Annotated in this window: 77 protein-coding genes, 4 tRNA genes and 1 pseudogene; 32 read left to right on the plus strand and 50 right to left on the minus strand. The window is 38.4% G+C overall.

Annotation, left to right across the window (positions count from 1 at the left end):
- The first annotated feature begins 190 nt into the window (after positions 1 to 190).
- Positions 191 to 406 (plus strand): hypothetical protein, encoded by a 216-nt coding sequence (locus tag ACFFIP_RS11095; protein ID WP_382387708.1) that lies wholly within the window; start codon positions 191 to 193, stop codon positions 404 to 406.
- A gap of 127 nt (positions 407 to 533) precedes the next feature.
- Positions 534 to 803 (plus strand): annotated as a pseudogene (locus ACFFIP_RS11100) (putative toxin-antitoxin system toxin component, PIN family); the annotation flags it as partial.
- Between the two features lie 366 nt (positions 804 to 1169).
- Here the strand turns inward: ACFFIP_RS11100 and ACFFIP_RS11105 are convergent.
- The 3 genes from ACFFIP_RS11105 to ACFFIP_RS11115 all read right to left on the minus strand — a co-directional run bounded on the left by ACFFIP_RS11105 (position 1170) and on the right by ACFFIP_RS11115 (position 6039).
- The gene (locus tag ACFFIP_RS11105; RefSeq protein WP_382387709.1) at positions 1170 to 3188 is read right to left on the minus strand and encodes an alpha-amylase family glycosyl hydrolase; all 2019 of its coding nucleotides are present in this window, start codon (positions 3186 to 3188) and stop codon (positions 1170 to 1172) included.
- A gap of 340 nt (positions 3189 to 3528) precedes the next feature.
- The gene (locus ACFFIP_RS11110; protein ID WP_382387710.1) at positions 3529 to 4638 is read right to left on the minus strand and encodes a glycerate kinase; all 1110 of its coding nucleotides are present in this window, start codon (positions 4636 to 4638) and stop codon (positions 3529 to 3531) included.
- 54 nt (positions 4639 to 4692) lie between these two features.
- Positions 4693 to 6039 carry an alanine/glycine:cation symporter family protein gene (locus tag ACFFIP_RS11115; protein WP_382387711.1) on the minus strand — a complete coding sequence of 449 codons (1347 nt, stop codon included), beginning with the start codon at positions 6037 to 6039 and terminating at the stop codon, positions 4693 to 4695.
- Between the two features lie 435 nt (positions 6040 to 6474).
- On the opposite strand from ACFFIP_RS11115, the gene ACFFIP_RS11120 reads away from it, so the two are divergent.
- Positions 6475 to 8940 carry a glycoside hydrolase family 95 protein gene (locus ACFFIP_RS11120; RefSeq protein WP_382387712.1) on the plus strand — a complete coding sequence of 822 codons (2466 nt, stop codon included), beginning with the start codon at positions 6475 to 6477 and terminating at the stop codon, positions 8938 to 8940.
- A 48-nt stretch (positions 8941 to 8988) separates the two neighbouring features.
- On the plus strand, positions 8989 to 10014 hold the full coding sequence (locus ACFFIP_RS11125) for a zinc-binding alcohol dehydrogenase family protein (RefSeq protein WP_382387713.1): 1026 nt from the start codon (positions 8989 to 8991) through the stop codon (positions 10012 to 10014).
- Positions 10015 to 10218: 204 nt separating this feature from the next.
- On the opposite strand, the gene ACFFIP_RS11130 is transcribed toward ACFFIP_RS11125, so the two are convergent.
- Positions 10219 to 11814: a beta-N-acetylhexosaminidase gene (locus ACFFIP_RS11130; RefSeq protein WP_382387714.1), complete on the minus strand. Its 1596-nt coding sequence runs from the start codon at positions 11812 to 11814 to the stop codon at positions 10219 to 10221.
- A 221-nt stretch (positions 11815 to 12035) separates the two neighbouring features.
- Between ACFFIP_RS11130 and ACFFIP_RS11135 the strand changes: the two genes are divergently transcribed.
- Entirely contained in the window at positions 12036 to 13496 is a 1461-nt protein-coding gene (locus tag ACFFIP_RS11135) for a Gfo/Idh/MocA family protein (protein ID WP_382387715.1), read from the plus strand.
- 50 nt (positions 13497 to 13546) lie between these two features.
- Here the strand turns inward: ACFFIP_RS11135 and ACFFIP_RS11140 are convergent, their stop codons facing one another.
- From ACFFIP_RS11140 to ACFFIP_RS11165, 6 genes are all read right to left on the minus strand, one after another.
- On the minus strand, positions 13547 to 13870 hold the full coding sequence (locus ACFFIP_RS11140; RefSeq protein ID WP_382387717.1) for a hypothetical protein: 324 nt from the start codon (positions 13868 to 13870) through the stop codon (positions 13547 to 13549).
- 121 nt (positions 13871 to 13991) lie between these two features.
- Positions 13992 to 15374 (minus strand): TolC family protein, encoded by a 1383-nt coding sequence (locus ACFFIP_RS11145; RefSeq protein ID WP_382387718.1) that lies wholly within the window; start codon positions 15372 to 15374, stop codon positions 13992 to 13994.
- A 5-nt stretch (positions 15375 to 15379) separates the two neighbouring features.
- Positions 15380 to 16729 (minus strand): HlyD family secretion protein, encoded by a 1350-nt coding sequence (locus ACFFIP_RS11150; protein ID WP_382387719.1) that lies wholly within the window; start codon positions 16727 to 16729, stop codon positions 15380 to 15382.
- A 12-nt stretch (positions 16730 to 16741) separates the two neighbouring features.
- Positions 16742 to 18442: a peptidase domain-containing ABC transporter gene (locus ACFFIP_RS11155; protein WP_382387720.1), complete on the minus strand. Its 1701-nt coding sequence runs from the start codon at positions 18440 to 18442 to the stop codon at positions 16742 to 16744.
- On the minus strand, positions 18432 to 19112 hold the full coding sequence (locus tag ACFFIP_RS11160) for a TetR/AcrR family transcriptional regulator (RefSeq protein WP_382387722.1): 681 nt from the start codon (positions 19110 to 19112) through the stop codon (positions 18432 to 18434). The genes ACFFIP_RS11155 and ACFFIP_RS11160 overlap by 11 nt, the downstream gene beginning before the upstream one ends.
- 275 nt (positions 19113 to 19387) lie before the next feature.
- Entirely contained in the window at positions 19388 to 21037 is a 1650-nt protein-coding gene (locus tag ACFFIP_RS11165; protein ID WP_382387723.1) for a M28 family metallopeptidase, read from the minus strand.
- Positions 21038 to 21274: 237 nt separating this feature from the next.
- Here ACFFIP_RS11165 and ACFFIP_RS11170 point away from each other — a divergent pair, with 237 nt between their 5' ends.
- Positions 21275 to 22318 (plus strand): alpha/beta hydrolase, encoded by a 1044-nt coding sequence (locus ACFFIP_RS11170; RefSeq protein WP_382387724.1) that lies wholly within the window; start codon positions 21275 to 21277, stop codon positions 22316 to 22318.
- Here the strand turns inward: ACFFIP_RS11170 and ACFFIP_RS11175 are convergent.
- Positions 22315 to 23217, minus strand: coding sequence for a DUF1684 domain-containing protein (locus ACFFIP_RS11175; RefSeq protein ID WP_382387725.1), 903 nt, complete (start codon positions 23215 to 23217; stop codon positions 22315 to 22317). The genes ACFFIP_RS11170 and ACFFIP_RS11175 overlap by 4 nt on opposite strands.
- A gap of 139 nt (positions 23218 to 23356) precedes the next feature.
- On the opposite strand from ACFFIP_RS11175, the gene ACFFIP_RS11180 reads away from it, so the two are divergent.
- From ACFFIP_RS11180 to ACFFIP_RS11200, 5 genes are all read left to right on the plus strand, one after another.
- Positions 23357 to 24118 (plus strand): 3-keto-disaccharide hydrolase, encoded by a 762-nt coding sequence (locus ACFFIP_RS11180; protein WP_382387726.1) that lies wholly within the window; start codon positions 23357 to 23359, stop codon positions 24116 to 24118.
- A 77-nt stretch (positions 24119 to 24195) separates the two neighbouring features.
- Entirely contained in the window at positions 24196 to 25809 is a 1614-nt protein-coding gene (locus ACFFIP_RS11185; protein WP_382387727.1) for an ABC-F family ATP-binding cassette domain-containing protein, read from the plus strand.
- Between the two features lie 346 nt (positions 25810 to 26155).
- A complete protein-coding gene (locus tag ACFFIP_RS11190) occupies positions 26156 to 27559 on the plus strand; it encodes a high affinity choline transporter 1 (protein WP_382387729.1) in 1404 nt (467 codons plus the stop codon).
- Entirely contained in the window at positions 27537 to 28718 is a 1182-nt protein-coding gene (locus ACFFIP_RS11195) for a class I SAM-dependent rRNA methyltransferase (RefSeq protein ID WP_382387730.1), read from the plus strand. The genes ACFFIP_RS11190 and ACFFIP_RS11195 overlap by 23 nt, the downstream gene beginning before the upstream one ends.
- A gap of 102 nt (positions 28719 to 28820) precedes the next feature.
- On the plus strand, positions 28821 to 29255 hold the full coding sequence (locus ACFFIP_RS11200) for a hypothetical protein (RefSeq protein ID WP_382387731.1): 435 nt from the start codon (positions 28821 to 28823) through the stop codon (positions 29253 to 29255).
- Between the two features lie 47 nt (positions 29256 to 29302).
- On the opposite strand, the gene ACFFIP_RS11205 is transcribed toward ACFFIP_RS11200, so the two are convergent.
- From ACFFIP_RS11205 to ACFFIP_RS11215, 3 genes are all read right to left on the minus strand, one after another.
- On the minus strand, positions 29303 to 32440 hold the full coding sequence (locus ACFFIP_RS11205) for an AsmA-like C-terminal region-containing protein (protein WP_382387733.1): 3138 nt from the start codon (positions 32438 to 32440) through the stop codon (positions 29303 to 29305).
- A gap of 195 nt (positions 32441 to 32635) precedes the next feature.
- Complete coding sequence (locus tag ACFFIP_RS11210) at positions 32636 to 33091, minus strand: DinB family protein (protein ID WP_382387734.1); 456 nt, start codon at positions 33089 to 33091, stop codon at positions 32636 to 32638.
- A 10-nt stretch (positions 33092 to 33101) separates the two neighbouring features.
- Positions 33102 to 34193 (minus strand): 6-phosphofructokinase, encoded by a 1092-nt coding sequence (locus ACFFIP_RS11215; RefSeq protein WP_382387736.1) that lies wholly within the window; start codon positions 34191 to 34193, stop codon positions 33102 to 33104.
- A 105-nt stretch (positions 34194 to 34298) separates the two neighbouring features.
- Here ACFFIP_RS11215 and ACFFIP_RS11220 point away from each other — a divergent pair, with 105 nt between their 5' ends.
- The 3 genes from ACFFIP_RS11220 (at position 34299) to ACFFIP_RS11230 (ending at position 37090) form a co-directional block, all read left to right on the plus strand.
- Positions 34299 to 35036, plus strand: a complete 738-nt coding sequence (locus ACFFIP_RS11220; protein WP_382387737.1) for an NYN domain-containing protein — start codon at positions 34299 to 34301, stop codon at positions 35034 to 35036.
- Positions 35037 to 35127: 91 nt separating this feature from the next.
- Positions 35128 to 36342: a tRNA 2-thiouridine(34) synthase MnmA gene (mnmA, locus tag ACFFIP_RS11225; RefSeq protein WP_382387739.1), complete on the plus strand. Its 1215-nt coding sequence runs from the start codon at positions 35128 to 35130 to the stop codon at positions 36340 to 36342.
- 16 nt (positions 36343 to 36358) lie between these two features.
- A complete protein-coding gene (locus ACFFIP_RS11230; RefSeq protein WP_446685330.1) occupies positions 36359 to 37090 on the plus strand; it encodes a pseudouridine synthase in 732 nt (243 codons plus the stop codon).
- Here ACFFIP_RS11230 and ACFFIP_RS11240 read toward each other — a convergent pair.
- Positions 37058 to 37705 (minus strand): hypothetical protein, encoded by a 648-nt coding sequence (locus tag ACFFIP_RS11240; protein ID WP_382387741.1) that lies wholly within the window; start codon positions 37703 to 37705, stop codon positions 37058 to 37060. The genes ACFFIP_RS11230 and ACFFIP_RS11240 overlap by 33 nt on opposite strands.
- A 213-nt stretch (positions 37706 to 37918) precedes the next feature.
- Between ACFFIP_RS11240 and ACFFIP_RS11245 the strand changes: the two genes are divergently transcribed.
- Positions 37919 to 39403, plus strand: a complete 1485-nt coding sequence (locus ACFFIP_RS11245) for a M28 family peptidase (RefSeq protein WP_382387743.1) — start codon at positions 37919 to 37921, stop codon at positions 39401 to 39403.
- Positions 39404 to 39447: 44 nt separating this feature from the next.
- Here ACFFIP_RS11245 and ACFFIP_RS11250 read toward each other — a convergent pair whose 3' ends face one another.
- Both ACFFIP_RS11250 and ACFFIP_RS11255 read right to left on the minus strand, forming a co-directional pair.
- Positions 39448 to 41868, minus strand: a complete 2421-nt coding sequence (locus tag ACFFIP_RS11250; RefSeq protein ID WP_382387744.1) for a TonB-dependent receptor plug domain-containing protein — start codon at positions 41866 to 41868, stop codon at positions 39448 to 39450.
- Between the two features lie 216 nt (positions 41869 to 42084).
- The gene (locus tag ACFFIP_RS11255) at positions 42085 to 42942 is read right to left on the minus strand and encodes a bile acid:sodium symporter family protein (protein WP_382387745.1); all 858 of its coding nucleotides are present in this window, start codon (positions 42940 to 42942) and stop codon (positions 42085 to 42087) included.
- 422 nt (positions 42943 to 43364) lie between these two features.
- Between ACFFIP_RS11255 and ACFFIP_RS11260 the strand changes: the two genes are divergently transcribed.
- Positions 43365 to 43724, plus strand: coding sequence for a hypothetical protein (locus ACFFIP_RS11260; protein WP_382387747.1), 360 nt, complete (start codon positions 43365 to 43367; stop codon positions 43722 to 43724).
- A 1-nt stretch (position 43725) separates the two neighbouring features.
- On the opposite strand, the gene ACFFIP_RS11265 is transcribed toward ACFFIP_RS11260, so the two are convergent.
- The 10 genes from ACFFIP_RS11265 to ACFFIP_RS11310 all read right to left on the minus strand — a co-directional run bounded on the left by ACFFIP_RS11265 (position 43726) and on the right by ACFFIP_RS11310 (position 50595).
- Positions 43726 to 44286, minus strand: coding sequence for a 1-acyl-sn-glycerol-3-phosphate acyltransferase (locus ACFFIP_RS11265; protein ID WP_382387748.1), 561 nt, complete (start codon positions 44284 to 44286; stop codon positions 43726 to 43728).
- Entirely contained in the window at positions 44283 to 45086 is an 804-nt protein-coding gene (locus tag ACFFIP_RS11270; RefSeq protein ID WP_382387749.1) for a patatin-like phospholipase family protein, read from the minus strand. The genes ACFFIP_RS11265 and ACFFIP_RS11270 overlap by 4 nt, the downstream gene beginning before the upstream one ends.
- Positions 45076 to 45921, minus strand: a complete 846-nt coding sequence (locus ACFFIP_RS11275; protein ID WP_382387751.1) for an MBL fold metallo-hydrolase — start codon at positions 45919 to 45921, stop codon at positions 45076 to 45078. The genes ACFFIP_RS11270 and ACFFIP_RS11275 overlap by 11 nt, the downstream gene beginning before the upstream one ends.
- A gap of 78 nt (positions 45922 to 45999) precedes the next feature.
- Positions 46000 to 46947 carry an acetyl-CoA carboxylase carboxyltransferase subunit alpha gene (locus ACFFIP_RS11280; RefSeq protein WP_382387752.1) on the minus strand — a complete coding sequence of 316 codons (948 nt, stop codon included), beginning with the start codon at positions 46945 to 46947 and terminating at the stop codon, positions 46000 to 46002.
- A gap of 151 nt (positions 46948 to 47098) precedes the next feature.
- Positions 47099 to 47278, minus strand: a complete 180-nt coding sequence (locus tag ACFFIP_RS11285) for a GIY-YIG nuclease family protein (RefSeq protein WP_382387753.1) — start codon at positions 47276 to 47278, stop codon at positions 47099 to 47101.
- A 35-nt stretch (positions 47279 to 47313) separates the two neighbouring features.
- Positions 47314 to 47387: transfer RNA gene (locus tag ACFFIP_RS11290), tRNA-Asp, on the minus strand.
- Between the two features lie 210 nt (positions 47388 to 47597).
- Positions 47598 to 47671, minus strand: a tRNA-Asp gene (locus tag ACFFIP_RS11295).
- 258 nt (positions 47672 to 47929) lie between these two features.
- Positions 47930 to 48002: transfer RNA gene (locus ACFFIP_RS11300), tRNA-Thr, on the minus strand.
- Between the two features lie 127 nt (positions 48003 to 48129).
- The gene (locus ACFFIP_RS11305; RefSeq protein ID WP_382387754.1) at positions 48130 to 49977 is read right to left on the minus strand and encodes a DUF349 domain-containing protein; all 1848 of its coding nucleotides are present in this window, start codon (positions 49975 to 49977) and stop codon (positions 48130 to 48132) included.
- A 48-nt stretch (positions 49978 to 50025) separates the two neighbouring features.
- Positions 50026 to 50595, minus strand: a complete 570-nt coding sequence (locus tag ACFFIP_RS11310; protein ID WP_382387756.1) for a YqgE/AlgH family protein — start codon at positions 50593 to 50595, stop codon at positions 50026 to 50028.
- An 88-nt stretch (positions 50596 to 50683) separates the two neighbouring features.
- Here ACFFIP_RS11310 and pdxH point away from each other — a divergent pair, with 88 nt between their 5' ends.
- A complete protein-coding gene (gene pdxH, locus ACFFIP_RS11315; RefSeq protein ID WP_382387757.1) occupies positions 50684 to 51319 on the plus strand; it encodes a pyridoxamine 5'-phosphate oxidase in 636 nt (211 codons plus the stop codon).
- Positions 51320 to 51362: 43 nt separating this feature from the next.
- On the opposite strand, the gene bshB1 is transcribed toward pdxH, so the two are convergent.
- From bshB1 to ACFFIP_RS11355, 8 genes are all read right to left on the minus strand, one after another.
- On the minus strand, positions 51363 to 52079 hold the full coding sequence (gene bshB1, locus ACFFIP_RS11320; protein WP_382387759.1) for a bacillithiol biosynthesis deacetylase BshB1: 717 nt from the start codon (positions 52077 to 52079) through the stop codon (positions 51363 to 51365).
- Positions 52080 to 52095: 16 nt separating this feature from the next.
- The gene (locus tag ACFFIP_RS11325; protein WP_382387761.1) at positions 52096 to 53136 is read right to left on the minus strand and encodes a peptidoglycan DD-metalloendopeptidase family protein; all 1041 of its coding nucleotides are present in this window, start codon (positions 53134 to 53136) and stop codon (positions 52096 to 52098) included.
- Positions 53137 to 53145: 9 nt separating this feature from the next.
- Entirely contained in the window at positions 53146 to 54090 is a 945-nt protein-coding gene (gene trxB, locus ACFFIP_RS11330; protein WP_382387762.1) for a thioredoxin-disulfide reductase, read from the minus strand.
- A gap of 207 nt (positions 54091 to 54297) precedes the next feature.
- Positions 54298 to 55161 carry a sigma-70 family RNA polymerase sigma factor gene (locus tag ACFFIP_RS11335; protein WP_009036261.1) on the minus strand — a complete coding sequence of 288 codons (864 nt, stop codon included), beginning with the start codon at positions 55159 to 55161 and terminating at the stop codon, positions 54298 to 54300.
- An 87-nt stretch (positions 55162 to 55248) separates the two neighbouring features.
- Positions 55249 to 57390, minus strand: coding sequence for a polyribonucleotide nucleotidyltransferase (gene pnp, locus ACFFIP_RS11340; RefSeq protein ID WP_382387764.1), 2142 nt, complete (start codon positions 57388 to 57390; stop codon positions 55249 to 55251).
- Between the two features lie 109 nt (positions 57391 to 57499).
- A complete protein-coding gene (rpsO, locus tag ACFFIP_RS11345) occupies positions 57500 to 57775 on the minus strand; it encodes a 30S ribosomal protein S15 (protein WP_382387765.1) in 276 nt (91 codons plus the stop codon).
- Between the two features lie 70 nt (positions 57776 to 57845).
- A complete protein-coding gene (locus ACFFIP_RS11350) occupies positions 57846 to 59588 on the minus strand; it encodes an LptF/LptG family permease (protein ID WP_382387766.1) in 1743 nt (580 codons plus the stop codon).
- 73 nt (positions 59589 to 59661) lie between these two features.
- Positions 59662 to 60057, minus strand: coding sequence for an START-like domain-containing protein (locus ACFFIP_RS11355; RefSeq protein WP_382387767.1), 396 nt, complete (start codon positions 60055 to 60057; stop codon positions 59662 to 59664).
- A 92-nt stretch (positions 60058 to 60149) separates the two neighbouring features.
- Here ACFFIP_RS11355 and ACFFIP_RS11360 point away from each other — a divergent pair.
- The 3 genes from ACFFIP_RS11360 to ACFFIP_RS11370 all read left to right on the plus strand — a co-directional run bounded on the left by ACFFIP_RS11360 (position 60150) and on the right by ACFFIP_RS11370 (position 60787).
- Positions 60150 to 60223 (plus strand) — tRNA-Met (locus ACFFIP_RS11360).
- A 47-nt stretch (positions 60224 to 60270) separates the two neighbouring features.
- Positions 60271 to 60525, plus strand: a complete 255-nt coding sequence (locus ACFFIP_RS11365; RefSeq protein ID WP_382387768.1) for a GIY-YIG nuclease family protein — start codon at positions 60271 to 60273, stop codon at positions 60523 to 60525.
- A 112-nt stretch (positions 60526 to 60637) separates the two neighbouring features.
- The gene (locus tag ACFFIP_RS11370; protein WP_382387769.1) at positions 60638 to 60787 is read left to right on the plus strand and encodes a GIY-YIG nuclease family protein; all 150 of its coding nucleotides are present in this window, start codon (positions 60638 to 60640) and stop codon (positions 60785 to 60787) included.
- Between the two features lie 215 nt (positions 60788 to 61002).
- On the opposite strand, the gene rplT is transcribed toward ACFFIP_RS11370, so the two are convergent.
- From rplT to thrS, 4 genes are all read right to left on the minus strand, one after another.
- Positions 61003 to 61347 carry a 50S ribosomal protein L20 gene (rplT, locus tag ACFFIP_RS11375; protein ID WP_382387770.1) on the minus strand — a complete coding sequence of 115 codons (345 nt, stop codon included), beginning with the start codon at positions 61345 to 61347 and terminating at the stop codon, positions 61003 to 61005.
- A gap of 103 nt (positions 61348 to 61450) precedes the next feature.
- The gene (gene rpmI / locus ACFFIP_RS11380) at positions 61451 to 61648 is read right to left on the minus strand and encodes a 50S ribosomal protein L35 (RefSeq protein WP_009185920.1); all 198 of its coding nucleotides are present in this window, start codon (positions 61646 to 61648) and stop codon (positions 61451 to 61453) included.
- Positions 61649 to 61670: 22 nt separating this feature from the next.
- Positions 61671 to 62222 carry a translation initiation factor IF-3 gene (gene infC, locus ACFFIP_RS11385; protein ID WP_382387771.1) on the minus strand — a complete coding sequence of 184 codons (552 nt, stop codon included), beginning with the start codon at positions 62220 to 62222 and terminating at the stop codon, positions 61671 to 61673.
- An 88-nt stretch (positions 62223 to 62310) separates the two neighbouring features.
- Positions 62311 to 64260: a threonine--tRNA ligase gene (gene thrS, locus ACFFIP_RS11390; protein ID WP_382387772.1), complete on the minus strand. Its 1950-nt coding sequence runs from the start codon at positions 64258 to 64260 to the stop codon at positions 62311 to 62313.
- A gap of 195 nt (positions 64261 to 64455) precedes the next feature.
- Between thrS and lhgD the strand changes: the two genes are divergently transcribed.
- From lhgD to ACFFIP_RS11420, 6 genes are all read left to right on the plus strand, one after another.
- Positions 64456 to 65661 carry an L-2-hydroxyglutarate dehydrogenase gene (lhgD, locus tag ACFFIP_RS11395; protein ID WP_382387773.1) on the plus strand — a complete coding sequence of 402 codons (1206 nt, stop codon included), beginning with the start codon at positions 64456 to 64458 and terminating at the stop codon, positions 65659 to 65661.
- 182 nt (positions 65662 to 65843) lie between these two features.
- Positions 65844 to 66686 carry a hypothetical protein gene (locus ACFFIP_RS11400; RefSeq protein WP_382387774.1) on the plus strand — a complete coding sequence of 281 codons (843 nt, stop codon included), beginning with the start codon at positions 65844 to 65846 and terminating at the stop codon, positions 66684 to 66686.
- Between the two features lie 272 nt (positions 66687 to 66958).
- Positions 66959 to 67855, plus strand: a complete 897-nt coding sequence (locus tag ACFFIP_RS11405) for a helix-turn-helix domain-containing protein (RefSeq protein ID WP_382387775.1) — start codon at positions 66959 to 66961, stop codon at positions 67853 to 67855.
- A gap of 228 nt (positions 67856 to 68083) precedes the next feature.
- Entirely contained in the window at positions 68084 to 68479 is a 396-nt protein-coding gene (locus tag ACFFIP_RS11410) for a transcriptional regulator (RefSeq protein ID WP_382387776.1), read from the plus strand.
- Positions 68476 to 69321, plus strand: a complete 846-nt coding sequence (locus tag ACFFIP_RS11415; RefSeq protein ID WP_382387777.1) for an MBL fold metallo-hydrolase — start codon at positions 68476 to 68478, stop codon at positions 69319 to 69321. Before ACFFIP_RS11410 ends, ACFFIP_RS11415 begins: the two co-directional genes overlap by 4 nt.
- Positions 69322 to 69350: 29 nt before the next feature.
- The gene (locus ACFFIP_RS11420; RefSeq protein ID WP_382387778.1) at positions 69351 to 69929 is read left to right on the plus strand and encodes a DapH/DapD/GlmU-related protein; all 579 of its coding nucleotides are present in this window, start codon (positions 69351 to 69353) and stop codon (positions 69927 to 69929) included.
- 270 nt (positions 69930 to 70199) lie between these two features.
- Here the strand turns inward: ACFFIP_RS11420 and ACFFIP_RS11425 are convergent, their stop codons facing one another.
- Positions 70200 to 70373, minus strand: a complete 174-nt coding sequence (locus ACFFIP_RS11425) for a hypothetical protein (RefSeq protein ID WP_382387779.1) — start codon at positions 70371 to 70373, stop codon at positions 70200 to 70202.
- A 99-nt stretch (positions 70374 to 70472) separates the two neighbouring features.
- Between ACFFIP_RS11425 and ACFFIP_RS11430 the strand changes: the two genes are divergently transcribed.
- Both ACFFIP_RS11430 and ACFFIP_RS11435 read left to right on the plus strand, forming a co-directional pair.
- Positions 70473 to 70934 carry a nuclear transport factor 2 family protein gene (locus tag ACFFIP_RS11430; protein ID WP_382387780.1) on the plus strand — a complete coding sequence of 154 codons (462 nt, stop codon included), beginning with the start codon at positions 70473 to 70475 and terminating at the stop codon, positions 70932 to 70934.
- Between the two features lie 119 nt (positions 70935 to 71053).
- Positions 71054 to 73297 carry a xanthine dehydrogenase family protein molybdopterin-binding subunit gene (locus ACFFIP_RS11435; protein ID WP_382387781.1) on the plus strand — a complete coding sequence of 748 codons (2244 nt, stop codon included), beginning with the start codon at positions 71054 to 71056 and terminating at the stop codon, positions 73295 to 73297.
- Positions 73298 to 73669: 372 nt separating this feature from the next.
- Here the strand turns inward: ACFFIP_RS11435 and ACFFIP_RS11440 are convergent, their stop codons facing one another.
- Positions 73670 to 74257, minus strand: a complete 588-nt coding sequence (locus ACFFIP_RS11440; protein WP_382387782.1) for a hypothetical protein — start codon at positions 74255 to 74257, stop codon at positions 73670 to 73672.
- Between the two features lie 21 nt (positions 74258 to 74278).
- Positions 74279 to 75595: a PKD-like domain-containing protein gene (locus ACFFIP_RS11445; protein WP_382387783.1), complete on the minus strand. Its 1317-nt coding sequence runs from the start codon at positions 75593 to 75595 to the stop codon at positions 74279 to 74281.
- 393 nt (positions 75596 to 75988) lie between these two features.
- Between ACFFIP_RS11445 and ACFFIP_RS11450 the strand changes: the two genes are divergently transcribed.
- Both ACFFIP_RS11450 and ACFFIP_RS11455 read left to right on the plus strand, forming a co-directional pair.
- Entirely contained in the window at positions 75989 to 76444 is a 456-nt protein-coding gene (locus ACFFIP_RS11450) for a (2Fe-2S)-binding protein (RefSeq protein WP_382387784.1), read from the plus strand.
- A 17-nt stretch (positions 76445 to 76461) separates the two neighbouring features.
- Positions 76462 to 78726, plus strand: a complete 2265-nt coding sequence (locus ACFFIP_RS11455) for a xanthine dehydrogenase family protein molybdopterin-binding subunit (protein ID WP_382387785.1) — start codon at positions 76462 to 76464, stop codon at positions 78724 to 78726.
- 54 nt (positions 78727 to 78780) lie between these two features.
- Here ACFFIP_RS11455 and ACFFIP_RS11460 read toward each other — a convergent pair whose 3' ends face one another.
- The 6 genes from ACFFIP_RS11460 to ACFFIP_RS11485 form a co-directional block, all read right to left on the minus strand.
- Positions 78781 to 79221 carry a transposase gene (locus tag ACFFIP_RS11460; RefSeq protein ID WP_382387786.1) on the minus strand — a complete coding sequence of 147 codons (441 nt, stop codon included), beginning with the start codon at positions 79219 to 79221 and terminating at the stop codon, positions 78781 to 78783.
- Positions 79222 to 80323: 1102 nt separating this feature from the next.
- Complete coding sequence (locus tag ACFFIP_RS11465; protein ID WP_382387787.1) at positions 80324 to 81070, minus strand: TerC family protein; 747 nt, start codon at positions 81068 to 81070, stop codon at positions 80324 to 80326.
- Between the two features lie 83 nt (positions 81071 to 81153).
- Positions 81154 to 81438, minus strand: a complete 285-nt coding sequence (locus tag ACFFIP_RS11470) for a hypothetical protein (RefSeq protein WP_382387788.1) — start codon at positions 81436 to 81438, stop codon at positions 81154 to 81156.
- The gene (locus ACFFIP_RS11475; protein ID WP_382387789.1) at positions 81435 to 81947 is read right to left on the minus strand and encodes a hypothetical protein; all 513 of its coding nucleotides are present in this window, start codon (positions 81945 to 81947) and stop codon (positions 81435 to 81437) included. The genes ACFFIP_RS11470 and ACFFIP_RS11475 overlap by 4 nt, the downstream gene beginning before the upstream one ends.
- Positions 81948 to 82686: 739 nt before the next feature.
- A complete protein-coding gene (locus tag ACFFIP_RS11480) occupies positions 82687 to 84360 on the minus strand; it encodes a sodium-dependent transporter (protein ID WP_382387790.1) in 1674 nt (557 codons plus the stop codon).
- A 92-nt stretch (positions 84361 to 84452) separates the two neighbouring features.
- Positions 84453 to 84779: a hypothetical protein gene (locus tag ACFFIP_RS11485; protein WP_382387791.1), complete on the minus strand. Its 327-nt coding sequence runs from the start codon at positions 84777 to 84779 to the stop codon at positions 84453 to 84455.
- Between the two features lie 229 nt (positions 84780 to 85008).
- On the opposite strand from ACFFIP_RS11485, the gene ACFFIP_RS11490 reads away from it, so the two are divergent.
- Positions 85009 to 85563, plus strand: a complete 555-nt coding sequence (locus ACFFIP_RS11490) for a hypothetical protein (protein ID WP_382387792.1) — start codon at positions 85009 to 85011, stop codon at positions 85561 to 85563.
- Here ACFFIP_RS11490 and ACFFIP_RS11495 read toward each other — a convergent pair.
- Entirely contained in the window at positions 85553 to 86515 is a 963-nt protein-coding gene (locus tag ACFFIP_RS11495; RefSeq protein WP_382387793.1) for a YheT family hydrolase, read from the minus strand. The two genes, ACFFIP_RS11490 and ACFFIP_RS11495, sit on opposite strands and share 11 nt — an antisense overlap.
- Positions 86516 to 86646: 131 nt before the next feature.
- On the opposite strand from ACFFIP_RS11495, the gene ACFFIP_RS11500 reads away from it, so the two are divergent.
- Entirely contained in the window at positions 86647 to 87990 is a 1344-nt protein-coding gene (locus ACFFIP_RS11500; RefSeq protein WP_382387794.1) for an amidohydrolase, read from the plus strand.
- 139 nt (positions 87991 to 88129) lie between these two features.
- Here ACFFIP_RS11500 and ACFFIP_RS11505 read toward each other — a convergent pair whose 3' ends face one another.
- On the minus strand, positions 88130 to 88720 hold the full coding sequence (locus ACFFIP_RS11505) for a DUF6134 family protein (protein WP_382387795.1): 591 nt from the start codon (positions 88718 to 88720) through the stop codon (positions 88130 to 88132).
- Between the last annotated feature and the right edge of the window lie 227 nt (positions 88721 to 88947).

Here is an 88947-nt window from a genome sequence, read left to right on the forward strand (position 1 = left end):
TTGGATATAGTGCATAGAGATAAAATAGGATTGTTAAAAATAACCTCAACTAAATTTACTAAATTTAAGGAGATTGTGGAATAGCCAACTAAAAAACAGGAGAGGCTTTTTTCACAGTCTGACGTTGTGGTGCATGATAAAACGATCTCCGATTTAAAATATTCGTATCTTTAAGAATGATTGAAAAAAAATGGAAACTATTAGAATTGATATATTGAATCCCAAAGCCAAAGCCCTTTTGAAAGACTTGGCAAATTTGGATTTGATAAGGATTAGGAAAGAGGATTCTGAGAATGCTTTTTCTGAAGTATTGAAAAAATTCAGGAGTAAGTCAAATGAAGCCCCAAGTTTAGAAGAAATTACTAAAGAGGTTGAAGCAGTCCGCAAAGCCCGGTATGAAAAATAGGAGGGTAATTCTAGATACTAATCTGTGGATAAGTTTTTTGATCTCCAAAAGGCAAAAGGAATTGGATGTCCTTCTTGAATCTGGGGCAGTAACACTGATTTTTTCGCAAGAATAGCTAGAAGAGTTTTTAGAGGTTTCAGAAAGGCCCAAATTCAAAAGATTTTTTAAAAAATCAGATATCAAAACACTTCTGACCCAAATTGAAGCTTTTGGGGAATTAATAAAGGTGGAATCAAAAATCAATGAATGTAGAGATCCAAAAGATAATTTCTTATTGAGTCTTTCGGTTGATGGTAAAGCAGATTTCTTAGTAACAGGAGATTCTGATTTATTAGTAATAGGGAAGATAGAGAAGACAAAAATAGTTTCTTGGACTGAATTCATTTCTCAGGGATAAAAAATCACAGCCTGTCCCGCTTAAACGGGAACACCACAACATCACCTTGGATACAGCGGGCGGTTCAGAGTAAATTGAAAATTCAGTATCTTTAAGTTAGAAGTAGGTTGGAAGCGAACGGTTCCGAAAGCCCGCCGTCTCGAAGCTGAATCCCGTTAATAGTCTAATGTCCAGAATTTACCGTTTATCAGAAAATTCGAATTTTTAAGCAATTTCAAGAACCTAGAAGAGAGTTTGTCGTTGTAAAAGAGAATAAGATGCAATGACAGGGGTTAATCCTACTGCTCATAAGGAGAGTAAGGCTTTTCTCTTTTAGTTTAGTTGATGATCGTCATTGTATATAATAATGGGCCTTTATAAGGCCCATTACTTTTTACCCACTTGCTTTAAAACCATCGCTGTTCTATTTGGAAGATACAATTTGATCTTCCTGTTTTTATCTGTAGCGTAATCAAATTTTTCAGAAACCCTGTCAAATCCTCCATATTTCTTGTTATCGGAGTTCAGGATTATCCTGAAATTACCGGGTTCTGGAACCTCAAACTCGTATCCAAAAAAAGAATCCGTAACATTAAAACTAAACACAAAAATCAAATCTGATCTTTTATAAATAAGAATTTTCTTTTCAGCATCCAAGAATAATTGTTCGGCATGGGCTGCTGCCAATACCTGATGTTCTCTGATAAGTTGTATCATATCCCGATCCCAAAGATTAAGATCTTGATAGCGAAGATGATCTGTATCAGCCAAAGACCACTGTCTCCTGGCATATTGGTAACTCCAATTATTACCTTCCCTAGGGAAATCAACCCATTCTGGGTGCCCAAACTCATTTCCCATAAAATTAAGGTAACCCTCTCCTCCAAGTGAAATGGTAATAAGTCTGATCATTTTGTGCAAGGCAATTCCCCTATCCACTACAAGACTGCTCTGTAATTTGGACATACTGGAATACATCTCTTTGTCCATCAACCAAAAAGCTATGGATTTATCACCTACCAAAGCCTGATCGTGTGATTCTGCATAGGCAATAGTTCTTTCCTTTTTGGGTCTATTGGTCAGTTCATACCACATTTCAAACATATCCCAATGTTCATCCGGTTTATGTTTAAGTGTTTTGATCCAAAAATCAGGAATTCCCATACCAAGACGGTAATCAAAGTCCAAACCGCCTTCCTCATGCCTCCTGCAAAGTCCCGGCATACCACTCACTTCTTCAGCAATAGAAATGGCCTGTCTTGAAAAATCATGGATGAGTTTATTGGCCAATTGGAGGTAGATGACCGCATCCCAATCTACTCCCTCTCTGAAATATTTTATCGGATTGTCAAAATCAATATGTCCATGATGATGGTATAAAATTGAAGTCACACCATCCCAACGGAATCCATCAAAATGAAATTCTTCCATCCAATACCTGATATTGGAAAGCAGAAATTGCCTTACTTCTTTTTTACCATAATCAAACAGCTTGGAATCCCATCCTTCATGATATCCTCTTTCTCCAGGATGAAAATATTGCTGGTCTGAACCATCAAATTCATTCAAACCTTCATTGACATTTTTGACAGCATGGGAATGAACTAAGTCCATCACTACCGAAATCCCCATTTTATGCGCCTTATTGATCAGGTATTTAAGGTCTTCAGGAGTTCCAAACCTTGATGTAGGACTAAAAAAATTAGAAACATGATAGCCAAAAGATCCATAATAAGGATGTTCCATAATCGCCATCATCTGAATGGTATTATAACCCGCTTGTTTTACTCTTGGAAGAATATTTTCAGCGAATTCCAAATAGGTGCCCACACCTTCTTTTTCCTGTGCCATCCCCACATGACATTCGTAGATCAATGGCTGCAATAGATTGTCGGAAGGGTCAAAATCGTGATCTGACCAGGAAAATCCATTTTCAAGAAACCAAAGCTGTCCTGCAAAATCATGGCTAACCTCATCCTGAATTACCCTGCGGATGTATGCAGGAATCCTATCCAAGGAACCATTTGACGCTTCTACATGGACTTTGATTTTTGAGCCATGTACAAAACTATTTTTATAATCTTCATAGGGTAAAAATATCTCCCAATCTCCCCGGTAGTTCCTTTTTAGAGGATGACTGTAACGGCTCCAATGGTTAAAATCTCCAGTAAGATAAAGGTGATTTGCCATTGGAGCCCATTCTCTGTACACCCAACCATTTCTAATCTTGTCAAAATGTACACCAAAATATTCATGGGCTCTGGCAAATTCCAAAATACTACCAAACTCATTTTCTATATCTTTCAAGGAGTATTTATACCTCAAGTATCTTTCGGTTACATCTTCCGAAAAGTCTTTAAGCCATTCTTCTTCTTTGATAAGGGTTAAAATTTGTTTCTTTTCCACAAAAAATCAATTTAGGTTTGACTTAAAGATATAAATAAATATGTATTTCCACTATTCTGCAATCAAGCAAATATTAGTAGGTTTTTAGAGGACAAAATATTTGTTGGTATGAGATATTAATAGATATATATCCGAAATCATTCCAAAACCTTCTATTAATACCCTACTGTTAAGTTCACCGATCATCTCACAAATAAATTTAGTACATTGCCAAAATTCTTATAGCTGATAACAGATTTTTCATAAGGTAGGTACCCCTTCTGATCCCATCAGGAATAAAACTCCCCTCCTGCTCTAAAAGTAAGAGTCTGGCTTTAATTTTCAAAAATCTATCAATAAGTCAAACATCTGAAAACAAATGAGCGTACTCCAAAATTGCTTTTTCAAGATTTTCTTTGGCCTGAATCATGTATCTTTCTTGTGTAAAATCCAAATCAGGAAGTCGGATAACCTCTTCAAAACCTGCACCTTCAGCCCCATTACCTGAAGTAATCAAAATGGTCTTTTTATTAAGGGCTTTCGAGAGTTGTAACAATTCATAACTTCCTTTGCCTCCAGCAGATTGCTCATCAAATTGCCCTTCACCGGTAAGTATGCAATCAGCCCAATTGAGTTTTTCTGTCAAGTTAACCTGTTCAAAAAACCACTTTGCTCCCATTTTCATTTCCACGGGGAAGAAAAAAGATAAACCATAGGCAATCCCTCCAGCTGCACCAAAACCCTCTTGGTCCTGAATCACGCTTCCTGTTTTTTCACAGAGCAGTTCCAATACTTTTTTACTGCTTTGTTCAAATTCAGTAATTTCACTTTTCTGAAGGCCTTTCTGTGGCCCAAAAACAGGAATTGCTCCCTTTTCCCCAAAAAATGTGTTACGGACATCACAAAGGCAGGTAAAAGAAAGGGTTGATTTTGTTATGGGTCTTTGGATATACCTGATCTTGGAGAAGAAATTCCCGGAAAAAATCGGGATATTCCTTCCTTTTTCATCCAAAAATTTAAATCCTAAAGCCGCCAAAATTCCTAATCCCAAATCAATCGTAGCAGAACCTCCCAAACCCAGCACCACATGCTGAACACCTTGCTTTAGGGCATCAACAATTAATTCCCCGGTGCCATAACTACTGCTGATAAAAGGTGATTTTTCAAAATTGTGAAGATGTTTTATCCCGGAAGCAGTAGAGACATCAAGATAAACTGTTTTGTTTTCCCTGTCTAAAAAGTAAAAACCTGAAATGGGCCTTCCCAAAGCATCTAATGCCCAACATTCTATGCGCTCTAATCCCAAAGTCTTGGCCAACAAATAACAGGTACCATCTCCCCCATCAGCAATGGGCAGCATCTCTGTTCGGGCATTTTGATTTGTTTTTAAAATTGCCTGTTGAATAATTTCAGCCGCCTCATCTGCTTCTATGGTTCCTTTAAATGCATTTGGGGCAATGAGAATTTTCATATTCTAATTCCATTGAAAGGATTATAAGTGGCCTGACAAATGAAAGCATGAGAATCATGCCCTCATTCTCTCAAAATAATCTTTTGTTGCAGCTTTCACTTTCGGTGCTAAATAAATGGTCGAAATCATCGTAGGAATAGCCATGATCGCATACATTCCATCTATAAAACTGACTACTACTTCCAAAGAAACCACAGCGCCACCTACTATGGTTACCAAGTAGAAATAGTTATAATATTTTGCTTTTTCTGCCCCAAAAAGATAATTGAAACATTTATGCCCATAATAGGAATAGGTAAACATGGTAGACAAGGCAAAAACCAAAACTGCCATCATCAGCAGGTATTTTCCAAATCCTGGCAAACCCATCTCAAATGCAGAAAGTGTCAATCTTACCCCATCATTTTCAGTAGTTTCCCAAACTCCGGTCAATAAAATCACCAAAGCTGTCAGGGTACATACTACCACCGTATCGATAAATGGCCCTAACATAGCGATCAGCCCCTCTCTTACAGGTTCATTGTTTTTGGATGCACCATGAACCATAGGTGCAGTTCCAATGCCGGCTTCATTGGAGAAAGCAGCTCTTCTAGCTCCAATCACCATGACAGCTCCTACTGCTCCGCCCATTACTGCCTGACCTGTGAAGGCGTCCTCTAAAATCAGCCAAAGCATAGAAGGAATGTTTTCGTAAAATTTGAACATAATCAATAAAACGGTAGCAAAATATAGTAACACCATAAAGGGTACCAGTTTGGACGCCACAGCAGCAATTCTCTTGATGCCTCCCAATATCACAATGGCCACGATTATCATCATGGAAATGCCTAGAATCCATTTTGTGCTTTCCCCATGGTCAAGTCCATTAGGTTGAAGTAAAACTGATCTAAGAACAGCTGTCAGCTGATTGGCCTGAAAAATCGCCAACAATCCCAAAACTCCTGCAACTGAAAACAAAATAGCCAATGGCTTCCATTTCTTCCCCATGCCTTCTTCAATAACATACATTGGGCCTCCCTGTACTTCTCCAGCACTGTCCTTTCCCCTGTACATGATGGCCAAACTACAGGAGAAATACTTGGTTGCCATCCCCACAAATGCTGACATCCACATCCAAAATATAGCACCAGGCCCACCCATATTGATGGCAATGGCCACACCTGAAATATTACCCAAACCAACAGTCGCGGCAATAGCTGCTGATAGTGCCTGTCTGGAGGAAATCTGTCCAGGAAGGTTCTCATCATCATATTTGCCTCTTACAACCTTCAAAGCATGTCCAAAGTACCTAAAAGGCAAAAAACCGGAATACAGAAACAAAATCATCCCACCTCCCATCAACAAAATAAGCATCGGAGTATCCCAAATCCAGTTACTGAAGTCAATTATAAATTGTCCCATTATTTACATTACAAATGAAACAGCATATTAATGGCAATTTTTGGAAAAGACAAATGGCAAGAGGAATTTGCTACCTGCCAAATTATGTATAGAAAAAGTCACATCCCTTAAGACTGAAAGGATATACCGTATACAAAGTACTATTTACAGACGATAAGACTTATGTTGAGTTGCTATTATTACAAATTGTCCATGAAGAAAAAATATATTTTCATCCCATAGAGTTAAAGGAAATCTTAAAAAATCCTCAAAATTATATAAGTTCAGGTTATTAAGGACTCATATTTGGAATGAGCCGGGATAGCTTCCTGGCTATTCAACTTATATTCGAATTGCAAAATAATGGATATATTCAACCTACTGATTATCTAAAGAAAGGTGAATAAAGTCGGGATTTGAAAGCTGATAATTAGCATCAAACTATTTTCAAAACATATGTTGAAGCAAACCTTAATAACTCTAGCCTATATTATCATAATTTATCAAAGCACTGCCCAAATAGAACCGCGACTCAAACTCTGGTACGAGCAGCCTTCTGGTGAAACTTGGGAAAATGCCCTGCCTATCGGTAATGGTCGCTTGGGCGCAATGGTTTACGGAAATGTAGGTGAGGAAATCATCCAACTCAATGAAGAAACCGTTTGGTCCGGGGGCCCCAACCGAAACGATAATTCAGACGCATTGGAAGCAATTCCGGAAATCAGGAAATTGATATTTGACGGAGAATATAAAAAAGCTGAGCAATTGGCCAGAGAAAAAATACAGACCAAAAAATCCAATGGTCAAATGTATCAACCTGTTGGGAACCTTCTTCTGAAATTTCGCGGTCATGAAGCATTCGAAAATTATTACAGGGAATTGGACATTGAAAATGCCATCACCAGCACCCAATACACCGTAAATGGCATCACCTTCAAAAGAGAAGCTTTCGCCTCCCTTGCGGATCAGGTGATTGTCCTCCGATTGAGTGCGGACCAAGCCGGGAAACTGAATTTTCAGGCCCGGTTTTCAAGTCCCCATACTTCTGCCCTTTTTTCCTGTGAAAAGGATTCCCGCTTGTTGATTTCCGGAATCACTTCCAGTCATGAAGGTGTAGAAGGCTTGGTGAGGTTTAGGGGAATTGCCTCTTTTAAAAACAAGGGCGGACAAATGAAAACTTCCGGGGAGATCTTGGAAATCCAAAATGCTGATGAAGTCCTGATTTATATATCCATTGCCACCAACTTCAAGAGCTATAAGGATATTTCAGGAGATGAAATCCAGGGCGCTGAGAAATACCTTGTCCAGGCAAGCCAAAAATCTTATGAAGTATTAAAAGCAGACCATATCGATAAATACAAATCCTATTTCGACAGGGTTAGCCTTGATTTAGGAAGTACAGAGGCCAGCAAACTCCCAACTGATGAAAGACTGAAAAACTTTAAAACAGGAAATGACCCTCATCTTGTATCCTTGTATTTCCAATATGGAAGATATCTGTTGATATCATCCTCCCAGCCAGGAGGCCAGCCTGCTAATCTTCAAGGAATATGGAACCACAGGCTCAATCCACCTTGGGACAGCAAATACACCATCAATATCAACGCCCAAATGAATTATTGGCCTGCTGAAAAGACCAATTTATCAGAACTTCATGAGCCCTTTCTGAAGATGGTAGAGGAGTTGGCAGTTACGGGAAAACAGACAGCAAAGGAGATGTATGGAACAAGAGGCTGGATGGCACATCACAATACCGATATTTGGAGAATTACTGGCCCTGTAGATGATATTTTCTGGGGCATCTGGAATGGTGGTGGTGGCTGGATTAGCCAGCATCTGTGGGAACATTACCTTTATACAGGCGACATAGATTTTCTGCGTCGCATATATCCCATCCTAAAAGGTGCTGCTGAGTTCTATATGGACTTTCTGGTTCCCCATCCTGATCAGGATTGGTTGGTAGTAAATCCCGGAACCTCGCCTGAAAATGCACCTCAGGCGCATGAAGGCACCTCTCTTGATGCAGGCACTACCATGGACAACCAACTTGTCTTTGACGTTTTCAGTACCGCTTTAAGGGCAGGTGAATTGGCTGGGGAGGACAAAAGCTTTCTGGATTCTTTGGTACAGCTGAGGGAAAAACTTCCCCCCATGCATATAGGTCAATATGGACAGCTTCAGGAATGGCTGAAGGATATCGATGATCCGGAAGACAAACACCGGCATATTTCACATCTTTATGGGCTCTATCCTTCCAATCAGATTTCACCTTACCTAACACCTGAATTGGCTAGTGCTTCCAAAACTACCCTGATCCATAGAGGGGATATTTCCACGGGATGGAGTATGGGATGGAAAGTCAATTGGTGGGCAAGGTTACTGGATGGAAATCATGCTTACAAACTCATCCAGAACCAATTAAGCCCAGTATCAGGAAGTTTTGAAGCAGGAGGATCCTATAATAACCTTTTTGATGCCCATCCCCCTTTCCAGATTGATGGGAATTTTGGTTGTACTTCAGGAATTGCCGAAATGTTGCTTCAGAGTGCAAACGGTGAAATACATATTTTGCCAGCCTTACCGGATGTTTGGCCCAATGGCAAAGTGACAGGTTTGAAAGCGAGAGGGGGTTTTGAGATTGTGGAACTGAGCTGGGAAAATGGTAAAGTTGACAAACTCATCATCCGATCAGATTTGGGAGGAAACCTTAGAATCCGAAGTGCTGAAGCACTGTTTTTTGAAAATGGTATTTCACCAACTCAGGCCAGTGGAGTAAATCCGAATCCATTCTTTTTTATAGAAAACACCCCGAAACCGGTCATTTCAGGGAAATCAGAAATCCAATTATTGGAGCTCAAGCCAACTTTGGTTTATGATTTCCCAACAGAGAAAGACCAGGTTTATACCCTGCATGTCATATAATCTCTAAATACTAAATTCACTAAAATCAAACCCTTTAAACAGCAAAAAATGAAAGCCATCATATTGCAGGAAGCGGGAAAGTTAATAGCCCAAGTGCATGAAATGCCTGAAAATTTAAGCTCTCATGAAGCTTTGGTAAAAGTCCACCGAATAGGCATCTGTGGGACAGACATCCATGCTTTCAAAGGGAGACAGCCTTTTTTTACCTATCCAAGGATTTTGGGACATGAGCTGGGGGTGGAGGTAATTGCACTTGGGGATGAAGTGTACCATTTGAAGGTTGGGGACAAGTGCTCGGTGGAACCTTACTTCAACAGAACTCTAGATCAGGCAGTAAGAAGAGGCAAAACCAATTGTGGAGAAAACATTTCCGTTTTTGGAGTCCATGAGGACGGAGGTATGAGGGAATACTTTAAAATCGATGCCAAATACTTACATCCCTCTTTAAGCCTAAGCTACTGGCAATTGGCCCTGATTGAACCATTGGCCATTGGATACCACGCCATTCAAAGAGCAGCTCCTGTTAAAGAAGATAAAATCTTGGTGATCGGGGCAGGTCCTATAGGATTGGCCACAGCACAGTTTGCTACATTGGCAAGCAAGGAAGTAGTGGTGATGGACATCAATGCAGAAAGGCTGGCGGTTTGTCAATCAAAACTTCGCATCAAAGACACCATACACCTAAAAGATCAGAACTTTCCGATTGTTGATGTGTTAAGAAAATTATTTGATGGGGATCTCCCAACGGTCATTTTGGACGCTACAGGAAATCCTGAATCAATGAAAACAACCTTGGAATTGGCTGCCCATGGGGGTAAGATCGTCTTTATCGGTCTTTACCAAGGGGATTTCTGTTTTCATGATCCCCTTTTTCACAGAAAGGAATTGACCTTAATGGCAAGTAGAAATGCTTTGGGCAGGGATTTTAAGCAAATCATAGAGCTGATAGAAAATGGAAAAATCAATACCGATTTTTGGATTACCCATAGGATCTGCTTTGATGAGCTTCCGGATCAATTCGAAGATCTCTTTTTTGGAAACCAATTTGTGATCAAAGCCATTGTAGAGCTGTAAATAAAACCTATAATAACCCTGTGTTATAATACCAAGGGTTATTATAGGTTCAAACTCTTCGAAGTTATTTTAGCTTTTTCTATGCATTCCTGACTTCAAGAATTTTCATGGTGTCCATTCTCCGAAATATTACTTCCGACATCCACCTTTAGATTTGCAAAATCAAGTATTTTTTGTCACTAAAATCTCCTCTCTCGCTTCTCTCTACCACTCTACCTTTGGAGACTTATAAAAGTTTTTACCTTGAGCTTCCCATCTTTGACCATGCCAAGCGATACGCTTGCTATAGGATTCCCAATTTCTAAGATTTTTCGGTGTCCAACCAATTTCAGCTATGGCTGTCAACCTTGGGAAGGTCATATATTCAATGTCCGAACGGGTGACGATGGTTTCAGTCCAAAGAGGTGCTTCCACCCCTAGGATATTTTCCCTTTTGATCTGCTCCTCTAGTTCTGTTGGATCCCAATTGTAAGCCTCATCCAATTCTATATAAGCAGCCCAGTGTAATCCGAGGTGGGTCGTAGAATCATACTGCATATCCAAATAAGCCTTTACCGCTGGAGACATCAAAACCTGAGATCCTTGCTCAATGGCCATTATGGCATTTTCAGCTTTTGCCCAATATTGTGCTACAGAAGTTGGAAGTAATTTGGCATGGGCCACTTCATCCCAACCAAGTGTCTTTTTACCATATTTGGTGACAATTTCCTGAGCCCTTTCAATAAAAGGTATATAATCTTCCATGGCTGTAACATGGGATTCATCCCCGCCGATATGGAAATATGGACCAGGTGTCAATTCAGAGATTTCACGGATGACATCTTCAATGAAGCGGTACGTAACTTCTTTATTGGTAGCCAAAGTACTGAATCCAACCTCTATTCCGGTATACAAAGGAGTTGCCATACCATCTACACCCAAATTAGTCCTATCATATCTCAAAGCGCCCTTTTCAGGCACTGTAATTCCTGGATTCAACTCCCCATAAGAAGCAAGTGCAGAATTGGTATGGCCAGGCATATCAATTTCAGGAACTATTGTAATGAAGCGGTCTTGGGCATATTTGACTATGTCCTTATAATCTTCTTGGGTATAAAAACCACCTCCTTGTCCACCAACTTGGGTACTTCCCCCGATGGTGGTCAATAATGGCCATGATTTAATCTCAATTCTCCAGCCCTGATCATCTGAAAGGTGAAGGTGTAGATGATTGATTTTATATTCAGCAATCTGATCGATCAAATGCTTGACGTCTTCAACGCTAAAGAAATGCCTTGCTACATCCAACATCATACCTCTATATCCATATTCTGGCGCGTCTTCAATCGTTCCAGCTGCAACTAGAAATTTATTGTTTTTAGCTTTGTTTGCACCATGAGAAGGAATCAATTGCTTTATCGTTTGGGCACCGTAAAATAAACCTGCCACATCTGAAGCTATAACCCTGATTTGGTTTTTGTCTACCGATAATTTATAGGCTTCGGGATTCATACCTGAAGTTATTTCAAAAACAATGGCATTTTCTTGCTCCTGTTCTGAAGAGGAAAGTAAAATCCCTGTTAATGATTGAATATCTGACTTAAAGAGTTCTGACAATAAAGCCAACTGAGAATTTTCGCCAATTGTCACAATTTTCGTGTCCGCATTAAGAGAGAAACTTCCTTTACTATCCGAAACAGAAACTGGTAAAGGAATAATACTATGGGCGGTTAAAGGGGCCACTTTCTCATTGGAACAGGAATAAAACCCAATTACAGCAATAAGGAAGAGAATGGAATAAATGCTTTGTTGAATTTTCATAAATTGTTGGATGGTTGTTATTTATTGAAACTCAAACTTACTTAAATTTTTTAAAAAAGTTTGTGCCATTTATTGAAAAGTTAATTCAAGCCTAGAGTGCTCCACTTATCATATAATATATCCTTTATTACCAAATTAATTCCGAATAGGGCCAATAAGGCATTTTTTTGATAAATTGGAATGAATAAAATCTTTTAAACTAATAAACCTAATCCAACCAAATGGAAAAAAATAAGAGAACTGGAGAAGATAACTCAAGAAGAAATTTCATAAAAGCATCTGCTACCGCTCTGGCAGGTTTTTATTTTGTGCCCAGGCATGTAATAGGAGGACCGGGCTTTATTGCTCCATCTGATAGATTAAGGGTGGCAGGTATTGGTGTAGGTGGTATGGGAGCAGGAGATGTTAGAGGAGTATTCAATAGTGGAAAAGCAGATTTTATAGCACTTTGCGATGTGGATGATGTTAGGGCAAAAGGAAGTGTAGAAGCACATCCTAAAGCAAAATATTATAGAGATTACCGAGAAATGCTGGACAAAGAGCACAGCAATATCGATGCGGTAACGGTTTCCACTCCTGACCACATGCATGCAGTGCAGGCTATGGCTGCCATGCAGTTAGGAAAACATGTATATGTTCAAAAACCTCTTTCTCATGATATTTATGAAGCCAGGATGTTAACTGAGGCGGCTGACAAATACAAAGTCGTAACACAAATGGGCAATCAAGGTTCTTCGGGAGATGGCGTAAGGCAAATGGTCGAATGGTATAATGCAGGATTGATCGGGGAAGCTACTAAAGTGTATTGTTGGACTGATAGACCAGTTTGGCCACAAGGAATTCCTTGGCCATCCGAAACATCCACTCCTCCCCCAACATTAGATTGGGACTTATGGTTGGGCTCAGCACCCTACAAAGATTACGTTCCCAATTTGATTCCATTCAATTGGAGAGGTTGGTGGGATTATGGTACAGGTGCACTTGGAGACATGGCATGCCATATCATGGAACCTGCTTTTAGGGTTTTAGGATTAGGATATCCGGAATCCGCAGAATGCAGTGTAGGCTCTGTCTATGTGGGAGAGTTTCAAAGAGGCTATTTCCCGGAAAGCTGTCCTCCTTCTTCGCATATCACTTTGAGATTCAAACAGGAAGGTAAGGAAGACCTTGAGTTTCACTGGATGGATGGGGGGATACAACCGACAAGGCCTCTGGAATTGGGACCAAATGAAGTAATGGGCGATGGTGGAAATGGGGTCATCATAGAAGGTACAAAAGGTAAAATGATGTGCGGCACTTATGGAATGAACCCACAGTTATTACCAACCTCAAGGACGCAGGAAATCAATGTTCCACAAACAGAATATAGGGTTCCTGGTGGTGATAGAGGTCATTACAACAACTGGGTTGAAGCTTGCATTGCCGGTTATGGAAGTAAGGAATATTCTGTCTTGAGTTCACCTTTCTCCGTAGCAGGCCCTTTAACAGAGTCTGTTTTGATGGGAAATTTGGCGATTAGAAGTTATGATTATAGAGTTCCTCGAAACGATGGTTCCAATAGATTTGATTTCCCTGGAAGAGGTATCAAACTTGTCTGGGATGGTCCAAATATGAAAGTTACCAACTTTGAGCCTGCCAACCAATTTGTAAAAAGAACGTACAGGGAAGGCTGGAGCTTATAATTCAAATAAATCCTCTCAGATAATTCTATTTGAGAGGATTTTTTATGAAATCATGGGATTTTTCTGATTAACCAAGCTGCTTCAAAGACAAATACCAACACCAAAAGTAGTCCAATCAAAAGACCTATGTAACCATGATTTTGTTTTAATTGAATAAGGATCATACTCTTGCCAATTATTAAAAAAGTCATGATGAAAGAAAGTAATTGCAAGAGATAAAAAAGAATTGATGAAATTAATTTACTAAATCCCTCCTCTTCTGCGCTCATCGCAAAAGGAAAAAGTACAAATAATGAAATCACAAGACTAGATAAAGCCAAAATCGAAAGAAACAAATTTTGTTTTAAACCTTTATCCATTCCTAATGGGCGCATTATCAAGGTAGAATTACAATAAAAAAACCTCTGATTATAATGTTGAACACTTTATAATCAGAGGTTTATTTTTTATGCTTTGTCTTGGTAGATTTCTTTTTTTGATTTCCTACATCAGGCCTTACTCATCAAATCCAAGACCGGCAGCATTGAGCATCTTTGCATAGGCAGTTTTCCTTTTGGCAGCTAATTCGTTCAGTGTCACTTGGGCGTTGAACAAACTCACTTCACGGGCATTGATAAGGAAGAGTGAACTTTCCCCTATTTCAAATCGCATCATTTCACCATCAAGAAGACGCTGCAAGCCATTGACATTATTAAAATATACCTTCAGTTGATCTTCTACTGTTTCAAAGTTGTAAATCTCACTTTCCAACTTGGTTTTCAACTGTAGCAGCTTAAGATCTCTTTCGTAATTCTTAAATTCCAGTTTGGCTTTGGTCAATCCCAATTCACCTCTTTCCCTTCTCAGAAACAGAGGCATACCGAAAGTAAAACCCATTTTATAATTATTTTCTAAAAAAGGGGAAACTGTCATCTGATTGAAATTTTCAGTCAGGAAGTTATAATTCACTTTCAAAACCGGTTTAAGGAGCTCCGCTTTATACCTCCTTTCAACTTCAGTACTAGCAATATCAAAATCCTTTAATTGAAGTTCTGGATGCTGCAAAATGTACTCTCTCAGAGATTCTTTACTATAATCAAACACTAAAGCCTCCAAAACATCTTCAGGAAAAATACCGCTAGCGAGATCCATCGGTTCTTCTTCTTCATCCCAAAGAAAGGTATTGATCAACTGTGTTGACCTAAAGAAATTAATCTGAGCATTTTGGAACCTGTAGATCCTGTCCATAACCTGTGTATAGGCTTCCACTGTATCAATAGCAGGTAAATCACCAAGTTCATAACTTTCCTTGACCATGATAAAGCGCTGTTCTGCTAGTTTAACTCCCTCTTCAAGAATTTTTAGTTTATTATAGTCAGAAGCCCAAGTCCAATAAGCATCTGTGGCATCCAAATAAAGGTTATTCAAAATCTGGTCTCTTTCGGCTTTTGTGGCATCCCTGTAAATCTGTGCCTGCCTTAAAGCAGCCCTTCTTTTGTCAATGAATAAACCCTGACCAATGTTAACAGAGGCACCTGCTGCAATCAAACCATCAGGCGGGACAGTCCTTTCAGCATTCAGAAAAGAACCGGTATTCTGTTCCACTAATCCTTTAAGCTCCACACCTCCCCAAGTAGGGACAACAATTCCAGCCTCCCTTTTATCAAAGTAATCGGTATCCTTGAAACGCTTTCTTTCCATATCTGCATACACATAAGGATCAAAAGCCCCACGTGATGCCCTTAGTGTCTGATCACCAAAGCGTAAATTAACGTCACCTAACTTGGCTACAGGATGATAAGACCTTACCCATTCCAAATAGTTTTCGTAGGTAAGTAGCTCCTGTCCAAGCAGTCCTTGGGAATAAAGAAGTATAACAATTATCAGCAGTTTTCTCATCCCTCCTATTTCTTCTTATTCTCTGCCTTTTCTCTAGCTGTATAATAGTCGGCCGGGAAGCCATTCAATTTTCGCCAGAGTTCATACCATAATGGGACATCATTCAATAAAGCTATGCCATCTGCTCCTGAACCAATCCTTAATGCATCAGGCCAAGGCTTATCCTCTGGATCTTCCACCACCAAGATCCTGTATTTTCCATCAACACCTGAAAAGTTATCAATAGCATGAACAATCCCTCCAAATGTACCATTGGTCAATTGAGGCCAACCTGAGAATACGATGGCCGGCCAGCCATCAAAGATAAACCTGACTTTATTGCCCAAGCGGATCAAAGGAAAATCTACAGGATCAACAAACATTTCCACAGCCAATTGGGCATTACCAGGTAAAATACTGATGATTTCTGCCCCCTCTTTGATGGTTTCTCCAATACCCACCTGAATAGCCTTAGTAATATAACCATCCTGAGGCGCTAGAATATATCTAAATCCAGACCTGACTTCATAATTGGAATATTGATTCTGAAGCTTTGTAGCAGTGGCTTCAGCATCAAACTGGGCAGACATGGATTCAAACATGTCTGCCTGTGCTTTGGCCATTCTATCCCTAAAGTCATTGTCTATGGCATTCAATTCAATATTTGCAGCAATTCTGGCATTGATGCTTGACAATAACCTGTTTTCAGCGGATATCAAACTTGCCTGAACTTCCTGAAATCTAAGTTCCCTCTGTTCAAAATCAGTCAAAGATCTCAAACCTTCCTTATAAAGCTTTTCAGCCCTTCTGAGTTGCTCCTCTCCAATTTTGAAGTTGACTTTTGCCTGCTCAAATCGAATACTGTCAGAAGTGACCTGGAGCTCTGCCATTTTAAGCCTATTCTCTGCCTGTTCCTTTCTGAGAACATTGTTTTCTCTCAAGGCCTGAACCTGAACTTCCAAAGATTTAACTTTTTCCGAGTAGGATTTTGCAGACATGGTTTTTGCGTCTACCTGTAATTTGGTCCTTTCTAATAGCAATGGATCAAAATAGTCATCCTTGATCTCAGAAACCATTAATACAGTATCTCCTTTTTGCACATAATCACCCTCTGCAACGTACCAGTTTTCAATTCGCCCAGCTATGATAGAATGAACAGTCTGTGGCCTTTGATCTGGTCTCAAGGCAGTCACAAATCCTTTAGAACGTATATTCTGCGTCCATGGAAGGAAAAGAAACAAAAAAGCAACAACCAAAATCCAAATCAAGATCTGGATTCTCTTTTTACTTTCATTCGAGGGGAAACTCATTCCCATACTCTTGTATTCCTTAAAGGAAACATTTTCCCCGATCTTATTTCTCGAAATGTCTAACATCTTAAATGGGGTTTAATTACTTTTTCCTTTTAAATATTCTTCTGGAGTTCCATCAAATTCCAGCCTTCCTTCATTCAGAGCAATAACCCTAGGGAATTTCTTGATAGTTTCAGGGTCTTCAGATATCATTACTAAAGTCCAATTTCCATTTAACAGGTATTTTACAAACTTTTCTTTTTCTTCAGTCTCAAACCAGGATATGATATCTTCCAACAAAAGGGCCTTAGGGAAATTGACCAAACATCTTGCTAGAATGATTTTACTGATGATTGTCTTGCTCAACTTTTTACCCTCAGGCATTAAGACCGTGTGCCAATCCTCAGGAAGTCTATAAATGTACTCTCTTAGACCAACTAATTCAATGATTTCCCTAACATGCTTATCTTCCACATCTTTCTGTAGGGTAATGTTATCGTAGATAGAACCGTGAAAAACTGATTGATGAGAAAGGCTGTCTCCTATATAACTGCGTAACTTGTCCAGATTCATCGTGTCAATAGGCAAGTGATTGACTATAATCCTACCCCTGTAGTCACTGTATAATCCTGACATCAGATACAAAAGCGTACTTCTTCCACTGCCACTTTTACCGGTTAAAACAACTTTTTCTCCTGCCTTAATTTCGAAAGACAAATCTTTAATAATATCCTCTTCGGTATCCTTGGCTTTGAAACTCAGGTTTCTCACTTCGAACTGAAGACTCTCATTGTTGGTTGACAAAGATTTTTCAGTGCCTTCCTGCCTCTCCATTGGCAAATCCATGATCTGACCTATTTTTTCAGTAGCAGTTAAAGTATCATAGACTGTGTCCAAAGAAAGTATTACTTTCTCGACTGAACTGACAATTAGAATGATTACCACTTCTGCCGCCACAAATTGACCAATACTGATTTGGTTATCAATTAACAACAAGCTACCTACTATTAATAAGGTGGTTACAATCAAAGCCTTGAAAATAATCATCACCTTGTACTGAAGTACCAAAACCGCAAAATGCTTGTTTCTGTAATCCACATAAGAAGTTAACAATTTGTCAATTGTGTTGAAAGGCAACTTTGAATTCCCTGCCAACTTGAAAGTCGCCATGGTACGTCCAATTTCCTCCAACCAATAAGCAGTCTTATATTTCTGTGTTGAAACTTTCAGGTTTGTTTCCATTCCTTTTGGACTGGTGTAATAGAAAATCAATACCACCAAGCCAATCAAAGCCAAACTGAAAATCACAAAAAACACATTATACAAAGCCAATAGGATCATGCCAAAGACTATCTGAACTGTCGCAAAGGAAAAATCAATCAGAATTTTGGAAACCCCTTTTTGAAGGTTAACTGCATCAAAGAATCTATTGACCAATTCTGGAGTATACTTGTCCTGCAGTTCATCCAGTTTAAGTCTAGGCAACCTATACGCAAAACTAAAACCGGTCTTGGTGAATAACCTTTGCTCCAGTTTCTCTGTCAGGTATAACTGTGAAATCTGAAGATAACCCCCGAATGTAATCGCTAAGGCTACGACCAAAACCATGATCAGCCAAGCAGTGCTCACCCTACCTCCGAGTACAAAATTCACGATTGCCTGAATACCCAAAGGATATATCAAGGAAACTCCACCATTCAATAATGAGTAGAAATATATGGCATATACTTCCTTTTTCTCTCCATCAAGCAATTTAAAAAAACGCTTCATTGGAGTCAGTGCTACTTCAATTTTCATCTTTTATCGTTTTGAAGACAAGTTGGTTGAAAAAATCAAATCTTTTTTCATCTCCGGGCTGATGCTCGGTAAGTCCAGGAAGATGCTTGGAATAATAAGATTGCATCAAACTGGACTCCATTACTGTGGACACCAATGTTTTTGGGTATTTAAAATTAGGATTAATCTCTAAAATCATGTTAGCTATCCTTTCCCCAAGCTTAAAATAATGATTAAAAAAGCCCTTTTGGTATTCTTCGTCAACTTCTTTGGTCATAAATGCTTTTGCGGCTTCATCTGTCAATAATCTCCTAAGAGCAATAGGGTCTATGAAATCATTTTCTGTGAAAATTGGACCTTTGACTAATATTTTAATAGCGATTTCAAGTTTTTTCAATGGATCTAACATATTAGCAATACCGAAAATCAAATTTTTTTCCAAATAACCCCAGTACCAGGAAGTAAAGAAAAGCAACATTTTATGCTTATTTTCAAAGTACCTGTACACCGCTGATTCCGTACATCCTATGCGAATAGAGAGCTTTTTAAAGGTAAATTGTTCAAACCCGAGCTCTATCATCATATCCAGACTGTTCTTGATAATGTCTTTCCCCAATTCTGAACTGAATGGATCCTTGAGGAAGATATCCTCATTAACATCCACCCTAATTTTTTTAAGAATACTTTCCATGGTATGATCTTACAATGAAACATGTAACGGTAAAGCTTTACAAAAAGTTTAGATTATATACGAAATGTTTGTCTTACTAACAAAAAGTTAACTCAGCCAACGGATAAGCAGTCAGAAAGGAAATTTAAAAAGGCTTGTAAAAAAATGTAATACACTATTTATTAACACCTAATCTTTAAATCAATCCAAAAAATTAGGGTATTCTACATTACCAGAAGTAAAAAAAATGGCTGTCCAATTTTTAAGAAAATAGACAGCCATGGAGATTTGCTCAATTATTTTTTCATGTAGGCATCACGGACAGCTTTAAATTCCGATCCCTCTTTCCATTGTGGCCAAACATTACTATTGACCAATCTATTCCCAATATTTAAATATAATTGAATTTCTTCCAGGGAGGCATTAAGGTCCCATTTTGAAGCATCATATTCATCAGATGGTTTGTGGTAGAAGTTCGTAGTAAAATCTTGTTGTGCTTGTAAACCAAAGTCTTTCCCCTTCTCCACATGGTCGATCCCTGTTCCAAAATAAAGAGCAGGAATTCCTACTTTTGCAAAATTAAAATGGTCAGACCTATAATAATAACCCGCAGATGGAGTAGGTTCAGGAGCACTGTACCTCCCTACTTTGCTAAGCTCATTTTCTAGCAAGTCTTCCAGATCAGACTGCCCCGAACCAATGAGCGAAACATCCTTCATTTTACCAATATGATTGACACCATCAATATTGATATTGGCTATAGTTTTATCAACAGGAAAAACAGGATTTTGGGCATAGTAGGCGGAGCCCCAAAGTCCCTGTTCTTCCGCTGTCACTGCCAACAGAACCACACTTCTTTCAGGTTTATTTTCATTAAATGACTTACCCAAAGCCATTAGAGCTGCAATACCACTGGCATTATCCAATGCGCCATTATATATACTATCTCCTTTTTCATCAGGCTTGCCAATTCCCAAATGATCCCAATGAGCTGTGTAAATCAAATATTCCTGAGGCTTTTTAGTTCCTTCTATCATGGCGATCACATTTTTGGACATGGCATATTTTACACTGACTTCCATTTCACTGCTAGCCTTTAGATTCATCGGCACTGCTTTGAAATCCTTTGTTTTTGCTATGGCCATCATTTCTGCGGCATCCATACCTGCCAATTCAAATAATTGCTTGGCTATAGGCAGCGTAACCCAACCTTCAAAAACAGGCTTGTATATTTCTTTTCCTCTGGAATCCAAATACAGTTTGGAAGAATTCCAACCGTTCTGAACCACGTTGAATCCATAGCCTGCAGGCTCGGTGTCATGAACAATCAAAGTTCCCAATGCTCCTTGTCTTGCTGCTTCCTCAAACTTATATGTCCACCTTCCATAATAAGTCATGGTATTTCCCCTAAACAATTCAGCATCTTCATTGCCAAATCCTGGATCATTCACCATAACCATCACTATTTTCCCCTCTACATCCAGATTCTCATAATCATTCCAGCCATATTCCGGTGCAACGATACCATATCCTGCAAATACAATCTCTACTTCTTCAAAACTAACATTTGAATCAGTCCGCTGTGTCCAGATCACATAATCTTCAAAGCCTTTCAATGATAACTTTGAAGATCCTGCATGAATAATCATTTCGGAACTTGGACTGGTTGTGATGGACATCATAGGAACATCCTGAAAGTAACTGTCTCCATTCCCAGGTAAGAGTCCCAATTTTTTGAATTCCTCCTGAATGTAATTTACAGTCTTGGTTTCGCCTTCGGTAAAAGGCATCCTGCCCATAAATTCATCCGACGATAAAGTAACAACATGCCTTTCGAATTCAGCTATTTGAGCCTGAAGCTTATCATCGCCTTTTTCCTGGCAGGATGTAGTCAATCCAAATGCAAAAGCAGCCAGAACGGATAGTTTTAAATGTTTATTGATCATATTTCTCAAGTGATTTCCCCAAAAATAACAAATATTATCATTTGCAAATTGTGGTACCTCATTTATCGTAAAGATCATCATGCAATTAGATTGGTCAATGGAAACCTTTTGGGATAATCCTTTAAACTAAGAAGTTTCAATCCAGGACTTTCTCAGACTTACTTTCTTTTAGAATCTTTGTTTGTCTGGGATTTTTTGAAGTTTTAGTTTTAACTTAGAGCATTATTCTGTCCCAACATGAAAAGAGTTTTAAAAGTAATGCTTTCCTTGGCTATAGTTTTGGCCATTGTTTACATATCTGGTCCAAAAGCCAAAATAGAAACCTTAGAAGGAGATTACCCAGTGGTACCAACAAGAATGCTTGAGCTAGAGGAATATGTCCTGAGGAAGCAAGACAGTACTGAGAACCTAAAACCAGGAAATGAAGCCAAAATTATATGGGCTGACAGCCTGAATAAAAGCAAGACCCCATTTTCAGTCATCTATATTCATGGATTCGGAGCTAGTGAAATGGAGGGAAGCCCTGTCCATAGGAAAATTGCTGAACATTTTGGTGCCAATCTTTATCTGGTAAGGTTACCGGAACATGGGATAAACAGGACTGATGCCATGAAATATTTGAGTGCTCAGCTTCTCGTAGATGAAGTAAGAGAAGCATATATGATAGGCAAAAGCCTAGGGGATTCGGTAATAGTCATAGGTACTTCCATGGGTGGTGCTCTTTCTTTGATTTTGGCATCGGAAAACCCTGATATGAAAGCCTTGGTGCTGTATTCCCCCGCTATCCGCGAAGGTGGAAATGCACTGGAGCAGTTTTTTAAACCTTGGTCAAAATTTGTGGCCGAAAACTTCCTCTTTGAAAATGGAGTAAGGTATACCCTTAGAGAAGGAGATAAAGCTAAATATTGGTCAGAATATTATCATGTCAATGGATTTGAAAGCCTTGCTGTTTTATTGAGAAGTAAAATGCTTTCCACAACATTTTCCAAAGTCAACCAACCTCTCTTTTTGGGGTATTATTATAAAAATGAAGAAGAACAGGATTTTGTGGTATCAGTCCCGAAAATGTTGGAAATGTATGACCAAATAAGCACCCCTCCTGCCTTAAAAGTCAAACAAGCCTTTCCGGAGACAGGAGATCACGTAATTGCTTCTAGTATTACTTCCAAAGATTGGGAATCTGTTTTGAATGAAACCATCCTTTTCTTGGAAAATGTGGCAAAAGTTCCACTTAGAAAAACAATTGAAGTTGGGGAACCTATTCTTGAAGCTGCTTATTAATGATCTCCAAAGTTTTTATGACCGGCTTCTATTGCCACAGACAACATATTTTGTCTGGGTGGTAATGGACAAGTGGCATGTGGTGTGTAAACACATGGTGGATTATAGGCCTTATTGAAATCCAGGATAACTTTTCCGGATTTATCAGGTCTGGATACATACATATACCTTCCACCACCATAGGTTTCTCCTCCGCTGGTTTCATCTGCAAAAATCAAGAACAACTCCTCATCTTCATCACTGGCAATTGCATCTATCCTAAAAGTTTGACCTTTGACTTGAAATTCCAGATATCCGGGAGAAGGGTTAGGAGTTGTTTGTCCAATCACATTGGTAATTGGGATTTCTTTAATAGGAATATATGGGACGAAATCGGCAATAATTCTCCATTTCAAATCTACAGGAAACTGCTCTACACCAGCAAAGCTTGTAACTTCTTTTGCCTCTAAATCCCTTAGCCTTACACCATATGCATCGGATCGTTTGATGATAACCCATTTAAGACTGCCTAATTGCAAATTTTCAGCTAAGCCGTTTTCTGGATCAAAAATCAATGTTTTTGAATCTAACTCATTGGCATTCTTTTGAATTCCAGAAACTATTGGCTCAAAATATACTTTACCGCTTTCCAATGTAAAAACACCTATCTTCTCAGGAAACTGATCACCTTCAATTTTAAAATCCATTCCATTTCCTGAGCCAAAAGTATTATCACCTTCCTCTAACCAATATAAACCCGCCAAATTAAGCCAGCCGTTCTCAGACTTCAGGGATTCCATTTGCTTTTGATGCCATTTTGCAATTTCAAGTTGGTGCTCTTCAACTGTAATTTCGTCATCATGACTACATGAAAAATGGAAAAACACCAAAATGAAGGTAATCAAGCTAAACCTTTTCATACATTGATTTTTTTAAGCATTCCAAATTAAATAGAATTTTTGAACTTCATTTTAAAAATACATGAGCAGCATGTATTCCTGTTGAATATTTTGCTTATTTGATGAATGAATCAAATCCAACCCCTTAAACCTTAAAAACATGAAAAGATATTTGTTCATTATATGCTTTTTCTTCATCGCTTCTCTTCAAACCAATGCACAGATTGATGTAGGGGCTAAAGTACCTGATGGTGGAAAATTGCTGTTTGATGGCACTTTGGAATTGCTCCATCAAAACTGGAAATATTGGGAAGGCCCAAGGTTTAAGGCAGAGATGCCGATTAAATGGGAAATTGTCAAGGATCCTGTTGATGCTGGTTTTGCCATGAGCAGCAACGATCCTGCAGCAGCAGGTGGTCTTTATGGCGCTGCTGATATTGTCACTAAAGAAGAATTCCGGGATTTTAGACTTCATGTAGAATTTTTGATCCAAAATGAAGGCGGAAACTCAGGGGTATATTTGCAAAACAGATATGAAATCCAAGTATTGGATGGGGATTATGGCCTTCATGGGATGGCTGCCATTATCAATGAGCATCTTCCCACACAACAAGCATATCATGGCTTGGGTAAATGGAATGCCTATGATATACTTTTCCGGGCAGCCAGGTTTAAAGATGGGAAATTGACTGAAAAAGCAAGAGTAACGATTTATTTTAACGGTCAGAAAATCCATGAAGACAGAGAAATCCAACAAGTCTGGGGAGGCCCTAACTCAGGTTTGGATGGAGGAAATGACGGAGGCAAAGGAATAACGGATAGACCTGGCGGAATCAAACTTCAGGCCGAAGGTCATCAAGTGCTTTACAGGAATATTTGGATACAGGAAGCAAACCTTGATGATAGGTCAACAAATTTCTGAAAACCTGAATATGCGATAATGCATACGCATTCATAAAGAATTGACTATCTTTGCAGCTTCAAAAATAAGAGCAATTCATGATTTCAGTAGATAATCTATCCTTAAAGTTTGGTAAAAGAACTTTATTCGAAGACGTCAATTTAAAATTCACTCCAGGCAACTGTTATGGTGTCATCGGGGCCAATGGCGCCGGTAAATCAACTTTCTTGAAAATTCTTTCTGGAGACCAGGACAGTACTACCGGAAGCATCAATATTACTCCTGGCCAAAGGATGGCTGTTCTGAAACAGAATCACTTCGAATTTGATGAAGTTGAAGTGCTAAGAACTGTTATCATGGGTCATAAAAAGCTTTTTTCCATTATGGAAGAAAAGGACGCCATCTACATGAAGGCGGATTTTACCGAAGAAGATGGTATTAAAGCTTCAGAGCTAGAAGCAGAATTTGCTGAAATGGATGGCTGGAATGCAGAATCTGATGCCGCTTCCCTCCTTTCCGGCTTGGGTATATCAGAAAACCTCCATTATTTGAAAATGAAGGAATTGGCCGGTAATCAGAAAGTAAGGGTACTCTTGGCACAAGCGCTTTTTGGCAATCCGGATATCCTGATTCTCGATGAACCTACCAATGATCTGGATACAGAGACCATCAACTGGTTGGAAGACTTTTTGGTCAATTTCAAAAACCTGGTTATTGTAGTTTCCCACGACCGACATTTCCTCGATGCTGTTTCCACCCATATTGTAGATATTGACTTCGGCAAAATCAGAATCTATTCAGGAAACTATACCTTCTGGTATGAGTCTTCCCAATTAGCTGCCAAGCAGAAATCTGACCAGAACAAGAAAGTTGAGGAGAAAAGAAAAGAACTTCAAGAATTTATCGCAAGATTTTCCGCCAACGTGGCCAAATCCAAGCAGGCAACTGCTAGAAAGAAAATGTTGGAAAAACTTAATGTGGATGAGATACAACCTTCCACAAGGAAATATCCCGGCATTATCTTTAAGCCTGAAAGAGAAGCTGGAGATCAGATTTTTATGACCGAGGGACTTGAATTGAAAGATGAAAATGCGATTTATTTCACGGATGTCAATATCATGGTTGACAAAGGGGATAAAATTGCATTCATCTCCAAAACCAAGCAGGCAGTCACCAAATTCTTCCAAACCATCATGGAAGATATCCCTCTTCAAAAAGGAAGTTTTAAATGGGGTGTGACCATCAATAAAGCTTATTTGCCGAATGACAACTCTAAATATTTCAATTCAGAACTGAACCTCATTGATTGGTTAAGACAATACTCCAGCAATCAGGAAGAAGCGTATGTCAGGACTTTCCTAGGCAGGATGTTGTTTACCGGAGAGGAGACACTTAAGAAGTCATCAGTACTTTCAGGTGGAGAAAAGGTAAGGTGTATGATTTCCCGTATGATGTTGCAGAATCCAAATCTTTTGGTGATGGATGAACCGACCAACCATTTGGATCTTGAATCTATTACAGCTTTCAACAATGCCATCATTGAATTCAATGGAACGGTATTGCTGAGTTCTTATGACCATGCTTTCGTACAATCTACGGCCAATAGAATTATTGAATTTACGCCAAAAGGAACGATTGACAGAAGAATGCCTTATGATGATTACTTGGAATCTGAGGAAATCAAGGCATTGAGGGAGAAGATGTATGGTTAGTAGTTGCTAGATACAAAATACAAGACATAAGACAAAAGACATAAGATTGATGTACTATGTACTAAGTACAATGTAGCAAGAGGGAAGAAGCGGGATATAGGTATTTCGGATTTTGGAAGCCTGATTTCGGAAGTGGGTTTCAGCACTTTGTTCTAAACTCTAAGGTCTAGTCCCTAACCTCTTGTTTCTTGTCTCTTGGTTCTTGTATCTTGATTCTTGGTTCTTGTCTCTTGTCTCTTGATTCAAAAATCTAATCTCTCGCTTCTCGCTTCACATGATACTTAGTACTTTGTATATGGTACTTGGTACATTTGACTCTTGCTTCTAATCTAAACACAAAAATAGCTTGCTTCTCACAGCAATCATAATTTATCTCCTGATTACAGTAGCTATAGGTGCCTGGTCTACCAAGCTGGTCAAAAATTCCAATGACTTTGTTTTGGCTGGCAGGCAGCTACCGCTTTTTTTATCTGCTTCTGCACTATTTGCTACATGGTTTGGGTCTGAAACTATCTTTGGGGCCTCTTCTGAATACTTAGAGCATGGCTTACAGGGCGTCATAGAAGACCCTTTTGGAGGTGCTTTGTGTTTGGTGCTATTTGGCATTTTTTATCTTAGGCCCATGTACAGGATGAATGTCCTAACCATTGGTGATGTGTATAAGCGCTTGTTTGGAAAAAGGGTAGAGTTTTTCGCTTCCATTTTCATGATACCTCCCTATTTTGGTTATGTTGCTGCCCAATTGGTAGCTTTGGCATTGATTTTCACTACGGTGGCGGATATCAGCATTTCAACTGGAATCATTATCAGTGCAGGCATTGTGGTATTTTATACTTTCCTTGGTGGTATGTGGGCGATTTCTATTACAGATTTTATTCAAACCACCTTGATTGTGGTAGGTTTAATATGGGTAGCCGTTTTGGTAGCGCAAAAAGCAGGAGGCATTTCTCCCATTTTAGATTCTGCACCCAAAGGAAGTTTTCAGTTTTTCCCTGAATCAAATCCTGTTTCATGGTTAAATTACCTCGGAGCATGGATGATTCTGGGCTTGGGCAGTATTCCAAGCCAGGATATTTACCAAAGGGTCATGTCTGCTAAATCCGAAAAAGTAGCCATCAGGTCTACTTTTTTGGCTGGGGGCTTTTATGTTACGATTGGCCTTCTTCCACTTTTTATTGCTTTAGGAGCAAAGTATCTGTATCCTGAGATTTACCTTGAAAACAAACAGTTGCTCTTACCTGAAATGGTGCTCCGGCATGGAGGACTTCATGTACAGATTTTATTTTTTGGAGCGCTCATATCAGCCATCATGAGTACCACTAGTTCCGGATTACTAGCCCCTTCTGCAATCATTTCAGAAAACCTTATAAGACCCTATTTTAAAGACAAATTAAAGGACAAACATTTTCTTTGGATTCTTCGCTTTAACATCATAGCAGTAGCCATTATCGCTACAGTAATGGCTCAATGGAAAACCAATATTTATGAATTGGTTGCAGGGGCATCTATCTTGATGCTTGTTTCATTATTTGTACCTTTGACAGCAGGACTTTATTGGAAAAAAGCTTCTGAAATGGGAGCGCTAATGTCTCTCGTGTTTGGAATGATCGCTTTTCTTGGCTTTTCTTCCATGGATTTACCATTCTACCCTCATTTGCCGGCATTGTTAGTAAGTGCCATATCTATGGTCTTGGGTTCTATCATCTTTCCTATCAAAAAAAATTTACATGCTACCATATCAGAAAATTAAACTGCTCAAGGGAAAAGAAATTTCTATCTACAGAAAACATCATTGGATCTTTTCGGGAGCAATAGCACAAAAAGATGAAAGTCTTCAAAATGGTGAACTGGTACAGGTTTTCAGTCAAAAAGATGAATTTCTGGGAATAGGTCATTTTCAGCATGGCTCTATCATGGTCCGACTGATCAGCTTCAAGGAAGTATTGATAGATGATGTGTTTTGGAATGAAAAAATCCAAAGTGCTTACCAAGTCAGGAAAAGTTTAGGCTTAATAGACAATCCTGAAACCAATGTTTACAGACTTGTACATGGAGAAGGAGATGGCTTACCCGGTCTGATCATTGACTTTTATAATGGCACAGCAGTTATACAAACCCATCACGTGGGCATGTTCAAACATGTCAAGGAAATAGCCAAAGCTTTGCAACATGTATATGGGAGCCAACTGGAAGCAGTCTATGACAAGAGTGCCGAAACTTTACCAAAAAATATCGGGGTTGAAAACAGGCTCCTTTTGGGAAGTCCTAGCACAAACCTGGTAAAGGAATATGGATGTATGTTTGAAATTGATTGGGAAAAAGGTCAAAAAACAGGTTTTTTTGTAGATCAACGAGAAAACAGAAACCTGCTTGCCAAATACAGTACAGGGAAAAAGGTATTGAACACTTTTTGCTACTCAGGTGGATTTTCTGTTGCTGCACTAAGAGCTGGTGCTACTGAAGTACATTCTGTTGACATCTCGGCAAAAGCAATTGAATTGACAGATAAGAATGTGGCGTTAAATTCAGATCATAACGGTAAACACCATTCTATAGTAGCAGATGTGATCAAGTATATCCGTGAAATTGATCTGGATTTTGACATCATTGTATTGGACCCACCTGCTTTTGCCAAAAACTTAAAAGCAAGGCACAATGCTGTTCAAGCATACAAGAGATTAAATGCAGAAGCTTTTAAAAGAATCAAACCAGGAGGGATTCTTTTTACTTTTTCCTGTTCTCAGGTGGTAGATAAGCAACTATTTGCTAATACCATCACTGCAGCAGCCATGGAAACAGGTAGAAATGTAAGGATTCTTCACTACCTCTCGCAGCCAGGAGATCATCCTATCAATATTTTCCATACTGAAACTGAATATTTGAAAGGACTTGTTCTTTATGTGGAATAATTAAAATAAGTCCAAAAAATCAGTTTCATAGGAAACTTTCATCAAAATGTTCCATTTGTAAACGAAATCCGATTATTTTTAAGATCAAATTAATCAATAATTATGTATATAGGTTTAAAACATTTGCATTCAGGATTGGCCTATCTGGCTTTGGCGGCTTTGGTCATCGTTTTCGTTTATGCCTTGATCGGCGCGTTGAGCAACAGGGAGTTTACAGAGAAAGATAGAAAATTTGCCTTGATTGCTTTCATTTTATCACATGTTCAACTTTTGGTTGGATTGGTGCTATATTTTGTCAGTCCACTTGGATTTTCAATCTTAAAAGGTGGAGGCGCTATGTCTGACAGTGCCGCAAGATTAACTGCGGTGGAACATCCTTTGGTCAACATCATTGCAATTGTAGTCATCACCATTGGTTATTCAAGAGCTAAAAAATTTACTGAAAGCCGGGCTAAGTTCAGATCCATTTATATGCTTTATGCAATCGGATTGATTCTGATTCTTTCCAGAATTCCTTGGACCAATTGGCTTGGATAATCTTAAAAAAACCGCTGAAGATCTTCAGCGGTTTTTTTCGAATAATGTTAATTGTCTCTATCCTTCCTTAAACCGATTTGGTAATTGTCAGGAGTTCCTTTCATATTGACATTTACAAACCTTACTCTTTTACTTTCATCTCTGAATACGATTGCATCCTCTTGATCAGGATCAATTTCATCTTTGTTTTTTCCACCGAATAATGAGCGAAAACCTACTTGTGTAACCAGCCCTAAAGGAATTCGGATAAAATAGTCCATATTCAAATCCAGACTTTGTTTTCCCGACAACTCAATAAAACCTAAACTCGAATTAATATTCATTCTTGGGATATTCAAAACCCCATCTTTGAGTTCAAAAGAATTCGACAAAGTATCAAACCTTACATTATTAAGGTTTTTGTCTTTAAAATATTCACCCATTGCCTGAAGAGGAGTAAAGTTGACAAGCCTTCCTTTAAAAACTGTCAGGCTCATCTTGGCTTCAGATTTTTCGATAATTGGGGTAAGGTCCGGATGAACCAAAAATTTACTTTCAATGGTGCCAGAAACCATCCCATGCAGATTTTCATTGATCAAATAATCCTGTCCAAAATTTTCAAACTTGAATAGGAGTTTATCGAGATCAACCTTATCAGCTACCAAGTTGCTATAAAAATAGATTTCCTTAGGATTTGAACCGTTAAAGTAACCTTTGACTCCTAAGCGACCATCTGCAGCTTTCAAAGCTAGGGTATCCAAATAGAAAAAATGGTCTGTGGTTGTTCTCCCTTTAAAAGAAACATTTTCCAACCAAAATGTATGGTAATTCAACTTACCCACATCTGCGGTAAAATCCATTTCAGAAAATGGAAGCTCAAAAATATTGAATGCTTCTTCGTGACTGCTGTCCTGTTCGAAACCTTCAAAGCCCATCAAAGCATCAAGGTCCATGCGTTCCGAATTTAGCTTGAAATAGTTCTTTGGATGATTCCTCAAAGCTTTTTCGCCTAAATAATATCCCAATTGAATATTAAAATCTGAGACACCCATTTTGCCTCCAAAATTTTCAAGCGTCAGATAATGATTTTCATAGTGAAGACGTCCTTTAAATTTTTCCAACTTCAAAGGATGAAGGCTCATTCTACCTTCTAAATGGTTAAGCCAAAGGTCAGCGGATTGGAATTTTTCCAGATAATTAAGATCCAATGCCCCTCTGATCTTCAATCCGTCAATTTCTTCCTTTTGATAATCTTTAGGCAGGTAATTTTCTCCTGCATAAGTCAAAAGATCATATATAGCCAAATGGTTGGAAACAAGATCAAATTCAAACCTACTTTTTCCTGATGGTGATTCCTGAAACCATTTTGAATAATTGTCAAGTTTACCAGAAAAATGAAAATCAGATTTATCAATTTCCCCGGTAAAATCAATCACAGCAAGATCATGATCACTGATCAGTATATCTGCATGAAAATCATGAAAGGCATGTGGGAAGTTTTGAAGCTTAGCATGAAAGTCTTCAATAAAAAATTCACCTTTCGGTAAATGCACAAAATTTTTCAATTCCCACCCGCTTGACTCAAATGCCAATTTGATTTCAAAGTCAGAAATAACTTCTTTGGTGGCAGCACTATCAAAAGCCAAAAGTTGCTCAAGATCAATTAAATTCGATACTGCATTTAATTTAGCTTTTACCATTCTATGATCACCATGCAAAATGGCAGGGAAGTCTTGGATAATTCCTGTAAATGAAAAATCAGAATCCCCAATCTGAAAAGTAGCCTTTTCTAAGGCAATGTCTCCATTAACCATAGAAGCATAAACATTGGCATCTGAAATCGGCAGATGATAATCCGGCAATGAAAACTTCAGATTATTGACAATTAACTCACTTTTAACACTGTTTTCAATGCCTGCTATCCCCGGTACTTCCATATCCACCAATTCATCAAAATCCATGTTTACAATCACCTGACCTCTAATACCTTCCAATCCCTCTATCTCAAAAAATTCACCTAGAAATCCTAAGTCTAGGTCGGCGTTAACATTGATATTTATAAAGGGATTAATGAAATCCCTGATAATCAGTTTACCTTTAAAAGTCCCCTGATCAGGTTTGGCGTTAAAATTCAACAATTGAAACTCAGATGTTTTAAGGCTTCTTTCTTCACCATTTGTATAAAAACCAACAAACCTTAAATCTTCGACTTTTTTCCCAACTGTAGGATTTAAGAAATAAGCATTGTCACAACCAAACTCAAGGGCAATTTCAGGCACATTACCATTAGCCGATTTTCCTCTCACCCTTCCTTGGAAATAAACATCGCCTTGGTTCTTATATCTTTTTAAGGCATTTCCGGTCTCGTTTGGTAAAAAAGCTGCCAATAATGAAAAATCGGACTTCTCCCCTGCTATCCGTAGGTCTAAATCAATGTCATCATCAAGATCAACCTCACCTATTAATGAAAATTGTGCTTCCTCCAGGCGCAGTTTTGAATTTCGAATCATCAAAAAAGCCTCGTTTTGATCATAATCCAATACTAAATCCAAATTGATGTGCTTTTGAGAGAAAAATGTAGGTAAGCCTTCTTCTATGATATCCAAAATCAATTCACTATCCAATTTGGCAAAAATATGATCATCCTCGATTTTTAGTGTAGCAATAACATCTTCTATTTGAGTTGAAATGACGCTTTTGCTCAATAAATCCTGAAAATCGATATGAAAATCCCTGATTTTTACTGCAGACAAATCAATTTTAATATCTTCTTCATTTACTGAGTCTGAAGGCTCATACAGCCCTTTTGCTGTAAGTAAATTAATCTTTCCATCTTCAGCTTTTTGGAGATTTAAATTACCTCCTGAAAGTTTTATGGATTTGATACGGTTTTTTCCGCTGAGCAAGTCAAACACACTAAAACCTAAATAAATATCACTTGCAAAATAGATGGTATCCTGTTTTTCTATTTTGTCTGCATAAAACACCACATCCCGAAGGTCTACAGAAATGTAGGGAAAGTTGGCAAATACTGAAATGTAGGAGTCCTTTACTTCAAGCTGTCCTTTAAAACCTTCATTTAGACCGCTAATTGCTTTCTGTGTAAGTGGCCTTTGATTCTTGTACAAAATGACAATGGAAATCAAGGGCAAAATGGAAAGAAGTACCAGGATAATTAAAACAATGCGCCACTTTTTCAGTCTCATAAAACTTATTCTCAATATTTGGGTGAAAAACACAAAAAAAGCTCATGTGGTTTTAAAGGCCAAGGAAAACCTATTTATTTTGAAAAAATAGGTAGCTTATAAAAGCGCAAAACATGTAATCAAAGGAAATCATAAGTAAACACAAGGCCAATATTAATCAATTTGAACCGGGAAAAAATCTCAAGTAAATATAACTCAACCCAACCTCGGGCTTTCAATTAGTCTTCTGTGATAATTCACCTGTCCTAAATGATAATTCAAATGACTGACCAGATGGACCATAAAGTATTCGTAAGTCATGGGGTATCCAAATTCTTCCAATGGGTATTTTCGAGAAAACCAATCTTCGGGAAATTTGAGCAGGGCATTTGAAATGGTCTGTTTGGTTTCCTCAATCTGATTTAAAATTTCATCTCTTGATACTCCTTTAAGAGAAAACTCCGCCGCTCTATTTCGGATATAACCTGTGTTTCCCATTTCTGAACCAATATAATGGTTCAGGTTGCCTATAATATGAAACGCCAAATTACCTGCTGAATTTGAAATATTTCCTGAGATCTTCCAGATATTATCTTCAACATCGTACAATTTCAATTCCTTTTTCAACTTATCTAAGTCTCTGTTAAAAAAGAAAATCAATGAGTCTTTCATACAATCCAATTTAATCTCCGAAAATAATACCTAATGATTTGGCCCCATTGACCAAAAAACTATTTGGATTTACAGTTTTATTCTCTTTTGTCGCATCTTCCAAAGGAACTGATGTAAAATCATTGTTGGTGTAGGATACCATCTTTCCAAACTTACCTTTTTGAACCATTTCAAAGGCTTTCACACCAAACATGGATGCCAAAACCCTATCGAAGGCAGTGGGTATTCCCCCACGTTGCACATGGCCAAGAATGGTCTCCCTTATTTCAACCTTCACGCCAGCTTGTTTCAATTGGTCTGAAAGGGTAAAAGCCACTCCACCTAACCGGATATGTCGCGAACCTTCCTCTGGACTTCTAGACACTACAGAGCCTTCTTTTGGCTTTGCTCCTTCGGCCACCACAATATTGACAAAACCTCTTCCCTTTTCATACCTGGACTCAATTTTTTCAACCAATTTATTGATATCGTAAGGTATTTCCGGAATCAAACAGATTTCCGCACCACCTGCTATTGCCGTATGAACCGCGATCCAACCTGCATCCCTGCCCATAACTTCCATAATCATCACCCGATGGTGGCTTTCTGCTGTTGTAACAAGTTTGTCAAAACTTTCTGTAGCTATCTGTACGGCTGTTTGAAATCCAAAAGTCAGATCTGTTCCCGCAAGATCATTGTCAATCGTTTTTGGAACACCGACAATAGGCAATCCATGATCAAATAATGCTTTGGAAATGCCCTGAGACCCATCACCACCTATACTGATGACTGCATCAAAACCTAAGTTTTTGATCCTTTCTGCAAGTTCTTTTGTCCTATCTACCAATTGAATATTCCCATGTTCGTCCTTGACAGGATAGTGCAAAGGATCAGCTTTATTGGTGGTTTTGAGAATAGTACCGCCTTTGACATGAATTCCTGCTGTTTTATTACGAGATAACTTCATAATTCTGGGAGGATCAGCCCATACGCCGTTAAATGCTTCCATGCTACCGTAAACTTCCCACTCTTTGGATTTTTTGGCACTTTTATAAATCCCTCTGATGACTGCATTTAGCCCTGGAGCATCTCCTCCTCCCGTGGCAATTAAAAGTTTCTTCATATGATAAAACAAATTCGATGTCTATGCAACTTACGAAAAACTAGATGAAAATCTATTACATAAATTATCCTTATCTTGTAGTTCTAATCAATTTTTAGTGTTACCATGGAAAAAGATATCAAGATAGCGGTATTAATCGACGCAGATAACGTGTCCTCACATCCCATCAAAGAAATGATGGAAGAAATAGCCAAATACGGAAACCCAACTATTAAAAGAATTTTTGGTGATTGGACCAAACCGCAATTGGGAAAGTGGAAAAACGTCCTTTTGGAAAATGCCATCACTCCTATCCAACAATACGGCTATACTGTTGGTAAAAACGCAACTGATTCTGCCATGATTATTGACGCCATGGATATCCTCTATTCAGAAAAAGTCGATGGATTCTGTTTGGTTTCAAGTGACAGTGATTTTACCAAACTGGCAACACGATTGAGAGAAGCAGGTATGTTGGTCATTGGAATGGGTGAAAAAAAGACACCTGAACCTTTCATCGTTGCCTGTGATAAATTTATCTATGTGGAAATACTCCAAAATCAGGAACAAGAAGTAAGCGGGGACAAATCGAAATCAAAACCAAAACCTCAGGTTGATAAAATCACTCCAAAATTAATTCGCTTAATTCATAATACCATTTCAGATCTTGCTGATGACGATGGTTGGGCATTTATGGGTGATGTAGGCAACCTGATCCAAAAAAAACAGCCTAATTTTGATTCCAGAAATTATGGTTTTCAAAAGCTCACCCCATTAATCAGTTCTATTCCTTCTTTTGAAATAGAGCAGAGAGAAAGCACAAGGGGAAGACATAAATTGATTTTTGTCCGAAATAAAGATTGAAGTATTACTTTTGTGAACCAATTAACTTGAAGAAAAGTTGATATTATCGTGAAACCTCATGGGCCTTGAACCCATGAATAATTTCAATCTCATGGAAAACAAAAAAAGAGTAGTCGTTGGACTATCAGGTGGCGTAGATTCCTCAGTGGCTGCCTATTTACTCAAAGAACAGGGTTATGAAGTCATCGGCATGTTCATGAAGAACTGGCACGATGAGACTGTTACCATTTCTAACGAATGTCCCTGGATGGAGGACAGCACTGATGCCATGTTGGTTGCTGAGAAGTTAGACATCCCATTCCAGGCCATAGATCTCAGCGAAGAATACAGAGAAAGGATTGTGGACTATATGTTTTCCGAATACGAAAACGGAAGAACCCCTAATCCTGATATCCTGTGCAATAGGGAAATCAAGTTTGATATTTTTCTCAAAGCCGCCCAAAAGCTAAAAGCAGATTTTGTAGCTACAGGACATTACTGTCAAAAGGGCGAGGTCAAGGCAAATGGGAAAACCGTGTACCAACTTTTGGCTGGAGCTGATCCAAATAAGGATCAGAGTTATTTCTTATGCCAACTTGACCAAGATCAACTCTCCAAAGCGCTTTTCCCAATCGGCCACCTTCAAAAATCTGAGGTCCGTAAAATAGCCAAAGAACAAGATCTGATCACGGCTGATAAAAAAGATAGTCAGGGTCTGTGTTTTATTGGAAAAGTCAGGCTTCCTGAATTCCTGCAACAGCAACTCAAACCAAAAAAAGGAGACATTTATGTAATACCTGAAAATCATCCTGTTTACTCCAGATCGGCTCAGATACCGGCTGGAATTGATCCGGATGATTATGATCAGGAAACATTAGACATGATATGCTTACCCTTGAAATATGAATTTAACCAGGGTAACAAAATCGGGGAACACAACGGCGCCCATTACTTCACTGTAGGACAAAGAAAAGGATTGCAGGTTGGTGGCACTGGAAAACCCCTTTTTGTGATTGCAACTGATACGAGAGAAAACATCATTTACACTGGTCTTGGAGAAGAGCATCCAGGACTGAATAGGTATGGCTTATTTGTACCCAAAAAAGATATCCATTGGATCAGGCAAGACTTGAAGCTTCAGGAAGGTCATAATGCAAGATATCAGGCCAGAATTCGTTACAGACAGCCCCTTACGTGGGCTACATTAATAATGCGGGAAAATGGCCTCTATGTGCTTTTTGATGAGCCCCAGAGAGGAATTGCTTCGGGGCAATTCGTTGCCTGGTATGACGGTAAAGAAACAATTGGATCAGGAGTAATCTCTTGAAAGTAATGCTGGAAAGTTGAAAAATAAACTAGAGATTTTATTTGAAGATGACTATTACATCGCCATCAACAAACCTGCTGGAGTGTTGGTTCATAGAACCAGCATTGCTAAAGACGAGGAAGAGTTATTGGCGGTTCAGCTTTTACGGGATCAAATAGGAAAAAAAGTTTATCCTTTACATAGAATAGATAGACCAACTTCAGGGGTTTTGCTATTTGCAAAAAGCCCTGAAGCAACCTCTCTACTCCAACCTTTGTTTCCCACTGACGCAGTCAAAAAATATTACCTTTCAATCGTCAGAGGGCATTTATCAGAAGACTATGGTATAATTGATCATCCTCTCAAGAAAAAACTGTATGGCGAATTGCAGGAGGCACAAACTGAATATTGGTCTTTAAGTAAATCCGAAATACCTTTTGCATCCTCAGTAAAATATTCTAGCAGTAGATATTCTCTGATTAAACTTTATCCCCATACAGGCAGGATGCATCAAATCCGAAGGCATATGGCACATGCAAGGCATTATGTGATCGGAGACACTGCCCATGGGGACAATAAGCAAAACAACTTTTTCAGGAAACAATTCTCCCTCAATAATATGCTGCTGCATGCATGGAAATTGGGCTTTTTTCATCCTTATGAAAAAAAATACATAGATATTACAGCATGCTTACCATCTTATTTTATTAAAACTCTTCATGATCTTGGGTTGGATTCAGTTGAGGTTAATTCCCAGCACAAGTCCTAACCAAGGTTTATTTTGGTAAATCCAGACACTTTTATTTGTATCCAATAATTTGTCCCAGCCAAGGCCCAAACCAATAGTCAGATAGTTAAATGCAATGCTTACAGCAACTCCATTTGTCCAGACGACTCCGTCATACTCAAGCTGTACTTGGTCTTTTGTAAACCATGGACCTATAAGTGTTGAGCCAAAACCAGAAAACACCCCAACAGTAAGGCCATAATGATTGGAATACCTATCAAAACTTCCGAACATATTTTGATCATACCCTAAGGTATACCAGTCAGATCGGTAACCTGCGTAAATGAGAGCGTTAAGGTTGGTGTTCAATTGAGCAGGTACTCCGGCAATACTTGGCCTGAATTTAAAGGGTATAGTGATAAGGTCAAGATCAAAATTATTGGTTTTGAAAACTTCAGGAGCAATTTTAGCTGCAGCCCTTTTTTGGGGAAAAGAAAGGTATCTCCTATTCAATGTGTCTAAATTCAAATACCCGTTTGTTTTCTTTACAGGGTATACATAAACAAATTCAGGCTCATTATCGATATAAACAGTTTCATTATTCCGTTCAAAAATATCTGAGCGGTAAATACCATCTTCCAGCTCGTAACGAACCATCTGTCTATTCGTTTGGCAAGAGACAAGAACAATCGAATAAACCGCTGATAAAAATATAAACTTAAAAAACCTCATTATTTTTATTTGCAAGTTATAAAAATTAAATCTTTGAATTATTTTCAACGGTAGCTTATTGGCTTAATATACCTGTCAAACATATTTCTTTGCCACTACTTTGAAATATTTTTATATTGGCTCACTAACTGTTCGATTATGAAAAAAACAATTTTAAGCTTATTGCTTTTGACAAGTGTGTCCTGCATACCTTCCTTTAGCCAAAAGGATAAGCATGTCATAGAAAAGAATTTCAATGAAAAAGAGTCAATATCACATTTTAGATTCCTCGCATCTGATGAGTTAATGGGAAGGGATCCAATAAGACCGGAAATAGATGCGGCAGCGAGATATATTGCAGAACAGTTTTGGAAATACGGAGCAAAAGAGATTCCTGGAGCTAATGGATATTACCAACATATTCCTTTTAGATTGTCTTCCCCGCCGACAAAAGGTGAAATCAATTTTGGAGACAAACAATTCACACATGGTACTGATTTGCTAGTCTTAGATGGATCTTCCTTGGAAGGAACCTTTGAAATGGTAGTCCTGGGTTACGGTTTGGCGGAGGACTATGAAGGCAAAAATGTAGAAGGAAAAATTGTGGTTACCAATGTTGGTGCTCCAGAAAGGCTAAATCCAGCTGATTTATTCGCAGTGGGCAGGGATAAAATGGCCTTGGCAAAATCCCACGGTGCTATCGCTTTGATGGAAATGTACAATGTGCCCACTGCTCCTTGGAACTTTGCAGTGAACTTCCTTAATAGAAGACAATTGACCATTGACAATACCCAAGGCGTAAACAGCCTTCCTTACATTTGGATTAATGATCTGAAAAATGAGCATATCAATGCCATTGGACAGGGAAAATCGAATACGGCAACTGTTCAAATTCAAGGAAAAGTCAATAAAAACATAGTAGGTAAAAATGTGGTCGCTATCATTGAAGGAACTGACCCTAAACTAAAACATGAGTATGTCATGCTTTCAGCCCACTATGACCACGTAGGTGTTGGCAGACCTAATGCAGAAGGTGATTCTATTTATAATGGCGCAAGGGATAATGCTGTAGGAACTGTAGCTATAATCAATGCGGCCAAATATTTTGCTGAAAATCCACCTAAACGCTCAATACTTCTTTGCGCTTGGACTGCAGAAGAAAAAGGCTTGTTGGGTAGTGGCTATTTCGCTGAGAATCCATTGGTTCCTTTGAACCAAATTATCTATAACCTGAATATTGACAATGCGGGCTATAATGATACTTCCATCGTGACGGTAGTGGGATTAGGTAGGACCAGTGCTGATCCTTTGATAGAAAAAGCAACGGCAATATTTGGATTGAAGTCGATTTCAGACCCTTCACCTGAACAAGGTTTATATGACAGATCAGATAATGTAAACTTTGCAAGGAAAGGCATCCCTTCCCCTACTTTCAGTTTAGGGTTTACAGCTTTTGATGAGGAAATCAGTAAACATTACCACCAAGCCTCAGATCATGTAGATAATTTTAATTTGGATTATGCTGTTAAATACTGGAAATCTTATATCCTTGCCGCCCAAAATATTGCCAATTGGAACAACAGGCCTAAATGGGTTTCAGGTGACAAGTATGAAGCAGTAAGCAAACAATTATACGGAAATTAATAAAATGAAAAACCAAGAGGCTGTCTGAAATCAGGCAGCCTCTTTTATTTGTTAATCGTATATTCAAATTTCGAATAGGCCGGATTGCCTGAAATACTTATCCCTTCAATTTCCATTTGCACAACGGTTTCGACATCATGATTATAAAACATGACTGAAGCATTGCCCAAAGAATCTGTTTGAATATAGGGCTCCCAAAATAGGGTAATACGTCTATCAGGTTTAGGGTCATTTAGATCCTTGAAATGATATTTTGGGGAATAAAACTCCCTCTCAATATGGTAACCCTTGGGTGCTAAAATTTCTTTTTTTACAGGATCAATAGGTCTTTCCGGAATACCTTTTTTGGTATAAAACCCAATTACCCCATTTGATCCTCTTGCTCCAAATATTGCGGTATCAGGCCCTTTCCAAACTGTATAGCTTTCAATTTCCATCACTGGAATTGTATAGAGATTTTCAATAGCAATCGGAATATCATCCAACATGATCAAAGGATCTGTTCCACTGTTAATCGAACCAATCCCACGGATCAAGACTTTCCAAACCTGACCATTTCCCCAAACCATGACTCCTGCGACCCTTCCCTTTACAAGGTCTAGTGGATGCTCTAAATTTTCAAGCGCTGGATTACCAGCCACCTTCATTTTAACTGATCCTTCTCCATAAATTCTGGGACCTGAATAACGTTCAATAATCTTTTTGCCTTGTACTTCAACACCTTCCAAAGCAATATCCGAATCATCAAAATTATACGCCTTTTCTATATTTTGCCTTTCAATGCTTTTTGAAACAAATGAATTTTTTTTATCTACTGATGGATGATAAGAAGATGTCCAAAGGTATTTAATGACCGGTGATTGATAGAACTGTTCTACATGAAGGGAAACAGGGATTCTCCCATTCTTTGACTTCCCTTCGAGTATTACTTTTGTGGAATCAAAATAAACAAGATCATTGATTTCAAATTCACCATTTGAAGATGCCTTTACTGTTTTTGAATCTGTGAATGGAAATAGAGACAGATACGAAACTAAACCTGCATCAGCGGGTTTTTCATTTCTATTATCTGTCAGTTTACCCTTAATGGTCAAACCCTTTTCAGCTCTGTATACTGTTTCTTTTGATTCGGCTTTTAAAAGAACTTTTATTTGAAATCTTCTCCATCCTTGGGTCATCATCAAAAAATCAAGAGCTTCTTCACGGTCGGGATTATTGGGATTAAAATAGTAACCTGGAGACTCTATATGTCCCTTTAATTCTGAAGAAATCAACAGGTTTGACTTGATATTTTCTTTATTCTCATTCTCAATGACCTGATCACTGTCAAAAACACTAAGAGAAAGATTAGCCAAAACAGGTAAGCCCTCTTTATTTTTAGCCTGTATATTGACCCTGACAGAGTCTCGTGGAGCATAAATGTACTTCTCAGTAGAAATAGTAAGGTTGATATGATCCTGATGGTCGATAAAGACAAGACGCTCGGCTAAAGGATTACCTTCTTTATCCAAGGCAGTAATTTGGGCAATTCCAGAGGGGAACTCTTTCTTTGGGATTTTGGCATACATGATTTTTTCGGACAGGTCTACACTGCTGGAAGCGCAGATTAATCCTCTGGTTTGTGCCAAAAGAAAAATTGTACCTTTCTCTAAATTATCAGAGGTCTGAATTTTTATGATGACATCTTCTGATCTTGGAGAATTGGTAACTGTCATGACAATCCCAGTATCTTTTGACTTTGGCAAAGGGATATCTTGGTTTAGACCTTCAATTTTGGCTTTGTACTGCTTCCCATTTTGAGGGATTATTGCAAAAGCACCCATACCCAACCTATTGCTTTCAAATTCAGCAATTACATTTTCACCATCCAAAATTTTACCTTTAACTACTTTTCCCAAACCATCAGGACCGGTTGCCTTAAATGCCACTTTACTCAAAACTCCATTTACCAGATCTCCTCCTTCAGGAAAAAACTGAACATCAATATCTCCCTGATGAACGGCTACATCTTCAGAAGATTCATTGTTCCAAATATTAATCTGACGATGAAAAAAATAAGACTCATCAAAATTTCTCATCCAATTTGTATAAGCCCTTATTAAGTAACTGCCAGAAGATAAGGAATCAGGCAAATCAAACTGGCCGGATGCAAAACCATCAGGTGAATACAGTTTTAAGTTTTGGATAATCTCTCCATCGCTGTTTACCAGTTCAACATAGACAGTTTGGCTGAGCAAAGAAGGTTCATGAAATGGGCCTATTGTTAGATATGATTTAAACCAAATGGTTTCACCTGATGCATAATAAGATCTGTCTACATGTAGGTAAACCTTTTCTTGTGGCATTTCTTCTAAATTCTTTTGGAGTGAAGAAATGATTCTATTTAAGATAACATCCGATGGAAAAAAAGAAGTCAAAAATACCAAAAGAAAACCAGTCAGAAATAAAAACCTACACTTATTCATAAAAATCAAAACTTACTTATTTATGTCATTTAATATAAAACACTTGGGGCTACACCCTATAAAATATTGGAGTCTTACTCAATTGTTGAAGCATTCTTATACCGAAAATACGAATGTTGATTTTTATTGTTTTTAAATTCATGAATCTTCATTATTTCAAAATCCAAACTACTTATATAAACTTACAGCAATCACTTCTAAAATCTCGGCATATAATTATCTCGCTTTTAAATTTGCTAAAAAAATAATTATGGCAGAGGTCATAAACATAATTAAACTATAAATCGCAATTGGAATGGTCATTTCAGAGTTTTTCAGTAAAGTTGCAGCGATCATAATACCCAAAGTTCCATTTTGAATCCCAGATTCAATGGAAATGGTCAACCTTTGTTTTTTAGGCAACAATAAAATTGAAGCCAAAAAAAAGCCTACCAATAAGGTCAACAAATTAAGGCTTAGCATAATAGGGCCTGACAGTATAAAAAATTCCAATATTGAATCTTTTTCCTTTAAAATGGCAGCTAAAAGAACTGCCGCAAAAATAACTGCCGAAGCAATTCTCACTGGTTTATCAGCTGAAAGTGCCAATTTAGGAAATCTATTTTTCAGAAACATACCTATGGAAACAGGGACCACAGTAACCCCTATAATCTGAATAATTGTCTCCAAAACAGGAAGAGTAATACTTCCCTCCTCCCCGAAATATTGAATAGCAAAATTGACTATTAAAGGGATGGTAACAATGGTGATAAAAGAGCTGATTGCTGTAAGGCTTATGGAAAGTGCAATATCTCCTCTTGAAAGATGGGTTATGAGGTTGGAAGTAGCCCCTCCAGGACAAGCTGCCAAGATCATGACACCAACTGCCAAAGCTCCAGTTAATCCAAAGATCTGCAAAAGCGCAAATCCAAAAATAGGTAATAAAATCAATTGATTCGTCAAACCTAAAGCTATCGCTTTTGGAAAGATGATGATATTTTTGAAATCTTTAATTGTCAAGGATAAACCCATCCCCAGCATGATAAATGCCAATGCCAAGGGAAGAAAAACAGCAGTTAAGATACTATCTTGCATAGTTTGAAAATAATACTACCTCAAATTTGACTTTAATATAGGATAATATCCCACAAAAACCATTGATCAAAATAAGCTTTGGAAAAAGTAAGAATAAGATTGCATTAAAAAAATCTGAAATCAGGATATTAAAAAGACAAACAGAATATTAGAAATAACGTTAGATACCTGTCAACTGCATGTAATTTATGAGAACCTTTACTTATTTAATATTCCTCTTATCAATGCCATTTTTGGCATGTACTAGTGAAGAGGATACTCTACCAAGAGGGACTCAATTGCTCAGAAATACGGATTTATCTTCTAACCCCAATTCAATCACTCCTTGGAACAGTATTGGCTCGCAAGGATTTAATTTAGGAGTGAGTACAGAAATTTTTAGGTCAGGGTCCCAATCAATCTTTATTGAAAACCTGGATAGCTTGAATATCAATCTAGGAACCTGGACTCAAACTTATCGTGGAATAATTCCAAATGCAGGAAGAAGAATTTCTTTGAGGGCATATTTAAAAGGAGAAGATATTAGAACATTTGGCCCTGAAAGTAACATCTATATATCTATGCGTATGTTTCCTGTGGAAGATGATAATGGATCTACAGGAGGCAGGTTTATCAGCAGTCAATCAAGAGTCTTGGTCAATGGAACATTCGACTGGAGGCCTTTGGAGGTTTCATTAAACAGTATCCCGCCTCAGGTTGAATTTATAGTGGTCTATTTGGTCATGGGACCCAGAACGACCGGTAAAGTGTTTTTTGATGATATAACATTAAGGGTTGATTAATTTACTTTATGCCCTTTTCAGGATATTTTGCTGTCACGGTCCTACCAAAAGCCATCATTTCTTCTATTTGGTCATTCATATTTCCATTTGGGTAAATGAGAGGACCAATACCCGCTTCTTTTTTCTTATAATCCAAATATCCAATGACAACTGGAACATTGGCACCTAATGCAATATGATAGAAACCAGTTTTCCATTTTGGCGCATGACTTCTGGTTCCTTCGGGTGTTACCATAATTACCAATTCATCTGCCTCTTTCAACATATTGGTCATGGCTTCTGTATAGGTCTGTTTTCTTCCTCCGGGGATTCTCTTTCTGTCGATGGCAATTCCTCCTAATCCTTTTATTAACCATCCCAAGGGACCCACCATCACTTCCTTCTTGATGGTGAATTTAACAGGTATGTCCATAAGGTAAAAAGCAGCTCTTGCATAAAGCAAATCCCAATTACTGGTATGGGGAATAGCTATCAAAACAGCTTTTTTAAGACCTTTTGGCCAACCAATGTTAAGAGACCAACCCGTGATCCAAAATACCAACCTTGACAAAAACTTCATCATTGCTTTTTCTTCTTTTGTTTTCTTACTGCAAGGTCCATAATCCCTTGGTTATTGTCAATAAAAGAAAGTGCAGCTTCATACCCAAAGTCAAAAATATCTTTCGCTTTCTTAATATCAAAAACACCATAACGGGCTAGTCCTTGAGGTTCAATAAAATAGTCACATTTATCCTTCCTACTATAAACATTATAATTCATAGACATGATAACAGTCCTTTCAATCAGACTCTTAATGTTTTTGATATTATGCTCTACTGGCAAATGATTACAGTTTACTCCAATGATTACATCACAGATACCATCTAATGGTTCGACCGGTAGATTATTTAAAACACCTCCATCTATGTAATATTGATTAGCAATTGAGATAGGATCAAACATTCCTGGTATACAAGATGAGGCCATTAAAGGTTTGATCATTTCCCCTTCAGAAAAATATACAACTTTTGCTCTTTTAATATCAGTTGCTGCTATAGTAAGTGGTATTTGCAAGCTTTCAAAAGAGTTTTCAGGCAGATATTTTAAAAACAAGGCTTCTACAGTATCCATTTTCAGTAGCCCTGTCCAACTGATTGCCGGTCTTAAAAATTTGAAATAATTGGTTTTAATGATGATATCCAATATTTCATCAGGATTATGACCTCCAGCATACAAAGCACCAGCTATGGCTCCAGCACTACTGCCACTTATTCTATTAGGGAAAATACCATGCTGATTAAGAGCCTTAAGTACACCCAAATGGGAAATACCTCTTACTCCACCACCTGATAATGCAATTCCTATTTTTCTGTCAGAGTTCATGTAAAGAAAACTTTTGATCTAACCGAACACCTTTATCGGTCATTTTAACAGTGCAGCACTCATTTTCCGGATCATGTTCAAGAAATAGCACATATTTGTTCAATGCAGCTTCCTCTAAAAAACTCTTTTTTTCCTCCAAAGTAATTAAAGGCCTGGTGTCATATCCCATAACATAAGGCAATGGGATGTGTCCAACTGAAGGCAACAAATCTGCTGCAAAAACAATGGTATGCCCTTTATATTGGATTTTTGGTAACATCTGTTTGTCAGTATGGCCATCAACTGTAATGAAATCAAATCCTGGATATAGTGATTTTTTTTCTAAATCCAGAAAACCCAACTGTCCACTTTCTTCCATGGGCAAGATATTTTCTTTTAAAAACGATGCCTTTTCCCTGACATTAGGATGGATAGCCCATTCCCAATGATCCTTATTGGTCCAATAGTTGGCATTTTTAAAAGTCATTTCTAACCTATGGATATCAGCATTGACATACCTTACTCCGCCACCACAGTGATCGAAGTGAAGGTGAGTCAAAAAATTGTCGGTTATATCATCGAAGTGAAAGTCTTTTTCATGTAATGATTTTTCCAAGGATGCATTACCATGCAAATAATAATGGGAAAAAAACTTTGCATCTTGCTTATCTCCTATACCATTATCGATCAACACCAATTTATTACCATCTTCAACCAAAAGACAACGCATTGCCCAGGTACAAAGATTATTTTCATCGGCAGGATTTGTTTTAGACCACAATACTTTCGGAACAACTCCAAACATGGCTCCTCCATCCAATTTGAAAAAACCTGTATTGATGACGTGTAAATTCATGAGCGGCTATTCAGGAAATAAAAAACCATCCTTTCTTAATTCTATTAACTAAAATAAGAAAGGATGGATTGACTATTACTATTCTACAAAAACGCCCATAGAGCAGAATTTGTCAATTCTCTGTTCAATTCGTTTTTCAGGTTTAATCTTATCAAGTTCTTTCAAAGCTTCCAAAATGGTTGCTTTCAAAGTTTTAGCCATGGTTTTCATGTCTTTATGAGCGCCACCCAAAGGCTCTTTAATGATTCCATCCACCAAACCATTTTTTTGCATGTCAATGGCAGTCAATTTAAGAGCTTCTGCTGCTTGTTCTTTATAATCCCAACTTCTCCATAAAATGGAAGAACAGGATTCAGGGGAAATCACCGAATACCAAGTATTCTCAAGCATAAACACTTTATCTCCAATAGCAATACCCAAAGCACCACCTGATGCACCTTCTCCAATGATGATGCAAATGACTGGTACCTTAAGCATGAACATCTCTCTTAAATTTTTGGCAATAGCTTCCCCCTGTCCTCTTTCTTCAGCTTCTAGTCCGGGAAATGCACCTGGAGTATCAATTAAAGTAACGATTGGCTTACCGAATTTTTCGGCCATTTTCATCAACCTGAGGGCCTTTCTATATCCTTCAGGGTTGGCCATACCAAAATTTCTTTCCTGCCTTTGCTTTGTATTTCTACCTTTTTGTTGGCCTATGAACATTACTGTCCTACCATCTATATCACCTAGACCACCAATCATGGCTTTATCGTCTTTTACGGTACGGTCACCATGTAACTCTATAAAGTCATTCGTCATTTCATAGATATAATCCAATGAATATGGTCTATCTGCATGCCTGGATAGCTGAACTCTCTGCCATCTGGTCAAGTTTTGGAAAGTCTCTTTTTTCAAAATCTGAATTTTTTCTTCCAATGACTGAATATCGGCAGTTAAATCTATATTTCTACCTTTAGCTAAATCTTTCATTTCCTGAAGCTTTAGCTCTAAATCAGCAATCGGTTTTTCGAATTCTAATAGCATACTTGAGTATTTTGACTATGGCAAAGATAAAAAATAATTGATAAGAATAACGTTTTATTGCTGGTATATGGATTTTTGAAGGGAGGAAAAAGAATTTAAAAACATTATAAAGTACTACTATTTTTACTCCCAAAATTCAAAGTTCTTTCGGCTAACATCTTTTTATTTCACATAAAATCCCCTGGCGTACAAGTTTCCAAGGACGCTTTCTCGATGTAAATCCTTTATGCGGAAGGTTGTGCTTTTCCAGTCTCCTCTTTGGATCTGAGGATATACCAATATAAAAAGTCCCATCAATTTCTGACTCTATGATGTAAACAAAATATGACATAAAACAAAAAACCTCAGTTTTTGACTGAGGTTTTGCGGAATGGACGGGACTCGAACCCGCGACCTCCTGCGTGACAGGCAGGCATTCTAACCAGCTGAACTACCACTCCTAATATTTTATCTTTCAACTCGACTATCGCGACCTTCCCGAGTAATCGGGACAAGCATTCTAACCAGCTGAACTACCACTCCTAATTTTTTAAATTCAACTTGCCTACAGCAATCATCCAATAATCGACATAGTCAATCTGAGCGACTAAAATAAAAATCCTTTAACAGGACAATTAAATAATTTAAGCTATCACATTTGATAACAAATGCGGAATGGACGGGACTCGAACCCGCGACCTCCTGCGTGACAGGCAGGCATTCTAACCAGCTGAACTACCACTCCTAATATTTTATCTTTCAACTCGACTATCGCGACCTTCCCGAGTAATCGGGACAAGCATTCTAACCAGCTGAACTACCACTCCTAATTTTTTATCTTTCAACTCGACTATCGCGACCTTCCCGAGTAATCGGGACAGGCATTCTAACCAGCTGAACTACCACTCCTGATTTCTCCCTTCAATTAATTACAGAACAAAGTAATTTTCATAAAGGAAACTAGAATTATGGGAGTAAATCAAAATGAAGTTAAATAAAACAGAGCCCCCTGCCGGGATCGAACCAGCGACCTACTGATTACAAGTCAGTTGCTCTACCAGCTGAGCTAAGGAGGCTTTTTTTATGTTTGTTTCAATCCTTTGACTGAAATCGTGGTGCAAATATATAGGGATAGATTATACGTGCAAAAGGTTTTCAAAAAAAAATAAGGGAATATTTACTATCCCCTTATTTATGAGCACATTAAAATTCACGGAGAATTGAAAGTTTTTTCTTGAGCTTTTCAATTTCCCTCTCCGCCTTTTGAATTTTCTCATCAAATTGGTCTTTTAGCTTATCTGCTGTCTTTGATGCTGCAAAGAACTCGAGATTATTTTTCCACAAGGTTATGTTGTTTTCAAGGTCTGAAATCTGCTTGCGAATGCCATGCTCCTTTTTGTTTAAAACCCTATTGCTATTTGGGTCTGCTTGAATTTTATTAAGATTTAACCTGAACAAAAATTCATCCTTATCTCCCCCTTCTATTCCAAGGTTTTTAACATATAAATCAACTGCCTCATTAAACTTTGAAAGAATATCTTTCATGTTTTTCCTTGGAACAAAACCTATAGAATTGAACTCTACAATATATTTTTCAAGGTTTTCTTCAGAAAGCTCCTTGCTTGAAGCTTCTTCAGTAATTTTCTTACAAATCCCTTCTTTGGCCTGTAGATTTTCTTCAAACTCCTTATTTACCTGCTTATTGGCATTTCTTCTGTTTTCAAAGAATGTATCACAAGCTGATTTAAATTTATTATAAAGCTCATCCCTAACCTTTTCAGGAGTTGGACCTATTTTTTTCCATTCTTGCTGCAGACTGATCATCTTATTGGCAGTATTTTGCCAATCTGTGTTTACCATCAGCTCTTCTGCCTTTTTTATCAGTTCCTCTGCTTTATTTTTATTCGTTAATCGGATTTCATCAAGTTCTTTAAAGAAAAGGTTCTTATTATGGAAGAAATGCTTGAATAATCCCCAAAACTTTTTGTTTATTTCTTTACCAGATTCTCGAGGAACAGGACCTGAGGACTCCCATTCTTTTTGAATAGCTAAAACTTCTTTTGTTTTATTGTTCCAATCTTTAATTTTCGAAGCAGAAAAGTCTTTAAAACCCTCAAGCTTCTCAATTAAGTTTTCTTTTTTTACCAAATTGACTTTTAAAACTTCTTTTTGGCCTTCATAAAATTCTTTTCTTTTATCATAGACAGCATCAGAAGCTGCCTTAAATCTTTGCCATAGACTTTCTTGTTCATCCCTGGGAACAGGTCCTATATGCTTGAATTCCTCATGAAGATCATTCAAGGCCTTGATAGCTTCTTTCAGGTCTTCAATATCAACCAAAGCTTCTGCCTTTTCACATATTTCTGTTTTTTGCTCAAGGTTTTTCTTCCGGTCAAGTTCTTTTAATTCAAAGTAAATACTCCTATTGTCATAAAACCTATCCATTAAAGCATTGTAAGATGCCCAAAGGTTTCTGTTTTGGGCATTTGGTACAGGCCCTATGCTTTTCCACTCTTCCTGAATCTGTTTAATGGTATTGATACTATGAGTAGTTTCTTCTCCATCAACCAACTCCCTTAATCTGTCCAATATCTGATTTTTGGCATACAGGTTTTTTTCTTTTTGCCTTTCTTGTTCTCTCAAAAAATGAGCTTTTTTCTCCCTGTAATCATTGTAGGTAGCAAAAAATATTTTGTCCTCATCTGTAGTCCTATATTGAAAGTCATCGGCATTCCCTCCAGTATTCACAAAATCCTGGAGGGCTTCATCCTTTTCCTTGTTGAAGATTTCATCAAAATGAGATTTGATATCAGCCACAGAGGATTCAATTTTACTAAGATTGCCTTGGTTTATAAATTCTTTAAGTGCATGAATCAATTCAGGTTTAGTGAAATTTGAATAATCCACTTCCTCCTGTTCTTCTTCTTGGGGCGTATCCTCCTCTTCGCTAACCTGTTTATTTTTTTCTTGTTCGATTTTACCTTCAACCTGATTTTCTTGCTGGCCTTGGGTCACCTTGTCCTCTTCAGACATTTCCTTATCCTTATCCATAATTGTTTAATACTTTAAAAGCTATTCAAACAAAAGTAATAAATAGATTTAATTTAATCTTGGGTCAATTGGATAATTTGCCAATTGCTGATATTCTCCACCCATATTTTTCAGAATATTCCTCCATAATTCTTCAGGAGAAGATGAAAAAATACTTTCGCTATCCATATTTTTACAAACTATCCACGTGTTTTCTTCAAGTTCTTGATCAAGTTGCCCTACAGACCAGCCAGAATAACCGATAAAAAATCGTATTTTGTTATGGTCCAATTTGCTTTGCTTCATTAAATTGAGCAACAGATCAAATTCACCGCCCCACCAAATCTCCTCACCTAAAGAAATACTTGAGTCAAACAATCTTTCCCCTTGATAGATAAAATGAAGGGTGTTTTGTTCTACCGGACCTCCTACATAAACATCATTATCAAGCGTTTCTATATCGTCTATAAGCTCATTGAGCTTTAAGATCGATAACTTATTCAGAACAAGACCAAAAGATCCATTCTCATTATTTTCACAAACCAAAATCACAGACCTTACAAAGTTTTCATCCTGCAAAAATGGCTCTGATATCAAAAGATATCCGGGCTGGGGAGATATATTCATACTATTGCTCATAAATAAGAATTTCTTATGGCTTTAATTTATATCTAAATTTTTTAAATACAATAAGTGTGATAATTTTATAATAAAAAGATCAATAAACATGAAAATATCTGATATCAGAATAGACTATTCTCTAAAATCTTTGGATGTTACAGATGTCCAGGATTGCCCAATTGAACAGTTTAAAAAATGGTTTGGAGAAGCTCTAGAAGCTAAGGTTATAGAAGTCAATGCCATGAATTTATCTACTGTTCAAAGTGATGGAAGACCGAATGCAAGAATTGTCCTATTAAAAGGTGTAGATTCAGGATTTGTTTTTTTTACCAATTATCAAAGTAAAAAAGGTCTGGAATTGGAAGTAAACCCGAATGTTGCAGCCACTTTTTATTGGGCAGAACTGGAAAGGCAAGTCAGGATTATTGGAAGTGTAGAGAAGGTAACTGCTGAGGAATCTGATGAATATTACTTTTCCAGACCTTATAGCAGTCAAGTTGGTGCTTGGGTTTCACCTCAAAGCCATGAAATAGAAAACCGCGACTATCTAGCCAAAAAAGAAAGCGAATATCAACAAAAATTTACACCTGAAACTATTACAAGACCAGAACATTGGGGAGGTTACAGAATCAATGTTTCTGAAATTGAATTTTGGCAAGGAAGACCTAGCCGATTACATGACAGGATATTATACCAAAAAGACAAGCTTGGCAATTGGAAAATCAGCAGGCTCGCCCCATAAAAAAACCCACCTAAGTGGGTTTTTTTATGCTTCAAAGATCTTACTATTTTAGATCAAAGAGATTATCAACACCAATCATTCTTTCTACAGTGAATCCTTCACCATATTTCACCATTATGCTATGCCCGTATTCTTTGGCTCTGGCTTCAATAAAATCCAAAAATCCTTCTGAAGAAATAAAACTTTCAGGCTCTTGGCTGTTAGGATCATAAAACTGAGATCTAAAAGCCTTTATACTTTCAATTTTTTTATCCCAATAATCTGTAATATCCACAACAAAATCAGGCTGAATATAATTATTCTGAATATAGTGATAGACATATTTTGGTCTCCAGGCTTCTTGCTCCTCCCCATCTAAAAAAGTTTTAATTTTCCTAAGCCCACTCATAAAGCATGCATGAGAGGCCAATAGAGCACCTTTACCATGATCTGGATGACGGTCACTTACGGCGTTAGCCAGAACAATCTCAGGTTTATATTTTCTGATTATTTTAATAATTTCTACCTGATGCTTTTCATCATCCAAAAAATAAATATCCTTAAAACCCGCATTTTCCCTTGCTGATAAACCTAATATTTCAGCTGCCTTAGCGGATTCCTTTAACCTGAGTTCTGGAGTACCTCTAGTACCCATCTCCCCCTTTGTTAGGTCTAATATACCTACCCTAAACCCTTTTGCTATATGAGAGGCAATAGTACCTGAACAAGCTAGTTCTGCATCATCAGGATGTGCTGCAATTACCAATATATCAAGTTTCATATGATCTTTTTTTTAATTATCTAATTCTCAACCTCTGCCCCACTCTCAATACACTATTTGTTGAAATATTGTTCAATCTTGTGATTGTACTTACTCTTACACCATACCTTCGAGCAATGATGCTTAGGTTTTCTCCACTTCTAACTCTATGGTAAACCGACTCCTGTGTTTTAACTACATGATCAAAACTTGCAGATGTAATCATATAAATATCAGATTTAAGCCGTCCTACATTGAAGTCAAACAATTCCGTTGGATTAATTGACAAACCTTGGTATCTCACTTCATAATGTAAATGTGGACCAGTACTTCTGCCAGTACTTCCTCCGAGGCCAAGAACATCTCCAGCCTTAACCTCTTGGCCAACATCAACCATTATTTTTGACATATGACCATACAATGTTTCCAGCCCGTTTTTATGCCTTACGACAACATAATAACCATACCCGTTTCGATCATATGAACGAATCCTTACTATCCCGTCAAAAGTACTATAGATAGGATCCCCTGTTCTCAATTTCAAATCAGTTCCGTGGTGCCACCGATATCTTCTAAATCCAAACTCAGAAGTTATCTGGGTCTGGTCCAATGGTAATTTCCAATCTGTACCAAAAAAAGTATCGTATAATTTCACATAAACTGTATCCTTAAAATCTTTCGGATTAAAATCATAGATATTGATTTTTTTACTATCCCACGCTGAATAATATTCAAAGGCAGTAACCCAAATACTATCAATCAATATTTGCTCAGAGATTTGTACCAACTGATTTGTAGGTGCCCAAACCATTGAAAGGGTATCTTCCGAGACAATACTCAGTCTCTTTTTCAAATTCACGTAATCTTTATACAACAATGAATCTGTTTCTCTTGTCAAGTCCTGAAGATATTTCTGAGGATCAAAAAGTCTGATATCCCTCAAAAGAGGATTATTAGCAGGCGTTGTGGTCTGTTGCTTGGGCTTTTTGATGATTTTTGGAAAAACTTGTGCATGGGCACCATAGGAACCCATGCACATGAAAAATAATAGTAAAAACTTTAAAACTTTTAATTTCATTATCGCTAATTATGACAATTCTCTAGCGGCCAAATACCTTTCAGCATCCAATGCGGCCATGCAACCTGTACCTGCAGCGGTAACTGCTTGCCTGTAAATATGATCCTGAGCATCACCACAAGCAAACACCCCTTCTACATTTGTTCTAGTACTGCCAGGAATTGTCTTAATATAGCCATTTTCATCCATATCAATAATATTGCTGAAAATATCAGTATTAGGCTGATGTCCTATAGCGACAAAGAATCCGGAAATTTTATATTCCTTTTTCTCACCTGTCTTATTATTTAGGACACGCATTCCTTCAACTTCATTTTCTCCAAGAATTTCGTCTGTTTCTGAATTCCAGAGAATTTCAATTTTAGGATTATTCATTACACGTTTCTGCATAATCTGTGAAGCTCTCATTTCATCTCTTCTGACCAACATATAAACTTTGGAACAGATATTAGCTAGATAAGAAGCTTCTTCACAAGCAGTATCTCCCGCACCTACAATTGCGACATCCTGCCCTCTAAAGAAGAAACCATCACAAACAGCACAAGCTGATACACCTTTACCATTTAGCCTTTCTTCACTTTCTATTCCCAACCATTTGGCAGATGCTCCTGTAGAAATGATAACAGTATCAGCATGGATCTCAATTTGATCATCAACAAATACTTTGTGCGGATTTCCAGAAAAATCAACTTTTGTCACCATTCCATATCTCACCTGAGTTCCAAATCTCTCAGCCTGCTTTCTAAAATCTTCCATCATCTCTGGCCCCATGATACCATCCGGATAACCTGGATAATTTTCAACATCTGTTGTAATCGTCAATTGACCACCTGGCTGGCCTCCAGTATATAAAACAGGGTTTAAACCTGCTCTAGAGGCATAAATTGCAGCAGTATAACCTGCAGGTCCTGACCCGATAATCAAAACCTTTACTTTTTCTATTTCAGAAGACATTCGATTGTTTTTTTAGGGTTAGCAAATTTTGTTAAAATACTATTTACAACAAAGATTAAACTTGTTAAAATTCCCTAATTGAATAAGAATTGATGAGTATCAAGCTCATAATTTATCATCCATAAGGATCAAGTTTCTTAGTTATAATATACAAAAAAAGGGGAAAATTCCCCTTTTTATATGTAACCTAAGGCACTCAACTTGAAATTAACCAAGATATGGCTTTAAAGTTTTACTTCTTGAAGTATGTCTTAACCTTCTGATAGCCTTTTCTTTAATCTGCCTAACCCTTTCTCTTGTCAAATTAAACTTCTCTCCTATTTCCTCAAGGGTCATTGCATGTTCACCGTTTAAACCGAAGTACAAAGTAATCACATCAGCTTCTCTTGAAGTAAGGGTAGATAGTGCCCTTTGAACTTCTTTTCTCAATGAATCAGTCATCAGACCATCATCAGGTTTTTCATCACCATCATTTTCAAGCACATCCAACAAGCTGTTCTCTTCACCTTGAACAAATGGAGCATCCATTGATACGTGTCTACCAGAGATCTTCATGGTGTCCACGACTTCACCGGCAGTTACCTCTAAAACTTCAGCAAGTTCTTCAGGAGAAGGCTCCCTTTCAAATTTTTGCTCAAGCTCTGAGAAAGTTTTGCTTATTTTGTTCAACGATCCAACTCTATTTAATGGTAACCTAACAATTCTTGATTGTTCGGCCAAAGCCTGAAGAATGGATTGTCTGATCCACCATACAGCATAGGAAATGAATTTAAAACCTCTGGTTTCATCAAACCTTTGAGCTGCTTTGATCAAACCTAAGTTTCCTTCATTGATCAGATCTCCAAGAGAAAGCCCTTGATTTTGATATTGTTTGGCAACAGAAACCACAAATCTTAGGTTGGCCTTGGTCAATTTTTCCAATGCTAATTGGTCACCTTCGCGAATCCTTTTAGCCAAAACCACCTCTTCGTCTGCGGTAAGTAGGTCAACTTTACCAATCTCTTGAAGATATTTATCAAGTGACTGGCTTTCTCTGTTGGTAATCTGTTTGCTAATTTTTAGCTGCCTCATTCAAGAATATTTATTTTTTCAGTTAAGACTCAATTTATAACAGAAATCCATTCAAATAAAGTTCAAAGTAATGAATCACTTCAAAACTTAATCTTTTTTGTCGGATTTTTCAGGTTTTGGCAACAAAACTTTTCTAGAAAGTTTGAACTTACCTGTCTTTTTATCGACATCAATAAGTTTAACCATAATTTCCTCTCCTGGTTCTAGCACACCTTCCATATTTTCAAGTCTTTCCCACTTGATTTCAGATATATGCAATAAACCATCTTTGCCTGGCATAAATTCTACAAACGCACCAAATGGCATAATGTTTTTAACCTTACCGGTATATACTTCGCCAATTTCAGGTTGGGCAACGATTGCTTTGATTCTTGAAATGGCACCATCCATAGAAACCTGATTATTGGAGAAAATATTGATCTTACCCATATTATCTTTCTCTTCGATAACAATCGTAGCTCCTGTATCTTTCTGGATTTCTTGAATCACTTTACCACCTGGACCAATGACAGCACCAATCAATTCTTTTGGTATTGACATGTTGAAAGATCTAGGTGCATGCGGTTTCAAGTCCGGTCTTGGAGCATCCAGCGTCTTAGTGATTTCATTCAGGATATGAAGTCTGCCTTCCCTAGCTTGGTACAAAGCTTCTTTCAAAACACTGTAATCCAAACCTTCTACCTTAAGATCCATCTGACATGCAGTAATACCTTTTGAAGTTCCTGTCACTTTAAAGTCCATATCACCTAAGTGATCTTCATCTCCTAAAATATCGGAAAGGATAGAATACTTACCCGTTTTGGCATCAGATATCATACCCATTGCAATACCAGTTACAGGAGCCTTAATCGGTACACCTGCGTCCATTAAAGCTAGTGAACCGGCACAAACTGTCGCCATTGAAGAAGATCCGTTTGATTCCAGAATATCTGATACGACACGTATAGTATAAGGGTTTTCATCATCTTTTGGCATTACTTTTTTCAAAGCACGCATTGCCAAATTTCCATGGCCTACCTCTCTCCTGCCCGGTCCTCTATTAGGCTTCACTTCACCAGTTGAGAAACCTGGAAAATTATAATGAAGGAAAAACTTATTATAGCCGGAAATCATGGCACCATCTATCATTTGTTCATCCAACTTGGTACCCAAAGTACAAGTAGTAATGGACTGGGTTTCCCCTCTTGTAAATACAGCCGAACCATGGGCAGATGGTAAATAATCTACTACCGACCAAATGGATCTGATTTCATCCAACTTTCTACCATCCAACCTTTTCTTTTCATTCAAAGTGAGATTTCTCGCTGCTTCTTTATGAATTTTTGCAAAATAAGGACCTATCAGAGAGGCTTCGAAACCATGCTCTTCTCCAAGGCTTTCTACGAAAGCATCTTTGATGGCTTTGATTGCTTCAGATCTTTCGTTTTTATTCGCTACCAATTTGCTGACTGATGCATAACATTTGTCATAAAGCTCCGCATGCATTTTTTCGAACAATGCTTTATCGGACTTCTCATGGACATATTCCCTTTTTGTCTCTTTGCCAACCATTTTTGTCAGTTCTTTTTGAACTTGACAATGTCTTTTGATTTCTTCATGGGCAAACTGAAGCGCTTCAACCATTTCGTCTTCAGAAATTTCATTGGCTTCTCCCTCTACCATGAGGATATAATCTTCTGATCCAGCAACAATAAATTCCATGCTTGCTACCTCCAATTGATTTGGAGTAGGATTGACAACCAATTTGCCGTCAATTTTAGCCACTCTAACTTCAGAGATAGGGCCATTAAAAGGAATATCAGAAACTGCTAAAGCTGCAGAAGCGGCTAATCCAGCCAAACAATCTGGTAAAACTTCGCTATCCGCAGACATCAGGGTAATATTTACCTGAGTATCAGCGTGAAAATCATCTGGAAAAATCGGTCTAATTGCTCTGTCAACCAAACGGCTGATCAAAATTTCATAATCAGAAAGTCTTCCTTCTCTTTTTAGGAATCCTCCGGGAATTTTACCTGAGGCTGCAAATTTTTCTTGATAATCAACTGATAAAGGGAGAAAATCAACTCCTTCTAATGCTTCTTTTTTCGAAACAACGGTAGCCAGTAACATGGCATTCCCCATACGCACAACAACTGAACCATCAGCTTGCTTAGCCAATGCACCGGTTTCGATGGTGATTTGTCTTCCATCCTCAAGTTGGATGGTTTTGGTGATTAAATTAGGTAACATAGTAATTTGTTAAGAATAAATGTAGTAAAGATTTAAAAGTAAGGTCTAATATCAGGGGGAAACAAAAAAGTAAGGTTCTCACAAAGAGAACCTTACATTGAAATAATGTTTATTTACGTAATCCAAGCTCTGCGATAATTGCTCTATATCTCTCAATATCATTCTTGATAAGGTAGTTTAGCAATCTTCTTCTTTTACCAACCAACTTCATCAAACTTAATCTTGATGTATGGTCTTTTTTGTTGGATTTCAAATGGTCAGTCAAATGCTGAATTCTGAAAGTAAACAACGCAATCTGCGATTCCGGTGAACCTGTGTCAGTTTCAGATTTTAACCTGCCATGATTTTTGAATAACTCTGCTTTTTTCTCTGAAGTTAAATACATGTCTAGTTAAATTTATTGTTTTAAAACAGCCACAAAGTTAAAACCTTTATTTTGAATTTAAAAATGACCTTCAGGTTTTAGAATATTTTCTTTTAAACCAAAGTTGAATTTTTCTGAAAAACTCCACATATGCATCTGCTTCAAATAAGCGGGCATCCTTCCTTGCCTGTTTCAGAAAAAATAAGCCAAACGGTAAGAGTACCAAATTAGAAAACCAAGTTCCGAATAGGGGGTCTGTAACTCCCTCCTTTGCCCATTTCTCCCCGGTGATAGTTAACATATAAAAGATGATGAAAAAAATAATGGAAACAAGCACTGGCATCCCCAAACCGCCTTTTTTGATGATTGCGCCTAGAGGTGCCCCAATCAGAAACATTACAATACAAGCAAATGCAGTAGTATATTTCTGATAAATAGCAATCTGATATCGTCTATGTTCTCTTTCAAGATTGTCTATTTCCCTGAGTTTGTTGTTGAAATTATTCTTAATTGTCCGGGCATTATTCATTGCCACTGTCGCCGCCCTAGATTGATAATTGCCTTTCGTAATCAATGAATCTAATTTCTCCTTGAATTCTGGCGAGAATTCTGTAACCTTTATAACTGGTTTAATAACTTTCCGTAAAGAATCTTCAGCTGATGCTATCCTAGCAGTATTCATTGCTGTTGTAGGACCATTTCTAAAAGGTGTTTTAGGTACAGTGACAATATCAGTTGCCTGAACTGAATCTGCAGCAATCATTTTCAATGTGTCATTTGAAAGTGAACTAACGTCTATTTCCTTGACTGCATTAATAGATTGGCCGGAGTTAGTTAATTGGTTTCTTTTACGCTCTTCAGCCTTGATTGACTTTAAAGAATCATAAATTATTTTTTTCTCTGCAATATCCTTAGGCGGGGAAATTCTTTTATCCCTCCCAAAATAAGTGTAAGAACTCTCGGTGGTTAAATAATTATAATAAACTATGGAATTAACTTCAAAAGCCATTGAGTCTAATCCATCCCTTAACTGGGAAATATTTTTTATAGATCTATTTGTGGACCAGAGGTCTTCAGGTGTTCTATTGAGTTGGAAAGATTCCAGATTAAAAACTATTTGATTCTCTGAAAATCTCGTTCTACTAAAATCAACAGGTTTTTCATTAATTCCTCTTTGGCTTCTTGATTCTTTGTAACTGACGCCATTATAAAGCGTCAATCGCATATACCTATCATTGAAAAAAGGCTCCATCCTGCCTGAATCGGCCAATATCACATTGATATTGCCTTGTCCTTCTGTGTGGTCATAAATGATTACATCTTTTAACCGGACATCATCCAGCTTTTGATTGACTTTAATACTGTAATTAGGTATTCCTGCATAAAAGACACCTTCCTTTATATCCAATGCCGGGGATTTCATCCTGATATCATAGAGAAGGCTGAAAGTCTTGAGGTTGACCTTGGGAACAAGATAGTTATTGGATAGAAATGCAAGTATTGTCAGGATCACTACAAAAACACCGATAGGCCTTAAGGTCCTTAACAAGGAAATCCCACTGCTTTTAATGGCTGTAAGCTCAAAATGTTCTCCTAAATTGCCGAAGGTCATCAATGCAGATAAAAGTACTGCCAATGGCAAAGCCATTGGTGAAATACTGATTACAAAATAGGAAATCAGCTCCATATAAATCATAAAGCTCAAGCCCTTTCCGAATATTTCATCGAAATACTTGAGCATATTCACGGTAAGCAGAATAAAATCCACTACCACAAAGGTCAAAAAGAAGGGTCCTATAAAAGACCCTAATATAAGCTTATCAAGTTTTTTCATCCAGAAACCAGGCCGTAATCAATTGATACGGCAAAGTTGACAATAATATTCAAAATTTCTTTAAAAATCCGAGTTAACCTCCTATCATTTCTTTAAGATTATTGACTAAGTTTTCCCAAATAGACTCCAGTTCCTCATCATCATAAGAATCACTGTAATCAATCACCTTCAGAAATAAGGTTTGAGTCAACTCATTTTCCTCGATTTTAAATTCAATATATGAGTTATCGGTTTCATCAGGATTATTTGGGTCAAAAAACTCAAATTTCACATGATAATTTCCTCTCAAGGATACTATTCTCCCATAATGCTCCTCTCCATCATAATGAAAGATATAATCTTTATCTTCATTTATAGAAACATCGTCAGCAAACCATTCAGCAAGTCCACTTGCTGTACTCAAATAGGGAAATAGAATTTTCCTTGAAGTATTGATTTGATAATCAGCAACAAACTTGTTTTTTACCATTTTATTCTAATTTTTGTTCATAAAAAATCACTTTTTTTACACCAAATTACTTGCAATTAATGAAGTAAGCCAGCATATTTGCATTCCCATTTGGCGAGGTAGCTCAGTTGGTTAGAGCGCAGGATTCATAACCCTGAGGTCAGGGGTTCAACTCCCCTCCTCGCTACTCACAAGCCCCTCTTTTGGGGCTTTTTTTATTTAACTCTTTAATCTATGTACTGCGTTTACGTTCTCTATTCTTTTTCCGCAAACAGACTCTACACTGGTATGACCACTGACCTTATCACAAGGTTCAATTTCCATAATTCCAAATCTACAAAAGGCTTTACCCTCAGATTCAGACCTTGGTATTGTATACATACCGAGTTCTTTGACTCAAAGAAGGATGCACTACTAAGAGAAAAGGAACTCAAATCAGGAAAAGGAAGGGAATGGATAAAACACCAAATTCTTCCTAAATTCCTTTAGCGCTGGATTCATATCCGCCGCGGCGGACAGGGTCCCGATAGCTATCGGGATCCCCTCCTCGCTACTCACAAGCCCCTCTTTTGGGGCTTTTTTATTTAACTCTTTAACCTCTATGTTCTGCGTCTACGTTCTCTATTCTTTTTCCGCAAACAGACTCTATACAGGTATGACCACTGACCTTATCACAAGGTTTAATTTCCACAATTCCAAATCTTCAAAAGGCTTTACAACCAGATTCAGACCCTCAAACTGGATTCAATAACCTTTCAACAAAAACTCATGACATCAACTGAAGAGTTTTATTATTAAGGAAAATGTAAAACCTGAAAATGCTGTCAATTTGCATGTTTTACCTTGGGTAATCCGTTCTTTTGTAATATAGTAAAATTTGAGAAATAGACACTAACCGGATAAAAAATTGGGCATAAAAAAAGCCCTGAATATTCAGGGCTAATTTAAAGTAAGGTTGTGCCTTTCTTACTTTACTTTTTCAACTACAGCTTTGAATGCCTCGGGATGATTCATCGCCAAATCAGCAAGAACTTTTCTGTTCAATTCGATATCAGCTTTCTTCAACATTCCCATAAATTGTGAATAAGAGATGCCATATTGTCTGGCACCCGCGTTGATACGCTGGATCCATAGGGCTCTGAATTCTCTTTTCTTAGCCTTTCTGTCTCTGTACGCGTACTGTAAACCTTTTTCATACTTGTTTTTGGCTACCGTCCAAACGTTTTTACCTCTTCCGAAGTAGCCTCTTGTTGCTTTTAGGATTTTTTTTCTTCTTGCTCTAGAAGCAACTGCATTTACTGATCTTGGCATAGTTTTAAATTTTTTGACTCTAGGTGCCTCTCGGACTTAATGAACCTCAGCGTCTGGTGAATAAATTAACCTTATTAATTTGTTTGAAAGAATAAGAATCAGATTATCCGATTCTCAACATTGCTTTTACTCTTCCTTCATCTGACTCATGAACCATTCCCATTTGAGTTAGATTTCTCTTTCTCTTGGTAGATTTTTTGGTCAGGATGTGGCTTTTGTAAGCATGCTTCCTTCTGATTTTTCCGGTTCCAGTCAACTTGAACCTTTTTTTCGCACTTGATTTTGTTTTTACTTTAGGCATAACTGTATTTGTTTGTTGAAAATTATTTCTTAGCTGATTTAGGAGCTAGAAAAAGGAACATTCTCTTTCCTTCTAACTTAGGCAACTGCTCTACCTGAGCATAATCCTCCAACTCCTGCGCAAACCTCAATAACAACATCTCTCCTCTTTCCTTAAACACAATTGACCTTCCGACAAAATGGACATAAGCTTTAACCTTCGCCCCTTCCTTTAAGAAGTTAATCGCATGCTTCAACTTGAAGTTGAAATCATGGTCATCTGTATTTGGACCAAACCTAATTTCTTTCAAAACAGTCTTGGAAGCATTGGCTTTAATTTCCTTCTGCTTTTTCTTCTGCTCGTACTTAAATTTGGCATAATCAATCACCTTACAAACAGGTGGATTGGCATTGGGAGAAATTTCTACGAGATCAAGTTCATTTTCCTCAGCGAGTTTTAGTGCCGCAGATAGTGATAGAACAGCATTTCCTCCTTCAACGAAATCTCCTACTATCCTTACTTCTCTTGCCCTAATTTTTTCATTCACCTTATAGGGTTCTTCTTGTCTCTGTCTGAACGGTGTTTTTCCTTTCAAAATTAATATGGTTGTTTTAATGAAATTGCGTGCAAATATCGGAATAATTTTGAGATTTAAAAAATCTCCTACTTTATACCTTAATAATTTAATTTTTTAATGAACCCTCAATGATTCCTTTGAAATGAGTCACAAACTCCTCAGGAGTCAATGAACCAAAATCACCTTCTCCATGCTTCCTTACGGATACTTTTCCTTCAGCCTGTTCCTTTTCACCCACAATCAACATAAATGGAACCTTCTTGACTTCAGCATCACGGATTTTTCTGCCAATTTTTTCATCCCTATTGTCGATGGCACCTACAATATCATGCTCTTCCAATAAGGTCTTGATTTCTTCAGCATACTCGATGTATTTTTCTGAAATAGGAAGGATGGTTACCTGGTCTGGAGACAACCATAATGGGAAGTTACCGGCGCAATGCTCTATCAGAACTGCCACAAATCTCTCCAAGGACCCAAATGGTGCCCTGTGAATCATGACAGGACGGTGCTTCTGGTTATCAGATCCTATATATTCCAATTGAAAACGCTCAGGCAGGTTATAATCCACCTGTATGGTTCCCAATTGCCACTTTCTTCCTAAGGCGTCCTTCACCATAAAGTCCAGCTTTGGACCATAAAAAGCTGCTTCTCCCAATTCTGTCACAGTCTGAAGTCCTCTTTCAGCAGCTGCTTCAATAATGGCAGATTCGGCTTTGTTCCAGCCTTCATCAGATCCAATGTACTTTTCTTTATTTTCCGGATCTCTTAAAGAAACTTGAGCGGTATAATCATCAAAACCCAATGCCTTAAATACATACAATACCAAGTCTATTACCTTGATAAATTCTTCCTTGACCTGATCCGGTCTGCAGAAAATATGGGCGTCATCCTGGGTGAACCCCCTCACCCTGGTCAGGCCATGGAGTTCCCCACTTTGCTCATATCTATATACAGTTCCGAATTCAGCATAGCGAATCGGTAAGTCTTTGTAGGATCTTGGTTTATGTTTATATATCTCACAGTGATGAGGGCAGTTCATCGGCTTTAGCAAAAACTCTTCACCTTCATTTGGAGTAGCTATTGGCTGGAAAGAATCTTTGCCATACTTCTCATAGTGCCCTGAAGTCTCATACAATGCCTTATGCCCAATATGTGGAGTGACTACCTGCTGATACCCGGATTTATCCTGGGCACGCTTCATGAAATTCACCAATCGTTCCCGTAAAAGTGTACCTTTTGGCAACCATAACGGTAAACCCATACCTACTTTTTCAGAAAACGTAAACAGTTCTAATTCCCTACCCAGTTTTCTATGATCACGTTTTTTCGCCTCCTCCAACATATGCAGGTATTCCTGTAATTCTTTCGCCTTTGGAAAAGTGATGCCATAGATTCGGGTAAGCATTTTATTTTTCTCATCCCCTCTCCAATAAGCACCTGCAATGTTCAATAACTTCGCTGCTTTTATAAATCCAGTATTTGGTATATGCGGTCCACGGCAAAGGTCAACGAAATTTCCCTGCTCATAAAATGTGATGGTACCGTCCTCCAATCCATCCAAAAGGTCTAACTTATATTCATCACCTTTCTCCTTGAAGTAGGCAACAGCATCTTTTTTGGAAACATCTTTGCGGATGTAGTCATTTTTTTGCTTGGCCAATTCCATCATTTTGGCCTCTATCTTCTCAAGCTCGGCACCATCCAAAGATTTGTCACCAAAATCCACATCATAATAAAAGCCGTTTTCAATTGGAGGCCCGATCCCGAATTTGATTCCTGGATAAAGCTCTTCCAATGCTTCAGCCATTAAGTGTGCTGAAGAATGCCAAAAAGTGTTTTTGCCTTCTGCATCATTCCATGTCAATAATTGAACTGTTGAATCTTGCTGAATTGCTCTACTGGAATCCCAAACTTCTCCGTTAACTTTTGCGGCAAGTACGTTTCTGGCCAAACCCTCGCTGATACTAAGTGCAATCTGTAGCCCTGAAACTCCTTTTTCATACTCCCTAACGGAACCGTCAGGAAGGGTAATCTTGATTTGTTGGTTAGACATTTAAAATTTTAAATAAATGAAACATGACATCTATACAAACAGATGCTTTTAATTAATTGCAAATATGCAAATTCATAGTCGCTTTCGAAAGATTTAGCAAAAATTGACACTTAATTTTTAATATTTTGAAATTATCAAAATGCATTCAGATGAATTTTATCATACAACCTTATCTTTGTTGAAAGCTTTTCAAATATGCTAAACGACGTCATCATCATAGGAGGAGGAATTGTTGGCCTCGCCACTGGTCTTAAGATCAAACAGCAAAAACCTGATTTAAAAGTCATTGTTCTTGAAAAAGAATCAGAAGTAGCCAAGCATCAGACAGGAAATAACAGTGGGGTTATCCATTCCGGATTGTATTACAAACCAGGTTCTTTAAAAGCAACCAACTGTATCAATGGTTACCACGAATTGATCAGATTCTGCGAGGAGGAAAATATACCTTTTGAACTAACCGGAAAGGTTGTGGTAGCCACCAAAAAAGAACAAATACCAATACTAAATGGATTGCTTGAACGTGGTCTCCAAAATGGTTTGACAGGAACCCGACATATTACATTGGACGAACTTAAGGAATATGAACCTTACTGTGCGGGAGTAGCAGCTTTCCATGTACCCCAAACAGGAATAGTGGATTATAAGGTTGTAGCTCAAACTTATGCCAAGAAATTCGAGTCATTAGGAGGTGAAATCTTTTTAAACAATAAGGTTGAAAAAATCAAAAACCTTAATGGGATTTCTTATGTCCAAACAGCATACCATGAATTTTCCGCTAAACTTGTAATCAACTGTGCCGGCCTTTATTCTGATAAAGTAGCCCAAATGAATCAGGATGAGGAAATAGATGTGAGAATTATTCCTTTTAGAGGTGAATATTACAAGCTTAAAAAAGAAAGGGAATACCTGGTCAAGAACCTGATATACCCTGTTCCGGATCCTAATTTTCCATTCTTAGGGGTACATTTTACGAGAATGATGAAAGGTGGTGTAGAAGCCGGTCCAAATGCTGTATTAGCTTTCAAAAGAGAAGGGTACAAACGCTCCCAGGTAAATTTGGCAGAATTAAGCGAAACCCTTGCGTGGCCAGGTTTTCAAAAAGTGGCATCAAAGTACTGGAAAACCGGAATGGGTGAATTGTACCGTTCCTTTTCAAAAACCGCCTTTACCAAAGCCCTTCAGGAATTGATACCTGATATCAAAGAAGACGACTTAGTTGATGGTGGTGCCGGAGTTAGGGCTCAAGCCTGCGACCGAACAGGTGGTCTTTTGGACGATTTCAGCATTAGAGAAAATGAATATACCATTAATGTTTTAAATGCGCCATCTCCCGCTGCAACAAGCTCTTTGGCAATCGGGGGTACTGTGAGCCAACTGGCAATCAAACGATTTGAAGCTTAAATGCAATTATTTGGTTCCCAGGAATATCACCGTTCTTGGGAATCTAAATATTTTTTGAAAGGCTTTTTTATATTTTTCCGCTTTGTAAAGATCAATTGTTTGATTTTTGCAATTATCTCTTTGAAAATCATTGAATAATGGTGGTTATTTTATGCAATTTTGCATTTGAAAACCTAATCCCCATGCGCATTCAATCACCTTTTGAACTTAACCTTCAAAACTTAATATTAATTTCAAGAAATTGGGTTTTGATTAAAGCCCTGATGATGTTATTCTTATTGGTCTCATTGTCTTTAGCTAATGCTAATGCACAAGACAATCAGAATAATATGAATCACTTTAGGGGCAATATCAGTGTCACCAACAATGGTCTTTCTCTGATTCCGGCCTTTTCGCTCAACAGACCCGCCGCTATTTTCGAGCTCTCTCTTGGAGGTGAGCGCTTAAGTTTTGATCCGGAAATGCGCTTTGCTTTGGATGGAAAACCATGGTCATTCATTTTCTGGTGGCGGTATAAAATCATCAAGTCAGAAAAGTTCAGGCTACATGTAGGAGCTCATCCGGCATTTATTTTTGAGAATAAAATGGTGGATGATGGCTCTGGCACAATGGTCAGCAGCATGGAAGCCAAGCGGTTTTTTGCAGGTGAAATTTCCCCTAGGTATTCGATTAACGACAAGACAACTATTACCTTCTTATATTTGGCGGGTAGAAGTTTAGGCAAAGTCCCATATGCCCTCAACCAATTTGTAGCGCTCGGCACTCAATTTACCAAAATACCGCTCTCACAAAAGTACTTCTTCAATGCAAGTCCACAGGTTTTTTATCTGAAAATGAATGAAAAAGACGGGTATTTTGCCAGTTCTTCATTTGTTATTGGAAAAAAAGATCTACCGGTTTCTCTAGGATCCACTATCAGCCGAAAAATAGTCTCTGAAATTGATGTGAATGACTGGATCTGGAATATAAGTTTGGTTTATTCCTTCAATAATGAGTTTGTAAAGAGATCGAATCTTTTGCTTTAAAATATATTAGTTGATATTGGATATTGGGTTGATATTGTTTAAAACAAGTTGGAAAATATGCTTAGTGAAATAGGGTTGAAAGAAATGGAAAAAAGTAGAAATACTTAAGCAAATAGATATTTGTGTATCTTAATGGATATTAGAAATGGATATTTTGTACTGCCAAAGACATTTAAAAATGCCCAGATCGACAAATATCACGAAGCAAATATCAATTTAATATCGCGAAGCTAATATCCATTCCATATCCCATAGTAAGTATCATTAGAATCATGGACAAACCTGAAAGTTTAGAAGAGTTTTATAAAAGAAAGTTCAGCTGGTTACCTGAAAACATCCGGAATGACATCGGTCACTTCAATATATTTGACTTAGAAGCCTATTCCCAAGGTAAACAGAGCACGATTCCTTACCGAAGAAGGGATTTTTATAAAGTTATGCTGGTCAAAGGTCATGGTACCGTGTATTATGCCGATCAGGTAGTCGATGTGAAAAAGCAAGCACTAGCCTTTTCCAATCCCCTGATCCCGTACAAATGGGAGCACCACGAAGCATTAAAAGGCCAATACTGTATCTTCAACCAGCATTTTATGCACAATTTTGGCAACATCAGCCAATATGAAATCTTCCAACCATCAGGTAATCACATCTTTGAACTGACAGACGAGCAGGTACTGGAAGTGGAGACCATGTTTGCCAAATTAGAAAAAGATTTTAATTCTGACTATAAATACAAATATGACAGCATTCGCAGCCAAATCCTGGAATTGATCCATTATGGGATGAAACAACAGCCAAATATCCTTACGGACAAACAACCTTTCAACGCTTCGCATAGGATTTCAGCCATGTTTACGGAACTCTTGGAGAGACAGTTCCCCATTGAGGACAGCCATCCCCAATTGGAAATCCGCTCTGCTTCTGATTTTGCCGAGCATCTCAATGTACATGTCAACCACCTCAACAGGGCTGTCAAAGAAACCACCGGAAAGACTACTACTCAGGTAATCGCCGAGCGGGTGATTCAGGAAGCCAAAGTTCTGCTCAAACATAGTAAATGGAATGTGGGAGAAATTGCCTTTGCTCTTGGATTTACCGAAGTCCCGCACTTCAACAATTTCTTTAAAAAGCATGTGGGAACTAGCCCCTTGAAGTTTAGGGAAGGATAGTCTTAAAAATGTGTTAAAAATAAAGATACTGTAAAGAGTAAAAAAAGTTACCTAGAAACACTTTATTAGATGTGTTTCAATTTTTTTTAAAAACGACAACTTTTGATGAACAGAGATGTGATAAGTCATTTACTCATAGTTAGGTTGTTAATTCATTAATGCTCTTAAGATTATTGGGCTAATTTAGATTTGTTTCATTATATTTATAAGAGACTGTCCTACTCCAAAATGGCTGCACATGAAATAGAAATCATCCTCAACCGACAATTGGCAGACTGCCTTTCCATACCTGTTTTTATCACGGATATTGTTGGGAACCTTATTTTCTACAACGAACCGGCTGAAAACATCCTGGGGACTTCCTTTCAGGACACCGGTGAAATGAAAGTTGAAGAGTGGTCTACGGTATTCAAACCTTTGGATGAAAATGGCAATCCATTACCTCCAGAGGGTCTCCCCTTGGTCAAAACATTGGAAAGTCAACGGCCTCATCACAGGGTGTTTTGGATAGAGAGTTTGAAGGGTAATCCTGAAAAAATATCCGTCACTTCCTATCCTATTATTGGTAGGGCGGGCAGGTTTCTGGGAGCTGTAGCCATCTTTTGGGATTCAAAGGAATCATGAAAGTTTCAATCAAAGGTGTAAGAGGATCCATCCCCACAACAGATCCCAAAACTCTGTTTTATGGGGGAAACACCTCTTGTGTAACAGTAGAGGAAGATGGTGGTTTTTTAATACTGGATGGAGGAACAGGGATTCAAAAAGTAACCATATCAGAAGGGAAAACCAACCGAATTGACATTTTACTCACCCACTTACACTTGGACCATATTCAGGGATTAGGGTTCTTCAAGCATTTATTTGATCCTGAAATGGAGGTTCATATATATGCACCAGCAAGCGCTTCACTGAGTTTACAAAAAAGGTTGAGCAGGTACCTCTCCCCTCCTTTGTTCCCGGTACTCATCAGGGATCTGCCCTGTAAATTGACATTGCATGAAATCTCTGATGAAGTATTCTCTATTGGTTCTTTTAAAATCAGTTCTCAATATATCATCCATACAGGCCCGACTTTAGGTTATCGCGTCGAAGGAAAAAAAGGGATTCTTGCTTATCTTCCTGATCATGAACCTGCCTTAGGTCCATCTGGAATGATTCAGGATGAAAAATGGATATCAGGATTTGATTTGATCAAAGGAGCAGATCTTTTGTTGCATGACGCCCAATACACTGCTGAAGAATATAAGAAAAAGATAGGCTGGGGACACTGCAGCATGGAAGATGCCATACATCTGTCAGGAATGGGAAATGTAAAAAAGCTTTTGCTTACCCATCATGATCCTTCAAGAACAGATGAAGAATTACATGAAATTTACGCCAAACTTCAAACTGAGTATTCTGGAATTGTAGATTTTGAGTTTGCAATTGAAGGAACCGAAATTGACTTAGATGAATTTAAAAATTGATCAAAGCCAATAAAACAAGAATTTAGGAAATGAAAAATCAAGCATCTAATAACACTACTTTCGAAAAACTCCCTTCAGCTACCCCTGTCAACCTCACTGAATCCCAATATACCTCCATCAATGAACAGGTAGCCAAAACCATCTTTCAGATCACCCAACTCAACCAATCCGGTGATCTTGATAAAATCAGAGCGATCTTAAGTGAAGTGCTGGCTGAGCCCTTGGTTGCATCTACTACCGTCTTCCCTCCTTTCTACACCAATTTTGGGAAGTTTACCCGTGTTGGAAAGAATGTCTTTATCAACCATGACTGTTCCTTTTTGGATTTGGGTGGGATTATTATTGAAGATGAGGTGATGATAGGCCCTCAGGTGAAAATCACAAGCGAAAACCATCCCTTGGATCCCAAGATCAGAAGGCAATTGATTTTGGGGCAGGTTCATATCAAGCGCAATGCCTGGATTGGAGCCGGAGCCACCATCCTTCCTGGCGTAACGGTGGGTGAAAATGCCATCGTCGCAGCAGGGGCGGTAGTCAATAAAGATGTGCCCGACAATGCGATTGTGGGTGGTATTCCGGCGAAGGTTATCAAGATGATTGGAGGGTGATTAAAAGTAAAAATAGTTTGGCCCTTTTAGGGTCGGGAGGGGGTTTAAATTATTGGTTCCATGAGTTTCACCCATAGCTCCACTACTGCGTACACGGTATTGAGAAGTTTGACCCCTTTGGCGTCTGTAAATCCTTAGAATTTATTGTGATTTTGAAATCAATTTATGAACTGACCACGGAGTGGTCTAACTTTTCATTAGCCTCCCGTAAAACCGGTATTTGTATATTTGCATTTCTTGGACATCCCGACCTTGAAAGGGTCGAGCTTTTCAAACCTTGAAACCTACTTTCTCCCTTTCCCTCATCCTTTTTAATACCAGTTCCTTCAATTCCTGCTTAGAAATCCTAAACTGGCTCAGGTTCATGGCCGCCAATCTGATGCTTTCTTCAAAATCTTTTTTGGCCTGGATGATTTTGGAATCGACCCCATTTGATTTTACCAATTCCTTATTTGATTTCCGTAAGAAAACCAGTTTAATAATCGGTAATTTTGGTTTACCAAAATTAAAATCATTTTAAGTTCTAAATCAATTAACACACTTATGAAATCATTCCTTCTGACCATCCTTTTCTTCATTTACCTGGCTTTTCCAAATCATGCTCAAACCCATCCCAAGAGCGATACTGAAAAAGAAGTTGTTCAACTCTCCATGGACAAATGGCAATGGATGGCAGACAAGGATATTTCTAAGCTTACTCCCCTATTCCACCCACGGGCAAAGTTTGTCCATATGAGCGGAACATGGACCACAGCTCGGGAACTTGAAATCATCGAAACCGGAAGCATTTGGTACAAAAAAGCCACCGTGCATGACACAGCAGTAGAGCTTGTGGGAAATACCGCCATTGTCTGGAACCGGATCACCCTCGAATCAGTCGTCCGAGGAAATGATGCCAAAGTAGAATTTACAGTGACTGAGGTTTATCAAAAAGAGAGCTCGGTTTGGAAAATGCTGGCCATGACTTTTAGCAGTGTAAGAGATATGCATCAGATAGAGAAGTAATAAAACCTGCCAGGTTTTCTCTTGAAGAAAACAAATCCCTAAAAAACCATCAATCAAAGTTGCCTTGACAGAAGAGCCATTCCTTGGTAAATTGAGTAGATAATCTATTAAAAAACAACATGACCATATCCAAAACTACCCTTAACCGCCGTTCATTTTTGAAAGTTTCTGCCCTCGCCGGAGGTGGAATGATGCTAAGTTTTGGCTGGCTGGCTGGCTGCAAACCTCAGGGAAAGGACGAGGCACTTGGTATGCCCAAGGATTGGTACAGGGTAAACGGATTTATTAAAATTGGAGAAAACGGATTGGTCACTATTATGTCTCCCAATCCCGAAGGAGGGCAAAATATCAAAACCGGTATGCCTTTGATCGTTGCGGAAGAGTTGGATGCCGACTGGGATAAAGTGGTGGTAGAGCAAGCACCATTGGATACTGACAATTTTATCAGGCAATTTATCGGGGGCAGTCAGGCCATCCGAATTGGTTGGAAACCCCTTCGTACCGCAGGAGCCACTGCCCGACAAATGTTAGTCAACGCCGCTGCCCAAACCTGGCAGGTTGATGCTTCAGAAATTAGCACTGAACCTGGATTTTTGGTCCACAAAGCAAGCGGTAAAAAAGCCCATTTTGGAGAAATGGCTTCTTTGGCAGCTACTTTGCTTGTTCCGGAAGATGTTTCTTTGAAGGAAATTTCCGAATTCAGGCTGATAGGCAAATCCCATAAAAATGTAGATGCCAAAAATATCGTCACAGGAAAACCGCTTTTTGGGGTCGACTACAAAAAGCCCGGCATGTTGATCGCCATGATCGTGCATCCTCCTGCACATGGTTTGAGATTGAAATCTTTTGATGATTCCCTGGCTCGATCATTACCAGGGATCAAGGATATTTTCCCAATCAAATCCCATCAGGACGATTACGAACGGACCTTTTTTGACACCACGAGCTTCACCGACCTGGTAGCTATCGTGGGGAATACCACCTGGGAAGTGATGCAGGCCAAAAAGGCACTGAAGGTAGAATGGGAGGAGTTTTCCACTTATCAGGAAAAAAGGGACTGGAACGGTAGAAAAGAATTGAGGACCATACCGGGAGGACTGGAAGACGAACAGGAACAGCTCCAAAAAATGAATGTTGCAGCTAAAAGTGCAAGAACCGTCAGAAAAGACGGTAATCCCGACGCTGCCTTTCGTAAAGCTGCTAAAGTAATCGAAAAGACCTACAATGGGCCATTTCTGGCACACAACTGCATGGAACCAATGAATTTCTTTGCCCATGTGGATGGCAATCAGGTGCATTGTGCCGGACCGCTACAGAAACCGGAACTCACTGAACAGGCACTTTCCTCCAGATTGGGGATTCCTATTGAAAATATCCATATCGACATGACCAGATTGGGCGGTGGCTATGGGCGTAGGTCTTATGCGCATTGGTTGATTGAGGCTGCAGTGATTTCCCAAAAAGTCAATGCACCGATCAAATTGATCTATTCTAGAGAAGACGATATGACCGGTGGAATCTACCGTCCCATGTACCAAGCTACTTACCGAGCTGCTTTGGACAAGGACAATAACCTGATCGGATTCCATGTGAATGCTGGGGGCCTGGTAGAGCCTCCTTCATATCCAGACCGCTTCCCCGCCGGAGCTATAGAAAACTACCTGGCAGAAGAATGGACCGTGGCATCCAACATCACGGTGGGTTCATTTAGGGCTCCTAGGTCGAACTTTATTGCTGCTGCCGAACAATCCTTTTTGGATGAAATAGCAGAAGCCATGGGAAAAGATCCTATAGACTTTCGATTGGAGCTATTGCAAAGAGCCAAACAGAATCCTGTGGGAGAAAACAATGATTATGATCCAGATCGCTATGCAGGTGTGCTGGAACTGGTAAAAGAAAAATCAAACTGGGGACAGGTTCCAACAGGTATTTCACGAGGTGTTTCTGCCTATTTCTGCCATAATAGTTATGCTGCCCAGGTTCTTGATCTGAAAATGATGAACGGACAAGTGCAGGTAGAAAAAGTAGTTCAGGCATTGGATTGTGGTCTGATCATCAACCCTGATGCAGCAAGGAATCTTTGTGAAGGGGCCGTCGTGGATGCCATTGGTACGGCCATGTTCGGGGAATTAAAATTCAACCAAGGAGTAACGGACAAAAGCAATTTTGACAAATACCGAATGATCCGTATGCGGGAAGCTCCAAAAGTAATCGAAACCTATTTTGTGGAAAATCAGATAGATCCCACAGGCTTGGGTGAACCAGGTTATCCACCGGTTTTCGCGGCATTGGCCAATGCGCTTTATCGAGCGACTGGAAAGCGGTTTTATGATCAGCCTTTCGTTCACCAGCTTTTGAATTAGCTTTTGTAAACGCTGTTCTAGATATGTGATCTTGAACCTTAAATGAAAAGGATTATTAATCCTAATCAATCGGGGATTGCAAATCCTTTTAATCTGTCCTCGTGATAGGAAATTTCGAGGAGCCTGAAACGCTATCTTCATAAAAATGTTCTGAGTTGTAATACGGTGACTCCTTTCAAAAGCTACGCAGGGTATGGGGTAGGAAATGGTTTTCGCCAAGTCGAGGAACGCTGCCCCAATAGTCAATTCCTTCAAGGATTTTTCACATCGGGAGGAATAGAACGGGATGGGATATATTTTGTGATTGAGGAAGAAAAGCTAGTGGATGTACAGAGGTAGTTAGAGAAATAGATAAAGGAAAATAGAAGATCATTAAAAACTCTTGCCAAAGCTTACGCCCGCAAAAACTGGAATAAATTCCCAATCCTCCCTACTTCCAATAGGTCCGAAAAAATAAGGAGTATAGCCAATCCTAAAAAAGAATCCACCTTCGGGTTTTTGGTATCTATATCCGATTCTTAGAGGGATACCGGTATCAAACACTACTTTATCTTTAAAATCCAATGTCTCTGAATCCAAAAGAGAGACAGCGTCTAAATAGGGAATAACCCCAAATCCCATTTCCAAATGATGGTTTGATTTGCCATAAAGGGCTGTCAGTTCTAAAGGAATTGCGGGAAGCCAATATGCCTTTGAATTTGTTGTTTCTCTTATCAATATTGAAAATCCCGCACTGGCATTCAGCTTAAGCTTTCCTTTTTGATGGAAAATTTTGCTGTAGTTAAATGCATAAACTCCAGAACTACCGCCTACCTCCAGATAAACGGCTTTTTTGGCTGTGAAAGGCACTGCTTTAGATTGGGCCATTGCATCGAAGGGTAACAAAGTAGCGAAGACTAAGACTAGCACATATGGTAATATTGAGAAGTTTTTCATGATTTCATGAATAAATTTTTTCATTTTTTTGATTTAAACACCAAATCAATTTTTAACAATGATTTGTTTTCTAACTACCTGATCACCTGCATATATATGCAGGAAATAAGTACCAGTTTGTAAACCTCTCGTATCTACAAATACCTTATTTTCTTTGGACACGCCAGTCCTTACCAGTTTTTCAGTTCGATCAAAAACATTTACTTTGAAAACTAAGGTCCTTGGCTTGCTTACCTTATGCTGAGGTTCCCCATCTAGCCGTTCCAATGCTCTGTTGTCGTTAACATCATACTCCACAAATAATTCTCCATCGGAAGGATTGGGATATATGATAAAATCCCCCGAGGAATACATGTAACTACAAGGCATAACTGTAATTCCTGTCAAATGAGTGGCACCACATCCATTGTTGACAGATACTCGAACTGGACCATAAGTATTATTTGATGAAGGAAGGAAAAATGTTATGGTATTATTCGATGTATTCTGAACGGACCATCCAGATGGGTAAGTCCAATTGTAGGTGTATCCACTTTGGTGTCCGGTAGGAACATTGGCTGTGTAGGTATACGAATTCCCATTACAAACCATACCAGAGCCTGATACAGATACCTGTGTTTGATTGAATGGACCTATCTGAACTGAAAAATTTCTTTTTTGACTATACCAAAAATCACTTGAGCTAGGTTTTGGAATCATACCTTGAACAGAAATTATGTAACTTCCCGAGGGAGTTCCAGCGGGAGCAACTATATTAACTGTTTCATTATGCTCAACTATATTGCCACCTCCATTGATAGACCAGCCTTCCGGCGCTTCCCATCGGTAGGGGTAATGATAATAACAATTTCCCCCGACAGGAAAAATAACATTTAAGGTGGGACTTGAGGTATAGGAATAGGACTGTCCAGAGTTACACATTGCCGGGCCTGAGATTGGGCTTGGAATAGGGACTCGTGAAGTTGTCGAAACAATTTTTTCTCCTGAATCAAAAAAAATTCCGCATCCATTGGCTACAACCTTGATTTGATAAAGCCCAACATCGGGAAAAGTATATGTGAAATTCACACCAGTTCCCTGACCAACGACTTCATTTCCCTCAAAAACTTGCCAATGTATGCTACAGGAAAAAATTTCAACTCCAAACGTCTCTTCGAATGTTCTCGCTGAATAAGTCACTGATTTACTTGGACAAACAAAAGTGGAAGTTCCCTCGATAACTACATTTACTGCCTGTGCTCTATGAGAAAAAAAGCTTGAGACGACAAGGATGAAAATAAGTACGAATTTTGGTCGTGTGCAGAAGTTGACCAGAAATACCACACCGTGAATCAAGGAAGCGGGGGGGGGAATTGTATTCATACTAGTATAGTAATTTTTTCGGAAATCAACTAGATAAATCTAAGAATACTTTATTCAAATAACAACAACTTTAGGTGAAAAAATAAAATTTTTCACCCACTTTTTATTGTCTTGGTACAGCCTTTCTGAACTGAAAGCCGAGGGAGGTTTAAGCCGATTTGAAGAAATAGATCAATCGAATCATGGAATTTAGAAAGGCATGGGAATTATCCGTCATTTATATTTGCAGTAGATAACTTTGTTAAGTTTGTCGAAAGACCTTTATCAATCAGCTTTCAAATGGATGATTAGGTAAGTGTTGTCAAAATTGTTTCAAGTTCAGCGACATCTGTTTGATTTTCGTAAGCATAGCCAATATATAAACATTAACTTTAAATTTAAAATCAAACTATCATGGCAAAATTCAATCTCAATATCAACGGCAAATCCCAATCAGTTGATGTGGATCCTTCAACTCCGATTCTTTGGGTTTTGAGAGACCATCTTGATCTTGTTGGCACCAAATACGGTTGCGGAGTGGCAGCTTGCGGAGCCTGCACCATACTGATGAACGGAAATGCGATTAGATCTTGTGTGACACCTGTTTCGGCTGCTGAAGGTGCCAAAATCACCACCATTGAAGGTCTTTCCGAAAATGGAGACCATCCGGTACAAAAAGCCTGGATGGAACATGATGTGCCGCAGTGTGGCTATTGCCAGGCAGGTCAGATTATGAGCGCAGTAGCCTTACTGAAGAGCAATCCAAACCCAAGTGATACTGACATAGACAATGCGATGAACGGCAACATCTGCCGTTGCGGCACTTATGTGCGTATCAAAAAAGCCATCAAAACTGCCGCTAAGTCCTAACCCTAAAGCAAACAACCATGAGCATTGTAAAAACAAAATTCGATAGAAGATCCTTTTTGAAGGTATCAGCTTTGGCAGGAGGCGGTATGATGCTGAGCTTTAGCTGGCTGGCTGGATGTAAGCCAAGCCCCAAGGAAGTGGCTTTAGGTTTACCGGATGAGTGGTTTGAACTGAACGCCTTCATCAAAATAGGTGAAAACGGTGCTGTCACGCTTTACAATCCCAACCCTGAATTTGGACAGAATGTTAAGACTTCTATGCCAATGATTTTAGCAGAGGAACTGGATGTGGACTGGAAAAATGTAATGGTGGAACAGGCAGACTTCTACCCTGATAGATTTGGCCGCCAATTCACCGGAGGAAGCCAATCCATCCGTCAAGGCTGGCAGCCATTACGAACGGCAGGTGCTACGGCCAGGGCCATGTTGGTCGCTGCTGCGGCACAGGCTTGGAATGTTCCCGCTGATGAGATTATTACCGAACCAGGCGTATTGGTTCACAAAGCTAGTGGAAAAAAAGCAGGGTACGGAGAATTGGCCTCATTGGCAGCTACTTTGCCTGTTCCAGAAGAAGTGGAATTGAAAGACAAAAAGGACTTCAAAATAATTGGAACATCCAAGAAAAACGTAGAAGTCAATAAAATCATTACAGGAAAACCGCTATTCACCATAGATTACAAAAAAGAAGGCATGTTGGTGGCTATGATTGAACATGCACCCGCCTTCGGGATGCGCTTGAAATCCTTTGATGCGGCTGAGTCAAAATCCATGCCCGGTATCAAGGAAGTATTCAGCTTCAAGGTGCACCAAGATGAGTATGAGCACAACTACTTTGATACCACTACCCATTATGAGATGATTGCCATTGTCGGCAATACCACTTGGGAAGTAATGCAGGCTAAAAAGAAGCTCAAAGCCGAATGGGAGATAGCGCCGGAAAAGTCTATTATGCAATCAGGTTTTGGTGGAAATGCCAGTAAGGTGAAAATCCCCGCAGGTTTGGAGAGTTCAGAGGGACACCGTGCCAGAATGGAAGAGTTCTCCAAAAAACCAGGAAACATCCTGCGAAGAGACGGGGATCCTGAAGGTGCATTTAAAAAAGCTGCCAAGATCCTGGAAAGAACTTATAACGCTCCTTACTTGGCCCATAATTGCATGGAACCAGTTACCTGCTATGCACATGTAACTGCAGATCAGGCAGAACTTTACGGACCAATACAGGCACCGGAAGTGATCAGTAATACCTTATCGGCAAGATTAGGGCTACCTAAAGAGAAAATTCAAATCAACCTGGCCAGAATGGGTGGTGGATTTGGTCAGAGGGCTTATGGCCACCATTTGGTGGAAGCAGCCGTTATCTCCAAAGAAGTGGGTGCCCCCATCAAGATGGTATACACACGGGAAGACGACATGACCTATGGCATCTACCGACCTACCTATACGGCAACTTACAGGGCAGCTTTGGATGAAAACAATAAGCTTCTGGCGCTTCATGTCAAAGCAGGAGGAATTCCTGAGACTCCAATTGCTCCAAACAGATTCCCGGCCGGTGCGCTGGACAATTACCTGGCAGAAGGCTGGGAAATCGAGTCTAATATTACCATTGGGGCTTTCAGGGCACCAAGATCCAACTTTATCGCCAGTGCTGAACAATCCTTCCTGGATGAATTGGCAGAAGAAATGGGCAAGGATCCGATAGACTTCAGGTTGGAACTCCTGGAAAGGGCTATAACCAATCCTGTGGGCAGCAACAACGACTACGATGCGGAGAGGTATGCAGGAGTATTGAAATTGGTGAAAGAAAAATCCAACTGGGGACAAAGCCAACCTGGCATCCATCGGGGTGTATCCGCATATTTCTGTCACAATTCTTATGTGGCAGAAGTTTTGGATCTGAGAATGGAAGGTAACAGGCCGATTGTTGAAAATGTGGTCGCTGCTGTCGATTGTGGCATCGTGGTAAACCCAGATGCGGCGGCTAATATGGGAGAAGGAGCTATTGTCGATGGAATCGGTAATGCCTTCTTTGGAGAACTTTCTTTCAAAGACGGTGTGCCACAGAAGAACAATTTCAATACTTACAGGATGATCAGAATGCCTGAAGCTCCAAAGAACATATATGTACATTTTGTCAAAAATGACATCGATCCTACAGGATTGGGTGAGCCTCTCTTCCCTCCTATTTTTGCTGCTGTTTCCAATGCATTGTATAAGGCTACAGGAAGAAGATTGTACAATCAGCCATTTATGAAGGAATTGGAGTCGGGGATTACGAGGATGTAAGTTTAAACCTTTGAGGTCTTTTTTTGACCTCGAAGGTTTTTTATTATGTGAAGTTTACTCCATTTGAAATTCATCAGGTAAATAAATTGCAACATTCTCTTGATGTGAGATACGAAATCCCTCCATACCTCCAAACCAATCTAAACCCAAGCCCCGATTTAACTTGGTTGGTTTTTCCGATAAATACGTTTTCAAAGAGGAATATTTCCAATCGAAAGGGCTTTTAGTAAGTTTATGTTTGACTGGATTTAAATGAATGTAGATAATAACCTGGCTTAGGTATTCTTCTGAATCAATTTTCTTTCGTTTAAACTTTCTTTGGAATAAGGCCCCATGTCTATTAAACGCTTTATTGATACTTTTTGAATATGAATTTTGAAAATCAGCAAAGCCCTTTACAATTTGTTCATTAGAAAAATTGGGTTTTATTCTGACCAAAAAATGAAAATGATTTGGCATCAAACAATAAGCCAAAGTCTCCAGCTTGTCCCCCAAAAGCTGTTGGTATTTGGTAAGGAAATAGGAGTAGTTCTCTTCAAATAAAAAAAGCCTCTCGTTCCCTATGGCTCTGTTGTATATATGGTAAATTCCTTCAGGTTCAAAAAAGTCTGTCATAAGTGAAAAATTTTGATTACTTAAAAATAAGTCTTTTTAATCAAACTAAAAAAACCTTCGAGGTTTTAGAAACCTCAAGGGTTAGTAACCATTAGCCTTTGAGATCTATTTTTGACCTTGAAGGCTAATTATTTGGGGAAAGCTGATCAATTGAATACTAGATTAAAGTAAAGACCTTCGAGGTTTTAGAAACCTCAAAGGTCGGATACAACAACCTTTGAGGTCTTTTTTTGACCTCGAAGGTTTTTTTTTCACGCAATGGCGCAAAGAAAGACTAGGCGTACACAAAGAGATTTATCAAAAAGCCTTGTTTTTGCCTGTTGCATTTATAGAAATCCTTGTTCTCATTGCTTCAAACAAAGCTGTTTTTCCTATAAAACATTTTCAGATTTTGTTTCTTCTAAAAAACAATTTAATGCGGTTTATTGAAAGATCTGAGAAAAAAGGAGAGGAATCAAACAGGATTTCAAATGCTTTATGTTTGATTTTTGTAAGGGATTGTGTTTTTGATGTTATTCCAATTTAGGCATAGGTTCTAATTTTGTAATTGTAAATTACTTAATAACAGTCATTAATTACCAGCTATGCATAAATATAACAATCGCACAAACCAAGAAATAAACCAAAGCAGAATCCAGAATTAAAAGATAAAACACTCATCATTATCAATTCAAAAATTCTCGTTGAACTTTTCGTAAACAATTGTCATTATATTATTTAACGACTTTGTAATCAAGGTTTTCATCAAAAAAACTAAACCTTCTATCTCTAACTAAGGTTAAAACAAGATGAATGGGTAATCCTAAAAAATTATCCTTTATAGATGAAGTTTGTTCATGTCAATATCTAACTAACGATATAAAAAGCATCAAAAGGTTGGCTTAGGGCCAACAATTGATTGGGTAATAGTTATAAAAAAACGATGGCTCATTGGGCCATCGTTTTTTCTTTCCTCATATAATCTAGTACTCCCCCCAAAAAACTATTTCTGGGTAATTCGTGGGTTAAGTTTTACTTTTTTACCATCTATATTTCTTCTGATCCGCATATTGACCAATTCGACCCCAAGCGAAAAGAATACAGCAAAGTAAATGTAGCCCTTTGGCACCTCAAAATGCAGACCTTCTACCAACAACATAAAGCCAATTAGGATCAAAAAGGACAATGCAAGTATCTGTAAGGTTGGATGCTTGTTTATAAACTTGCTGATTTTTCCTGCAAAAAGCATCATAACAACCATGGAAATGATCACGGCTATAATCATCACAATTACTTCCTTCACCAGACCGACCGCAGTAAGGATACTGTCAAACGAGAAAATCACATCCAACAAGATAATCTGAAATATGACCTGGGACAGTCCGCTCGCTGAATTGGCCTTCATTTCTTCAGGCTTTCCTTCCATCTTATGGTGGATCTCTAGCGTAGACTTGAACAACAAGAACAAACCACCAAAAGCCAAAATCAGGTCCTTGCCACTTAAATTGAAACCAAAGAAGGTGATCAGAGGATCATTGAATTTGATGATATAGGATATTCCCAACAGCAGGCCGACCCTAAAGAGCATGGCAAAGGCCAAACCCATTATCCTTGCCTTTTCCTGTTGATGTTCCGGAAGCTTGTTGGAAATAATGGAAATAAAGATAATGTTATCCACTCCCAAAACAATTTCTAAGAAGGTCAAGGTAGCCAAAGCTATCCACGTTTCAGTAGCCAGAAAGATTTCCATTTGAGTGAAATTTTATGGTTTAATTTTTACTAAAGATCATAAAATCAGGGGAAATCAATATAATTTCCCCTGAATAACATTTATTAATATTCAACACTTACCAAAGAACGTTTAGGCAGCAAAAGATCGCCTTTCAAACAAACACTTTCTTCGGTAACGGCCCATATAGTCGTTTCAATCATAAAGGTATTGTTATCAAAATCAAGGAAGGTCAACTTTACCTTCACATGATCATTATTGCCTAAGGAAAGTGCATTTTCAAGATTTCTATCCCTCTCTCTGACAGCTATGGGATTGGGAAGAACTTCAGATTTCGGAAATCGAATACGGATGATATCCTCCTTTTGAATTTTAATGGGCTGACTCATAGTTTTTCGGCAAGTTTAAATTTCCGTAACTCTTCTTTAATCAATGCCTCCCATTTTCGGGTCAAGACCGGTTCTCCTGACAAATCCGAGAATATTTCCCCATTATAGATTTCCAAAGAGGCTTTGACTTTTCCGTTTTTACCAATAAGTTGCAGATACAGTTCATCCAAAACTTTCCTCTGATTTTTCTCTGTTCCGATCATTCGGGAAACTTCATGTTGAGAAACATAGTTAATTTCATCCAAATTGATCAAAAGAGGCTGAAAATCTTTCAAATTTTGGATGTAGACCAGTTTCCTTTGATCGGAATCCAATCCAATAAAATACTGGCCTCTCCAGATTTCCTTCTGATCCAATTTCAGATTTTGGCTTTTGAGATACTCTTCCAACATGGATTCTTTCTGGCGTTTCTCTTTATTTGATTTTTTTGAATTTAAGTAAAAGGGTATCACAAATGCGATCAAACAGACGATTGCGAAGGACAAGGTGACAATATCGATTTCAAACATGACGATAAGATTTTAAATGTTTTTTGATGTATTTGTTGCTTCAGGCCAATACCGTAAACGATCAGCCTAAAAATTTCCCAGACCTGAACATCTGAGGAATAAAATCTTCCCACTTTGTCATATACAGAAGTGTGGTTAAACTGTAATCTCAATAACACCTTGAATTAGAGAAGTATAGAAGCTCCAATCCATAGACGAGAATCACATCACCTATCAACTTAAACCTTGACAAAGCAGGGTCATGCTTACCAAAAATAATGAGAGGGGAATTTTAGCTCTTTAATACCAAAAATTAAGTCGACATGATCATAAAGCAAAAACAAGGTTTTGATCTTGTTTGCAAAATGAAAACTAAAAAAAGCCTGAAGGCCGAAAGACAATCCATTTAAAGAAAATTGCTCTTGCACCAAGGGGATTGACAGATCTGCATTTGACACGAGCATTATACCATCATATTGGTCTATAATGCTATTATCTGTCAGTTGGGAAAAAGCTGACTCGACATAAGAATTATCCTTAACGGCAATACATGACATCAACATTCCTTGAAGAAAAATCCCCAGGGAAAGCACCACTGTCATAAATTTTCTATTCTGCTTTACCATCGTAATATTGATAGGCTTATGAAAAGTTGAGCCATATTATTTCTTCGGTGAATTCAGGACTTTCCGTAGAAAGTAAATGGTTGAAATAATCACCAATCCTTGCGTAGCTATCATCATACTCATTGCCAATAAACTCATGGGTTCTTTTCTTTTAAGCGTTTTTGATAGGATAAATAAACCAAATAGGATATAAATACAAACAAGGCCAAGAGCATCAATCTTGCCATATTTACAAAGAAGATTTTGTCTTTCAAGAAAATAATATCTTCCTCATTTGTAAGTGTTTGCAACTTCCGTCTTAAACCAGCATTGGAAATATTTTTAATAATCGACCCATCATCCAAATTCCAGCCATTGCCTTCCCACAAGCTATTGATGTTTATCATCCATTCATTTTGATAGGGAGTAAACAATGCCCCCAAAAACACAAGTAGCAAGAGGCTTGGTGTGATGTATTTGATGATAAACTTATATATATCTGGAATCTTGATGTCAGCTCCTTCGGTGATTTCATTCCAGCCTTTTCCAATCCCAAAAACCCAGGAAAAAAGAATCGTTTCTAAGAGAGCAAAGACCACCAAGCTTATCGTTCCTGCCCAATAATCAAACTCATCAAAAACCCCATATTGGTAAAATAAAACCGTGGGCAGTCCCATTATCAAAGCCAATGCCCCAAAGGACCAAGCTCCACGTTTTTTACCCCAGCCAAATTCATCTTTCATAAACCCCATCCAAGGAGTGCCCATGGCCAAAGAAGAGGTTATCCCAGCGAAAAACAAAAGACCAAACCAAAATACCCCAGCAAAAGCTGCTGCTATTTCTCCCCATTGCTGAAATAGAAACGGCATCGTCTGAAATGCCATTCCAAAGCCGGCATTTTCCAGAACCCAATCCAAACCCAAATAGCCAGCCGCTATTGGAATCACAATGCTGCTGCCCAAAACCACTTCTACAAACTCATTGACAAACCCCGCTGAAACCGCATTCAATGCCACATCATCTTTAGAATTTAAATAAGCTGCATAACACTGAATGGTACCCATCCCCACAGATAAAGTAAAGAAAATCTGACCAGCCGCAGCTATCCAAACCTTAGGATTGGCCAGTGTGTCAAATTGCGGGGTCCAGAGGAAATTCAATCCATCCCATGCGTTGGCATCGGGGAATAGTTCTGATTGCCCGGATGTCCCTAGCGTCAAGCCCCTGATGGCCAGTAATACTCCGAACAAGATCAAAAGCGGCATGCCTATTTTAGCTACCTTTTCAATACCTCCAAGACCTTTGGAAAGAATAAACACATTCATGCCCAAAACAAGGACATAGAAGAATACAGCTTCAAAGGGAATACCTGTACTTGTGGTAAAGACATTGATATATTCTACAAAAAACTGCGCGACCTGCGACTGACTCATGCCGTCGAAAGTACCAAAGACGGAGTGCAATACATAGACCAAACTCCATGATTCTATATAGGTATAATAAGCGACTACAGCAATATTTGTGAAAATCCCAAATACTCCTACATATTTCCACATGGGTGATTTGCCCATTTCTTTCATGATATATGGGGTGCTGTGATTATTGAATTTACCCCCATATCTCCCTGAAGACCATTCAATCAGTAAGAGTGGAATTCCCATCAATAAGAAACAGATGAGATAAGGAATGATAAATGCACCACCACCATTCTGCACAGCCTGTACAGGGAAGCGTAGAAAGTTTCCCAGCCCCACAGCATTACCTGCCATGGCTAGGATGAGTCCAAGCCTTGAACCCCAAGCTTCTTTGGACACAGAATTTTGTTCCATATTGTAAATGGATTGATTAATTCTTAGAAATAGTGAATAGATCAAGACTAGCCTTGGGCTTAGTTTTGAAGAATTTTATACTAAGAATTCAATCAGAAAAAGAAAAAGAATGGATACAGATGGTCCAGAATTAGTTGTTGGATAGAAACAGATCCTTCAAAAAAACCGGAAATTAATTTCGTAAACAGGATTTGGTTTCTATGATAAAAAAATTCGAACGCACCTCTATAATCAACTTTCTTTAAGGAAGAAAAGGTGAAATTTGAAACACTTGGTATGACGACATTGATGACATCACCTGGGAGCTGAGAACTTTCGGGTGACCCAAAATAGTCGGCATGTTCAGTTTCCGTAAAGTCAATAGCATCCTGATTTTCGGACAAACCGAAAAACACCGCCTGTACGAAAAGTACTGACATTACAACTATACACGACTTGATATTAGCCCAATGCTTGTTCATCTTTACAGCAAAACAACCCAAATGTAAATTAAATTTTTATCCATCACAATTTTCATCATATATGTTGACATAATATTAATGCTGCACTCCTAAACAGCTTAAAAAATGAAGATCAAATTCAGAAAATTTTCATGATATTCAACCTAAAGTAGAAAGTAATCGTTTACATTTTAACTTCATCTTCATTATGAAATCAAGTATTAGCACTTTTCTTTTTCTTTTCTTGCTTTCCGCATGTGCGGAAAAAGAAGAACCGCTGCCTGAAAATGAACTTGAATTTGAACCCCAATCAGTCCTAGTCAAAACAAATGCAACTTTTTTGACCAATGATATTTTTGATTTAATCAATGGTTTAGACTTTGAAGTAAAGAGTGTTAATAATGCTTTTTATATTACCGAGCTCCCTGGAGATAGGCTTGAGGAAATTTTAGATGACTTAAATTCAAGATATTACATCAATGATGGCGTCTGGAAGGCTACCGGTTTTCTGCATGCCATAAACGGAAAAATCCATGTATTCACTAGATTTTTTGACATCAGGAATAGGGATAATCAAAGGGATTGGCTTTCACTAATGGAAAAATACCAATTACGTGAAAATTTCGTTTTTGATCACAGTGGTTTTATGATCCATTTCAAAGTTCCAGAGGGAGAAGAAAAGCGCTGGGTAAAACATTTTCAAAACCTGGATTTTGTGGAATGGGCAGAATTGAACTATTATGTTCAAATAGTTACCCACTGATAAATTCTAATAATCTCCTTTCTGACCAGGTAAACTCTTCTCCTTTCACCAAAAATCCCGTATGTCCTCCCCTTTTGGGCATTTCGAGGTAAATTTGGGAATGTTTTTCAGCAAGTTTTACCGGATAACATCTATCCGATAACAAGGGGTCATTCAGAGCATTGATGATCAAAGTTGGTATCTGAATATCCTTTATCCAATTGTCGGCACTGACACTTTGGTAAAAATCCCGGGCATCCTTAAACCCATGAACTTTTGCGGTGAAATTGGTATCGAAAGTATCAAAATCCACCACTGTTTTCAGCAAGTCTAAATCTACTAAACCTGGAAACTGTTCTCCTTTCAGCTGCATTTTGGTCTTGAGCTTACCCAGAAACCGGTTTTTATAAAAACTATTCCCCTTCTCCCTAAGTGTAGCAGCAGAATCAGGTAGATTGCAGGGTGTGGAATAGACTGCAGCCCTTTTGATTTTCGGATTGAGTGACAACCCATTTTCCCCTAGGTATTTTAAAGTCTGCGCTCCCCCCATTGAGATTCCTGTCAGGTAATAAGAATCATAATTATGTTTATTCTCTACATAAAGAATGACCGTAGCTAAATCATAGGATGCACCATGGTGATATAAAACAGGCCCTAGGTTCATTTCACCACTGCAGGACCGGTTATTCCAGGCCAATACATCATATCCTGCCTGATTAAAAAGTTTGGCGAGACCTTTGGCATAATGCCTTTCGGAACTGCCTTCAAGTCCGTGGGAAATGATCATTAGTTTTTCAGAACCAACTTTTGACCAGTCAATATCCAGAAAGTCCCCATCCGGAGTGGAAATTCTTTCTCTGGTATATTGAATCCCTTCTACTTTCCTGAATACACTTGGGTAAATGGTTTCCAAATGGCCGTTGAAAAGCAATTTTGGCGGTTTAGTATAGTTGGATTTTTCAATAATTGGCATTTTTACATCTTTTCAGCCCCGAAAATAAAACATATCTACAAGTCAGAGAATAATTTGTTTTATTTGAGGAAATTAAAATTGGATATCCCCTGAATAGTATCGTGGGTTTACATATAATTAACCATTGCAATATGAAAGTCAACAAAATACTCTTATTCCTTAGTTCATTCATGCTCAGCATTTTCACTATTTCTGCCCAGTCTGTAGATTCCTATATTGATAAGATTTACCCTGAACTTGATGCCTTATACAAACACCTGCATCAGAATCCTGAATTGTCATCTCAGGAAAAAGAAACCTCAGCCAGAATCGCCCGGGAATTGAAAGCATTAGGCTATGAAGTCACCGAGGGGATTGGCGGATATGGGGTTGTGGGTGTTCTTAAAAATGGCCCGGGTCCAGTACTCTTGATCAGATCGGACATGGATGCCCTTCCTATGGAAGAAAAGACCGGTTTACCCTATGCTTCTACCAAAAAAGCCATTTCCAATGATGGGAAAGAAACCTATGTGGCCCATTCATGTGGGCATGACATCCACATGTCCGTATTTGTCGGTACTGCAAGAATGATGGTGGAATTCAAAAACTCCTGGAGAGGCACCTTGTTGATGGTGGGCCAACCTGCTGAAGAAACCGGCATGGGTGCCTGGAATATGATGAATGATGGACTTTACGAAAAATTCCCTCATCCTGATTTTGCCATAGCCCTGCACGATGACCCTTTCCTCCCTGCCGGAACACTTGGTTATAAGGCAGGAGCCTTGATGGCAGGTGTGGATATGATGAACGTGACTGTTTACGGTGAAGGTGCGCATGGGGCAGCCCCGCATACCGGTATTGATCCCATTGTACTCAGTGCGCAGATGATACAGGCATATCAGACTATCGTCAGCCGGAGAATTGCCCCTATGGATCCGGCAGTAGTCACAGTAGGCTCCATTCACGGCGGTTCTGTTCATAACATCATTCCTGATGAAGTGGTGATGCAATTGACCTTGAGATCATATTCACCTGAAGTAAGAGAAGAAATGATCAGCAGCATTAAGAGGATCAGTGAAAACCTTGCCAAGTCTGCTGGTTTGCCAGAATCCAAAATGCCTACATATTGGATTCGTGAACCCCATACTCCTGCATTGATCAATGATGCACAATTGACAGAAAAAATGGTCAATGTCTTCAAAACCAATATTGGGGAAGATAAAGTTGTAGAAGTCAAGGCTCAGATGATCGGGGAAGATTTCAGTAGATTTGGAATGTCGGAAAGAAAAATCCCTATCACCATGTTTTATCTGGGTGCAAATGATCCTGCATTCCTGGAAAAGGCAAAAGCAGAAGGTTTGGATATCCCAGGTTTGCATAGTCCTTATTTTGCACCACTTCCTGAACCTACCATCAAAACCGGCGTAAAAGCCATGAGCTTGTTTGCGATGGATATCTTAAAAAATCAGGAAGTCATGCTGGACAAAAAAGATTAAATAAAATAATATTAGGATTAACATTATTTCACATTACCGTAACAGAAGATAATATTAAAACAGCTAGATTTGCAGCGTAAATTTTCTTCATAGGTATAGATGATATTAAAGAAGCCGGTTTTTAGCCGGCTTTTTTGATTTATTCTTTTCTCTTGATTACATAATTTTTAATGGGGAATTCCATGACAGCCTTTTCGAGTTTCCCATTCACATAATAAAACCGGTTTGTGTTACCGTTGACCTTTACTTCATAGTAATCTTTAACCTTTTTGATGGGAGAAGGTAGGCCGAAAGCTTCTGCTATAAACTCCTTGGCCCTTACCGGCTCTTCAAAATAAAAAACTGCAGCGCTATATAAGAAAGGCCTATTGACTACAGTATCCAATTCATATTTATAATTGGTGGATTTGATTCTATAATGGTCATTTCTCCATTCAATATCGGAGTTGAAATTTCCACGGTTTGTTTTTGAAACCACATTGGCTTTCACCAGTTTTCTATCTTTGTAAATAGCATTGGTCAGATAGTCAAGATTGATTTTGCCAAAAAACCAAAAACTCACATTACTCTTCAATTCGTAGTGTATATCACTGCCTCTGTTTTCTCTTTTGGCCACCATCTCCCCAATGGATATCCCAGCTATGGAAACATCATATTTAACAATATCCTGGGAAAGAGCAGGATGTGATAACATAATAAAAACCGCGATATAAGGGATTATCTTTTTCAATTTCAATACGTAATGATTCAACACAAAGGTCTTATTATCTAGACGCTAATCAAAATTACAAAAAGATATTTTGGAGACCTTTGAGCCAAACCCGAAAAATTGAGACTGTTCATTTAAGTGTGTCTGCTAACTTTACACAATATGAACAAGAAAAAGACAATTGATGACTTATTAAATGATCCTAAGATGAGTGAACGTTTGAAAGAACGTCTTTACAGTAAGAAAGG

This window comes from Fontibacter flavus (assembly GCF_042432905.1).
Taxonomy (GTDB): domain Bacteria; phylum Bacteroidota; class Bacteroidia; order Cytophagales; family Cyclobacteriaceae; genus Fontibacter; species Fontibacter flavus.

Bases quoted from the DNA above. Each gene is read 5' to 3' on its own strand.
- ACFFIP_RS11095 (WP_382387708.1), top strand. From the start codon at position 191: ATGGAAACTATTAGAATTGATATATTGAATCCCAAAGCCAAAGCCCTT.
- ACFFIP_RS11110 (WP_382387710.1), bottom strand. From the start codon at position 4,638: ATGAAAATTCTCATTGCCCCAAATGCATTTAAAGGAACCATAGAAGCA.
- ACFFIP_RS11115 (WP_382387711.1), bottom strand. From the start codon at position 6,039: ATGGGACAATTTATAATTGACTTCAGTAACTGGATTTGGGATACTCCG.
- ACFFIP_RS11120 (WP_382387712.1), top strand. From the start codon at position 6,475: ATGTTGAAGCAAACCTTAATAACTCTAGCCTATATTATCATAATTTAT.
- ACFFIP_RS11125 (WP_382387713.1), top strand. From the start codon at position 8,989: ATGAAAGCCATCATATTGCAGGAAGCGGGAAAGTTAATAGCCCAAGTG.
- ACFFIP_RS11130 (WP_382387714.1), bottom strand. From the start codon at position 11,814: ATGAAAATTCAACAAAGCATTTATTCCATTCTCTTCCTTATTGCTGTA.
- ACFFIP_RS11135 (WP_382387715.1), top strand. From the start codon at position 12,036: ATGGAAAAAAATAAGAGAACTGGAGAAGATAACTCAAGAAGAAATTTC.
- ACFFIP_RS11140 (WP_382387717.1), bottom strand. From the start codon at position 13,870: ATGCGCCCATTAGGAATGGATAAAGGTTTAAAACAAAATTTGTTTCTT.
- ACFFIP_RS11145 (WP_382387718.1), bottom strand. From the start codon at position 15,374: ATGAGAAAACTGCTGATAATTGTTATACTTCTTTATTCCCAAGGACTG.
- ACFFIP_RS11150 (WP_382387719.1), bottom strand. From the start codon at position 16,729: ATGTTAGACATTTCGAGAAATAAGATCGGGGAAAATGTTTCCTTTAAG.
- ACFFIP_RS11155 (WP_382387720.1), bottom strand. From the start codon at position 18,442: ATGAAAATTGAAGTAGCACTGACTCCAATGAAGCGTTTTTTTAAATTG.
- ACFFIP_RS11160 (WP_382387722.1), bottom strand. From the start codon at position 19,112: ATGGAAAGTATTCTTAAAAAAATTAGGGTGGATGTTAATGAGGATATC.
- ACFFIP_RS11165 (WP_382387723.1), bottom strand. From the start codon at position 21,037: ATGATCAATAAACATTTAAAACTATCCGTTCTGGCTGCTTTTGCATTT.
- ACFFIP_RS11170 (WP_382387724.1), top strand. From the start codon at position 21,275: ATGAAAAGAGTTTTAAAAGTAATGCTTTCCTTGGCTATAGTTTTGGCC.
- ACFFIP_RS11175 (WP_382387725.1), bottom strand. From the start codon at position 23,217: ATGAAAAGGTTTAGCTTGATTACCTTCATTTTGGTGTTTTTCCATTTT.
- ACFFIP_RS11180 (WP_382387726.1), top strand. From the start codon at position 23,357: ATGAAAAGATATTTGTTCATTATATGCTTTTTCTTCATCGCTTCTCTT.
- ACFFIP_RS11185 (WP_382387727.1), top strand. From the start codon at position 24,196: ATGATTTCAGTAGATAATCTATCCTTAAAGTTTGGTAAAAGAACTTTA.
- ACFFIP_RS11195 (WP_382387730.1), top strand. From the start codon at position 27,537: ATGCTACCATATCAGAAAATTAAACTGCTCAAGGGAAAAGAAATTTCT.
- ACFFIP_RS11200 (WP_382387731.1), top strand. From the start codon at position 28,821: ATGTATATAGGTTTAAAACATTTGCATTCAGGATTGGCCTATCTGGCT.
- ACFFIP_RS11205 (WP_382387733.1), bottom strand. From the start codon at position 32,440: ATGAGACTGAAAAAGTGGCGCATTGTTTTAATTATCCTGGTACTTCTT.
- ACFFIP_RS11210 (WP_382387734.1), bottom strand. From the start codon at position 33,091: ATGAAAGACTCATTGATTTTCTTTTTTAACAGAGACTTAGATAAGTTG.
- ACFFIP_RS11215 (WP_382387736.1), bottom strand. From the start codon at position 34,193: ATGAAGAAACTTTTAATTGCCACGGGAGGAGGAGATGCTCCAGGGCTA.
- ACFFIP_RS11220 (WP_382387737.1), top strand. From the start codon at position 34,299: ATGGAAAAAGATATCAAGATAGCGGTATTAATCGACGCAGATAACGTG.
- mnmA (WP_382387739.1), top strand. From the start codon at position 35,128: ATGGAAAACAAAAAAAGAGTAGTCGTTGGACTATCAGGTGGCGTAGAT.
- ACFFIP_RS11240 (WP_382387741.1), bottom strand. From the start codon at position 37,705: ATGGTTCGTTACGAGCTGGAAGATGGTATTTACCGCTCAGATATTTTT.
- ACFFIP_RS11245 (WP_382387743.1), top strand. From the start codon at position 37,919: ATGAAAAAAACAATTTTAAGCTTATTGCTTTTGACAAGTGTGTCCTGC.
- ACFFIP_RS11250 (WP_382387744.1), bottom strand. From the start codon at position 41,868: ATGAATAAGTGTAGGTTTTTATTTCTGACTGGTTTTCTTTTGGTATTT.
- ACFFIP_RS11255 (WP_382387745.1), bottom strand. From the start codon at position 42,942: ATGCAAGATAGTATCTTAACTGCTGTTTTTCTTCCCTTGGCATTGGCA.
- ACFFIP_RS11265 (WP_382387748.1), bottom strand. From the start codon at position 44,286: ATGATGAAGTTTTTGTCAAGGTTGGTATTTTGGATCACGGGTTGGTCT.
- ACFFIP_RS11270 (WP_382387749.1), bottom strand. From the start codon at position 45,086: ATGAACTCTGACAGAAAAATAGGAATTGCATTATCAGGTGGTGGAGTA.
- ACFFIP_RS11275 (WP_382387751.1), bottom strand. From the start codon at position 45,921: ATGAATTTACACGTCATCAATACAGGTTTTTTCAAATTGGATGGAGGA.
- ACFFIP_RS11280 (WP_382387752.1), bottom strand. From the start codon at position 46,947: ATGCTATTAGAATTCGAAAAACCGATTGCTGATTTAGAGCTAAAGCTT.
- ACFFIP_RS11285 (WP_382387753.1), bottom strand. From the start codon at position 47,278: ATGTCATATTTTGTTTACATCATAGAGTCAGAAATTGATGGGACTTTT.
- ACFFIP_RS11305 (WP_382387754.1), bottom strand. From the start codon at position 49,977: ATGGATAAGGATAAGGAAATGTCTGAAGAGGACAAGGTGACCCAAGGC.
- ACFFIP_RS11310 (WP_382387756.1), bottom strand. From the start codon at position 50,595: ATGAGCAATAGTATGAATATATCTCCCCAGCCCGGATATCTTTTGATA.
- pdxH (WP_382387757.1), top strand. From the start codon at position 50,684: ATGAAAATATCTGATATCAGAATAGACTATTCTCTAAAATCTTTGGAT.
- bshB1 (WP_382387759.1), bottom strand. From the start codon at position 52,079: ATGAAACTTGATATATTGGTAATTGCAGCACATCCTGATGATGCAGAA.
- ACFFIP_RS11325 (WP_382387761.1), bottom strand. From the start codon at position 53,136: ATGAAATTAAAAGTTTTAAAGTTTTTACTATTATTTTTCATGTGCATG.
- trxB (WP_382387762.1), bottom strand. From the start codon at position 54,090: ATGTCTTCTGAAATAGAAAAAGTAAAGGTTTTGATTATCGGGTCAGGA.
- ACFFIP_RS11335 (WP_009036261.1), bottom strand. From the start codon at position 55,161: ATGAGGCAGCTAAAAATTAGCAAACAGATTACCAACAGAGAAAGCCAG.
- pnp (WP_382387764.1), bottom strand. From the start codon at position 57,390: ATGTTACCTAATTTAATCACCAAAACCATCCAACTTGAGGATGGAAGA.
- rpsO (WP_382387765.1), bottom strand. From the start codon at position 57,775: ATGTATTTAACTTCAGAGAAAAAAGCAGAGTTATTCAAAAATCATGGC.
- ACFFIP_RS11350 (WP_382387766.1), bottom strand. From the start codon at position 59,588: ATGAAAAAACTTGATAAGCTTATATTAGGGTCTTTTATAGGACCCTTC.
- ACFFIP_RS11355 (WP_382387767.1), bottom strand. From the start codon at position 60,057: ATGGTAAAAAACAAGTTTGTTGCTGATTATCAAATCAATACTTCAAGG.
- ACFFIP_RS11365 (WP_382387768.1), top strand. From the start codon at position 60,271: ATGTACTGCGTTTACGTTCTCTATTCTTTTTCCGCAAACAGACTCTAC.
- ACFFIP_RS11370 (WP_382387769.1), top strand. From the start codon at position 60,638: ATGTTCTGCGTCTACGTTCTCTATTCTTTTTCCGCAAACAGACTCTAT.
- rplT (WP_382387770.1), bottom strand. From the start codon at position 61,347: ATGCCAAGATCAGTAAATGCAGTTGCTTCTAGAGCAAGAAGAAAAAAA.
- rpmI (WP_009185920.1), bottom strand. From the start codon at position 61,648: ATGCCTAAAGTAAAAACAAAATCAAGTGCGAAAAAAAGGTTCAAGTTG.
- thrS (WP_382387772.1), bottom strand. From the start codon at position 64,260: ATGTCTAACCAACAAATCAAGATTACCCTTCCTGACGGTTCCGTTAGG.
- lhgD (WP_382387773.1), top strand. From the start codon at position 64,456: ATGCTAAACGACGTCATCATCATAGGAGGAGGAATTGTTGGCCTCGCC.
- ACFFIP_RS11400 (WP_382387774.1), top strand. From the start codon at position 65,844: ATGCGCATTCAATCACCTTTTGAACTTAACCTTCAAAACTTAATATTA.
- ACFFIP_RS11405 (WP_382387775.1), top strand. From the start codon at position 66,959: ATGGACAAACCTGAAAGTTTAGAAGAGTTTTATAAAAGAAAGTTCAGC.
- ACFFIP_RS11410 (WP_382387776.1), top strand. From the start codon at position 68,084: ATGGCTGCACATGAAATAGAAATCATCCTCAACCGACAATTGGCAGAC.
- ACFFIP_RS11415 (WP_382387777.1), top strand. From the start codon at position 68,476: ATGAAAGTTTCAATCAAAGGTGTAAGAGGATCCATCCCCACAACAGAT.
- ACFFIP_RS11420 (WP_382387778.1), top strand. From the start codon at position 69,351: ATGAAAAATCAAGCATCTAATAACACTACTTTCGAAAAACTCCCTTCA.
- ACFFIP_RS11430 (WP_382387780.1), top strand. From the start codon at position 70,473: ATGAAATCATTCCTTCTGACCATCCTTTTCTTCATTTACCTGGCTTTT.
- ACFFIP_RS11435 (WP_382387781.1), top strand. From the start codon at position 71,054: ATGACCATATCCAAAACTACCCTTAACCGCCGTTCATTTTTGAAAGTT.
- ACFFIP_RS11440 (WP_382387782.1), bottom strand. From the start codon at position 74,257: ATGAAAAAATTTATTCATGAAATCATGAAAAACTTCTCAATATTACCA.
- ACFFIP_RS11445 (WP_382387783.1), bottom strand. From the start codon at position 75,595: ATGAATACAATTCCCCCCCCCGCTTCCTTGATTCACGGTGTGGTATTT.
- ACFFIP_RS11450 (WP_382387784.1), top strand. From the start codon at position 75,989: ATGGCAAAATTCAATCTCAATATCAACGGCAAATCCCAATCAGTTGAT.
- ACFFIP_RS11455 (WP_382387785.1), top strand. From the start codon at position 76,462: ATGAGCATTGTAAAAACAAAATTCGATAGAAGATCCTTTTTGAAGGTA.
- ACFFIP_RS11465 (WP_382387787.1), bottom strand. From the start codon at position 81,070: ATGGAAATCTTTCTGGCTACTGAAACGTGGATAGCTTTGGCTACCTTG.
- ACFFIP_RS11470 (WP_382387788.1), bottom strand. From the start codon at position 81,438: ATGAGTCAGCCCATTAAAATTCAAAAGGAGGATATCATCCGTATTCGA.
- ACFFIP_RS11475 (WP_382387789.1), bottom strand. From the start codon at position 81,947: ATGTTTGAAATCGATATTGTCACCTTGTCCTTCGCAATCGTCTGTTTG.
- ACFFIP_RS11480 (WP_382387790.1), bottom strand. From the start codon at position 84,360: ATGGAACAAAATTCTGTGTCCAAAGAAGCTTGGGGTTCAAGGCTTGGA.
- ACFFIP_RS11485 (WP_382387791.1), bottom strand. From the start codon at position 84,779: ATGTCAGTACTTTTCGTACAGGCGGTGTTTTTCGGTTTGTCCGAAAAT.
- ACFFIP_RS11490 (WP_382387792.1), top strand. From the start codon at position 85,009: ATGAAATCAAGTATTAGCACTTTTCTTTTTCTTTTCTTGCTTTCCGCA.
- ACFFIP_RS11495 (WP_382387793.1), bottom strand. From the start codon at position 86,515: ATGCCAATTATTGAAAAATCCAACTATACTAAACCGCCAAAATTGCTT.
- ACFFIP_RS11500 (WP_382387794.1), top strand. From the start codon at position 86,647: ATGAAAGTCAACAAAATACTCTTATTCCTTAGTTCATTCATGCTCAGC.